The 115,343-nt window shown below is 45.1% G+C and carries 104 protein-coding genes, 1 tRNA gene and 2 pseudogenes (1 of these 107 cut by a window edge); 77 read left to right on the top strand and 30 right to left on the bottom strand.

What is annotated here, in order from left to right; translation table 11 throughout:
• Both QP775_RS21035 and QP775_RS21030 read right to left on the bottom strand, forming a co-directional pair.
• A protein-coding gene (locus tag QP775_RS21035; protein WP_285108833.1) for an alpha/beta fold hydrolase crosses the window boundary here: on the bottom strand, window positions 1–748 show its 5' portion. It extends 116 nt beyond the left edge of the window; 748 of the gene's 864 nt are visible here — the first part of the coding sequence; it begins with the start codon at window positions 746–748; its stop codon lies off the left edge, out of view.
• An 18-nt stretch (window positions 749–766) separates the two neighbouring features.
• Entirely contained in the window at window positions 767–1,684 is a 918-nt protein-coding gene (locus tag QP775_RS21030) for a PadR family transcriptional regulator (protein WP_285108832.1), read from the bottom strand.
• A 307-nt stretch (window positions 1,685–1,991) separates the two neighbouring features.
• On the opposite strand from QP775_RS21030, the gene QP775_RS21025 reads away from it, so the two are divergent.
• Entirely contained in the window at window positions 1,992–2,375 is a 384-nt protein-coding gene (locus QP775_RS21025) for a hypothetical protein (RefSeq protein WP_285108831.1), read from the top strand.
• Window positions 2,376–2,514: 139 nt separating this feature from the next.
• A pseudogene (locus QP775_RS21020) lies at window positions 2,515–2,844 on the top strand (serine hydrolase domain-containing protein); the annotation flags it as partial.
• Window positions 2,845–2,928: 84 nt separating this feature from the next.
• Here the strand turns inward: QP775_RS21020 and QP775_RS21015 are convergent.
• On the bottom strand, window positions 2,929–3,420 hold the full coding sequence (locus QP775_RS21015; protein WP_285108830.1) for a GyrI-like domain-containing protein: 492 nt from the start codon (window positions 3,418–3,420) through the stop codon (window positions 2,929–2,931).
• A 96-nt stretch (window positions 3,421–3,516) separates the two neighbouring features.
• Between QP775_RS21015 and QP775_RS21010 the strand changes: the two genes are divergently transcribed.
• The 4 genes from QP775_RS21010 (at window position 3,517) to QP775_RS20995 (ending at window position 7,478) form a co-directional block, all read left to right on the top strand.
• A complete protein-coding gene (locus QP775_RS21010) occupies window positions 3,517–4,440 on the top strand; it encodes a helix-turn-helix transcriptional regulator (RefSeq protein ID WP_285108829.1) in 924 nt (307 codons plus the stop codon).
• 314 nt (window positions 4,441–4,754) lie between these two features.
• A complete protein-coding gene (locus QP775_RS21005; RefSeq protein WP_285108828.1) occupies window positions 4,755–5,195 on the top strand; it encodes an OsmC family protein in 441 nt (146 codons plus the stop codon).
• A 54-nt stretch (window positions 5,196–5,249) separates the two neighbouring features.
• Window positions 5,250–6,935, top strand: coding sequence for a dihydrolipoyl dehydrogenase (lpdA, locus tag QP775_RS21000; protein ID WP_285108827.1), 1,686 nt, complete (start codon window positions 5,250–5,252; stop codon window positions 6,933–6,935).
• Between the two features lie 201 nt (window positions 6,936–7,136).
• A complete protein-coding gene (locus QP775_RS20995; protein WP_285108826.1) occupies window positions 7,137–7,478 on the top strand; it encodes a MarR family winged helix-turn-helix transcriptional regulator in 342 nt (113 codons plus the stop codon).
• A gap of 254 nt (window positions 7,479–7,732) precedes the next feature.
• On the opposite strand, the gene QP775_RS20990 is transcribed toward QP775_RS20995, so the two are convergent.
• Both QP775_RS20990 and QP775_RS20985 read right to left on the bottom strand, forming a co-directional pair.
• A complete protein-coding gene (locus QP775_RS20990; RefSeq protein ID WP_483312039.1) occupies window positions 7,733–8,380 on the bottom strand; it encodes a formylglycine-generating enzyme family protein in 648 nt (215 codons plus the stop codon).
• A 158-nt stretch (window positions 8,381–8,538) separates the two neighbouring features.
• On the bottom strand, window positions 8,539–9,195 hold the full coding sequence (locus QP775_RS20985; RefSeq protein WP_239331490.1) for a TetR/AcrR family transcriptional regulator: 657 nt from the start codon (window positions 9,193–9,195) through the stop codon (window positions 8,539–8,541).
• Between the two features lie 271 nt (window positions 9,196–9,466).
• On the opposite strand from QP775_RS20985, the gene QP775_RS20980 reads away from it, so the two are divergent.
• Window positions 9,467–10,168 carry a DUF7832 domain-containing protein gene (locus QP775_RS20980; protein ID WP_285108824.1) on the top strand — a complete coding sequence of 234 codons (702 nt, stop codon included), beginning with the start codon at window positions 9,467–9,469 and terminating at the stop codon, window positions 10,166–10,168.
• A 119-nt stretch (window positions 10,169–10,287) separates the two neighbouring features.
• Here the strand turns inward: QP775_RS20980 and QP775_RS20975 are convergent, their stop codons facing one another.
• The 7 genes from QP775_RS20975 to QP775_RS20945 form a co-directional block, all read right to left on the bottom strand.
• The gene (locus QP775_RS20975) at window positions 10,288–11,037 is read right to left on the bottom strand and encodes a GNAT family N-acetyltransferase (protein ID WP_285108823.1); all 750 of its coding nucleotides are present in this window, start codon (window positions 11,035–11,037) and stop codon (window positions 10,288–10,290) included.
• Window positions 11,038–11,348: 311 nt separating this feature from the next.
• Window positions 11,349–12,329 (bottom strand): ABC transporter substrate-binding protein, encoded by a 981-nt coding sequence (locus QP775_RS20970; RefSeq protein WP_285108822.1) that lies wholly within the window; start codon window positions 12,327–12,329, stop codon window positions 11,349–11,351.
• A gap of 322 nt (window positions 12,330–12,651) precedes the next feature.
• Window positions 12,652–13,437: a response regulator transcription factor gene (locus QP775_RS20965; protein WP_285108821.1), complete on the bottom strand. Its 786-nt coding sequence runs from the start codon at window positions 13,435–13,437 to the stop codon at window positions 12,652–12,654.
• On the bottom strand, window positions 13,430–15,130 hold the full coding sequence (locus QP775_RS20960) for a sensor histidine kinase (protein WP_285108888.1): 1,701 nt from the start codon (window positions 15,128–15,130) through the stop codon (window positions 13,430–13,432). Before QP775_RS20960 ends, QP775_RS20965 begins: the two co-directional genes overlap by 8 nt.
• Window positions 15,131–15,282: 152 nt before the next feature.
• Window positions 15,283–16,938, bottom strand: a complete 1,656-nt coding sequence (locus QP775_RS20955) for an ABC transporter permease (protein ID WP_239331502.1) — start codon at window positions 16,936–16,938, stop codon at window positions 15,283–15,285.
• A complete protein-coding gene (locus QP775_RS20950) occupies window positions 16,935–18,041 on the bottom strand; it encodes an ABC transporter ATP-binding protein (protein WP_285108820.1) in 1,107 nt (368 codons plus the stop codon). The genes QP775_RS20955 and QP775_RS20950 overlap by 4 nt, the downstream gene beginning before the upstream one ends.
• 24 nt (window positions 18,042–18,065) lie before the next feature.
• A complete protein-coding gene (locus tag QP775_RS20945; RefSeq protein WP_285108819.1) occupies window positions 18,066–19,088 on the bottom strand; it encodes an ABC transporter substrate-binding protein in 1,023 nt (340 codons plus the stop codon).
• Window positions 19,089–19,346: 258 nt separating this feature from the next.
• Between QP775_RS20945 and QP775_RS20940 the strand changes: the two are divergent.
• The 7 genes and pseudogenes from QP775_RS20940 to QP775_RS20910 all read left to right on the top strand — a co-directional run.
• A pseudogene (locus QP775_RS20940) lies at window positions 19,347–19,502 on the top strand (aminoglycoside 6-adenylyltransferase); the annotation flags it as partial.
• On the top strand, window positions 19,493–20,143 hold the full coding sequence (locus QP775_RS20935; RefSeq protein WP_285108818.1) for a Vat family streptogramin A O-acetyltransferase: 651 nt from the start codon (window positions 19,493–19,495) through the stop codon (window positions 20,141–20,143). The pseudogene QP775_RS20940 and the gene QP775_RS20935, both read left to right, overlap by 10 nt.
• A gap of 34 nt (window positions 20,144–20,177) precedes the next feature.
• Window positions 20,178–20,591 carry an iron chaperone gene (locus tag QP775_RS20930; protein ID WP_285108817.1) on the top strand — a complete coding sequence of 138 codons (414 nt, stop codon included), beginning with the start codon at window positions 20,178–20,180 and terminating at the stop codon, window positions 20,589–20,591.
• A gap of 155 nt (window positions 20,592–20,746) precedes the next feature.
• Window positions 20,747–21,256, top strand: coding sequence for a DUF2165 family protein (locus QP775_RS20925; RefSeq protein ID WP_285108816.1), 510 nt, complete (start codon window positions 20,747–20,749; stop codon window positions 21,254–21,256).
• Window positions 21,257–21,470: 214 nt separating this feature from the next.
• Window positions 21,471–22,874 (top strand): MATE family efflux transporter, encoded by a 1,404-nt coding sequence (locus QP775_RS20920; RefSeq protein ID WP_483312037.1) that lies wholly within the window; start codon window positions 21,471–21,473, stop codon window positions 22,872–22,874.
• Window positions 22,875–23,299: 425 nt separating this feature from the next.
• Entirely contained in the window at window positions 23,300–24,685 is a 1,386-nt protein-coding gene (bcaP, locus tag QP775_RS20915; protein ID WP_285108815.1) for a branched-chain amino acid transporter BcaP, read from the top strand.
• A 194-nt stretch (window positions 24,686–24,879) separates the two neighbouring features.
• Window positions 24,880–25,392: a ferritin gene (locus QP775_RS20910; protein WP_239331518.1), complete on the top strand. Its 513-nt coding sequence runs from the start codon at window positions 24,880–24,882 to the stop codon at window positions 25,390–25,392.
• A gap of 159 nt (window positions 25,393–25,551) precedes the next feature.
• On the opposite strand, the gene QP775_RS20905 is transcribed toward QP775_RS20910, so the two are convergent.
• Both QP775_RS20905 and QP775_RS20900 read right to left on the bottom strand, forming a co-directional pair.
• A complete protein-coding gene (locus QP775_RS20905) occupies window positions 25,552–27,228 on the bottom strand; it encodes an AraC family transcriptional regulator (protein WP_285108814.1) in 1,677 nt (558 codons plus the stop codon).
• Window positions 27,229–27,351: 123 nt separating this feature from the next.
• A complete protein-coding gene (locus QP775_RS20900) occupies window positions 27,352–28,323 on the bottom strand; it encodes an ABC transporter substrate-binding protein (protein ID WP_285108813.1) in 972 nt (323 codons plus the stop codon).
• A gap of 254 nt (window positions 28,324–28,577) precedes the next feature.
• Between QP775_RS20900 and QP775_RS20895 the strand changes: the two genes are divergently transcribed.
• The gene (locus QP775_RS20895) at window positions 28,578–28,883 is read left to right on the top strand and encodes a DUF2087 domain-containing protein (RefSeq protein ID WP_483312036.1); all 306 of its coding nucleotides are present in this window, start codon (window positions 28,578–28,580) and stop codon (window positions 28,881–28,883) included.
• A 113-nt stretch (window positions 28,884–28,996) separates the two neighbouring features.
• Here the strand turns inward: QP775_RS20895 and QP775_RS20890 are convergent, their stop codons facing one another.
• Window positions 28,997–30,934 (bottom strand): S8 family serine peptidase, encoded by a 1,938-nt coding sequence (locus QP775_RS20890; protein ID WP_285108812.1) that lies wholly within the window; start codon window positions 30,932–30,934, stop codon window positions 28,997–28,999.
• Window positions 30,935–31,199: 265 nt separating this feature from the next.
• Here QP775_RS20890 and QP775_RS20885 point away from each other — a divergent pair, with 265 nt between their 5' ends.
• The 17 genes from QP775_RS20885 (at window position 31,200) to QP775_RS20805 (ending at window position 51,345) form a co-directional block, all read left to right on the top strand.
• Window positions 31,200–32,210: a matrixin family metalloprotease gene (locus QP775_RS20885; RefSeq protein WP_285108811.1), complete on the top strand. Its 1,011-nt coding sequence runs from the start codon at window positions 31,200–31,202 to the stop codon at window positions 32,208–32,210.
• Between the two features lie 79 nt (window positions 32,211–32,289).
• Entirely contained in the window at window positions 32,290–32,658 is a 369-nt protein-coding gene (locus QP775_RS20880) for a hypothetical protein (RefSeq protein ID WP_285108810.1), read from the top strand.
• Window positions 32,659–32,769: 111 nt separating this feature from the next.
• Window positions 32,770–33,210 (top strand): OsmC family protein, encoded by a 441-nt coding sequence (locus QP775_RS20875; protein WP_285108809.1) that lies wholly within the window; start codon window positions 32,770–32,772, stop codon window positions 33,208–33,210.
• A gap of 282 nt (window positions 33,211–33,492) precedes the next feature.
• Complete coding sequence (gene desA / locus QP775_RS20870; protein ID WP_285108808.1) at window positions 33,493–34,548, top strand: Delta(5) desaturase DesA; 1,056 nt, start codon at window positions 33,493–33,495, stop codon at window positions 34,546–34,548.
• Between the two features lie 83 nt (window positions 34,549–34,631).
• Window positions 34,632–35,768: a sensor histidine kinase gene (locus tag QP775_RS20865; RefSeq protein ID WP_285108807.1), complete on the top strand. Its 1,137-nt coding sequence runs from the start codon at window positions 34,632–34,634 to the stop codon at window positions 35,766–35,768.
• Window positions 35,765–36,364, top strand: coding sequence for a response regulator transcription factor (locus QP775_RS20860; protein WP_239331536.1), 600 nt, complete (start codon window positions 35,765–35,767; stop codon window positions 36,362–36,364). The genes QP775_RS20865 and QP775_RS20860 overlap by 4 nt, the downstream gene beginning before the upstream one ends.
• Window positions 36,365–36,510: 146 nt before the next feature.
• Window positions 36,511–36,942 (top strand): NUDIX domain-containing protein, encoded by a 432-nt coding sequence (locus tag QP775_RS20855; protein WP_285108806.1) that lies wholly within the window; start codon window positions 36,511–36,513, stop codon window positions 36,940–36,942.
• Window positions 36,943–37,234: 292 nt separating this feature from the next.
• Complete coding sequence (locus QP775_RS20850; RefSeq protein WP_285108805.1) at window positions 37,235–37,990, top strand: class I SAM-dependent methyltransferase; 756 nt, start codon at window positions 37,235–37,237, stop codon at window positions 37,988–37,990.
• A gap of 214 nt (window positions 37,991–38,204) precedes the next feature.
• Window positions 38,205–39,080, top strand: a complete 876-nt coding sequence (locus tag QP775_RS20845) for a radical SAM/SPASM domain-containing protein (protein ID WP_285108804.1) — start codon at window positions 38,205–38,207, stop codon at window positions 39,078–39,080.
• A 323-nt stretch (window positions 39,081–39,403) separates the two neighbouring features.
• Window positions 39,404–40,843 carry an SWIM zinc finger family protein gene (locus tag QP775_RS20840; protein WP_285108803.1) on the top strand — a complete coding sequence of 480 codons (1,440 nt, stop codon included), beginning with the start codon at window positions 39,404–39,406 and terminating at the stop codon, window positions 40,841–40,843.
• 13 nt (window positions 40,844–40,856) lie between these two features.
• Window positions 40,857–42,719 (top strand): HEAT repeat domain-containing protein, encoded by a 1,863-nt coding sequence (locus QP775_RS20835; protein ID WP_285108802.1) that lies wholly within the window; start codon window positions 40,857–40,859, stop codon window positions 42,717–42,719.
• A gap of 46 nt (window positions 42,720–42,765) precedes the next feature.
• Entirely contained in the window at window positions 42,766–43,866 is a 1,101-nt protein-coding gene (locus tag QP775_RS20830) for an AAA family ATPase (protein ID WP_239331548.1), read from the top strand.
• Window positions 43,863–46,319, top strand: coding sequence for a DUF5682 family protein (locus tag QP775_RS20825; protein ID WP_285108801.1), 2,457 nt, complete (start codon window positions 43,863–43,865; stop codon window positions 46,317–46,319). Before QP775_RS20830 ends, QP775_RS20825 begins: the two co-directional genes overlap by 4 nt.
• A 2-nt stretch (window positions 46,320–46,321) precedes the next feature.
• Window positions 46,322–47,536 (top strand): VWA domain-containing protein, encoded by a 1,215-nt coding sequence (locus tag QP775_RS20820; protein ID WP_239331551.1) that lies wholly within the window; start codon window positions 46,322–46,324, stop codon window positions 47,534–47,536.
• 216 nt (window positions 47,537–47,752) lie between these two features.
• Complete coding sequence (gene speD / locus QP775_RS20815; protein WP_239331553.1) at window positions 47,753–48,559, top strand: adenosylmethionine decarboxylase; 807 nt, start codon at window positions 47,753–47,755, stop codon at window positions 48,557–48,559.
• 319 nt (window positions 48,560–48,878) lie between these two features.
• A complete protein-coding gene (locus tag QP775_RS20810) occupies window positions 48,879–50,927 on the top strand; it encodes a peptidoglycan D,D-transpeptidase FtsI family protein (RefSeq protein WP_285108886.1) in 2,049 nt (682 codons plus the stop codon).
• A 235-nt stretch (window positions 50,928–51,162) separates the two neighbouring features.
• The gene (locus QP775_RS20805) at window positions 51,163–51,345 is read left to right on the top strand and encodes a hypothetical protein (protein WP_285108800.1); all 183 of its coding nucleotides are present in this window, start codon (window positions 51,163–51,165) and stop codon (window positions 51,343–51,345) included.
• 176 nt (window positions 51,346–51,521) lie between these two features.
• Here QP775_RS20805 and QP775_RS20800 read toward each other — a convergent pair whose 3' ends face one another.
• On the bottom strand, window positions 51,522–52,187 hold the full coding sequence (locus QP775_RS20800; protein WP_285108799.1) for an MBL fold metallo-hydrolase: 666 nt from the start codon (window positions 52,185–52,187) through the stop codon (window positions 51,522–51,524).
• Between the two features lie 293 nt (window positions 52,188–52,480).
• Between QP775_RS20800 and QP775_RS20795 the strand changes: the two genes are divergently transcribed.
• The 7 genes from QP775_RS20795 (at window position 52,481) to QP775_RS20765 (ending at window position 60,850) form a co-directional block, all read left to right on the top strand.
• On the top strand, window positions 52,481–53,182 hold the full coding sequence (locus QP775_RS20795; RefSeq protein ID WP_285108798.1) for a response regulator transcription factor: 702 nt from the start codon (window positions 52,481–52,483) through the stop codon (window positions 53,180–53,182).
• On the top strand, window positions 53,179–54,162 hold the full coding sequence (locus tag QP775_RS20790; protein ID WP_285108797.1) for a sensor histidine kinase: 984 nt from the start codon (window positions 53,179–53,181) through the stop codon (window positions 54,160–54,162). The genes QP775_RS20795 and QP775_RS20790 overlap by 4 nt, the downstream gene beginning before the upstream one ends.
• A 159-nt stretch (window positions 54,163–54,321) precedes the next feature.
• Window positions 54,322–55,092 (top strand): ABC transporter ATP-binding protein, encoded by a 771-nt coding sequence (locus QP775_RS20785; protein ID WP_285108796.1) that lies wholly within the window; start codon window positions 54,322–54,324, stop codon window positions 55,090–55,092.
• Window positions 55,067–56,992: an FtsX-like permease family protein gene (locus QP775_RS20780; protein ID WP_239331565.1), complete on the top strand. Its 1,926-nt coding sequence runs from the start codon at window positions 55,067–55,069 to the stop codon at window positions 56,990–56,992. The genes QP775_RS20785 and QP775_RS20780 overlap by 26 nt, the downstream gene beginning before the upstream one ends.
• Window positions 56,993–57,404: 412 nt before the next feature.
• Window positions 57,405–57,713 (top strand): hypothetical protein, encoded by a 309-nt coding sequence (locus QP775_RS20775; protein WP_239331567.1) that lies wholly within the window; start codon window positions 57,405–57,407, stop codon window positions 57,711–57,713.
• A 142-nt stretch (window positions 57,714–57,855) separates the two neighbouring features.
• The gene (locus QP775_RS20770) at window positions 57,856–58,572 is read left to right on the top strand and encodes a lysophospholipid acyltransferase family protein (RefSeq protein WP_239331569.1); all 717 of its coding nucleotides are present in this window, start codon (window positions 57,856–57,858) and stop codon (window positions 58,570–58,572) included.
• Window positions 58,573–59,131: 559 nt separating this feature from the next.
• Window positions 59,132–60,850 (top strand): SulP family inorganic anion transporter, encoded by a 1,719-nt coding sequence (locus QP775_RS20765; RefSeq protein ID WP_285108885.1) that lies wholly within the window; start codon window positions 59,132–59,134, stop codon window positions 60,848–60,850.
• A gap of 76 nt (window positions 60,851–60,926) precedes the next feature.
• Here QP775_RS20765 and QP775_RS20760 read toward each other — a convergent pair whose 3' ends face one another.
• A complete protein-coding gene (locus tag QP775_RS20760) occupies window positions 60,927–61,514 on the bottom strand; it encodes a type 1 glutamine amidotransferase family protein (RefSeq protein ID WP_285108884.1) in 588 nt (195 codons plus the stop codon).
• 101 nt (window positions 61,515–61,615) lie between these two features.
• Here QP775_RS20760 and QP775_RS20755 point away from each other — a divergent pair, with 101 nt between their 5' ends.
• From QP775_RS20755 to QP775_RS20730, 6 genes are all read left to right on the top strand, one after another.
• Complete coding sequence (locus QP775_RS20755) at window positions 61,616–61,747, top strand: hypothetical protein (RefSeq protein ID WP_285108795.1); 132 nt, start codon at window positions 61,616–61,618, stop codon at window positions 61,745–61,747.
• Window positions 61,748–61,754: 7 nt separating this feature from the next.
• Window positions 61,755–61,898 (top strand): hypothetical protein, encoded by a 144-nt coding sequence (locus QP775_RS20750; protein ID WP_239331571.1) that lies wholly within the window; start codon window positions 61,755–61,757, stop codon window positions 61,896–61,898.
• Between the two features lie 20 nt (window positions 61,899–61,918).
• Window positions 61,919–62,197 (top strand): GNAT family N-acetyltransferase, encoded by a 279-nt coding sequence (locus QP775_RS20745; RefSeq protein ID WP_285108794.1) that lies wholly within the window; start codon window positions 61,919–61,921, stop codon window positions 62,195–62,197.
• Window positions 62,198–62,435: 238 nt separating this feature from the next.
• Entirely contained in the window at window positions 62,436–63,437 is a 1,002-nt protein-coding gene (locus QP775_RS20740) for a Gfo/Idh/MocA family protein (RefSeq protein WP_239331575.1), read from the top strand.
• Window positions 63,438–63,459: 22 nt separating this feature from the next.
• Window positions 63,460–64,422, top strand: coding sequence for an AraC family transcriptional regulator (locus tag QP775_RS20735; RefSeq protein ID WP_285108793.1), 963 nt, complete (start codon window positions 63,460–63,462; stop codon window positions 64,420–64,422).
• Window positions 64,415–65,503 carry a Gfo/Idh/MocA family protein gene (locus QP775_RS20730; RefSeq protein ID WP_285108792.1) on the top strand — a complete coding sequence of 363 codons (1,089 nt, stop codon included), beginning with the start codon at window positions 64,415–64,417 and terminating at the stop codon, window positions 65,501–65,503. Before QP775_RS20735 ends, QP775_RS20730 begins: the two co-directional genes overlap by 8 nt.
• A 214-nt stretch (window positions 65,504–65,717) precedes the next feature.
• On the opposite strand, the gene QP775_RS20725 is transcribed toward QP775_RS20730, so the two are convergent.
• Complete coding sequence (locus tag QP775_RS20725) at window positions 65,718–67,772, bottom strand: methyl-accepting chemotaxis protein (RefSeq protein WP_239331581.1); 2,055 nt, start codon at window positions 67,770–67,772, stop codon at window positions 65,718–65,720.
• A gap of 298 nt (window positions 67,773–68,070) precedes the next feature.
• Here QP775_RS20725 and QP775_RS20720 point away from each other — a divergent pair, with 298 nt between their 5' ends.
• The 8 genes from QP775_RS20720 (at window position 68,071) to QP775_RS20685 (ending at window position 77,401) form a co-directional block, all read left to right on the top strand.
• Window positions 68,071–68,766, top strand: coding sequence for a Crp/Fnr family transcriptional regulator (locus tag QP775_RS20720; RefSeq protein ID WP_239331583.1), 696 nt, complete (start codon window positions 68,071–68,073; stop codon window positions 68,764–68,766).
• 163 nt (window positions 68,767–68,929) lie between these two features.
• The gene (gene pnuC, locus QP775_RS20715) at window positions 68,930–69,592 is read left to right on the top strand and encodes a nicotinamide riboside transporter PnuC (RefSeq protein ID WP_239331585.1); all 663 of its coding nucleotides are present in this window, start codon (window positions 68,930–68,932) and stop codon (window positions 69,590–69,592) included.
• A gap of 83 nt (window positions 69,593–69,675) precedes the next feature.
• Complete coding sequence (gene deoD / locus QP775_RS20710) at window positions 69,676–70,383, top strand: purine-nucleoside phosphorylase (protein WP_285108791.1); 708 nt, start codon at window positions 69,676–69,678, stop codon at window positions 70,381–70,383.
• 213 nt (window positions 70,384–70,596) lie between these two features.
• Window positions 70,597–72,477, top strand: coding sequence for a stalk domain-containing protein (locus tag QP775_RS20705; protein ID WP_285108790.1), 1,881 nt, complete (start codon window positions 70,597–70,599; stop codon window positions 72,475–72,477).
• A gap of 133 nt (window positions 72,478–72,610) precedes the next feature.
• Window positions 72,611–73,312, top strand: a complete 702-nt coding sequence (locus QP775_RS20700) for a response regulator transcription factor (RefSeq protein WP_285108883.1) — start codon at window positions 72,611–72,613, stop codon at window positions 73,310–73,312.
• A 12-nt stretch (window positions 73,313–73,324) separates the two neighbouring features.
• Complete coding sequence (locus QP775_RS20695) at window positions 73,325–74,575, top strand: sensor histidine kinase (RefSeq protein WP_239331591.1); 1,251 nt, start codon at window positions 73,325–73,327, stop codon at window positions 74,573–74,575.
• 90 nt (window positions 74,576–74,665) lie between these two features.
• Complete coding sequence (locus QP775_RS20690; RefSeq protein ID WP_483312035.1) at window positions 74,666–75,823, top strand: acyltransferase; 1,158 nt, start codon at window positions 74,666–74,668, stop codon at window positions 75,821–75,823.
• Window positions 75,824–76,195: 372 nt separating this feature from the next.
• On the top strand, window positions 76,196–77,401 hold the full coding sequence (locus QP775_RS20685; protein ID WP_285108789.1) for a polysaccharide deacetylase family protein: 1,206 nt from the start codon (window positions 76,196–76,198) through the stop codon (window positions 77,399–77,401).
• 309 nt (window positions 77,402–77,710) lie between these two features.
• Here the strand turns inward: QP775_RS20685 and QP775_RS20680 are convergent, their stop codons facing one another.
• Window positions 77,711–78,601, bottom strand: coding sequence for a DMT family transporter (locus QP775_RS20680; protein WP_285108788.1), 891 nt, complete (start codon window positions 78,599–78,601; stop codon window positions 77,711–77,713).
• Window positions 78,602–78,698: 97 nt separating this feature from the next.
• On the opposite strand from QP775_RS20680, the gene QP775_RS20675 reads away from it, so the two are divergent.
• Window positions 78,699–79,589 carry a LysR family transcriptional regulator gene (locus QP775_RS20675; protein ID WP_285108787.1) on the top strand — a complete coding sequence of 297 codons (891 nt, stop codon included), beginning with the start codon at window positions 78,699–78,701 and terminating at the stop codon, window positions 79,587–79,589.
• A 55-nt stretch (window positions 79,590–79,644) separates the two neighbouring features.
• Here the strand turns inward: QP775_RS20675 and QP775_RS20670 are convergent, their stop codons facing one another.
• From QP775_RS20670 to QP775_RS20660, 3 genes are all read right to left on the bottom strand, one after another.
• Complete coding sequence (locus tag QP775_RS20670; RefSeq protein ID WP_239331599.1) at window positions 79,645–80,067, bottom strand: bactofilin family protein; 423 nt, start codon at window positions 80,065–80,067, stop codon at window positions 79,645–79,647.
• A gap of 14 nt (window positions 80,068–80,081) precedes the next feature.
• On the bottom strand, window positions 80,082–81,149 hold the full coding sequence (locus tag QP775_RS20665) for a M23 family metallopeptidase (RefSeq protein ID WP_285108786.1): 1,068 nt from the start codon (window positions 81,147–81,149) through the stop codon (window positions 80,082–80,084).
• Between the two features lie 321 nt (window positions 81,150–81,470).
• Window positions 81,471–82,175: a hypothetical protein gene (locus QP775_RS20660; protein ID WP_285108785.1), complete on the bottom strand. Its 705-nt coding sequence runs from the start codon at window positions 82,173–82,175 to the stop codon at window positions 81,471–81,473.
• A gap of 391 nt (window positions 82,176–82,566) precedes the next feature.
• On the opposite strand from QP775_RS20660, the gene QP775_RS20655 reads away from it, so the two are divergent.
• The 5 genes from QP775_RS20655 to QP775_RS20635 all read left to right on the top strand — a co-directional run bounded on the left by QP775_RS20655 (window position 82,567) and on the right by QP775_RS20635 (window position 90,359).
• The gene (locus QP775_RS20655; RefSeq protein WP_285108784.1) at window positions 82,567–85,122 is read left to right on the top strand and encodes a TerB N-terminal domain-containing protein; all 2,556 of its coding nucleotides are present in this window, start codon (window positions 82,567–82,569) and stop codon (window positions 85,120–85,122) included.
• A gap of 323 nt (window positions 85,123–85,445) precedes the next feature.
• Window positions 85,446–86,765 (top strand): ATP-binding protein, encoded by a 1,320-nt coding sequence (locus QP775_RS20650; RefSeq protein ID WP_239331607.1) that lies wholly within the window; start codon window positions 85,446–85,448, stop codon window positions 86,763–86,765.
• Window positions 86,762–88,918: a DEAD/DEAH box helicase gene (locus tag QP775_RS20645; RefSeq protein WP_285108783.1), complete on the top strand. Its 2,157-nt coding sequence runs from the start codon at window positions 86,762–86,764 to the stop codon at window positions 88,916–88,918. Before QP775_RS20650 ends, QP775_RS20645 begins: the two co-directional genes overlap by 4 nt.
• A gap of 373 nt (window positions 88,919–89,291) precedes the next feature.
• Window positions 89,292–89,831 (top strand): hypothetical protein, encoded by a 540-nt coding sequence (locus tag QP775_RS20640; protein WP_285108782.1) that lies wholly within the window; start codon window positions 89,292–89,294, stop codon window positions 89,829–89,831.
• Between the two features lie 198 nt (window positions 89,832–90,029).
• Window positions 90,030–90,359, top strand: a complete 330-nt coding sequence (locus QP775_RS20635; protein WP_239331918.1) for a low molecular weight protein tyrosine phosphatase family protein — start codon at window positions 90,030–90,032, stop codon at window positions 90,357–90,359.
• Between the two features lie 148 nt (window positions 90,360–90,507).
• Here QP775_RS20635 and QP775_RS20630 read toward each other — a convergent pair whose 3' ends face one another.
• A complete protein-coding gene (locus tag QP775_RS20630) occupies window positions 90,508–92,301 on the bottom strand; it encodes a helix-turn-helix transcriptional regulator (RefSeq protein ID WP_285108781.1) in 1,794 nt (597 codons plus the stop codon).
• A gap of 294 nt (window positions 92,302–92,595) precedes the next feature.
• On the opposite strand from QP775_RS20630, the gene QP775_RS20625 reads away from it, so the two are divergent.
• The 8 genes from QP775_RS20625 to QP775_RS20590 all read left to right on the top strand — a co-directional run bounded on the left by QP775_RS20625 (window position 92,596) and on the right by QP775_RS20590 (window position 99,805).
• Complete coding sequence (locus tag QP775_RS20625) at window positions 92,596–94,755, top strand: serine hydrolase domain-containing protein (RefSeq protein ID WP_285108780.1); 2,160 nt, start codon at window positions 92,596–92,598, stop codon at window positions 94,753–94,755.
• Window positions 94,756–94,974: 219 nt separating this feature from the next.
• Window positions 94,975–95,601 (top strand): hypothetical protein, encoded by a 627-nt coding sequence (locus QP775_RS20620; protein WP_285108779.1) that lies wholly within the window; start codon window positions 94,975–94,977, stop codon window positions 95,599–95,601.
• 133 nt (window positions 95,602–95,734) lie between these two features.
• Window positions 95,735–96,364, top strand: a complete 630-nt coding sequence (locus QP775_RS20615) for an HAD family hydrolase (protein WP_285108778.1) — start codon at window positions 95,735–95,737, stop codon at window positions 96,362–96,364.
• 36 nt (window positions 96,365–96,400) lie between these two features.
• Window positions 96,401–97,162: a kanamycin nucleotidyltransferase C-terminal domain-containing protein gene (locus QP775_RS20610; protein WP_285108777.1), complete on the top strand. Its 762-nt coding sequence runs from the start codon at window positions 96,401–96,403 to the stop codon at window positions 97,160–97,162.
• Window positions 97,163–97,220: 58 nt separating this feature from the next.
• Window positions 97,221–97,724 carry a hypothetical protein gene (locus QP775_RS20605; RefSeq protein WP_285108776.1) on the top strand — a complete coding sequence of 168 codons (504 nt, stop codon included), beginning with the start codon at window positions 97,221–97,223 and terminating at the stop codon, window positions 97,722–97,724.
• A 629-nt stretch (window positions 97,725–98,353) separates the two neighbouring features.
• A complete protein-coding gene (locus tag QP775_RS20600; RefSeq protein ID WP_285108775.1) occupies window positions 98,354–98,755 on the top strand; it encodes a RidA family protein in 402 nt (133 codons plus the stop codon).
• A 132-nt stretch (window positions 98,756–98,887) separates the two neighbouring features.
• Entirely contained in the window at window positions 98,888–99,376 is a 489-nt protein-coding gene (locus QP775_RS20595; protein ID WP_285108774.1) for a hypothetical protein, read from the top strand.
• Window positions 99,377–99,409: 33 nt separating this feature from the next.
• Window positions 99,410–99,805, top strand: coding sequence for a DUF5071 domain-containing protein (locus QP775_RS20590; protein ID WP_285108773.1), 396 nt, complete (start codon window positions 99,410–99,412; stop codon window positions 99,803–99,805).
• Between the two features lie 525 nt (window positions 99,806–100,330).
• Here QP775_RS20590 and QP775_RS20585 read toward each other — a convergent pair.
• Window positions 100,331–100,705 (bottom strand): helix-turn-helix domain-containing protein, encoded by a 375-nt coding sequence (locus QP775_RS20585; RefSeq protein ID WP_239331629.1) that lies wholly within the window; start codon window positions 100,703–100,705, stop codon window positions 100,331–100,333.
• Window positions 100,706–100,915: 210 nt separating this feature from the next.
• Here QP775_RS20585 and QP775_RS20580 point away from each other — a divergent pair, with 210 nt between their 5' ends.
• The 3 genes from QP775_RS20580 to QP775_RS20570 all read left to right on the top strand — a co-directional run bounded on the left by QP775_RS20580 (window position 100,916) and on the right by QP775_RS20570 (window position 102,050).
• Window positions 100,916–101,158 carry a helix-turn-helix transcriptional regulator gene (locus tag QP775_RS20580; protein WP_051286864.1) on the top strand — a complete coding sequence of 81 codons (243 nt, stop codon included), beginning with the start codon at window positions 100,916–100,918 and terminating at the stop codon, window positions 101,156–101,158.
• Window positions 101,139–101,411, top strand: coding sequence for a hypothetical protein (locus QP775_RS20575; RefSeq protein ID WP_239331631.1), 273 nt, complete (start codon window positions 101,139–101,141; stop codon window positions 101,409–101,411). Before QP775_RS20580 ends, QP775_RS20575 begins: the two co-directional genes overlap by 20 nt.
• A 111-nt stretch (window positions 101,412–101,522) precedes the next feature.
• A complete protein-coding gene (locus QP775_RS20570; RefSeq protein ID WP_239331633.1) occupies window positions 101,523–102,050 on the top strand; it encodes an NAD(P)H-dependent oxidoreductase in 528 nt (175 codons plus the stop codon).
• A gap of 111 nt (window positions 102,051–102,161) precedes the next feature.
• Here QP775_RS20570 and QP775_RS20565 read toward each other — a convergent pair whose 3' ends face one another.
• On the bottom strand, window positions 102,162–103,772 hold the full coding sequence (locus tag QP775_RS20565) for a discoidin domain-containing protein (protein ID WP_285108772.1): 1,611 nt from the start codon (window positions 103,770–103,772) through the stop codon (window positions 102,162–102,164).
• Between the two features lie 571 nt (window positions 103,773–104,343).
• On the opposite strand from QP775_RS20565, the gene QP775_RS20560 reads away from it, so the two are divergent.
• Complete coding sequence (locus QP775_RS20560; RefSeq protein ID WP_239331637.1) at window positions 104,344–105,165, top strand: arylamine N-acetyltransferase family protein; 822 nt, start codon at window positions 104,344–104,346, stop codon at window positions 105,163–105,165.
• Between the two features lie 212 nt (window positions 105,166–105,377).
• On the opposite strand, the gene QP775_RS20555 is transcribed toward QP775_RS20560, so the two are convergent.
• Both QP775_RS20555 and QP775_RS20550 read right to left on the bottom strand, forming a co-directional pair.
• A tRNA-Asp gene (locus QP775_RS20555) sits at window positions 105,378–105,454 on the bottom strand.
• Between the two features lie 95 nt (window positions 105,455–105,549).
• Window positions 105,550–106,836, bottom strand: coding sequence for a glycosyl hydrolase family 18 protein (locus QP775_RS20550; protein ID WP_285108771.1), 1,287 nt, complete (start codon window positions 106,834–106,836; stop codon window positions 105,550–105,552).
• 537 nt (window positions 106,837–107,373) lie between these two features.
• Here QP775_RS20550 and QP775_RS20545 point away from each other — a divergent pair.
• Both QP775_RS20545 and QP775_RS20540 read left to right on the top strand, forming a co-directional pair.
• A complete protein-coding gene (locus tag QP775_RS20545) occupies window positions 107,374–108,261 on the top strand; it encodes an endonuclease/exonuclease/phosphatase family protein (RefSeq protein ID WP_239331641.1) in 888 nt (295 codons plus the stop codon).
• A gap of 120 nt (window positions 108,262–108,381) precedes the next feature.
• Window positions 108,382–109,119: an acyl-[acyl-carrier-protein] thioesterase gene (locus QP775_RS20540; RefSeq protein ID WP_285108770.1), complete on the top strand. Its 738-nt coding sequence runs from the start codon at window positions 108,382–108,384 to the stop codon at window positions 109,117–109,119.
• Window positions 109,120–109,261: 142 nt separating this feature from the next.
• Here QP775_RS20540 and QP775_RS20535 read toward each other — a convergent pair whose 3' ends face one another.
• The 3 genes from QP775_RS20535 to QP775_RS20525 all read right to left on the bottom strand — a co-directional run bounded on the left by QP775_RS20535 (window position 109,262) and on the right by QP775_RS20525 (window position 111,471).
• Window positions 109,262–110,104, bottom strand: a complete 843-nt coding sequence (locus tag QP775_RS20535; protein ID WP_285108769.1) for a 1,4-dihydroxy-6-naphtoate synthase — start codon at window positions 110,102–110,104, stop codon at window positions 109,262–109,264.
• On the bottom strand, window positions 110,104–110,961 hold the full coding sequence (gene mqnB, locus QP775_RS20530) for a futalosine hydrolase (protein ID WP_285108768.1): 858 nt from the start codon (window positions 110,959–110,961) through the stop codon (window positions 110,104–110,106). Before mqnB ends, QP775_RS20535 begins: the two co-directional genes overlap by 1 nt.
• Window positions 110,962–111,273: 312 nt before the next feature.
• Window positions 111,274–111,471: a hypothetical protein gene (locus QP775_RS20525; protein ID WP_285108767.1), complete on the bottom strand. Its 198-nt coding sequence runs from the start codon at window positions 111,469–111,471 to the stop codon at window positions 111,274–111,276.
• A 175-nt stretch (window positions 111,472–111,646) separates the two neighbouring features.
• On the opposite strand from QP775_RS20525, the gene QP775_RS20520 reads away from it, so the two are divergent.
• The 4 genes from QP775_RS20520 to QP775_RS20505 all read left to right on the top strand — a co-directional run bounded on the left by QP775_RS20520 (window position 111,647) and on the right by QP775_RS20505 (window position 115,237).
• Window positions 111,647–112,417: an NUDIX domain-containing protein gene (locus QP775_RS20520; protein ID WP_285108766.1), complete on the top strand. Its 771-nt coding sequence runs from the start codon at window positions 111,647–111,649 to the stop codon at window positions 112,415–112,417.
• 56 nt (window positions 112,418–112,473) lie between these two features.
• On the top strand, window positions 112,474–113,145 hold the full coding sequence (gene pnuC, locus QP775_RS20515; protein WP_285108765.1) for a nicotinamide riboside transporter PnuC: 672 nt from the start codon (window positions 112,474–112,476) through the stop codon (window positions 113,143–113,145).
• Between the two features lie 61 nt (window positions 113,146–113,206).
• A complete protein-coding gene (locus QP775_RS20510) occupies window positions 113,207–114,271 on the top strand; it encodes an AAA family ATPase (RefSeq protein WP_285108764.1) in 1,065 nt (354 codons plus the stop codon).
• A gap of 78 nt (window positions 114,272–114,349) precedes the next feature.
• Window positions 114,350–115,237 carry an ADP-ribosylglycohydrolase family protein gene (locus QP775_RS20505; protein WP_285108763.1) on the top strand — a complete coding sequence of 296 codons (888 nt, stop codon included), beginning with the start codon at window positions 114,350–114,352 and terminating at the stop codon, window positions 115,235–115,237.
• The last annotated feature ends 106 nt before the right edge of the window (window positions 115,238–115,343 follow it).

Here is a 115,343-nt window from a genome sequence, read left to right as displayed (position 1 = left end):
TCATACTCTTGCTAGCCGGTAATAATTGATCAGAATCGCCAAAAAGCATTAAAATCGGCATCGTTAATTGATGAAGGGATTGATCACTAAATAGTGGCATTTTTGCAGTTCGTGGTCTGAAATACTTGAACACAAGTGATGCAAATGGAGGATCTTCTCCCAATCCAGATAACGATGATGAAGAAATATGACCAGCACCCACTAATTTAAGTGTTTGTAGCTGTCCCCATTTGCCAAGAAGTGAGAAAAAGATTGCTTTCCAAAGAAAACTGGCTTTTTCACGTGCAAGCCCTCCGGGACAAAGCAAAACTAAATGATCAACCTTTTCCGGATAAGTGGTAGCGAAGCTCAATGCCATCCAGCTGCCTAATGACATCGCTACAATTGAGCAGGAGCTTAATTTAAGTGCATGTATGGTTTCGTTCAACCATAGAGCATATGCACCACTTTTGTAGCCTGGTCGGCTTGCTGCGGATAATCCGGCTTCTCCAATAATGTCGATAGCGTAAACATGGTGAGTTTTAGAAAGAGAAGCTACATCACCGTACCAAGTGAACGAGTTCGATACGCTTCCATGGAGGAGGATCAGAGGGGGACTGCCCTTTGATCCTGACTCAATGACAAAAGTCGGTCCGAATCTTGTCTCAACTTCGTATTGGTGGTTTTCCACGGGCCAGCTCGCAAGTATTTTTCGGTACTGTTCTAAAACTTCTCGTTTGCCTACTTCTGATTTATATATATTTCCCACCGCATCTCGCCCTTCTTTCTATTTCAGGAGCCATGTTTCAGCTTCTTCTATACTTTCATACAATCTAAAATGATTGCCTTTGTTCGTTTCCATGGCCATTTCTTTAAATCTGCCTTTTTGAATGGTCTCTGGAGGAATAATAACAGCAGCTTTTATACCGTAGTTTATAAATTTTTGAATCATATTACCGGCTACTTTAGTTTTAAGCTTGAAGAAGTCCGCTGATATGGTTGCATAGTGTACCATAAGCGCATTTGCCTCATGTTCCCAGCATATAGCTATTAGATCAAGTGCATCATTCTCTGTACTTAAAGGTTCAGTTGTTGAAATCAGTTCAATATATTTTTTATTCTCTTTTTCTCTAACGTGATACTTCATGTTGTCTTTTTCCTCCATCACTTTATTTTCAAACAACTTCAGACGGGTTTCACGAACCCAATTAAGTTCATTATGATAGGTTGAAATCATGTTCTCTGAAATCATTTCCCATATTAAGTTTTCCCTAGCGCTTCTATTAGGTGAATGAAGAGCACGTCTGTGTTTCTCCTTCTGCATAATCAATTGCAGTTTGATTTCATTTTCGTATGTGGAGAGTGCCTTACTTAATTCTTGATCACTTAACATATCTGACCATGCAAGCTGTACCAAAAATGTTTTTTTTATTTCTGGAGCTTCTGGTGATGAGACAAGCCACTTTTTTAGTTCATTACGTCCTTCTTCTGTTATGGTATATATTTTTTTTGAAGGAGAGTTATCTTGGTGAACCACTTCGTTCGTAACAAAATCATCATTTTCCAGATTCATTAGAGCTTTGTAAATTTGATTATTATTACCGGACCAATGCATGAAGGAGGAATCCTCAAAAATCTTTTTTAGTTCATATCCTGTTGAGGACTTCCAACTCAGTATGCCTAATATTGCTGATTGGATTGACATGAATACACCTCGTTATAAATAACATAGGTTAACAGTAACCTATGTTATTCAGAGTGTCAATTATTAACTTTGATGAACATGGTGGCAGCTGACATGTTCCCTTGAACGTTGGATATCTGCACAGCGTCAGTAGTTCAACTTATTCGATGTGTACACATGGTAAAAAAGTATCCTGCACTCAGTACCCACCAAATGTGGAGTCGGTGACTTTGTTGGTGTGGAAGGGCAATTAAATCGAGGATGTTATACTTAAGGAGGATGGATCTTTTCAAAAATATTTATAGACAAAAGAGGAGGCATCTGAAAATTGAAGTTCTATCGTTATGTGTTAAGTATCCCACCCTTGGATTGGGAATGCTGCTTTCTTAGTATTGAAGAGTATAAGCGGAGTTTTACGAATAAGTATAATCAAAATATAGCGTATTACATGCAAGTTATCGGGGATTGTCAACAGCATCTCGTTGATATCGACAACCTCGCTGCTGTGACTTATAAAGATCTGTGTGCGAGTGTTCATTCTGCTGAGCTGCGCTGTCCAGCCATGATTTTCCCTATACCGAGTGGCGATCAGCGAGGTTCAGCTTTGTATTGTATCATGTATAAGCTTGAAGACGACGGGGATACGTTTATTTACTCGCCTGTTCCACTTGTTCATCTAGAGCAGGATCAAGCAGGTGAAATAGAGCTTTAATTGTGGTCATTAATACTATTTGTTTGATACGTGACACGTCTCAAATAAAGAAGCCTGCCTTTTGGTAGGCTTTTTAAACATGCCCAAGCATCTTTCTGGTAGGAATTAACTAGACAACTGTCGAGGTAACTTAGACAATCCAATTTCGCAATACTTTCCAGACTTCCCGAATGGAGAGTCTATTACAATAAGTCATCTATTAAGTCATAGCTCGGGAATTCCGGATTATCTAAAGCCGAATTTCAAATTTGACTACAGCAAAGAATGGAATCCAAATGATATTATAAAAACCGTTAGCGATTCTGAATTAGAGTTTACCCCAGGTAAAAGCTTTAGCCATAGTAATACTGGTTATGTGATGTTAGGACTTATTGTTGAAAAAGTAAGCGGACAGTCATATATAAAATACATATTGGTACTGAATTTTTACGTCAAGAGAACGTCCTTAAACGGGACGTTCTCTTTTTAACATAGCTGCTTTTCCCGAATCCGCTTGTCAAGATGTTCGGTGTGATTGGTCCTAGGCCTGAAGAATAAGAAAGGAAGCAGCGTCTCAGTGTTTATTTCGTTTCTTTACGGGTATCCAGACTTCGACCTGGGCATCAGACGGCTTTCCATTCAACAGAATTTCTGCGATAGGAGCACCAGTATAGGCCCATTCACAATCATCATTTAATAGATCGTTAAATGCCTGATCCTCCAGCCTGTCGAAGGCTAAACGCGACAATCCGCCGTTACCTGTAAGGACTAGATAATCGCTTTCCGGAAACAGAACCTCTTCGGTTTGATCCAATACAGGCTGCAAGGTTTTGACTCCCGCATAATAGAAGACCTTCCCTTGTTCAACAGCTATCGCGGCATAACCATACGAACTTTCAGCAAGTGGACGAAGGAGTGCCATGTGCCCGTTTTCAAGGGCTTCTCTGAAAAATGTCGTTTTGTGAGTGGTGAACAGTGGAGAATGTACGCTGCTTGACCCCTCTAAAGCTGTTTTATAACCAACCAAACGGAAGCCTTCTTTTCTTTCAAATCTAAAGTTACTCATATTAATTTCCTCCTGCATCCTTTTTTGTGGGTACATAAAAAACATAGCATGCTAAATATGACAACAGTATGGCATACTTAGAGTTGAGGTGACCTTATGAAAATCGATCGTCTGATCGCCATGATCATGATTCTTTTGGAAAACGAGGTTATAAATGCTGGAACACTTGCCAAAAAGCTTGAGGTCAGCAATAGAACCATTTATAGAGATATCGATACCTTATCGATGGCGGGTCTGCCCATTTTCACCACGAAAGGTGCTGCAGGTGGGGTTGGTTTAATGAAATCATATAAAATCGATAAACACCTATTCACGCTTAGGGATGTTCAAACACTGTCAACGAGTCTAGAAAGCTACAAACAGTTATATGATCATAAAGATATCGTTCATGTTCTGGAAAAGCTAAACTGTATAAGACGTGAAGGCGGGCAAGTTGAAAAGGAAAGCAGATACGCTGTCGATTTATCCTTAAATCAAGGGAATCGAGCTTTGCGTCCTCTGTTAAGCCATGTAGAAACCGCCATAAACAAAGAGCAATATATGGCTTTGGATTATATCGATATGGATGGCAATGTTACCTCTAGAAAAATAGAGCCGTATCAAGTCGTTTTAAAAGAAGGCAGTTGGTATCTGCAAGCTTTCTGCACCCTAAAAGAGGATTACCGAATATTTAAATTGGCTCGAATAAGCAAGCTGTGTGTGTTACCAGAAGCGTTTGCGCCCCGCGACTTTTCTCCTCTTGCAATGGACGGATCAGATTGGATGAGCCAAAAATGGGTCCCCGTCACGATCCTAATTTCCTTATCTATAAAGGATAAAGTGATTGAAAGATACGGCGAGGAGAACATTATTAGTGTTGAAGGGAATAGCTGTCTGGCTACATTTCCAATTATCAATGATGAATCTGGTTATGATGTACTTTTGAGGTTTGGAGATAAATGCGAGATTATAGAGCCTTCCGAGATTCGAGAAGCTTTTCAAAACTATGTTCGAAGAATATTGGCGAAATACGAAAAATAGGAAATCAGACTTTTGTGAGAACTTTATAGTAGGGTGATGTAATGGTAAAAAAGTATACTTGTCCTTGATGTGGATACATAACTTGTGCAGTTTGATGAACCGGACTATGAGGCAGGGGCATATAAAAAGCATGATGATAGCAAGTTCAACCCTTCCCTTTATCAGCGCGATCGATAGTTGATTGAGGTTCTTCGTATTGCAAAAGTCTGTCACGTATAGGCATATAGAAGACCTTAATAAAACTTACTTAGCTAACTATTGAAATTCACATCTGACTATGTTACTATATTCACAAACAAGAAGGAGGTTAGTTTATGTTAACTACATTTCAAGCCATGGCAAAAAAATTACCAGGTGGTCTGCAAGTCGAAGCACAATCGAGAGGGTTTAAAATCCTTATGGATGAGCCTGAGGAGTTGGGTGGAACCAATACTGGGATGAATCCGGTAGAGGCAGTGTTGTGTGCGCTTGGAGCATGTCAGTCCATTGTTGTTGCTGCGTTTGCACAAGTACAAAATTTCACATATGAAGAATTTCACGTCGAACTTGAAGGTGACCTCGATCCAGATGGATTTATGGGACTTGCGGATGTAAGACCAGGATTTCAGGAAATTCGTTTCGTGATGCATTTCAAAACGAATGAAAGCCAAGAGAAAACGGAAGCTTTTGTAGAATTTGTTGAGAGAACATGTCCAGTTGGAGATTGTCTTGCCAACGGTGTGAAATTGGTTAAAGCGGGAGTAGTCACACACTAATACATCCACCTAAGACAGACTAGAAGTGTCTTGCGGGTCCTAAGGAGAATAGCTGTGGAAATTAAAATGTCAATCATTCCAGGTGGTAAAACGGGTAGAGCAGGAACGATAGATGTTAAGGTTGGCGATCAGGTAGTTGTAGGAGATGTCTTGATACAGGTTGAAACGGGAAAAGGAAATCGTGAGATTACAGCGACAGCAGACGGATGCATTAAGAGGATTCTGTGTGAAGAAGGCAGCGAAGTTACCTCAGGCCAAGTTTTGTTTGAATTGGAAATAGCCAAAGCAGATTCGGCAGAATTATCAAGACAAGAATCAGCAGCTGTAGAGCAGCAGTCTTATGAGGAAGTAAGTACAGAACTGCTCATTATAGGCGGAGGCCCAGGAGGGTATGTTGCTGCGATATATGCCGCCAAACATGGCATTCAAGTTACATTGATTGAAAAAGAAGAACTGGGTGGCACTTGCCTGAATGTGGGGTGCATTCCGACTAAGGCTTTCGTTAAATCTTCAGAAGTCTGTCATCATGTCAGAGAATCTGCATTATTTGGTATTAACGCAGGTTCTTCCCTGCAAGTTGATATGGCTCAGGTCATTCGACGTAAGAATGAAGTGAAAGATAATTTAATTTCAGGCATATCCTATTTGATGGATAAAAATAATATTAAGGTGATTCGAGGGCAGGCTTCATTTTTATCGTCTACTACAGTACACGTTACCGGTAAACAGAATTATCATATTACTTCTAAAAATATCATTGTTGCAACAGGCTCCAAAATTTCCAAAGTAAATATTCCAGGCATTGACCATTCATTTGTGATGAACAGTACGGATGCGCTTTCATGCGAAGAATTGCCAAAAAGCATCACCATCATAGGTGGCGGCGTGATTGGCATGGAGTTTGCTTTTATTTATCGGAATTTTGGCGTAGAGGTTCATGTTGTAGAATTTATGGATCGTCTTCTGACCATGCTGGATCGTGATATTTCAGATGAAATACGGCTTGCGGCTGAACAGGCTGGAATCCATATTCATACTCGTTCAAAGGTTTCCCAAATTCAATGTGCAAATGAAGGGCAAGCCGTTGTCACCTACGTAGACAGCAGCGGAGAGCATCTTCTTGTTAGCGAAAAGGTGTTGGTCGCCATAGGACGAGAGCCAAATCTTGAGGGGTTGGAGCTTGAGAAGGCCGGCGTGTTGTTGAATGAGCGTGGAAAAGGGATTATGGTGGATAAACAAATGAGAACAAACGTGAACCATATCTTTGCTATTGGGGATGTTACGAATATTATACAGTTGGCTCATGTTGCTTCTCATCAAGGCATTGTTGCTGTGGACGTGATACTTGGGCAACCTGATGAGATGAACTATATAGCTGTTCCAAATGTAATTTTTACATCTCCCGAGATAGCTAGTGTAGGTATGCTTGAAGACGAGTGTAAGGAACAAGGAATGGACTATCAGGTGAGCAAGGTTTCATTTTCGAGCAATGGCAAGGCATTAACGATGAATGAGCCGAATGGCTTTATCAAATTAATCAAGGACGAACAATCTGGGAAAATCGTTGGTGGTGCGATCATTGGGCCTGATGCCTCTTCTCTCATCAGCAGTCTTACCCTTGCAATAGGCAATGAGCTGTCGGAACATCAAATTACACAGACGATCTTTGCCCATCCAACAACGGGTGAAGTACTTCACGAAGCTGCCTTCGGTTTAGGCATTGGAGCGCTGCACCAATAAAGGGCATGTTAAAAAGTACACCAAGCATCCATTATAAAATTTGGTATAATCATGATAAAAGAAGGAAAATACCTAAAGAGAAACTAATTGGATTGGTTGGTGTACCATTTGTTTAATTTAGATGACTGTCTCGCATTTGTCACAAATCGCAGTGCAAAGATATTCGCGGAAACGTTGGAGAAGGAATTTCGACCTTATCATATGACTCGAAGTCAATGGATTGCGATGTATTATATTTATAAAAACGAGTCCATTACCCAGCGGGAGCTAGCCGATAAATTGTCGATAAAGGAGCCCAGCGTGGTTAGAATGCTTCAGAAAATGGAGCTCGAGGGTCATCTGCGCCGCGAGGGAATTCAATCCGATAAACGGATTAAGCAGTTGGAATTAACAGATAAAGGCGTGAAGATATGTCTGAGTTTGATGCCGATCGCTGAAAAGTTTAAAAATGAGACCATAGCAGGTATTTCCGAACAGGACCTGCGGATATTTAAGAATGTACTGAACAAAATGGTTGAGAATGCATCAGCAGAGAAGTCGTAACTTGATTCATCGTTATATCCTATGAGTATATTAGAATCGGCCTAACTTAGTATGCCTGCCCATGCATATTTCTAAGGCCGATTTTTTTATGGAATCGAACAGGGCGATCTAACTGTTTCCGAAATGGACAACGTATGTGCCGAAGCAGTCATTTATCGCTACAATTGCCGATTGTCTAATCTAAAAGAGCTCAAGCAGAAATATTGCTTGAACTCTTTTTATAGTAACTTGCAATCATCATCTTCGAGTCAACGCTATTTGAAAGACCGGGCAAGGCGAAATCCAAGATCATCGATAGCAAATGTCGGGTGACTGCGACGACGACAAGAAGCTCCACAGCCTCGTTCCTCTTCTGCCCAGCTGCCACCTCGGAAAATGCGGTAGGAACCGTATACTTTCTCGTCATATAAATCCCAACACCACTCCCACACATTTCCGATCATGTCGTACAGCCCCCATGCGTTGGGCTGCTTTTGTCCTACTTTATGGATTTGGCCATTTGTATTTTCATTGTACCAAGCGATCTTATCCATTTCTCCGTACCTATATCCTGTAGTTCCTGCCTTACAGGCATACTGCCACTCTGCTTCTGAAGGAAGGCGATAACCGTCTGCATCCCAATTACAGATGATTTCTTCAATGTTATTCCTTATTGAATAACATTCATTTAATCCGGCTTGTTGAGAAAGCAGATTGCAAAAGGAAACCGCTTCATGCCAGGAAATATTCACAACCGGCATCTGATTTGTATCGATAGAAGTGGGGGATATAGTCGTAATCGCATCATACAGGTCGACTGTTACTGGATACTGGGCAAGCAGGAAGGGCTTGAGTTCGGTTTTCCATGTCCTTTTGGTTCGATCGTCTCTTAACTCTATTTCTCCACCTGGAATCTTAACCATTGGATAATGATAATTATTTTTTAATACTGCTGGCACTCGACATGCCCCCTCAACTTCAGGATGAACTAATGCTCAGTTTTTGATTTGCGGTATCAGTATTTCGCTGCGACTTACAACAGCAATTCCTATACTGTTCACTGTTAGCTTGATAATTTTCATCATAATCCTCCAGTTAACCTTTTGACATAGTCCTCACAGATATATCGATTATCTTCACCGTTCATAGGTTGAATATTAGCTACTTTAAAGAAGCTGAGCCCTACCACCATGGCCAGCAGGCCGTAAGCAGCGCTGCCCGAGTCATCCACCTTCATACTCCCCAGCATCTTTCCATAGTCAAAGATTTTCATGATACCTTGCATGTCTTCCTTGTACCCGGCTGCTACAACTTCTTGTAAACGGGGGTCGAGCACGGCTTTAGAAAAGAAATGAAGGAAAAGCTTTGCCTGAACTTCATGGGGGATATGCATCCGTTCAATACCCTCCAGTTCCGAAACGTTGATTGCCATTTGCGCATCCTCACTATAAGGTGGGAGAATGTTCTGCAGTGTAATCTCAATCATGGTCTGTGGAGTCATTGTATGCTGAATTTGAGAATTAATCTTCAAACCATAATAGGCTAAAAACGACCTGAAAGCTTCAATAATCAAGTTGTCTTTATTCTTAAAGTAATAAGTGACAACACCCTTTGAACAATCCGCATACTCAGCCACTTTATCCAACGTCATGCCATCAATCCCATGACTACTAATACACAGTAGTGTGGCGTTAATTAAATCTGCTCGCCGCTTAGGCTCCATCCCTACTTTAGGCATTTTATTACCTCCTGGGGTCATAAATAGGTAACTGAATTATTTTATACTGACCAGATAGAATAAATAAAACATACAATAAATGGAACTGAGTGTCAAGCGATTATTTATCCATTTTCCTGCTGCTTATGTAAGAGGTAGAGCAGTCGCAATCTCAGTGGTTTGTTTTACTAATGCTGCGGTTGTGGTCTATTTTTCTATGAATTCTTTTTTCTAAATAGGCTGTATAATGGAAACTATGTTCTGTTTATGCAGTTATGAGGAGGAAAGAAAAGTGAAGCGAACGAGAATATTGCTTACAAAGCCGAGCAAAAATTATAAAAATTATATCCATCTCATGATTACAGAGACTTCTACAGATCAAGATATTTTAAATATCGTAAAAGGCCGCTTAACATTACGCAAGAAAACCACTAATGCGGTATATAAACAATATCCACCAGAAGAAGCGGTTCAGCAGCTTGAGCAGCTGTCCTTGGAATACCAAGCGAAAGGATACAGCGAAGAGCCAGAATCGATATTGGATGCAATTAAGGTCCCTGAAATTCAAGTATTAGATAAAGCGAAGTGGCATTACGAAGGGGAGTTTCCGCAGGATTTAACAAGAGATGCCGCATATACCGCAACGGGCATGTTTATCACTTGGATCATAAATAACAATTGGTTTACAGAGGATATCGAGCAGGAATTCCATGCTGAGATTGAGCAAGTCAAGAAGCGGCAGCTTATGGGTGCTGAATTTTATCGAAAATGTCTGGATGGCGTGTTCTCAACGCAAGAACTTTCGGATGAGATTATACCATTCGTGAATGAATATTTGGATATTCAAAACGACATATATACAGCTGAGGATTATGTCCAAACCTTGCAAGGAGATAAGCTTACCTTTTATCATGTCGCAAATACGTGGGAAAATTATGACTTAATTGAACCTGTAATTGAACAACGTTTTCAACAATTCATGGCTAGAATCTAAAGATGTAGGGCAATGAATATAAGGAAGCCGTTAGGACAAAACCTGATAGATTAGAGATGAAAGGGTAGAAATAGCAAAGAGGGGACGTCCCCTCTTTTTGTTGGATATACGGCGCTGGCCTAGCAGGATACAGCGTTTTTAACCCTATACCAATACTTATAAACTTCTGAGTATCCGAGCTTTGAATAAAGTCGAAGCGCAGGTTCATTGTGGGCTACAACCGCTAAATAGCTGTGTGTGGCGCCATTTTCGCGTCCCCATTTGAGCAGATTTAATATCATTTGTTCACCAAATCCTCGATTTCTAAAATGAGCATCCGTCACGATATCATATAATCCTATATACTCTCGCTCTATGACCCCAAGGCCGCAAGCAATAACCTGGTCTTCGAAATAAAGGGATACAAATCCTTTTTTAGTCTTAATATTGGACAGCATACGTTCCATAATGTCTTTGTGTTTATCTATAACACGATTTAGTCTACAGTAGTTCTCTATCCATTCAGTGCTCATCTGATCTTCTATGATAACGGAATTTAATAGGGGTTCAATAATGTGGTGTAAATTTAGGGTTTGTACACTTGTCAAATCAACTAAGGAATAGCCTTTCTGCTCTAACACGTGATCCAAATCTAGGGGCTGAACAAAGGGAGTAATTTTAAATGTTGGCTGCAACTGATGGACGGAATAGAGGCTCTCACAATGTTCAATTTTAGTATTCAAATCACAGGTGGAATAATGCAGGGGATTTATCGAATTGGCACGTTTGGTATAGCCATCGGCAAATCGTAATATCCATCCATCATAAAGCAGCGTGGATAGCGAGGGCCAGTTGTTCAAGGATAACTCTTCAATCCATTTGATATCCATAATTAGTGATGATCCTCCTATTCATAATTGTATAATTATACTTTTATATTAATTAATATTCAATGTGAATGCAATGACAAGTAGGTATACAAGATTGATGGTGAAAATGGTGGGAATGTTCCTCTTTTAGCAGATGCCTTGCTGAACGAAGCTGTTGTTAGGTTTGCAAAGTAGGTCTGCTAGGGGATAAGGGGATACGGAGGTAGAGTTGAGATAGGATTGAGGCATGTAGACCTAAAGATTCTAGGAAGAAATAAAGCCGCTTGCGCGGTGGACGCAAACAGCTTTAGTATGGCTAACCAAACATGTTGTTATTTCTTACCGGCTCCAGACATGACCTGAACGATCTCATCCAACAGCAGATCTAGTGTAATCGGATCGTCATAGTTAAACTTGCTGTCTAAGGTATACACATGTCCCTGCTTAACAGCGGGAATCGTCTTCCACATGGAGCTATCCATTAGGTTGTTCTGAGCGGCCATTGTTTCGGTACCGGAGTCGTTTAGGATAAAAATATCAGAGCCCATATAGTCCGGCAGTACTTCGCTGGAAATGTCCACAAAGCGCCCATTCTTATCGACAAGCTGCTGTGTTCCAGCCGAAGGCTTGAATCCAAGCTGTCCATACAGCGTCGTGTTTAACCCTTGGTTGCCCATGATAAACATATTCTTACCCATAAGCAGCAAGGACACAGCAGTTTCATTCCCTTTAAGCTGCAGCTTGTTCCTAGTGGCGTCTGCTTTTTCTTCATATGTTTTGAACCATGTTTCGGCTGCTTCAGTACGTCCAAGTACGTCTGCTGTGAGCATGACACGATCCTTGGTAGGCGTAGCGTCATCCAGTCCGGTCACGATGGTAGGTGCAATCTTCTCCAGTGATGCAAGTCCCTTCACATCCCAGTCATCAAAAATGATAAGGTCAGGCTCTAAGGCCAGTACCTTCTCTTGTGAGTAAGGATAACCAACATCCGTAATCCCTTTAATCATTTCGGGATAGGCAATCTGGCTGGCGATGACGCTAAGGGTCGCTCCAATTGGCTTGACGCCAATGGCCAGCAGGTCACCCGGGTTGCTGCCGACATATACGACTTTCTGCGGTACAACTGGAATTTCAACTTCGCGGCCTTGAATGTCTTTGAACATTCGAGTTGCTGCTTTATCGGTATCCGTATTATTTGCTGGCTGGTTCGATGCTGATGTCTGGGCAGGAGGTGCTGCTGCGCCACAGGCGGACAACATCGCTATTATAAACATCATACAAAGAAATACAAGTGTGCGTTTGTTTCTAAACATATGAAAATAGGGCCCCTTTCAAAGATAAAACAAATTTTCAAGATAATGATAATCATTATCAATTAAATTATCATTTAAGAAGTATACACCATGCCCTCTGTCAGGTAAATAGAAATATCGTGTTTTTAATGTAGGGCCTATTAGAAGAAAGTGATAATGATATGTGGAAGGGGATACTAATATGGGAAAAGTCTTATCATCAGCTCACCAGCGCACACTGCTTGAATTAGCGGTACGCGCTGGATGCTAAAGTTTCATACTATATTTATTTAGTAGAAGGGGGAGTAAAGTAACTGGCTGCATTAGGTTATGTTTCAAATCATCATTCTTGCTTTCGAAATATTTCTTGATACTGGCTCGGCGTACTATGGGCATACTTTTTGAAAATGCTAATAAAGTACTTGTAGTCACTAAAGCCGATATCCTGCGCGATTGTATATACTTTGCTATCTCCTGCCTTTAATAAATCGATCGCGATTTGGATGCGATAGCGGTTAACAAACTCATTAAATGTATAACTCGTTTCTGCCTTAAATTTTTGATTTAAATAATAGGCGCTTAAGTCGAGCTGCTCCACGAGATCATGAATGCTGATCTTCTTGGCGTAGTGCTCTTGTACATAGGCGATCATTTTGGCTACATATTTTGATGTTTTGGTTTCTTTTTCTAAAAAACGGCTGTTTATAATCTCTTCTCTTTCTTGCTTGAAGCTGGAGATGACTTCATATTTACGGATTAAATCTACTTTTGCTTTGGCAGATTCCAGTGCTCGAATCAGTTGGTCATCCTCTAATGGCTTTACGAGAAACTCGGTTACACCTAACTGGATAGCTTGCTTGGCAAGATGAAATTCATTATAGCCCGAGATGATGATACTGCTAAACGTGTGCTGCAGCAGCCCTTCTCTAATCATCGAGATGCCATCCTTGATCGGCATGTTGATATCCGAAATGACGATATCAGGCCGAAGTTCGCAGATCTTCTCATAGCCCTCTTGTCCGTTCAGGGCTTCTTCAATGACGATACAATCGTATTTCAGCCAATCTATACTAAATCTTATTCCTCTGCGAATCATATCTTCATCTTCTACCAGCAGAACCTTAAACATCATTTTCACCCCATTCGTAAGGAATCGTAAGTGTCACACAGGTGCCTTTTCCTTGCGTACTGTCTATGTGAATACCAGATTGCTCACCATATAACAGCACTAAACGGCGATGAACGTTGTATAGCCCAATATGCTTTGTCGTATTGCTCTGACTCTGTAAGATTTGATTTACTTGCTGCAACGTCTCTTCGTTCATCCCATGGCCATTGTCATGCACTTCCAGTATTAGCTTACCTGCAGATGTATAAATCCGTATTTCAATAAGCACCTTGCTTTGGTGTTGATAACCATACTTGATAGCGTTTTCAATGATGGGTTGCAATAGCAGCTTAGGGACGTATACCTCCTGGGTTTCCTCCGCTACGGATATCTGATACTCCAGACGTTCATTAAAACGAATATGCTGTAGTTTAAGGTAGTCTTGCACATAATTCATATCATCCTGCAGTTGGACACTGCGATCATGTCCGATGCTGTACCTGAGCAGTCGGGATAAAATCATTACGATGTCTTGTGCTTGATTGGCGTCTATTTTAATGGCATAACGCAGGGTTTCCAGCACATTAAACATAAAATGCGGATGGAATTGCGATTGCAGCTGTTTTACCTCAATAATGGTGCTGAGCTCTGACAATTCTTTGTTTTTCTCCATCAGATCCTTTAATCGATCCAGCATCACGTTGTATTCATCCCCAAGAATCTCAAATTCATCATTGGTCTGAATGTCGACGTACCCGTTAAAATTCCCCTCGCGCAGCTGCGCTAACGCATGAATTAACTTGTCGATAGATTCAGAATTGCGGGTAGACATTTTATGAGACATGATCTGAATCATGATCCATAACAATACGCTCGCAGCAAGGACAAACACAGACACCGTATAGTAGGTGTATTGCTCGGACTTGTAAGAGTTAAGCGTGACGACTTGAATCGGCGTATCAGGTATCCGTTTGGTATACATATAATACTTGCCATTATTTAATAATACATGCCCCTGGTTATCGAACGTAGGGCTGAATTTATTCAGAACCCCTTTGGTTGCATTGCTTGTAGTGGCAATAATCGTATTATGTTGGTCGGTGATCATCGCAATTTCGTTATTTTGCTCGAAAATAATTTTCTGAATGTCCGATTCGTACAGTTGATAAATGATATATCCAAGCGTTTGCCCGTTCTTAATGATCGCTTTGCCAAACGTATAGCTCGTATCGCGATCATGGGAGTAACGGAAGCTGTTCATTTCGCTCAGCGTATCTTGTGGCCGTTGATGAATCCGGTTAATCAGATTGCTGAAAGCAAAGTTGGACGACAGCACTTCCGGCGGAGCAGAGCTAGCCAGAAAGATGCCTCCCGTACTGACAATATGGAAAATACTCTTCACCTTCTGATGGTTATTAAAATCATAAAATTCAGAGTACACCTTATCACTGCCCAAGTGTGAGTTTACGTAGTTTGTCACAGCAGGTGAGGCAGCCATCCTATTAATCTCGTTGTAGTATTGCTGATACACTTCTGCCATGGACTGACTAATGGATTGGGCAGCCTCGGTTGTCTTTTGAGTCAAATTCATTCTGCCATTAATGATAGTAAACACCAGAAACAATATCATTAACACGGCAAACGGGATAATTGTATATATTCGAAATAAGTGACGGGTTGATTCTTTGAAGTTGCGATACTTTTTATGTTCCATTGTGCCCCCCATCCATACCAAGACCTTTGTTTTATTATACCTTACTGCTGGACAAGGCTGAATATAATCACTTCATCCGAAGGTCATCCAAATACAACCAAGTCGGTCCCTTGATGCAGGTACCGACTTGGAAGTGGTTGAAGCTTATCTGATTAAAGTGAAACTTCTTTTTGCCCGGACAGCTTAAGGAAGGTCAGCAGCGACACGACTGTAATAATGGTAAGGATCGTGGACAGTGCTGCAGCAACCCCGTAGTTCCCGCGAATAACCTCGGTATAAATGGCAACCGTTACGGTCTTTGTCTTGCCCGTATATAGGATGATCGAGGTGCTTAATTCGGTAATGATTGTAATCCAGCTTAAGATAGCACCAGAGACGACACCGGCAAGCATCATCGGCAGTGTAATCTTAAAGAAGGTTCTCATCTGGGAAGCACCCAGGCTGATTGCTGCTTCTTCAATTCCATCATTGATCTGGTGCAAGATGGCGGCACTTGATCGAATCGTATAAGGCAGCCGCCGAATAACAAACGAGATAATCATAATTAACGCGGTTCCGCTTAATGCAAGCGGTTTGTCGTTGAACGTAATCAATAACGCTATCCCTAAAATGGAACCCGGAACGATGTAAGGGAACATTGTGAAAATATCAAGCGTATTGGTTAAGGCGTTCTTTCTGCGAACGGTTACATAAGCGATTAGTATTGCTAACAGAATAATAACGACAAGGGATACGATAGCTAACACAAACGTGTTCGTAATGACGCTCCCGATATTGTTAAATGCATCGCGATAGCTTTGAAGCGAGAAGCCTTCTACAAAGATACGGCCGTTTGATTTCAAGAAAGAAGTATAGATGACGTACAATTGCGGTAACAGTGCAATCAAAGTATACAGATAGATGACGACATGTGCTGCAATATTGCCAATTCCTTTTTTCTTCTTGGATTCAATCGGATTTAGTGCACTCATCGTAAACGATTTACGATTGGAAATGAATTTTTGCATCAGGAAGATCGCTGTTGCAAAGAGAACAACGATGACACTGATTGCAGCTGCAAAGCCATCATCGCCGCCGACTTCACTGATAAATTCATTAAAAATCAGTACAGGGACGGTCTTAAATCCTTCACCAATAAGCATCGGTGTACCGAAATCAGCGAGTGCACGCATGAATACGAGCAGTCCGCCTGCGAGCAGCGTTGGTGTAATGAGTGGAAGCAGCACTCTGCGCATTTTGTTGAAGCCTTTGTAACCCATGCTTTCGGCAGCTTCCATTAACGATTGGTCCACATTTTTTAGTGCTCCGGATACGTACATAAAGATAAGAGGCACCATCTGTAAAGTTAAGACCACTAGTATACCTGTAAAGCCATATATATCAGGCATCGTAATTCCAAACGTGTTACTAATGAATCTGGTAATGACGCCGTTTCTACCTAACAGCAGGATCCAAGAGTAAGCTCCAATGAATGGGGCTGACATCGATGAGATCAGAATTAATACTCGAATAGTAGCATTACCTTTAATCTTAACCGTTGCCATAATATAGGCTAGCGGTGTTGCAATGAGTGCAGCAAGGAATGTCACACTGACGGTTACTTTAATACTGTTAAATAGTGCATTTAAATAATAAGGCTTGCTGAAAAATTTCGTAAAATAGGCGAAGGAAAAGTCACCCGTCGTGCCGTTGTATACACTTTTGATCAACATCGTAAACAAAGGTAATGCAAGAAAGAGAACATAGAAGATAAAGATCAGGAATGAAATGTTGGTCCAGACATCAAATCGTTTGCGTGTCCCCTTCATAGCTGACCGCTCCTTGTATAATTCAATTCACCTGTTGTGTCATACACATTAATTTTATCCTTTTTCACTTTTAGGAAAATAATCTGACCAGGCTCTAATATGTGTGTGGATTTTGATTCCTGCGTAATTTCAATCCGCTGACCGGATTCCAAGTCCACAAAGTAATGAGTGTTCTGGCCTAAAAATACGCTGTGTACAATGGTTGCTTTGATGCCTGTGTTATCCTCAGTGATGATAAACTCTTCAGGACGAACCGAGATTTTGACGTCAAGAGTGGCTTGCTTATCTGATCCCGTTAGCTTAATGTTCGTGAGTTCTTCGACGTATTCTACACCGAAATGTAAGTTATAGTGATTGTCTTCTTTTGTAAGACACCCATTGATAATATTGGTCCGGCCGATAAAAGTAGCAACAAACACATTTGCAGGACGCTGATAAATTTCTTGCGGTGTGCCCAAATGCTGAATGATTCCGGATTTCATAACGGCAATCCGATCGGATACCGCCATAGCTTCTTCCTGATCATGCGTTACATATACCGTTGTAATGCCAACTTCTCTTTGAATATCTTTAATGGCATTCCGCATGTCGACCCGAAGCTTGGCGTCCAGATTCGATAGAGGCTCATCCATTAGTAGGACGTCTGGTCGGATGACGATCGCTCTTGCTAGTGCAACACGCTGCTGCTGACCGCCTGACAGATTTTTTGGCATCCGATCTTTATATTGTTCGATTTGAACAACTTTCAAAATCTCATCTACTTTGGAGGCAATTTCAGCTTTGGATAACTTTCGATTCTCAAGGCCGAAAGCGATATTACCTTTGACCGTTAAATGAGGGAAAATCGCATAGCTCTGAAATACCATCCCGATATTTCGTTTTCCCGGTTCCACCTGATTAATAACTCGTTCGTTAAAATTAATTGTTCCGCCTTCAATGCTGTTAAAGCCAGCGAGCATACGCAGCAGAGTTGTCTTTCCACATCCCGAAGGACCAAGGAGGGTGAAAAACTCACCCTTCTTAATCTCCAGGGACAACTCAGGAATGACGGTAGTATCTCCATACTTTTTTACTAAGTCTTTAATGGATATATTCACGCTCATAGTTGTCACCTAATTCTCTATAATTTATTTGATGCTTGTGAACATTTCGATGTAATGCTCTACAATTTTGGATTTATTAGCACTTACATAGTCTGTGTCTTCTTTAATCATGTTGATGTCGGCATATGGCTTCATATGGTCGCCAAGCTTCGTATCTTGACGGAGCGGACGGTTTGTCAATTGCGTACCAAACGCATCCTGAGCATCTTTAGAAAGAATGAAGTCGATAAATTTCTTGGCATTATCCATGTGTGGAGCACCTTTTGTAATCGCGGATGCTGCATCCAGGAATACGGCGCCTTCTTTTGGATACACCACTTCTACCGGAGCACCGTTTTTCACATATGTGCTAGAAGGGTCTTCATAAGTTAAACCAACCACATACTCACCATCAGCTACACTTTTGTGAACCGCTCCGGAACCGCTTGCAATTTTACCATCAAGGTTCTGGATCAACTTGCTGACATAGTCCCAACCTTTATCATTCTCATAATCGCCGCCCATCGCTTTGAGCATATTGGTCAGCTGTGCGAATGCGGAGCTTGAACTCGCTGGGTCAGCAGATGCAATTTTACCTTTAAGCTTTGGATTAAGCAGATCTTCATAACCTTCAATTTTGATGTCGCCAACGAGGTTTTTGTTTACGAGCAGCACGCTTCCATCTGAGATGTAAGGAGTTGCAAATCCTGACGTATTACGATGTCCCTCGATTAAGTTTTTGTCTTCTGGTGATACGTAAGGCTCGTACAAGTCGGCATGTTCACGATAGCCTGCCATAGAACCACCGAACATTACGTCAGCATAAGGATTTTGTTTTTCTGATTGTAAACGCTTTATAATTTCGCCAGTCCCAGCCGTTACAAGCTCAACCGTAATTCCTGTTTGTTTTTCAAACATTGGGATGATCGTCTTAATAATTTCTTCACTGTTCGGACTGTAGATGACGAGTTTATTGGATGCCGCTTGCTCGGACTCGTTATTTCCACATCCACTTAGTGCTCCCATAAACAACATACAAGCCATCACTAATATAGAAAGCCTTTTCATTTTTATTCCCCCTGAACTAAGATCGTTTAGTTGCATGTTCATTGTAGCAAGGATGTTACCGGTTACATAATCCCATAATCCGCAAACATCGTCTAAAATTCGCAACCTATTTTTAATTTGAAGTATCGCTATCGAAGCGTATTCTTGTTATTATTTCCTATAAATAGGTCATTGGATGGGCTGTGAAGGATAGGAATAGTTATGTAAGGGAAAACACGCGAAGTGAACATGTATTGAAGGAATCTTCTTCGTACAGAACAAGCGATCATGGACTTGGTATTAGAAGCTGCCAATCAAGATGAGCGTATTCGTGCATTAGCTCTATATGGTTCACGCACGAGCCCGAACGCACTCAAGGATGTACTCAGGACTTTGATGTTATGTATTAGAGAGGAAGTGAATGCATGTCGCTAGCTCCAGATAAAACGAAGCTGTATCCTAATGACAAGATTAAAACCATTTGTTATATCAAAAATTTGCCAGGTAGACCAAACGTTGAGATTGGTGACTATACCTATTACAGCGATAATACCAGCTCTCCAGAGCGTTTCTATGATCACATCCAGCACCATTATGATTTTTTAGGTGATAAGCTGATTATCGGCAAGTTCTGCGCCTTGGCTGAAGGAGTTACTTTTATTATGAATGGTGCGAATCATCGGATGGATGGATTCACTACATATCCCTTCAATATTTTCGCTGGAGGTTGGGAAAAGGTTACTCCAACGATTGAACAGCTGCCTTTCAAGGGTGATACTCTAATAGGTAATGATGTTTGGCTGGGTCAGCATGTCACGATTATGCCAGGCATAACAATTGGTGACGGGGCAATAGTTGCTTCTAATTCAACTGTAGTCAAAAACGTTGAACCGTATACGATTGTTGGCGGCAACCCTGCAAAAATGATTAAGAAGCGGTTCAACGATGAGGTGATTCAGTTATTGTTGGAGCTTCAATGGTGGAACTGGGATGAGAAGAAGATATTTGATCATCTTGAGGAATTGGTTTCGATGAATGATATTGACACACTAAAGCAGCTGCTTAGTGAGGAGTAACTGAATTTATTAAAGGTGAGGAGAGGGGAGAGCAATGGACGGAAACAAAACAATATATGAAACTATCGATGCGTATATTTCACAATTTTCTCCTGAGGTTCAGGTTATTCTTGAAGCGGTAAGAAAAGTAATTCGAGATTCAGCACCCGGTGCAAGCGAAAAGATCAGTTATCAAATGCCTACGTTTGTCCTGCATGGCAATTTGGTGCATTTTGCAGCCTATAAGCATCATATTGGCTTTTATCCGACTCCAAGCGGAATCAGCGCATTTGAACAGGAACTATCAGCATTCAAAGGGGCTAAAGGCTCCGTGCAATTTCCGCTTGATCAGCCGATGCCTTATGAATTAATAAGCAAAATTGTACAGTACAGAGTTGCTGAGAATCTAGAGAAAGCAGAAGCTAAGTTAAAAAAGAAGCAGGACGGTGGCGGTAAAACAACAGCATAAGCAGAACAAGGGACATGCCTCATGCGTGTCCTTTTTTATTCAGATAATAATCATTTTATGTGGTAAAATTTAGGTATAACTTCTGAGGAGGGAAATCGTGTAAGCATTATCGAACTGTCGTTCTGTCTACAAAACATGAGAGGATGAGATGTGTCTTGAGCAATTTGACCTTACGGTATTTAAAAGTATTGATCGTTTTCTTTACGGCACTTTTTGGAACGGCAATTTTTGCAGGCAATCTTATGGATTATTATTCCAACTATATGTTTGTACAGCATGTGCTGTCGATGGATACTACCTTTGACGGGAATGCGCTTATGTGGCGCTCCATAACGAGTCCGATCCTGCACACGGTGGCCTACGTTGGCATTATTGCTGCGGAAGGCTTGTTCTCTTTGTTCGCCTGGATTGCAGCAGTGAGGATGCTTCGAAACGTAAAGCAAGAAGCAAAGTTGTTTAATAATGCAAAGACTTGCGCATATATCGCCTACATGCTGGCGTTCAGTATTTGGTTTTTTGGCTTTGCCATTGTAGGTTCAGAATGGTTTGCGATGTGGCAATCCGATACGTGGAATGGCAAACAAACCGCGATGGACATTACGGAGGTCATGATCGGTTTTGTCATCTTGGTATCGCTGCGTGATAAGGAACTGATAGAGGCCTGATCAGAACATCACTAGATAAACATATCCAGCATACGCCACATTTCCACCTCTCCTGCGATCTGGAGCGGCGACTGCCCATATGTCGCTCAAAAGGTCGCTTTTACGCCCTGTTAAGGTAACAGTCATCACTTTTATATCCTTGGGATAGTGGTATAATAATGCAGCAACTAGCGCTGTCAATGGATTCCATGGCAGAATAATACCAAAAAAAGAGATGATTACACTGAGTACAATAGATCCCAGTATAAAGAGAAGGACTACGTTCCTGCTGAACAAATATTTCACAGGTGACACGCTTGATTATAAACAAATTATCGCGATAATTATCCCGATATTTGTGGATCAAGCTTTTATTATTTTGATGAGCTTGTTAAATACGGCGATGATCAGCTCATCAGGTGTTGCAGCCGTTAGTGCAGTGAGTATGGTTGATTCGCTGAATATCTTTTTAATTAACGTTTTTGTTGCTGTGGCAACGGGCGGAACCGTTATCGTAGCGCAGTATAAGGGCAGCGGCAATAAGGAGATGGTTGCCAAGTCAGCCGCGCAGGCCATATCTGCCGTGGCCATCTTATCGATCCTGATTAGCGCGCTGGTCATTATTTTTCATAATCCAACGTTAGATTTATTGTTTGGACAGGCTGAAGCGGAAGTGTTCGACAATGCGAAATTGTTTCTCATTGGTAGCTGTATCTCTTACCCCTTTATTGCGATTTTCCAAGCTATAACGGGAGCGCTGAGAGGGATTGCCGAGACCAAAGCATGCTTGGGTTTGTCGCTTATTATGAACCTTACCTACTTGGGCTTAAATATTTTGTTTATTACGTTTCTGGATATGGGGGTCGTCGGGTTAATTATTTCGATGATCACAGCAAGAGTATTAGGCATGGTTATTGCGTTAATCTATTTAGTTAAATACAATCAGACGCTGCGGTTCCGTATCCAAAATGCACTTAAGCTTAATTTCTCTATTCTTAAAAAAATTATGATTATTGGCGTTCCATTCGCGGCGGAGCAGATGTTTTTTAATGGTGGAAAGCTATTAACGCAGACGTTTATCGTTCAACTTGGAACGATGGCCATTACAGTGAACGCGATTGGCGGCTCCATCTCATTGGTATTTCAGATCGGGGCAAATGCGTTGAGCATCTCCATAGTAACGGTGGTCGGCCAATGTATCGGGCGACGGAACACTCAAGATGCGAGGAAGTTTATTAAGTCGTTTATATGGCTGTCCTCGATATTTTTTGTTGTGATGGCGGCGATTCTTTTACCTTTATACCCGTTCATCGTGAGCTTATTCTCTCCGCCAGCCGAGATTGTGCCGGATATCTTTCAACTTCTGGTGCTGATTGCAGTCACACAGCCATTTTTATGGTCAATTAGCTTTATTTTGCCTTCCGCCTTACGAGCAGCCGGTGACTCGAATTTTACATCGATTACGTCGCTGCTTACGATGTGGGTACTCCGTGTAATTTTGGGCTATGTGTTAGGGATAACACTCGGCATGGGAATCATGGGTGTTTGGATTGCGATGGTCATCGAATGGGGCGTTCGTGGCTCGATCTTTGTCTGGCGCTTTAGAGGCGAGAAATGGTATAGCCGTAAATTGATATGATGAGTCGGGCAACGATGGAAGAAGTAACTAGCCACAAATTGTATAAATAGAAAGCTATGAAGAAAGCATGCTGCTGCGATGTATACACATCGACACGAGCGTGCTTTTTCTTTGCAATTGGACATATGAAACGGATCACGCCTAAAGAATTATTGAGTATGACTATACAACCAAAGAATCTATGCTAGGTTTTTCGCTTCTCGCCTATTTTAATATACAAAAATTTATAAAAATAGAATTTATTCTAAATTGATGCTTTAAACAGAAAAATGATAGTATAACTGAAAATTTAGCAAAATCTATTTCTCCTATGCTGCATGCATACGATGAACGTCGACGCGGAGATGGTTTGCAAAATTAATAAATTTTGCATATGTCGGCATACTAAAAATGTTTTTTGTGCCCATTGCATAGGAGGAATTGTTGTGAATCAGCTGTTTCGAAAAAAGTCACTGAGTCTTATGCTTGCTCAAAGTGAGAAAAAAGAACTGGCTCGGGCTATGTCCTTAATGGATTTAATTTTTCTTGGCGTAGGCTGTGTGATCGGTACCGGTATTTTTGTGGTTACTGGTGTGGTAGCGGCAGAAGCTTCTGGACCTGCAATCATGCTATCATTTGCAATCGCAGGCATAGTCTGCGCACTCGCCGCATTTTGTTACGCTGAGTTTTCATCAGCTGTACCTGTTTCGGGAAGCGTGTACACATACACATATGCAACGTTGGGCGAATTGTGTGCTTTCCTGATCGGATGGGATCTTATGCTTGAGTATGTACTGGCAATCTCTGCTGTAGCAACGGGCTGGTCAGCTTATTTTCAATCCTTGCTTAAGGGCTTTCAAATACATGTCCCCGCCATTGTGTCCTCTGCTCCTGGTGTAGGAAAAGGAGGAATTATCGATTTACCCGCCGTTCTCATCATATTGGCCATCACTGCACTTGTTAGTAAAGGGGTAAAGGAAAGTATTAAATTTAACAACATCATGGTATTTGTCAAATTAGCAGTTATCTTGTTATTTATCGTTGTGGGAATTTGGTATGTTAAACCTGACAACTGGGTGCCATTTGTTCCGTTTGGATTTAACGGGATTATTACAGGCGCAGCTACTGTGTTCTTTGCTTACATCGGGTTTGATGTTATCGCATCAGCATCAGAAGAAGTAAAAAATCCTAAAAAAACGATGCCTATTGGCATAATCGCGTCCTTATTTATTTGTACCCTTGTCTATATGGTCGTATCGGGTGTATTAACAGGGATGATTTCGTATACCGAGTTAAATGTGGGTGCCCCTGTTGCACTAGCACTACAATCAGTTGGACAAAATTCAGTAGCGGGTATCATTTCAGTCGGAGCTGTATTTGGGATTACAACTGTTATTCTGGCTTTAATTTATGCGCAAGTTCGCCTAGCCTACGCCATGAGCCGTGATGGATTACTACCGAAGAAGTTCTCGCAAGTCAATGCCAAGACTCAAACTCCATTCGCTAACACATGGATAACCGGGTTTGTAGCTGCAGGAATTGCAGGCTTTATTGATTTAACCACCCTTGCTCATTTAGTCAATATGGGTACGTTGGCTGCATTTACGTTAATATCCATCGCCATTATCGTTTTACGCAAGAAATTCCCGGATTTAAAAGCTTCTTTCCGGGTTCCGTTTGTGCCGGTACTGCCCATTCTTAGTGCATTATTCTGCTTATATTTGGCGGTCAGTTTGCCTTTAATCACTTGGATTTCCTTTGTGATATGGATTGGCGTAGGGACGGTCGTATACTTTGTATATTCACGTAAGCATAGCCATTTGAATCAATAAGAGCTTGTACTGTAGGCAAGTTTTCATTTACATCTCCGCTTATTTCTAACATACTGAGAATAGAAGGAAGCATGCTTGTACAGGATAAGGAATGATGCCGGACGGAGACGTTTCCGTCAGGCTGTGTCATTTTATGTGCACAAGCTGTAAAAGCTTACCTTTCATCAAGACAAGCCATTAGGGAGAGTGATCCGATGTTAAGTGAGAAGCTGCTCGACAAGTTAAACGATCAAATGAATTATGAATTTTATTCCTCGCAGGTATATCTGGCCATGGCGGCCTACTGTTCGTCGGAGAGCTTTGATGGGTTTGCTAACTTTTTCATCGTGCAGGCGGAAGAAGAGAAATTCCATGGAATGAAAATATTCCACTTTATTAATACATTGGGCAAGCGTGCGGTGATCAGCGGGATGGAGAACCCTCAGAATGAGTACAGCTCCTTGCTTGACGCTTTTGAACATTCCTATGCGCATGAGCAGTCTGTAACAAAGCGTATCTATGAATTATCCGACATTGCGTGGAATGAACGCGAACATGCGACAATCAACTTCCTCAAGTGGTTTATCGATGAGCAAGTGGAGGAAGAGTCAACCTTCGACAGCATCATTCAAAAGCTTCGTCGTATTGACAATGACAGCAACGCTTTCTATATGCTTGATTCCGAGCTTGCGAAGCGTACGTTCACGCCACCGGCGGGCGAAGCTTAAGCTTATAGTCAGTCTAGAGAATAAAGAAGCTGCTTTCCCTAAGTGTAACAAGAGGGGAGCAGCTTCTTTTTTATCAATATACGCAGCGAATAATTGATCGACCTGCAGGTGGCACGGACAATGAGTGATCCCAACGGAATCACAGCGGGCCCCCCTAAGTCATGGCGTCCAGAGATGTGGAAAGTGCTTCAGCAGCAAATTGCTTGTCAAGCCATCATCACTATTCCAGACACAGTCGAGAAAGTGCACTTTGTTGGCTTGAACAGCGGGTAGTTCGTTCCAGCCTGAAAGTTGACGAAGTGCCGCTTGGGCAGCACTTATATTTCTAGCTGGTCTAACAAGGACGAATAAGCGATCACCCATGACATAATCCTTTAACTGTTCCGGTGGAATACAAAAGTACCTGCCCATGTTAGGCCGCACCATTTGCAGGCGCGGATCCATACGGAAGCCAAGTGGATGGTAAACCAGCTTGGCCAATCCCCACATCCGATTCAGCAGATACAACCTTTGATTATGATCATAAAATAGTACGACTGCCGTCTCCGTATCAGTCTGTTGGGAGTGAAGTTCTCTTAGTACTCTCCACATTTGCTCGATCTGCTGCTCATATTCATCGAGCCAGGCATGAGCCTCCTGTTTGATGCCCAAAATATGAGCTAGCTTGTGCAAACGCTGAGAGAGTGGAGCGTACTCATTAAAGGTAAACGTTGGCGCAATCGAAGCAATCTGTTCGTACTGCTCACTCCCATAACGGCTTAGTAGTACAAGGTCAGGCTGCAGTGCACGGATCTTATCTGGAATAGCGGGAAAACCGATTTCCTGTGTATCTTTCAGCCTTGCACGAAACCAGTCCACATGGTGTTGGCGCAAATCTGCTCCTACAAGAGGAACATGAAGTGCAAGCAGATCGCCAAGTGTGCTGGCGTCGTCATAAACGATACGCTGCGGACGAGTTGGAATGAGAATCTGCCTTCCCCGCCAATCTTTAATGCATTGCTCCGTGCTGTGCAGTTGTGAATACTGGCTTGGTGTCAGGCCTGTAATGCGTCGAAAGCGACGGCTAAAGTACTGTTCGTCCATGTAGCCAACTTGGTGTGCCACTTCCCATACACGCTTTGTTGATACGGTCAGCAGTTCTTTCGCTTGTTCGATTCGGAGCGCGGTCATATAATCAATTGGTGTCTGGCCCGTTAAGCGCTTGAACATACGACAGAACTGCCAGCGAGGGAGCTCAGACATAGCAGCTAGTTGTTGTACGGTTATATCTTTATGGAAGTTTGCTTGTAAAAAGGAAATGGTATCTATTATGGCTGCTTTAGGATCGACGGCCGGGACTGGCTGAGCAGTTAGCTGTTCCAATAATTCACTAAGCAAGGCAAGGAACTGCTGTTGATATTTGAGCCAGGTTAGATCGTCATGTACAGTCGAATATTGAAGCAAGGTTTCTATTATCTCTAATATTTTTGAGACGGAACATTCTCCGTAGTTGAGCTCCATTCCCCATACTTTAGCTAAATGAAAAGGCTCTCCTCTACGGTGTTCCACTTCAAAGGCTAGTTCATAGAGCAGGCCATCTTCACTTACGCGTTCTAGTTCGGCAGTTTGGGTAGGGGCAAGAAGGAAATAGGATTGATGTCCCGCTAAATAATGCTGACGATTCACGCTCAGCTCGACATGTCCTTTTATGATCAGCAGCAAACGGTATTCGGCTGGTCGTGAGACTGTATTATTAATGAGAGCCGGCGTGTCCGACGTTATTTGGCGTATGCTGTTTAAGAAGTAAGAAAGGGAACGCAGCTCGGAGTTCTTTTTCTCTGTTTTGTTCAAAGCCATGGCAGTACCTCCAGCTCAGCTTTAATTGAGAATTATTATCGCTACTATATATCGGAAGTGTATAATATCAAAAAGCCATTTTCAAGGTAAGTCGAAAATGGCTTCGTTCTATAGTGAAATTTGTTATTTAATCAGCATATTTGGGAGTTCATCCAGCAGCAGGTTGGCCGTTGTTGCATCGTCATAATTCCACTTGTAATCCACTTTGACCATCTTTCCATTTTTGACGGCAGGGATACTGGTCCAGATCGGACTTTTCATAAAGGTTTCTAGTTCTGCTTGTCCGTTTTTGTCCACATTCGTGAGTACAAATAAGCGATCCCCAACATATTCATGCAGCAACTCAGCGGACACTTCAGGATAGGCTTGCCCGGCATCGATAATCTCCTGTACTTTGGGAGCAGGTTTAAAACCAAGCGGATGATATAAAGTACTCGTTATGCCAGCACTTCCCATGACGTACCACTTCTTATTGCCGAAGAAGACCAGGGCGGTTGCTGTTTCACTTTTACCGATTACTCCGTCCTGTCGCAGCTTGTTCCAACTATTTTTTGCTTTTTGCTCATAGCTCGTAATCCAACTTTCCGCTATTTGTTCTTTTCCGAGTAATTTCCCGAAGTTTCGTACCGTATCTGCTATCGATAATGTGTAATCGTAGGTGATGGTAGGGGCTATTTTAGAAAGATTGTCGTATTCTTTATCATTCATCACATCACCTAGCATAATGAGATCTGGGGTCAGTGACAGTGTCTTTTCCAAATTAATGGGGAAGCCGATATCCTCTAGCTGTTCCACTTCCGGAAATATCGTTTTGTCATAGTAACGTTTATCCAGTCCTACAATGGGTACGTCAAATATTTTCAAGTCACCATAACGATTGCTATTGAGGACAATCCGTTGAGGGTTGACTGGCACTTGAACTTGGTTTCCCTCCGAATCGGTGAACTCTCGCGTAGAGGGAGAGGGGGACGTCGTTTTTGTTTTAGATTCTGAAGCAGTCGTCGGTGAACCTACCTTCTCATTTGAATGATCGGATGCTCCGATATTATTGCAAGCAGCCAGCAGCAGGGCAAGCAGCAGAAATGCAGTTGTCAAGGTATTGAATTTTTTTCTGGAGTATCGTTTCATGAATTGTCTAATCCCCTTATCATAAACATAATTGACACAATTATTGATAATCTTTATCAGTTAGTCTATCTTAGAACAATTATGCTCCTGCACTCAATGGACAAAAAATATGACTTTTGTGCAGACTTTGCTGATAGCAGTCACTCTACGGTTGATTTAGTGCATTGGCAACAGAGGCATTGATTTATCGTCATATACATTCGAAGGAGAGGATGGATGTCATGGAGAATCAATCTTCACGTGTACAGGATACCGTTATTAGAAATTTCTTCACGACTGAAGGCAGATTAAAGAGCTTACCCGCTCAACTTAAGAAGAAGTTGATTATATTGGATCATATGGCAGCGCAGCTGGAAAAGGGAAGAAAGTACAAAGAAAAGGAGTTAAACGAGTTTATTAAACTATATCATGATGATTTTGCTACGATTCGCCGGGAGTTTATTATGCATCAATTCATGTATAGGGACAATGATGTATACGAGTTAAATCCAAGGGAGATGTGGGCGCGATGGAAAGCACTGTCGTGAGGATCGTCTTTATAGTTATAGATTAAAGCTGCGATGCGTCATTTCAAAAGAAGACAGACCGTAAACACCTGTGCGAATGACAGGCATTTACGGTCTGTTCTGAAATAAGGCGTCTAGTTCACTGCAGAACAGGACTGGACGACGCTCCACACCGCATATGGGCCGCTGTTCTGATCTGGCCGTTGATTTTGAGACCACCACTTGGCCTGATAAAGGACACCATTATAAGATGCCTGATGCCCATTCAAGTAGGCGGTGGAAGCATTCCATTCGTTATTCGAGCAAATGCTGCTCTTGACGGTAGTTACGCTGAGCGGAGCGCTTGCCTCGGACAAGTTGTTGCTTCCGTCTCTTGCTTTGACAGTAATCGTGTAGGTTGTGCCTGGGTTAAGAGAATAAAGGGTTGCGGAAGTACTGGATGTCCATGCGCTTGGAAGCAGGTTCCCATTCACAAATATATCATAGCCAACTAAAGTCACATCATCCGTGGTTGCATTCCATGTGAGGGTTACATTGTCCTGTGCGGTAGCTGCTGCCACTAATCCTGTTGGTGCGAGCGGAGCAACGATATCATGCGGCACGCTGCCGGGTGCTTTTAGATTCTTAATCATTTCCCTGAGATTAGGCATGAATCCGATCTTGTCGCGAGCCGGGTCAGCTGTCGGTGTATTGTACGCAGCACTCTTTATCAGTCTGCGCAGCTCAGCCGGTGAGTATGGGGTGCCAAATGTTGCCTTGGCGATCCCTTGCATGGAGATGGCCGATGCTGTCACGATCGGAGACGCTGCCGATGTGCCGGCAAAGTCCTTCATGTAACCTGTGGTAGAGTTCGCGTCAACGGCATCGAGTGTGTGCACATCCCATGATCCCCATGCATACGCATCGATACGATTGCCGTGCGTACTGAAGCCCATGCGTTTATGGGGCAGACTGGCGCTGGCTGCTCCAACGATTATCGCACCTGAATCGCGGAAGTCCGGGTGATTCGGATTCAGGATGTACTTACCATCGACCGTTTGGAACCGATCCAAGTCTACGTTGCCGTTACCGGCTGCTTCAACAACGGTGATACCGCGATTGACCGCATATTGAATGGCGTCGAATTCCGCAGGATATACTTCGATCGGGATATACCCTGAGGCAGTAGGATAACTAGTCTGTGCCTCAAGCAAGATGACATCGCCTGCTGATAACGTATTGGCTGCAACGATGATTGCTTCCGCGGTATTGTATGTATAATTTGTGCGGTGCTGGGAAGAGGCAAATGGCTGCGCTTTACTTGCCAGGCCAATATTGCCGATCGTATTATCTACCGCAGACACTTGTCCGAGTACGGCTGTACCGTGTCCGAAGTACAAGGCATTTAAGCTGCCAGGCAGCAAGGGAATGGCGTGATTGACCAGGTCCTCATGGTTAAACGCCCAGCCTTGTTCAACATCAACCCACTTGATACCTTTGCCATCGCCCCCCTCGAACTGCCATGCATAAGGCGCATGAATACCTGATGGAGCGGGAGAGGCATAACCTTGAAGCGGATAGTTAGGATCATCGTCAGGTTGTACGGGTGTAGAGTTAGGTGTGAGTGGGATAGATGGGGCCATTACTGGCTGCGGCTTGATGTAAGCTTCCTCGACAAGCGGCGAATCCTTGAACTGCTTTAGAAGAATGTCCATGTTAGCACCGTCTGGAATAGACACGGTATAGTATTGTTCGAAAACGGATAGATTTCCTGGTGCTGAAAAGAGGGACTGTGAGCTGTTATCTAGTATGGAAAATAAACGGCTGAAGTTTAATTGTGGGACTTGTGTAAGCGCGGCATGAAGTGAAGGATCTTGAAGTGCCTTAACTTCGGCATCAATTTGATCTTGATACGGTATATCGACATGCGGCTTAAACTTGACGACAATCTCTTCGGGATACTTGAATGTAGGAGACAAGGGAGCCGACGGAGGATCTGCTTCTACTGCGTTAGCAAGGCCGCCATGGAACGATGATAGGGACATAAATAATACGGTGGCCATAATGAGGGGGATGATACGATTACGTTTCATATATTCTCTCCTCTTTCGTATAGTAGCTGTCGAAAGCTACTATATATGGACGTGCGCTTCTGGTCAAGCCCTATGTATTCGTATACAAAGGGCTCAGCGGATGATAGCTAGCGTTTTCACCTTGGGGAAAAAAGCACGCAAAGCATCCTCAAGATAGCACAATGCTTCTAAATTATTTATTATAGTAAAATAATGGTATTTTATATATGATAGAGAAGGCAAGATCAATACGATTTTGTCTATCATATTATTTAGGAGGGTTTCGATGAAGTCAAAAAAGTCTTTACTTAGTGTATTGGCGTTAGGGGCTTTTGCTATCATGATCTGCACTGCTCCTGTATATGCGACAGTTACTTCTTTCGCGAAATGGCCAAGCAGAATCCATACGATGAACGTCTCGTTGAGTTCAAAAGATGCTGCTGCCTGGAACGAAGGGGCTGCCAAATGGAGAAATGCTTCACATTTTAGCCTGACAACGGTTGTAGGTGCAGCGACAAAATATTATGCCTACGATGTTAACGACTCCAGAGTAGATTGGGACGGTATTGCCGATTATACGGTCACGAATGGAATGATCTCGAATGCGCAACTAAGAATGAATACGTATTACACCTCTACTGCCAAATACACATCAGCTATTAAAGCAGCTGTCACGGGTCATGAGATTGGCCACTCCCTCGGTTTGAATCATACTTCTATTGTAGAAACCAGCTCCATCATGCATCCCTATACGTTTAACAGTGACGGTACAAGAGCACGTGCGCTGTCTCCTTCTGCTTCTGATCTTGCGGTTGTTAACAACTTGTATCCATTAATGAACGGGGTAATACAAGAGGGCACAAGCTCAAACCAAAAGGCGAGCGGTGTATATCTGCATCCGTCTTGGGCTGTTCACTATAAAAACGAGCAGCAGTTAGCCAAGGCGGCTGATCTAGTCGTCCAAGGTAGAGTGGTTGCCGAGGCGGGCAGCAAGTATGAAGAAGGGGAGTATCATACTTATGTTACGCAAGCTAAAGTTAAAGTTAAGCAAGTGATGAAGGGAGACCGGTCTCAAGCGGGTACACAGATCCGGATTGCCCAGATGGGTGGAAGCGATGGCAGGTTGAATGTATATGCTGAGCATACAACTTATTTACAAGCCAATCAGGAAGTGGTTTTGTTCCTGCGCAAATCAGATCATGGTACGTATAAGCCTCTTAATGAAGACGATGGTGTGTTTATTCTCAAAAATGGTCAGTTTAACAATATATCTAGTCAAAATCAGCTTCACTTTTAAACGTGTATTTGTAAAATTATAGCGGCGCAGCTGAAACAATTGGATACCAAGGAGCGTTAAGATACTGAGGTGATGTATCGTGAGGAAATTAGTTATGATCCTAGCCATTCTCCTTCTCAGTGCCTGTATGAATAACGAGACAGCAAAGAAGGCGGATCCTGCAACACTAGAGCCACGTTTGCAATCCGCTGCTTCCTTTCCTTACCCCTCGGTGAGATGGAATCATCAAACGTACCGAATAACCGACGTCACCTTATCGGAAGTAGACGAAGAACTAGGAGAAATTGCAGGTTACTCTCTGGATGAGACCGAGACGTTGACCGAACCTTATTCCAACTACTATCGAGAAGGTACCAAGCTTTATGCAATCAAAGGAGAGTCCAGCAGTAAGGCGATTGCGATTAAGGCATGGGAAGGGGTATACATTCAAGCGGTTGCTGCACCTTAGTATTATCAGTGCGGTATTTGTCGTTAACGTTTATGTGAATTTACAAATATGACTATTTTTATTGTTGAAGCGTGGTATAATTGCAGGAAATAGATGGGAGTGAGGTGCGATATGCCCGTTCAAACATTTAGAGCAACTGCAAGTCTGCAGGAAGGCATGGTCGTGAAGGCGCAATCCAGAAATTTCGAAATTACGTTAGACGAGCCTAAATACTTAGGCGGTACAGATACAGCTATGAATCCGGTAGAGTTACTATTATGTGCGCTGGGAGCCTGTCAGTCCATTGTTGCCCGCGTATATGCCCCTAAGTTCAACATTGAACTGGAGGAATTCCGAGTAGAAGTGGAAGGGGACCTGGATACGGACGGTTTTATGAACAAATCAGACGTTCGGCGAGGGTACTCGGATATCAGGTACAATATTCACGTGAAGTCAAATGCTGCGCTGGAGCAGGTAGAGGAATTCGTTCAGTTTATTGAGCGAACTTGTCCGGTAGGAGATTCCATCAGCAATCCAGTTAATCTGGTGCTGAATCGAATTGTATTAGAATAACGGCATGTGTCCGCATGAGACTGTTCGCATTTATAAATAATAAGCAAGCCCCCTAATGGGGGCTTTTCCTATTTAGTGGGCTATTATGAGATACGAATCAGCTTATGTTGTGCCATTATCCGGTTTGTATGAAATTTTCCTATATGACATTTGTCATGTCTCGTACTTGACGTTTATGACTACTACAAACCAGATGAATTTCCTATACTGAAAATAGGAATCTACAGCCGTGCGAACGGCGGAGACGTTCTATGCGCCCTATAGTAGGAGGAAAAAGATAAAATGAATCAATCCAAGCTGGCTAACTTAAAGAAAAATGTCGCACCCTACGAGCAAATCGATACGAAGTCGAGTATTAAGCAGATCATAAACACTTTAGTACCTCTGGTTCTGCTTTGGTACGCTGCATATTTAAGTCTTTCCGTATCTTATTGGCTCACAGTTCCAATTGCAGTGCTTGCTTCTGGATTTGTCATACGTACATTTATCATATTCCATGACTGTTGTCACCAGTCTTTCTTCAAGAGCCGTATGGCTAACGATATATTAGGCACGATTACAGGCGTATTGACGCTTGTGCCTTATCAGCAATGGAAAAATAGCCACTCGATCCATCATGCGACGAGCAGTAATCTGGACAAACGGGGTACCGGAGATATGTGGGTGCTGACCATTGATGAATATAAGGCAGCGCCTTTATTTACGCGTATCGCTTACCGTATCTATCGGAATCCGGTTGTCATGCTGGGTTTGGGCCCGATCTTTATCTTTTTGATCTCTTATCGCTTTAATCACAAAGGAGCAAGAAGAAAAGAACGGATCAATACTTATGTAACGAATGTATCTATTGTGGCTTTATATACGATTTTGGTTTGGGCAATCGGTTGGCAGGCATTTGTGCTTGTACAGGGCCCGATCTTTTTCTTGTCGGGTGTACTTGGTATTTGGCTGTTCTACGTGCAGCATCAGTTTGAGGATTCCTACTTTGAGCATGAAGAAGAATGGAGTTACGTACAGGCGGCTGTAGAAGGCAGTTCTTATTACAAACTGCCAAAGCTGCTGCAATGGATAACTGGCAATATCGGGTTTCACCATGTTCACCATTTAAGTCCGAAGGTGCCTAACTATAATCTGGAGAAGGCGCATAATGCGACACCGCCCCTTCAGAAAGCGACAACGATCACGCTGCGCACCAGCTTGAAGTCTTTGCGCTTCCGGTTGTGGGATGAGGAGAACAAGACGTTTGTCAGCTTTAAGGATTTAAAACAGCTCCAACACAGGCTTGGTCGCTTATCGGATAAAGTGAGCAATCGCAGACCGAAGGTGCAGGGTGAATAACGAATGATCAGAAGATAGCCGTTTTGTGCTACTATACAATTAAATACGTATTCAGCTTAGAGTAAGGAAGGAGGAAGACGAGCATGCAGAAATGGTATCAAATATTTCACCGTAATACGGGACTTAGTCCGTACGTATGGGTCGTCTTTTACATCCTTCCTTTTTATTTTATATTTCGGGCTTCTTCCACCTATGAGGTCGTTATCGGGATTGTGATGATTGTTGCTTTTTTTATCTGCTACATGCTTTCTTTTGTTTCAAAAGGTTGGCTTGTTTACTTTTGGACCTCCTTACAGATCATCATCTCCGTTACGATGACGATGCAGTTCGGATACGTTTATTTCTCCCTGTTTTTGGCGTTTTTTATTGGCAACATTCAGCATTGGATCGGATTTGTAACGCTATATTCTATCCATTTAGTTACGACGGTTGTGACCATTAATGTTGGATTTGTAACCAAGAACTCGCTGCTCATTACGCAATTGCCTTTTGTCCTCGTCAGTCTGATTGGAGTCATTCTACTTCCTGTGACAACTTATAACCGTAACAAGCGGGACAAACTTCAAGGTCAACTGGAGGATGCAAATAAGCGGATCTCTGAGCTCGTCAAGCTGGAAGAACGTCAACGAATTGCCCGTGATCTGCATGATACTCTGGGTCAGAAGCTTTCTTTGATCGGCTTAAAGAGCGATTTGGCTGGGAAATTAATAAGCAAGAATCCAGCTCAGGCCCAAGTGGAAATTAACGATGTCCGTCAAACAGCCAGAAGCGCCCTTAAAGAAGTGCGGGAGATGGTGACTCAGATGCGGGGCACACGGCTAGAAGATGAGATGTTCCGCATCAAGCAAATCTTAAAGGCGGCAGAGATTGAGTTTACGATGGAGGGCGACGAGAAGCTAAGCAATACCTCTTTGTTAAATGAGAATGTACTCAGTATGTGTCTCAAGGAGGCTGTAACCAATATCGTGAAGCATAGTAGCGCTTCGACATGCTCGATTATGATCCAGCCGTCAAGGACTGAGCTGTGCGTCAAGGTGCAGGATAATGGCATCGGCATTGCAAGCGAGTCTCCTTATACGAGAGGGAACGGGCTGCGGGGCATGAAGGAGCGGCTTGAGTTTGTAAATGGATGTATGGAAATCCATTCAGATAGAGGTACAACGGTTATCATTAAAGTACCAAACGTATTTAAGCAGCCAGAAGAGGAGGGAAGCTCATGATCCGAATCGTAATTGCGGAGGACCAGAGGATGCTGCTTGGAGCGCTCGCTTCCTTGCTTGATCTGGAGGACGATATGAGTGTTGTCGGCAGGGCAAGCAACGGTGAGGAAGCTGTAAAGCTTGTGCATCTCCACAAGCCCGACATCTGTGTCATGGATATTGAGATGCCTGGAAAGAGCGGGCTTGATGCAGCCGAGGAATTAAAAGGATTTGGCTGCAAGGTGATGATATTAACAACTTTTGCACGGCCTGGTTATTTTGAACGGGCACTCAAAGCGGGAGCCAATGGTTATTTGTTAAAAGACAGCCCAAGTGAGGAACTGGCGGATTCCATCAGAAGCATTATGGCAGGTAGACGTATTTATGCTTCAGAACTGGTAGACGAGGCTTATGGAGAAGAGAATCCATTAACCGAGCGCGAGAAGGAAGTACTGAGTCTGATTGCCGATGGGAAGAACACCAAACAAATTGCGGATCAATTGTATCTTACGACAGGAACCGTGCGGAATTATATCTCAGTTATTCTCGACAAGCTTAATGTAGGAAATCGAATTGAAGCCATTACCCGTTTTAAAGAGAAGGGCTGGTTCAAGTAAATAGAGATCAGAAGAAGATGTGGCTTATATATGGTAATATGATCTTGATAAGTAATAACGGGGAGCTGACGCTCCTCTTTTTGTTATACAACGAGGCTTATTTTATTACTGATGAGCGAATTGGTGAAAGGAATAAGGAGAACAGGATGACATCTACTATACATATACCTCGATTAGGGGTAGGTGCGGTTATTCAAAATGAGAACAACGAAATTTTGCTCGTGCTGCGAAACCGGAGTCCCGAGAAAGGAACATGGAGTATCCCTGGGGGGAAGGTGGATCTGTATGAGTATTTGGAGAGCTGTGTTATACGAGAGGTGAAAGAGGAGGTAAACCTGGATATCGAAGTGAAGGGCCTATTAACTACAGCGGAAACGATACGAGCCGAGGATGGGGAACATTGGGTATCCGTTATTTATGATACCATTGTTCGAAGCGGTGAGGCTTGTAATATGGAAAAAGACGGAGCGATCGGCGCAGTCCGTTGGTTTCCGATTGATCAGCTTCCTGACAATTTGGCATGTTTCACCGTACCTGCAATAGAAAAGCTGCGGGAGCGAGCCGGCCTCGAAAAGTAAGGAATCAATCAGCTACAGGAAGAATACCTATGCTCTAAAACGAACGAGCATCGCTGTCGCTAACTTGAATGTTCGAATTCGAGCGGTTTATAATAAACGTAATCTTTCCATTTGGGGTGAAGCGGATGTCTTACCGTATCGTTCGAGGTAGCTAGTTTTCGGGCTGGAAAAACACGCGTGCCAGCCATCAAGGGGGGAGTCTGCCCTTTTGATCTTACGAACTATGCTGATGAACGACAGGTTGGGCGGTTTCGCGATTATCACGTTTTAATTATGGAAAGGGTGTTTATAGATGAAAGCTTTTGATTCTGTTGCTTATTACGATAAAGTAGGCCGCATAAATGGATGGGACTTCTCTCAGATGAAGTTAACCTCGGAAGGTATTGGATGGGATTTCTATCAGGAAGTTGTTCGTGCATGCATACCATCAGACTTCTTGCTTGATATTGGAACGGGCGGCGGAGAAGCTGTATTGGCTATAGCCGGCTCCGCTCAACTGATCGTTGGGATTGATCATTCATCAGGCATGATCAAGACAGCGGTTCAAAACTTAAACCGAGCGGGTATCCCAAATGTACGTTTTATGCAGATGGATGCAGAAAAATTGCTGTTTCCAAACGAATTCTATAACGTAGTGTCCTGCCGTCATTCGGGATTTTATGCAGAAGAAGTAGCCCGAGTATTAGCACCGGATGGCCTATTTATGACGCAACAAGTAGGGGAGCGGGACAAGATCAATCTCAAAGCGGCGTTTGGCAGAGGACAAGCGTATGAGTCTATGCCAGAAACTTTAATGAGGGGGTATATCGCCGAATTAAGTGCTGCTGGTTTCCGGGATATTCAATTTGATCAATATTATGCAACGGAATATTATGAGACTCCGGAGGATCTCTTATTTCTGTTAACGCATACACCAATCATTCCTAACTTCGGTGAAGTGAAGGGTGATATGGAGGTGTTTGAACAATTTGTAGCGGATCATATGACGGCCCAAGGGATTATAACCAATGCTGAGCGTTTCATGATTGCTGCGAAGCGAAGAGGCTAACGTTGGTGTACTGAATAGCATTAAGGAAAGGGTGCTTGCGATGCAGGCACCTCTTTTAATGTGGTTTATGCTTGTATGAAGGCTATTATTTTCATGTAGCGTATTCCCAACAAAACTGCTAAGTTAATTAAAGGCCATAAGGCTGACGACCAACTTTATTGTAAAATATAAATATATAGAACATACATGATCAACATGGAATGGGGAACAGGTATTGAAGACGTTTAAAAAAGTATACATCGAGATTACAAGCGTATGTAACCTGGCCTGCACTTTCTGTCCGCCAACGGAAAGGAAGGCTAATTTTATTAAGCTGGATACTTTTAATCACATATTGGATCAAATAAAGCCACATACAGACTATATCTATTTGCATGTCAAGGGTGAGCCTTTGCTTCATCCCAAAATGGATGAACTGCTGGATGCGAGCCATGAAAAGGGCTTTAAAGTTAACATTACAACCAACGGTACTTTGATCCGGAAAAATAGACAAAAGCTGCTGGGCAAGCCTGCCCTGCGGCAGATGAATTTCTCGCTTCACAGCTTTGATGGGCATATTGGTTCAGAGGATCGCGACGGGTATTTGAAGGAAATCCTTTCATTTGTACGGGAAGCAAAGCAGTATAACGTTATCTTTTCGTTTAGACTTTGGAATCTAGATCAAGATAACGTGACCAATCAAGTGAAGAATCGCAATCGCGAGACGCTGGAAATTCTGGAGCAAGAGTTTAACCTTGATTATAAAATAGAGGAAAAAGTGATACGCGGCAGCGGCTTGAAGATTGCTGACAACGTCTATTTGAATCAGGACCATGAGTTTGAATGGCCTAGCCTGAGTGCCCCTGAGGATGATGGCAAAGGTTTCTGTCATGCGCTTCGCAGTCAGGCGGCGATTCTCGTGGACGGAACCGTTGTGCCGTGTTGTCTGGATGGAGAAGGTGTTATTAATTTAGGCAACGTTCACAATGATCCATTCTCCGAGATCGTAGAGAGCGAGCGGGCGAACAATTTGTTTTATGGTTTCTCGCGGCGTGAGGCTGTCGAGGAATTATGCCGAAAGTGCGGTTATAGAAAGAGATTTGGAACATAAGCTGCGGTTTGCTGCCTAACATTGTCTACAATTTACAGTTATTAACCAATCATGGATGGTACCATGCCAATGATTTAACTATTAAAAACAGCTCAAATCGAATGATGATGGGGCTGTTTTTTGTTATGTCCTGCGGGTTTCCTCTATGTTGAGAGCTCGGCGATGCGGGATAGATAGCAAATGGAATATGAACATATCATGTCAGGTGTATATCGATAACTGTTAAATAGGACTTTAGTTGGTATGTTGTGGATAGTCGTTTAGGTATCATTTTAATAGTGCAGGACACTTATACGGGGAATGACAGATAGGAGCGATAAATGTTGATCGAGATTACAGAATCCTATATTGATTCGTTGGCACCCAACAGCTCTGCCATCAAGAATGCGCAGGGACTCGTGAAGAAACGCAGCTTCGTGAGATTTAATCGCTCGCAGGACGCGACTTTGCTGTTTGGTGAATGTTCAGGTAGCGGTAAATCCAATTATCAGTGCTCGGCAGATTTTATTCATCCAGAGAAGCCAGTGCTGCGCTGCTCCTGTCCGAGCAGACAGCTGCCTTGCAAACATGCCCTTGGGCTGTTATACGCCTATGCTGGGGGAGCGGAATTCTTGGAAGCCGAAGTTCCAGAAGACATCCTTTCGAAGCGGGAGAAGGCGGAGAAACGTGAAGAGCAGAAGACAAAGCAAGCGGCTGAAGGCATTGAGACGAAGCCCAAGAAAGTAAATAAATCAGCATTAAAGAAGAAGATCCAAGCGCAATTGGATGGACTGGAACTGTTGGAGAAGCTCGCGCTTTCGCTCATACGTGGAGGATTGGCGACTATAGACAAGAAAGTGCTCAAGACGATCGATGAGCATGTCAAGCAAATGGGCAATTATTATTTGACTGGTGCTCAGATTGAGCTGCGTCAATTATCTTTACTGCTCAAGCAAGCAAGTGAACAAGATGAGCTTTACACGTACGCGATGGAACAGTTGACACTAATCCATGCGCTTGTGAGGAAAGGTCGAGCACACTTAACGGCCAAGCTTGCTGATCCTGATCTCGCGCTGGATCACGAGTCGACAATCGAGGAGTGGCTTGGCCATGCGTGGCAGTTGGACCAACTGAAAGCGTGTGGGCTGATGAGGGAACAGGTTGAACTCGTACAGCTTGCATATTTCAGTTATGATGATCAGGCAAGACAGGAGCTTGTGGATTTGGGTTATTGGCTGGAACTATCAAGTGGAGACATTCATAGAACAATCCAATACCGCCCTTATAAGGCGTTAAAGCATATGAAGGAAGAAGACAGCTACTTTGATGCTGTACAGGTATCCGCTCTATATACATATCCCGGTGAAATGAACCGCCGCGTTCGTTGGGAGGACATGATTCCGCGACGTATGGAGCTGCAAGAGATAGAGTCGCTATCGAAGCTTGGGCAGCGATCTTTTGCGGAAGCAATTAAGTTGGTGAAGAACCAACTTAAAAATCCGTTAAGTGACCGGAATCCGGTGATGCTTCTGCATGTGTCGGAGGTTCTTCAGAATGAGCAAGGCCACTATGCCATTGTCGATCAGGCAGGGCATCATCTGGCGCTGGAGGATATCACTCCGACAAATCAAGGATCAGTAGAGCTGCTACCTTATATTCCAGCTGAACAATTGTCGGATGCAACGATGCTGGTTGTGTTCGAGTATCATATGGGTTCAGGTAGACTCGTTGCACAACCGTTAACCATTATCAAAGGCGCGGATATGATCCGACTATTATATTAGGAGGCTGAAGAACATGAGCACAGCGCTGTTGCAAGAGCTTCATCAAGAATTACGTCGGCTGTATATTGCAGGCAGTGATCTAGCGGCAGGGGACTTCCGCTTGAAACGCATGCTGCCCCAATTTCAACAGCTTGGAGAGCGTGCGCCTGTCTTCAAGCGCCTTGCCGAAGGCATCACAGCTCTTGTGGAGCCTACGGATTCACTCCAGCATAGTCCTGCTGAATGCTTGCAGGACGTAACGCTGTTACTGGAGTCCGTGCTTCGTACGCAGGGCTCCACAGCGGTGAGTGGGGAGCTTGGCCAACTGCACAGTCGCCCGACGAGCTTAACGACCTTTTTGCCTTACCGCAAGCTGGCTGATGTGGAGCGGGCGTTAACGACGACGGGAAGTGGACGACATGAGATTATTGTACATGCATTTGAAGAGGGCATGTTTCAGGACTTGCGATTGATGAGATTAGCGATCAACGCGTTACAAGATCCTTATACGGACATTGTAGACTATACGATGAAGCATGTGCTGCCAGGTTATGGCGAGCAGATTGTACCGCATTTAGTAGAGAGTTTCGATGCCATGGGCGGTAAGTTGGAAGCGAGAAAGCTGAAAGTTATTGGTCAGGTCGGTGGCGAGGATGTGCTTGATCTTATCTATCAAGCGGCCGAGTCGGGGTCAGACGATGTTCGCATAGCGGGGATCGGAGCATTAGCTAAGCATCAGCGTTATGAGTCGTCTTTGCTGGAGTGGTCCAAAGACAAAAAGAAGTCGATCCGCGAAGCAGCTTACTTTGCTTTGGCTGAGATGGGAACGGACACGGCGGCAGCGCGTCTGCATGAGGCTTTTTCCGGCAAGGACATTGAGCTGGCTGCTGAAGCATCCGCCAAGTGTGCTTCAAGTCAGCTGATAGTGAAGCTGGTCAACGATCTTGGTGTGGAGCTACATAGAGCAGTGGAACTTAAGGATGACAAAAAGAAGATTGAGGTATTGTGGGCGAGAATTCAGCATTATCTCACAGGACTGGACGAAAAGCGCAGCGAGGAATTGTATGCACGCTATAAATATACAGTAGAACAATATGCTTTCTTTATTTCATTAGGATGGATGGAGCTTATTGATTATGCGGCGAGCTACCTGAGTCAAGAAAACACAGAGGAAGCGCTGCAGCTGCTGCAACAATTGGAGCAGAACAATGCACGTTATGTACCACATGCGTTCCGCGCTGCATTCCAGCAGTTGTCTCCTGCTGAATTGTTTGATCAATACGTTGAATCGATGCGTAATAAATGGAAGATTGCTACTAATAAAGAAACCAACAAAAGAAAGCAGCAGTTGTTCAGTGTTGTAGAAGGACTGGTTATCGAGCGAGGATATAAACATTGCCCTACGTTGTGGGGGGCACAGCATGAGCAATCAACGCTGTTTGCGGCTGAGTTAATACCTTTGGAGCAGATGGCAGCGCAATGGGATAACCGGTGGCTTGAGTGGCTTATGGAACAAGGAGCAACCGAGTTGGTATGTGCGTTTGCGTCCCCTGGACACAAGGCTTGTCAGCAATTTATGCTGCAGCAGTTAACGGAGCACGCAGGTTTCAGTACTTCCACTGCAGGACTGTTACTGGCTGGGCTCGAGCGTGCTGAGGTTGATGAGCATGTTCGTCATGAAGCGTTAATGACCCTTTTGGAGCATAAGAGGAATAAAATGGGTTACGTATTTGAATGGAACGTATGGGAGCAGCTGTGTCAGCTTCCAGCAACGTATCAAGAGCGGTTAGCTGCTGTTGCGCCTAACTACCGGTATACAGCAGGCAGCCAGCTGGAGTATGTACTGCGAATGATGCAGGCGGACGGCACAGGGGTTAATGCAGGCAAGCCCGTATAGTGTTTGCGGGCGATAGCGAATTGAGAACGTAAAGGGAGATGAGCAAATGGCTGCACGACAAGAGAATCAGGAAATGATGCGACTGCCTGCGGAACTATTGTATAAGGAAGAGCTTGAGGCGCTGCGCAAAGCAGATAAAGGCAAGGTGCCAGCGGGTTGGCAGATGTCGCCGCAGTCCGTGCTTACGTTTATTGTCGGTGGTAAGGCGGGGAAAACCGTTATTACGCCCAAATATATGGGAAACAAACGTTTGGTTGAGATGGCTATCGCGACACTGGTGACGGATCGTGCATTGCTGCTGATTGGCGAGCCGGGCACAGCCAAATCGTGGCTGTCTGAGAACTTGTCTGCTGCCATCTACGGCAATTCTGGACTTGTTGTGCAGGGGACGGCTGGCACGAGCGAGGAACACGTACGTTATTCGTGGAATTATGCCATGCTGTTGGCTAACGGACCTACTCCTGAAGCGCTTGTGCAAAGTCCGATCATGCGGGCCATGGAGGCCGGCGGTATCGCGCGGTTTGAGGAAATTTCCCGCTGCGCATCGGAAGTTCAGGACGCCCTGATTTCTATATTATCCGAAAAGACAGTCTCGGTGCCTGAGCTAAGCCGTGAAGTAAGTGCACGCAAAGGCTTCTCGATAATTGCAACAGCTAATACGAGGGACCGCGGCGTTAATGAAATGTCAGCGGCTTTAAAGCGCCGATTTAATATTATTGTGCTGCCTACACCTTCGGATATGGACACTGAGGTTGAGATTGTTAAGAAGCGTGTTCGTGAAATTGCTGCTTCTTATGATCTTCAAGCTGCTGTGCCGGCGGACGAGGCGCTTATCAAGGTAGTGACCATTTTCCGTGAGCTGCGCAGCGGTATGACGATCGATAAGAAGGAGAAAGTGAAGACGCCTGCAGGGGTCATCTCAACAGCGGAAGCTATTTCGCTACTGACAAACAGTATGGCGCTTGCTGCCAGCTTTGGCAGTGGAGAGTTGACGGATGAGGATTTGGCTGCTGGTCTTCAAGGTGCAATCGTTAAGGATGACGTAAAAGACAAATTGGTGTGGAAGGAATATCTCGATAACGTGATGAAGAAGCGCGGCGCAGAATGGCGCGGCTTGTATACGGCGTGCAAGGAGATGAACGAGTGAGCGTGACTGCGGAAGGAGCTGTACATATATTTGGTGTACGGCATCTGTCGCCTGGCGGAGCCAAGCACCTGCTCGATTACTTGCAAGAGGTTAAGCCTACGGCTGTTCTGATCGAAGGCCCTGCTGATGCGACAGCAGAGATGCGGCATCTCACTCATGCTGCGACTCAGCCTCCTGTGGCGATACTGGCCTTTACAGATGATCTGCCAGTTCGGACGGTATTGTGGCCGTTCGCCGCTTACTCGCCTGAATATCAAGCGATGAAGTGGGCGCAGGAACACGACGCTTTGGCTGCTTTTATTGATTTGCCTGCTGATGTTACGCTTGGCTTGCAGGAGCTTCGGCTGCAGCAGGAAGTCAAAGAGCAGGTCGACGAGCAAGAGGGAGCACAAAGGGCAGGAGAACAAGATAAGCCACAAGAGCAAGTACAAGGGTCAGAACAACAAGATAAGCCGGAAGATCAAGAGCCACAACTAGCCAAGAAACGTTCCTTGACGGAAGACGCCGTCGCAAAGACGGAGGCAGATAAATCCGGAGAGCACTCTATCTATAGCCGAATCGCTGAATTGGCTGGAGAGCACGACTACGACATGTATTGGGAACGGAATTACGAGCACAACCTGAACGCCGGGGCTTATCAAGAAGCGATACTAGCTTTTTCCGCTCAGATGAGGGAGCTGTCAGAAGCGAGCGAGCGGCGTTATGAGCGAAGAGAATATGCTTATAATGCTGTGCGGGAAGCTTATATGAGAAGACAGATAAACGCCACCATCGCGGCAGGTCACGCCCCTCACAAGATCGTAGTGGTATGCGGGGCCTACCATGCATCAGCACTAGTTGATCTGACGGATGCGATGACGGATACAGAGCTTAAAGCCTTGCCTCGGCGCAGCGCCAAGCTTACGCTGATGCCATATTCTTACTATAAGCTGTCATCTATGTCTGGTTATGGAGCGGGAAACAATGCGCCCAACTATTACGAAATGATGTGGCATCGGATGAGTACGGATACGCTGGACGAACTGTCAGAGTATTATTTATCAATGGTCGCAAGAGGGATGCGGGACACTGGAACGCATCGCTCTACCGCTGAGGTTATAGAAGCGGTACGTCTTGCAGAGGCGTTAGCGGCGCTGCATGGAGGCAGTGCGCCGACGTTGCGCGATCTGCGGGATGCGGCGCAGACGCTGCTGGGCAGAGGCGAATTATCCGTCGTGGCAGATACGCTGGCGCGGGTAGATGTAGGTACGTCTATTGGCTCATTGGCGGATGGCGTGAGTCAGACACCGATTCAGGATGATCTGAACCGGCTGCTCAAGCGCTTGAAGCTTGATAAATATAAGACGGCAGTAGCAACGGATGTAGCTCTTGATCTGCGTGAAAACCGCCGTGTGTCTACAGAGGAAGCGGCGTTTTTGGACTTAAACCGATCGTTCCTGCTCCATCGGTTGAATTTGATTGGAATTACGCTTGCAAAGCTGCAGCCAAGCGGACAGGATCGAGCCACTTGGGCAGAGCATTGGATAATGCAGTGGTCGCCAGAAGTAGAGATTCAAGTCGTCGAATCAACATTGCTTGGCGAGACGGTGGAGGTTGCTGCTGCTCATGTACTGCAGCAGAAGTTAGATGGCTGCGGTACGATTGCTGAAGCCTCAGATCTGATTCGAACAGCATGTGAATGCGGCATGTTGGCACAGATGGAAGCAGCACGCCAAACTTTGCAGCAGCTTGCCGCTGATAGCCGGGATGTGGTGCAGATTGCTGCTGCGGCACGAGATCTGTCTACCATCATCAGCTATGGTGACATTCGCAGAGTAGACACGTCACCGCTAATCCCGCTGCTTGAACAATTATTTACACGAGCATGTCTGTTCCTGCTGGACTGCAGCGGCTGTAACGACGAAGCTGCTAATGCGATGTGCACAGCAATGAATGAGATGAACAGTGTAGCCTTGGATCACCATGAGCATGTGGACGATCCCTTATGGCTGCGGGAACTGCAGCATCTGGCAGAGCGGGATGACAGGAATCCGAGGCTATCTGGATTCGCCTGTGCCATATTGATGGAGCGCAATGCAATCACCGTCGAGCAATGCTCCACTGAAGTAGCACGACGCTTGTCGCCGGGTGTGCCTGCAGACTTGGGAGCAGGCTGGTTCGAAGGATTGTCACAGCGTAACCGATATGCGCTTCTGTCACGGATGAGCTTATGGGAGCAGTTAAGCAGCTATATTCAATCGCTTGATGACAACGAGTTTGTCCGTGCGCTTGTCTTCCTGCGCAGAGCATTTAGTACATTTTCACCTCGCGAGAAGACGATGATAGCAGAACTGCTAGGCGAGTTATGGGGTGTGCACGCAGAAGCAGCAGCAGAAGTGCTGACAGGTGAGCTGAAGGAGGACGAAGTTAAAATGATAGATGAGCTGAACGATTTTGACTTTGAGGACTTTTAACGATGAGTACAACAGTGGATTCTCGGGTGGTATCCCGTTGGCGGCTTATTCTGGGACAGGCCGTAGAGCAGCAATTAGCTGGATTTAGTGCGGACAGAGTAGTGGGTTTAACTGAGGAAGAAATAATTATGGATCAAGCACTGGCGGCGATCTATGACGAGACAGGCGAAGGAACGAACGGCAATAGCGCATCAGCATCAGGCGGCAGAGGTGCAGGATCGGGTAATTCAGCACCTCGGCTTTCAAAGTGGCTTGGCGATGTGCGTACCTTTTTCCCAGAGGATGTCGTCTCCATCATTCAGCATGATGCAATGGAGCGCAAAGGCTGGAAGCAGCTCCTGTTCGAACCCGAGGTGTTGGCGAAAGTAAAGCCAGATATTCAGCTTGTCGGCACGTTGTTATCGCTTAAAGGAAAAATACCGGAGAAGACCAAGGATACAGCACGTTCGCTTGTCCAAGCGCTCGTAGATGATCTTGTGAAGCTGCTGGAAAATGATATCCGCAGAGCTGTGACCGGAGCTCTTAATCGTAGGCAGCATACACCACTGCCCTCAGTTAGCGGCATCGATTGGAAGCGAACGATCCAGCGGAACCTAAAGCATTACAATGCGGAACGTCGTCAGATCATTCCGGAGAAGTTCTACTTTTTCGATCGGGCACGGCGGAGCAACGAGTGGACGGTAATTGTTGATATCGATCAGAGCGGATCGATGGCGGAATCGGTCATCTGGGCTTCTGTCATCGGTTCCATTTTCGCAAGTATTCCTGCTCTGAACACACGAGTTGTCGTATTTGACACCGAAGTGGTTGATTTGACCGAACAATGCGCTAATGACCCTGTTGATATGTTGTTTGGCGTACAGCTTGGCGGGGGAACTGACATCAATAAGTCAGTTGCTTATTGTGAGCAATTTATCGAGGAGCCAAAGAAGACGCTCTTTATTATCGTCTCGGATCTATATGAGGGCGGGAATCAGTCTGCGTTGATCCGGCGGATGCGCGAACTGCGTGAAGCAGGGGTGAGGACGATGTGCCTGCTTGCTTTATCTGATCGGGGACAACCTTTTTACGATGAACGTCTTGCCAAGCTTCTGTCGCGTGACGGAACGCCTTGCTTTGCATGTACACCATCCTTGCTGCCTGAACTGGTAGAGGGAGCACTGAAAGGGCTGGATTTGTTTGAGTTAGCGAAGCGAGTTGGAACCAAACCTGAGTAAGCAGATGTTAATATATCCACTTGTGGAGGAACGCAATCATATATAGGCTTAAAAAAGGGGAGCAGCCTGCTCTCCTTTTTTGTTGTGATGCCGGAGTATACGAGGGGATAAGTAAATCTGCATGGAATGAGTAGAATTAGGTTCAGTACGATTTCATGTTTTTTATTCCCTCCGATGGGTAAACCTATAGTGACATTTGCTTTGAGGAGGACCAGCATGAAATTAACAAGGGACCAGCGCATCCAACTGCACGAATTTAACAACTTAACGAAGTCGTTAAGCTTTAATATGTACGACATCTGCTACACGAAGACTAAGGAAGAGCGAGAGGCTTACATCGAGTATATCGATGAGCAGTACAATGCGGATCGACTAACCAGCATCTTAAACACAGTGTCCGATATTATAGGGGCACACGTTCTAAATACGGCCAAGCAGGATTATGTGCCACAGGGTGCAAGTGTTACGTTACTGGTATCAGAGGGGCCTGTTGTAGAAGTGCCAACCGAATCGTTTGAAGAATCACCTGGACCGCTTCCCAGCAATGTAGTGTTACAGTTGGACAAAAGTCATATTACGGTGCATACCTATCCAGAGTATCATCCGGACGAGGGCATTAGTACATTCCGTGCAGATATTGATGTGTCCACATGTGGGGAAATCTCGCCTTTAAAAGCGTTGAACTATTTGATTCATTCTTTTGATACGGATATTATGACGATCGACTATCGCGTTCGTGGATTTACGCGTGATATTAATGGGCACAAGCTGTTTATCGATCACGAGATTAATTCTATTCAGAATTATATTCCGGAAGAGATCAAAGACATGTTTGACATGATTGATGTGAATGTCTATCAGGAAAATATTTTTCATACAAAGTGTAAGCTGAAGGCATTTGACCTGAACAATTACTTGTTTGGTTATACAAAGGACACGATAAGCACGGAGGAACAGCAGGAGATTACAGATGGACTAAAGCTGGAGATGGATGAGATCTTCTATGGGAAAAATATTTATTAACCGGCGCTGCATGAATGATGAGTTATCGATGTATCGTTTCTATGAATAGTTATACGTAATCAGCAGAAAAGCTTCAGGCATTGGCCTGGAGCTTTTTGCATGTGATGACGATGGAAAAGCATGATTAAATTCCAATGGAATGATATACCATTTTGTGTAATTTTGATATAATCATCGTAATGGTTATATATCATCATGTATCGGCATAGTTCTGTCCTATAACCTGAAATTACAGGAGGATGTGAACGTATTGAAGCTCGTACAAGAAGACGATCCTAAGAAGAATGGAGTTCTCAGACAGCGCCAGTTATCGATTCGGATGAATGCGTTTTTCTTTGTTACCTTTATGTTGTTTACCGTATTAATTGTACGGCTGGCTATATTGCAGTTCGTTGAAGGCCCGAGCATGAAAGCACAGGAAGCTCAGCTTGGATACCGCGAAGTCCCCATACCTCCGCTGCGAGGCACAATTTGGGATGCGTCCAACACAAGACTTGCGTATTCGACCTCAACTCAATCTCTCTATTTTAATGTAGAGAAAAATTATGGCGATCCGAAAAAAGCGAAGCTGACAGAGTTGCAGGCAGCTAACCGCAAGGAAGCTCATGCTTTGGCACTGCAGTTGGCTAATGTATTTGCCAAGTTAGGGGATCGCTCGAACGAGAAGCTAACAGCGAAACTTATTGTTAGTAAAATGGATTTGGAAGGAGCTTTGAACTTTGTCTATGTGCCAAGGCTTATTAAGACAGGATTAAATCAAAAAGAGATCGCTTATATGATGGAGCATCGTCCAGAGTTTAAGGGGATAGAGGTCGTTGAAGACAGTGTTCGCAATTATGACAACGACACGGTTGCTGTACAAACCATTGGTTACTTAAAGAAATTTAAAGGAGTGCGCGAGAGCTCCGCTCATTATAAGAAAATTTTTCAGCAGCGCAAGGACATGCCTACGGAAAAACGTTATTTGGATTATGAAGATGTTGGTTTTGATGGCATAGAGTTAATGTATCAGGATGTGCTCCGCGGTCTCAATGGCGTCAAGACCTTCCCTGTTAATGTAGCGGGACGAATTATTGGAGCGATGGAACTAAACAAGCCAGAACGAGGCAGTGATTTATATTTGACCATACATAAGAGTATTCAGCTTCGTGCGGAGCAGTCGATCATGGAGCACCTAACAAGGTTGCGTACTTCTTCGAATAAGTTCGAACACGCAGCTCATGCGAGAACGGGGTATGCGGTGGCAATGGAGGTTGATACAGGTAATGTGGTCGCGATTGCGAGCATGCCTGACTACGATCCGAAAGTATGGAAAAATGGACAAATCAGCATTAAAAACTACGAATTAACGAGGTTTTCTACAGGGAATGGGGCCATACGTGAAGTGCAGCCGCCTTATGCAGATGACAAGGAACGGATGAGAAGGGCGAACTCGCTAGTATATTTAGGATCTACCATGAAGCCGTTAACGATGCTTATTGGGATGCAGGAAGGTCTGTTCGACCCAGATGATACATACCCAGATCAAGGTTATGCCCAATTTGGGCGCAGCGGGTATGAGAAAAACGTGTGGAATGCCAGCAATCGTGCTTGGGGAAGAATCAGTCCTGCGCAGGCTCTAGAGCGATCTTCAAATGCCTTTATGGTAGATATGGTAGGCAAACGTCTCTATCGAATGAAGGAGCGAGATGGTAAGAATGGCTTGCAAATTTGGGATTCCTACATGGATGCCTTTGGCCTAGGGGTACAGACAGGAAGCGGGCTGCCGCTAGAGTCGGGAGGCATGAAGGATTATATGGTTGAAGCGGAGCGTAATAATGCTCAATCTGCGTTAGTATATGCTTCATTTGGTCAGCAGGGGAAATATACGGCTTTGCAGCTTGCACAGTATACGGCTACGCTGGCTAATCGCGGCAAGCGGATTAAGCCGCAGTTCGTCAGCAAGATTGTCGATGGCAATGGCCGAGTTGTGAAGACATTTGGTCGGGAAGTGCTGAACGAGACGCACTTTGATGAGAGGTACTGGCGAGTAATCGAGGGTGCGATGCTTAAGGTTGGCACTCAGGGGTTCGACGGCTTTCCGTATAAGTACTATCGCAAGACTGGGACATCGGAGCAGGACGTGGGTGGAAGACGACTTGAGAATGCGGTGTTTATCGCCTATGCGCCGGCAGAGAAGCCCAAGCTGGCAGTTGCGGTGGTAGTGCCAGAAGGCGGCTATGGCTCGTATGGAGCAGCGCCGATTGCACGGCAAATATTTGATGCTTACGACGAGGTATATGGTCTGAATGGCATCCCGAAGCTCAAAAAGATGCAGGAGAAAGCAAAAGGTAATGAGCAGTCATCAACGACTTCATCTACGCGTTAAGTGAGCTACGTATCCTGAAGCAATACGAAAAATCGCGTAAGTTCTATCATGAACAACTGGAAATGGAATGTAATGAGGAGTAAGACCCGAGTGAAGACATCGGAGCATCCTTTTAAATGAACTTATGGGCAGGAATACTTAGTAGCGGGTAGTCTTCATAAAAATGAAAGATGAAACGTATACATGCTGCTTAACGCTCTTGCTAAAGATAAGATATAAACAGGGGGGCTTATCAATGCTCTATATAATGATTTATGTAACGCCAATTGTTGCCGTTATATTTTTTATTAATGGTGTTGCGCTTGCCAAGAAAATAAAAAATGGAGATGAAAACACAGCTAGTCATACAGGCTGGGGTGCTGCAATGCTTGGTTTTATTATTTATATGTTGATTTGGAGTAACTTTTTAACTCAATAATAAGAACAGTCATCTGCGTTCCTAGCTGAACTCAAGGGAACACAATAGAGCAATACAATCGAATAACCCCTCCCATAAAAACTAGAATTAATAGATTTCATGAGAGGGGTTATTATGTATTTTCGAGAGTTAGGGCTACTTTACGAAGCAGTACATAAATCCAGGGTGTAATCCATTTATAATGCCTGATTAAGCCCTAATATCTGATCATTAACATTTACATTACTTAATCCCCCGTGATAACAAACCACAGATGCAATGTCGAGATCTAAATACTTTTTTAATGAGAGACAAGCTGCATTCATATCTAGTGTGGTCGGGACATGAATTCCCCCAAGAATCCCGTCTACACTGTACATCGAATCTCCAGCAATGAGAGTCTTACTTTGTTTTAAATAAAGACTGATATGACCAGGGGTATGCCCCGGAGTATGGATGATACGAATCGTGCCGCAAACCGGCAGTTCCTGACCATCTATTAAGATATCGTCCACTTTGCCCTTCGGGGGGGTTACAAGGTGACCATCTTTTAGCAGGGGCAACTCCCCTTGAATATATGGCTTATCCAGTTCGTGTGCATATACTCTAATATTATTTCCACATTCTCGCAGAATCTCAGGGAGACTTCCTATATGATCCACATCCTGATGCGTCAAAATCACAGCTTTTAGTTTGTCCAACGACACGCCTACGTTTTCCAATGCCACACGTAAATCCTCAAATTGTCCCGGGAATCCTGTGTCTATCAAAATAGCCATTTCTCGATCCCATACAAGAACAGGGTGAACAATATTTCCATGAAAATCTAGAGAAAGCATCTCAACTCCCTTTGAAATTTCCATAATAGCAGACCTCCTTGAAAAATGTAATTTATACATACAATAAAATTAAAGTTCTCACGTTTAATCTCTTTTTTATCCGCTGCTTTCCTGTATGAATTGCTTTCACTTTGTAAACGAACATAGGCCCTAAAAAGATATGGGGCTTCAAGCAGGTGGCAGAGAATGTGGAGCATGCTCGACGAAGTTAATAAAATTTCCCCTTCATTGTCTCTCCATTCTTAATTATGTTAAAGTGTTCAGGTAAAGGATTGTCATATGATGTAACATCAGGCGTACAAGGAGTGTAAAACGGAATGAACCATATCTTAATTGTAGAGGACGATCCCAAAATTGCCGAATTGCTGCAATCTCATATTATGAAGTATGGAGACGAAGGGATTATAATTAAGGATTTTCAGCGGGTGCTGCACACCTTCGAAGAGGTGCAGCCGCAGCTTGTGCTATTGGATGTGAATCTTCCCAGTTATGACGGATACTATTGGTGCCGCCAGATTCGCTCGGTTTCCACCTGTCCGATTATTTTTATTTCGGCGCGCAGCGGGGAGATGGATCAGGTGCTCGCGTTAGAAAGCGGCGCAGATGATTATATAACGAAGCCTTTTCACTATGAGATCGTGATGGCCAAGATTCGAAGCCAGATTCGGCGTGTATATGGCGATTATGCCACGAAGGAAAGAGTGATCGAGCATTCTGGGATGACATTGTACCCGGAGCGAATGGAACTTCGTCTGAAGGACAAAAATGCCGTATTAACACGCAAGGAGACGCTGCTCATGGAGACGCTGTTGAAGCAGTGCCCACGCGTAGTAAGTCGAGAGGCTATTTTGGATAAGTTATGGGACGACTATAATTATGTCGATGATAATACGTTAAGTGTGAATATTACCCGTCTTCGGAAGAAGCTGCTGGAGCTTGGGATTGAGGATAGTTTGGAGACGGTAAGAGGTTACGGCTATCGACTAAATGTGACATGGCAGGATGAGGTAGAAGGATGAGGCTGTTTATTAAAGATCATATTCCACTTATCTGTTTCTCAATCATTCAATCTTTTATAATGCTGCTTGTTTATTGGTTTGACGGCTATGACCGGCTCCCGACGGCGTTTTATGCCATATTTTTAGGGCTTTGCTTGCTCCTTGTCTATTTAGTTTATCGATATGTCAGCCATCGTGATATGTACCAGCGGCTATCCCACCCCCAAGAAGTCGTGTCCAATATTGATAATGTCAGCACGGCTCCGTTTCCAAAGGCATTTAATGAAGTGCTGACAACGCAATATCGGTATCACCATCAGCAGTTGAAGTCATGGGAACGCAAGCAGCAGGATCACCTCACATTTATGAATCAATGGGTGCATCAGATGAAAACTCCATTGTCTGTCATCGAATTAATAACACAGGACGCAGATGATACCCGATTCGAGAGCATCGGGGAAGAGACAGATCGTCTGAGGCAAGGGCTTGAAATGGTGTTGTACATGGCTAGATTAGAGACATTTGCACAAGATTTTCACGTGGATAAGGTTGAACTGCGTGAACTTGTCAATGAGGTCATACAAGACAACAAACGGTCGTTTATTCGCAGTTACGTGTACCCTGAGATTATGGTGGATGTCGGGTTTGTTGTGGAGACGGATGCGAAGTGGCTGCGCTTTATTTTGCAGCAGGTGCTGTCGAATGCGATTAAGTATTCCGCAGGGAGCCGCGAGAAAGTGACCGTGTCAGCCTTCACAGAGGAACGAGCTGTTATTCTTGAGATCAAGGATCATGGCATCGGCATTCCGAAGTCAGATTTGTCACGTGTGTTTAGGCCCTTCTTCACAGGTGAGAATGGCAGGGCTTATAAAGAGTCGACGGGGATGGGACTTTACCTTGTCCAGGAAGTGATTGATCGGCTTAATCATGAGATCAGACTGGCGTCAGAGGCTGGCGTTGGGACGACTGTGCAGATTGTATTTCCGTATGCTTTGAATTAGGACGATGAGCGATGAAGGCTTATCGTCTTTTTTATTTCAGGGGCGAATCAGCTATCTTACAAAGATGTAAGATGCACGAAAGGCAGCCATATATGAAGCAGGAAACAGTTGGATTACAATGGGGTACATAAGCTGAAACAAGGAAAGGAGAATAAAGACATGGAGATATTAAAGGTCCGTGAGTTAAGTAAAATTTATAATGAGAAAATTCCATATACGGCACTGTCCAACATTGACTTGTCCATAAACAAGGGAGAATTTGTAGGTATCATGGGTCCATCCGGCAGTGGCAAGACCACCTTGCTAAATCTGGTATCCACGATTGATTACCCAACATCAGGAGAGGTGATTCTAGAAGGGCAGAATCCGCATCAGCTGCAGCCCGACCAACTCGCCTTATTTCGTCGGCGTGAGCTTGGGTTCGTGTTTCAGTCCTTTAATCTGCTCAGCACATTGACCGTAAAGGAGAACATTTTGCTGCCGTTAACACTTGATGGCACCTCGATTGCGGAGATGCATACCCGGGTAGAACAGGTAGCTGGAAAATTAGGAATCTGTGATATTCTTGGCAAGCGTACATTTGAAATATCGGGGGGACAAGCCCAACGAACAGCGATTGCCCGCGCTCTTATCCATAGGCCTAAGCTGGTGCTGGCGGATGAGCCAACGGGGAATCTGGACTCCAAATCGGCAAGAGATGTGATGGAACTGCTGACTGTGCTGAACAAAGAAGAGCAGGCAACGATGATGCTTGTGACGCATGATGCAATGGCTGCGAGTTATTGCGATCGTGTCGTGTTTATAAAGGACGGACAGTTCCACAACGAGATCACATGTGGTGACAATCGTGAGGTGTTCTATCAGAAGATCATTAATGTGTTATCGCTGCTGGGGGGTTATCGCCATGACTTTTCGACAGTTCGCGTTTAATAACGTCATACGTAACAAACGGATATATCTCGCTCATTTTTTAAGCAGCTCATTTTCGGTCATGGTATTTTTTGTGTATGCATTGTTGCTGTTCCATCCGAACCTGCAAGGCGAGCTCGCTTCGACAAGCGATACAATGAGTCATCTGGCGACGATGGGGATGAATATATCACAGTACTTGATCTTTATCTTCTCGTTTTTCTTCTGTTTATATTCGGTTAGTGCGTTCTTGAAGACCCGCAAACGGGAATTCGGCATTCTGATGGTTCATGGGCTGTCGCATAAGCAGCTGCACCGTCTTGTATTTACGGAAAATATGATCATCGGCGGTGCGGCAGTGACTGCGGGAATATTGACCGGGTTAATCTTTGCGAAGCTTGTGTTATTGATGAGCGCTAAAGTGCTGTACATCGATAAAGGATTACCCTTTTATTTCCCAGTGCAGGCGATATGGATTACAATTGCAGCCTTTGCAGTGTTGTTCCTGGTTGTCTCCTTCTTTACCTCACGGTTAGTAAAAGTAGGACATTTGGTAGAGTTATTAAAATCAGAAGAGAAACCAAAACCAGAACCAAAAGCTTCCGTTTGGTTGTCTTTGCTTGCAGTTGTCTTAATTCTGGCTGGGTACAGTGCTGTGTTTTATTTTGTAATTGAGCGTGTTTATTCCTTGCTGCTCTTGGCATCAGGTGTCGTGCTTGTTGTAGCAGGGACGTATTTCTTATTTACACAGCTAAGCGTATATGTGATTCATTCCTTACGTAAAAAGGAACCGGTATTTCTCAGTAAGACGAATATGGTGACGATCTCGGAGCTAGCTTATCGTATGAAAGACAACGCAACCATGTTTTTTATGATTTCGATTATATCCGCTGTAGCATTTACGGGCATCGGAACCTGTATTGCCATTGCTGATCCGGGATTAGAAGAAATGGAAAACCCTTATGCGTTCACTTATGTATCAAATCTTCCTAATAAACTGGAAAAAGAACATGTCGAGTTGATTAAACGAGAGCTTACAGCTTCTGGTTTCAGTTATAAGTTAGGTACAGCAGTTCCCTTATTTACGGATAGTGGGGTGAGCGTGATTAATTTGAGCGATTATAACAGCTTGGCAGTGGCGTTAGGGCATCCCACGGAATCGTTATCGAACGATAATGAGGCTATACTGCTACCTTCAATTGTCTCAGAGAAGACCAGTTATGAACGGGGAGAATACCCGGATGAAGTGATGATCATGCAGCATAATGTAGAGAAAGCGATAAAGATTCAGAAAGCAGTCCCTTATCTTGTACTTCCCTATTATGGAGAAACGATCGTGATCACAGATGCAAAGTATAAGACCTTAATGGATGAAGCAGCCACCAAGAAGGTAGAGCAGAGCAAGCGTTATCTGTTTGCAGTTCCGGGCTGGCAGAAATCGAAAGAGCTCTCCAATCAACTGGCACAAACAATCGGTAATGATTATGATAACGGCAACTATTATTTTTCTGCATTAGTATTGAATTGGATCTCCTCCAAGCAGGAAAACGGCATCCTATTTATCGTCAGTACCTTGGTGGGTGTTGTATTCTTTACATTTGCCGCTAGCTTCTTGTACTTTAGACTATATACGGATCTGGAGCGTGATCGTCAGCAGTATCAGATGATTGGCAAGCTAGGTTTGACAAGAAAAGAACTGCATCAAATCGTAAGCCGTCAGTTAGTGTTGATGTTCTTTTTGCCTATCGTGATGGCATTAATTCATAGCGGCGTAGCTTTTATTGCACTCCAGCAGTTGGTCGATTATTCTGTATTAAAAGGGTCCATTATGATTTTTGTGTCTTTTGTATCGATTCAAATCGTGTACTTTATGGTTATCCGCTGGCGTTATTTGCAGCATTTGCGACAGAAAGCCGTATAGAAAGTATAATGTGTCCGCACAGGTGCATGTGGTGCTCGGAGTTATAAATAGCATTATAAACAGGATAAAAGGCCTAAAAAAAGCCAATACTGGAGCTATCAGCTTATATACATAAGGTGGCAGCTCTTCTTTTTTTTCAGGGTAAAAACCGGGTGTTATCCGGAGTATTCACATGTGGTTATAAGTACCTTCAGTTACTTTTCGCACAGTGGCGCGGTTTATGGTATGATATAGAGAGTTCAACTCCTTTCATTACTAATACAAAGTCATATCTACAGGACGCTGCTTTGGATTAAGCAACCGTTAGGAGTCCTTGCTGATGAGTAACCTTTTCTTTGTAAAGAACCAGGAGATCAACTAGATCATTCTTCGAGTACAAAATATGGTTTATCAGAAAAGGAGACATGTAAACGTGCAAATTAATTTAATCTTTACCAATAAAGGCAAAGTGGCGATTGAGAATTTCAACAATGAAGAATTGATTGAAATATTTACACGGTACAGCAATACGCTCACCAAAAAGTATGATATCGAAATTATCGTTCCGGCCGAGGCTAACTCGAACATTACTGAAGAGGGCGTATTAACAGTAGTGGCACAGCAAGTGAATTGTGATGTGGAGACTTTCTTTAAAGAGCTGGGAAGAGATATTAAGGTACCTCTTAAGAAACGACTTGGCACAAAGCTCGACACCGTATTCAAAATTAAGATCGTGGAATAGAACCACATCTGAATTGGCAGGCAACCTCCCTTGGTGGAGGTTATTTTTTTGTCTGCAATTGGCTCTTGGACAGTTATGTCTGGATAACCGATTTTCATGCTATACTGAGCTTAACTTTATCCTATGTGAAAGGATTCGCATCATGAAATTCATAAGAACGCTGATTTGGTTTATTTATTTTTGGTTGTACTTGTTATTTTTGATTCCCAGTATGCTAAAAGCTAATTCGCTATATCGAAAGGGACGTTTTGACGAGCTTGATGCCTATACAGCCAAGCAGGTAGGACGATGGGCACGATCTCTGCTGCGCGTTGCAGGGGCTAAAGTGGAGGTTCAGGGCCTTGAACATATGCCGAAGGACGGCGCAGTGTTCATCGCTAATCATCAGGGTAACTTTGACGTGCCGATTATGCTGGGTCATATTGGAGCGCCTAAGGCGTTGATGGCGAAGGTGGAGCTGACAAAGCTGCCATTTATCCGGGTATGGATGAAGTATTTACGATGTATTTTTGTGGACCGGAAAAATGTGCGTCAGGCGATGAACAGCTTAAATGAAGCTGCTGAATTGGTGAAGAACGGCCATTCTATCGTAATATTCCCCGAGGGGACACGCAGCAAAGGAGACCATATCGGCGATTTCAAAAATGGAGGTTTTCGCGTAGCAACGAAGACAGGGGCCCTGATCGTGCCGATACGAATTAACGGCTCCTATAAATTAATGGAGGCGAACGGGAACTGGATTCGTCCGGCTACCGTCAAGGTCACGATCTTGCCACCTGTACCGACTGCAGGTCTTACCAAAGAAGAAACCGCAGCATTGCCAGAGCAGATTAAAGAGTTAATTGTGAACGCATCCTAGATGGTTGGTATTCGGTGTCATTCGGGATAAATGCGGTGATGTTTGGATGCCTGTAAATAAACTGATGAAGCGACTCCCGTACACATATCTTGTTGATAAGATAGGTGACGGGAGTTTTTGCTGATGATAAAGTGCGGGCTAGGTGAGTATTACGTACAATATTTTAGTATACGATTGCTTATCCGGATTGGTAAAAATAGTTTTTTCATTCAACTTGTCATGCCTTATAATGAAGGCGTTTGAAAGGGGGCGGGCGTCTTGGTGTATAACAGGTAGTTCCGTAAACAGAGGTGGCTATCGTTATGGCAATCAAGCGTACGATGAATTTACACGAGTTGAAGGTGAACCTATCTTCATGTCAGGTACATCGAATGATGGAATAGCTTCTGTAAGTAAGAGTAGTGTATTGATTTTGGGATGCCACATTCCTCACTGTAAGGTTTAAGTCAGGGGCGTATACTGTTAAAGGTTTTGTTGTAGAAAAGTTTTAAAATACATCAACGAAAGAAGAAGGGTGCATGTGAGAAGTAAACAGGCTGGTCGGTTTGCATCATACTCGATGCAGGCATTTCGCAAGGATATGCTTGCAGGGGTAGTTGTCGGGGTGATCGCTATTCCACTAGGAATGGGGTTCGCCATTGCGTCGGGGGTAAAGCCGGAGTATGGGATTTATACAACCATTATTGCAGGGATCTTAATATCACTGCTTGGAGGTTCCAGATTCCAGATCGGAGGTCCGACAGGTGCATTTATTCCTATCCTGTTAGGTATCGTTATGACCTATGGATACGACAATCTGTTGATAGCGGGTATTTTAGCAGGGATTATGCTCTATCTTATGGGGCTATTCAAGTTAGGATCGCTTATCCAATACATTCCACACTCCGTGACGATTGGCTTCACGGCTGGAATTGCCGTTCAAATATTTACTGGACAGCTCGGCAATCTATTCGGGCTGACGGGACTTGTGAAACACGAAGATTTCTTATCCAATATGAAAGAGCTGGTCATCCACGCAGGTACTTGGAACGGGTACAGCGTGCTTACGGCAATCATTTGCTTCTGTGTAATCTTATTGGTTCAGCGGTTCATGCCCAAGATCCCCGGCGCGCTTGTCGGCTTGATCGGTTCAAGCATCGCTGCAGCGCTGTTATTTCCGGGCCAGGTGGCAACGATTGGCTCCACGTTCGGTGAGATTCCGAGCACGCTGCCCAGTTTTCGTCTGCCAGACTTGTCATGGAAGACTTGGGTGCATATGCTGCAGCCAGCACTTGTGATTGCGATGCTTGGGGGCATAGAGTCGTTGTTGTCGGCTGTTGTAGCTGATGGTATGACAGCGGATCGCCACGACAGCAACAAGGAACTGCGCGCGCAAGGGATTGCCAACATCATTACGCCGTTATTTGGCGGCATTCCCGCCACCGGAGCGATCGCCCGCACGGCGACAAACATTAAAAATGGCGCAGTATCACCTATCTCAGGGATTATCCATGGCATCGTTGTCCTGCTGGTATTATTGTTGTGCGCCCCTTATGCTTCGGCTATTCCATTGGCCGCAATGGCGCCTGTGCTTATGCTGGTCGCCTGGAATATGAGTGAACGAAAGGCGTTTGCCCATTTGTTGGCTACGCGTACGGGTGATTCGCTTGTGTTGGCGATCACTTTTCTGCTGACCGTCCTTGCAGATCTCACCATTGCCGTAGAGGTTGGCTTGTTAATGGCTATCATTCTGTTCGTGAAGCGTGCAGGGGATACTTTCCAGGTAGCGCAGGTGCTGCCGGACCCTGAAGATGAGCAGCATAAGCTGGGGCCACACATGGTAGATAAAGACCATGACTGTCCGCAGATTATGATCTATAAGGTCAACGGACCGTTGTTTTTCGGGGTGGCTCGTATGTTTACCACAGGACTTGACGAAGCGATTGAACGCAAGCCAAGGGTCGTTATTATTAGAATGGCCTCAGCTCCCTATATGGATATGACAGGAGCAAAGATGCTAAAGGAAGGGCTGCGCATGCTGCAAAAGCAGGGCACAAAGGTGCTTATCTCGGGAATACAGCCGCAGCCTCTAGCAATATTAAAGCGTTCCGGGCTGTACACCATCATTGGGGCGGGTGCTTTCTTTGATCAGACCAATAAAGCAATTGAGGAGGCAGCGCTGCTGGTTGACGAGCAGACATGTACTGCTTGCAGTCATCATGCCTTTCATGAGTGTGAGAGCTTAAGCTTGGGCTTATCCGTGGGGGTACCCTCCAAACAAGCTTCATCTGGATCCTAAATGATAAGCCAACATCCGCGACGTAGTGACAAGCGACGTGGGTGTTGGCTTATTATCATTTCTTGAATATTTTTATTTAAACAGTACCTTGATACAACCCGTGTTTAAAGAAGTTGTACCACTCCTCTAGCGACTCTCCTTGATACACTTCCAACAGATCTAAAATATGCTTGGTAAATTCGACTGCAGCTGTGCCATTGGCTGTTATTAACTCTCGATCACGGACAGATTGAGCCTCTAAGTAAAGCTGCTCGCCCTTATAATCCGGAGCTGCTTCTTGAAGAGAGACCAGCGAGTTGCTTGTATGCTTGTGCTGGTCCAGATAGCCATATCGACCTAAGAAGGTGGTCGCGTCACAGATAGCAGCTACTGGAATAGCTTGGCTGAAGCAGAAGTCCACGAGTACACATGCTTGCTGGTTATGCTTCTCACGCCAGCCTGTGCCGCCTGGGATAATCAGCATCGCTGTATCTTCGTTAGGCACGTATGTTGGCAGACTGTAATCTGGCAGCACCCTAAGTCCGCCCATAGACGTTTTAGGTTCTGCATCTACCGCAATCGTCTTAACACAATAGCCAGTAGAGGGCTTGTTTATTTCGGCTGTAGCGTAGCTAGCCTCCCAATCGGAGAAGCCATCCGTAATAAAAAGCAGCACTTCGCGAATATTCGTCCCCATTTGTGTACCTCCCTGATATAAGAACCTGATAGAACCTAATAAACTATGTCTAGTATAAGCTACCTTTGCTGACAGCTATAGTCAGTCAAATGACGACCGTCATTATTTTTATTGTAAACAACATGAATGGAATGAAAGATTTCATCGAAACGGACGGAGTACAACTGCTGATGATCCGGTTATTACGGATGCTCTACATTATTTGCGCAGCTAACTCCTGAGAAGCATATGCCGGAAGGATGTACGATTCGTCAGGTCGTTTCGCCAACCGATGTGATTCAATTTGGTGAAGTACTGTCGGCACTCTTTGGTGATACGCAGGAAGCAGAACAGTTACGTGCATACTATGGGAAAGCTGCTGCGCGTCATTAGAGTACTGCTCAGAATTTAAAATGTACGTAGGCGAGTACAACGGCGAGGCTGTCTCCATTGGTTCGCTTCTATCGACAGAAAATAGCGTGTGTATATACGATATTGCTACCAGACAGGAATACAGGGGCAAAGGATTAGGATCTGCCATGTTTCACTATCTCCTGGAGGAGGCCAAGCGAATGAGTGATGGAATTTGCGTGCTTCAAGCTTCACCGGAGGGGCTTGGCATTTACAAACGAGCAGGTTGTAAAGAGGTATCCGAAGTCATTGTCTATGGAAATAGGCATCTGATTAATTAACAGTTATACTTTCGAGACCGATCCTTTTGGACCCCACCTTGAGCGATCCTGAACAGTTAGCGAGTCAAGGCATTTGGATATCAGGGAGAACGTTCCGTGATAAGAAAAATATAGAAGAATAATATTTGATGTCGTAATTTTATAGATAATATGTCGCCATTTTGAACTATTATCGCACAGTTAATATGATATATTGTAGGCAAGTGTCATTATTCTATAGTAATAAGGAGAGATTGATATGTCACTTCGTATCGGAAAAATTAGTTATTGGCATGTACATGCCTGGGATTATACAAAACAATCGGAGGCACATCCCGATACCCTAATAACAGCAGTGTGGGATGAGGATCAAGAACGTGGGCGCAAGGCGGCAGAACAGCTTGGCGTTCCATTCTATGATTCGTTAGCAGACTTGCTAGCAAGTGATATCGATGCTGTTATCGTTGATGCGCCAACTAGAATGCATCGTGATGTGATCATTCAAGCAGCCAGAGCAGGCAAGCACATTTTTACTGAGAAGGTGTTAGCGCCTACATTACAAGAAGCGTTGGAGATCGTGAAGGCGGTGGAGGAGAATGGCGTGAAGCTGACAGTATCCTTGCCGCGTCTCAACGATGGTTATACGCTGACGATTCAGCGCGTCTTGAATCAAGGGCTGCTCGGCAAGGTAACACAAGTTCGTGTGCGATTATCTCATAATGGGGCGCTTGCAGGTTGGTTGCCGGAGCATTTTTACAGCTTGGAGGATTGCTTCGGCGGCGCGCTGATCGACCTCGGCTGCCATCCGATGTACCTTACACGTCTGTTTCTCGGAGAGGAACCTACAGACGTAACAGCGCAATACGGCTACGTGACCGGTAAAGCCGTGGAGGACAACGCCGTATCCGTACTGTCTACTTGGTCTGGTGCAGTCGGTATCGTCGAAGCTGGGTTCGTAAATGCGTTTTCCCCGTTTACGATTGAAGTTCATGGAACAGAAGGATCTTTATTGTACGGCACCCCAGAAGAAAAGCTGCTGCTCCGCACGACTCAGCATGGTGATGGTCAAGCTTGGGAGGAACTTCCGCTGCTGCCGAACCGTGAGAGTGCGTTTGAGCAATGGGTAAGCCATATTCAACATAATACAACGGCTGATGAAAATATAGGAATCGCTCTCGAACTGACCAAGCTGATGGAAGCTTCCAATCGTTCCACCACAGAACGTCGTTTGATTCGATTAGATGAACTTGCACGTGAGTAGAGGATGAAAGGAGGCTAACCGCTTGCATCCATTTCCATTTGATGTCATGCGTGAACGGAGAGAGGCGCTGGAACGGCTTGACCTGCACATTCGTTGGGGACATTACGAGATAAGAGTACTGCGTTTTCATTTGACGACATTTGGTCCAGGCAAGACGGTTGGCTTCCATCAGCATTCAGAGTTTGAATTTCATTTTATCCCGCGTGGACGGGGCAAGGTCGCGATGGGCGGACGGGAGTTCGATTTGAGTGCAGGGATGTTCTACCTGACGGGGCCTGGTGTCATGCACTATCAGGAGGCGCATCTTGAAGAAGCGATGGATGAGCTGTGTCTGCACATCGATATTGTGGACAGGACAACAGGAATGAAGCCCGAAGATAGTCTAGCTGTTGATCGCTGGGAAGCTGCGGACTCCAGATTATGTATGGAGAGGCTGCACAAGCTGCCGCTTGTGCCAACTATGGACACTTACGGAGCGATGTCATGCTTCCTGGAGGCGTATCAAGCTTGCATCGCCAACACAGTCGGCTCCTATACGACGATCAAGCAGAGCGTCCTGCAAATTGTGCTGCGAGCCGTCCGCGCTTATGAGATGGGGGACGAACCGGTATCGCTGCCCTCGCGTGACTTGCAAGCCATTCGTTATCGGTTGGCACTGCAGTATATTCGCGCCAATTATGCGGGTGTTGTAACGTTGGAAGACTTGGCAGACAAGCTAAACATTAGTTCACGTCAGCTTCAGCGTATTCTGAAAACTTATCATGGCAATGGTTCATTTTCGAGCATTGTGGAGGATGTTCGGTTGGAAGCTGTGTGCCGACAGCTCAAGGACACAGCGCATTCAGTCGAGAAGATCGCTGTCAGCGAAGGATTTTCGAATGGGAATTACTTACATGCGGTATTCCGCAAACGCTTTGGCATGACACCTTCTGAATACCGCAAGCGGGAGCGGCTGCATAATGGGGAGGACACAACACATGAGTAAAACGTTACGGATCGGTATTATCGGAAGTGGTGGTATAGCAGGCGCTCATGCACGCAGCTACCAATCACTTGAGGGCGTCGAGATTGTGGCGGTTGCAGATATAGCTCCAGGACGGGCACAGCAGTTTATCCAACAATGGGGGCTAGAGCAAGCTCAAGCCTATGACGACCACCGTCAATTGCTGGAGCTGGATCTGGATGGCGTAAGCATCTGCACGCCTAATGCTTCACATTATGCGACGACAATAGACAGCTTGCAAGCGGGGGCACACGTCATGCTGGAAAAGCCAATGTCCGTGACGCTGGATGAAGCCGCAGAGATGGTGCAGACTGCCAAGCAGACGGGACGAATGCTGAACATAGGATTTCAGCCACGGTATGATCCGAACATGGCTACGATCCGTCAGTTGGTTCAGTCCTGCCAGCTTGGTAAAGTATATTACGTTGAGACTGGCGGCGGCCGCCGCAGAGGCATGCCGGGCGGCACATTTGTAAGAAAGTCGCTTGCTGGAGCGGGGGCAATTGCGGATATTGGCTGCTATTCGCTTGATATGGCGTTGAGCGCGCTCGGCAATCCGAAGCCGATCACCGTGTCGGCATACTCGTCTAATCACTTTGGTACAAATCCGAAGTATCATCCGCAGGCAGATGCATTTGAAGTAGAAGACTTCGGCTCGGCACTAATTCGATTCGAGAACGATCTGACTTTACACTTTAAAATATCGTGGGCGATGCATATGGATTCACTGGGAGCCACGATGTTTCTTGGCACGGATGCGGGACTAAAGGTGACGCCAGCAGGTACGGGACCATGGGGCGGCGTATTTGACGGGAGCGTAGGCTCGATCACGATGTATCATGACATTCAAGGTCACCATACGGAAAGTCCGATTCCGATTATTACGCACAATAAGGACTTGTTCCTGGAGAAGGTACGCGATTTCGTTGAGGCGGTGCGTGAAGGCAGGCAAGCGCCAATTCCGGGACAGGAAATCTTGTACAATCAAGCGATTATTGATGGTTTCCTCCGTTCAGCTGCATTAAAGCGGGAAGTTGAAATTACAGTGCCCGCCATATTGTGATCGATATCTCCAAAGAGTGAAAGGGCAGTTATCGTTGCAATCAATCTTAACGGGGCAACCAATCTTAACAGGGACGGCTCAATCATATCGAAAATGAAGGAATGCAGAAGGACATGGAGATTTCTTCTTTGGGTCTAGAACAGCTTAAATAAAAGAAGGTGGAGCGCCTAATATGACAGCTCCACCTTCTTTAGCTATAACACAAATAGTCTGATTATACTTTGTATCTTTCAATTAATTGGCTCAGCTCTTGCGACATCTGATGGAGCTCTTCGGCCGCTTCAGTTAACGAGCCCATGCCAGTTTTCTGCTCGCGTGCTGCGGCAGCAATCTGTTTTGCATGTCCAGTCGATAATTTCGCAATTTTAGCGATATCCTCAACTGAAGCAGCCACTTCCTCTGAACCGGCAGACATCTCTTCCGAGACAGCGGAAGCTTCTTGAATCTCATTGGTAATGCTGCCGATCTGGCGCAGGATCTGCACAAATGCTTCACCAGATTCCTTCACCTTGTCGGCTCCTGAATGCACGTTGTAGCTAACAGCAGCCATCGCTTCGATCGCCTGTTCAGTCTCCATGCGCACATGCTCAATGACACGTGCTATTTCGTTGGCTGAATCAGCAGACTGCTCCGCCAGCTTGCGCACTTCGCCTGCCACAACAGCAAAGCCTTTGCCATGTTCGCCTGCTCTTGCTGCTTCAATGCTTGCATTCAACGCTAGCAAATTAGTTTGCGCGGCAATATTTTTAATAATTACAGCAAATTGTTGAACTTCCTGTGAGCGCTCACCCAATTGATTCACGATGGAAGCGGACTGGTGCACAGAGCTTTCAATGTCTGTCATCTGTGTTACCGCCTGCTGGACGAGCTGGTTGCCCTGCTCTGCTTGCGATGTGGTATCAATGGATGATTCCGCGATCATCGAAGTTGTCTCGGCAATCCGTTGGATACCAATCGCCATTTCTTCCATTGCTCGTGAGCTTTCTTCTGTAGCACGAAGCTGGTTCTCAGCTCCTGTTGAAGCATCTTCTGAGCGAGAAGAGATGGAATTAACCGTCTTAGACGTGTCGTCGACATGGGCATTTAATTGCTCGGACGAAGCGCTTAACTTCGTTGCTGCACTCTTAATTTCTAAAATGACGGTATGAATGGAAGATTGCATCATATGCAGAGAACGACCCAACACACCGATTTCATCTTTCTGTTTTAACAATCGTTCCGACACTTCCTCTGTAAAGTCGCCTTCGCTAATACGTTTTAAGCTGCTGACAACGACGTTAAGCGGCTTCGTAATCCGAAGCGACAGCATAACACTAACTGCTACCGCTAACACAGCGAATATGGTACTAGTTAGGAAAATGATAAAGCCGATCTTGTCAGCACCTTCATCCAGTTCCTCCTGCTCTACAACGGCGATATATTTCCAGCCTGTTGTCTTGGAAGTGAACAGATTGGCAACATATTCGGTCTTATCCAACTGCACGTTAAACTTCCCGGCATCCATATTTTTGACGTCTGCAAACTCCTTGGCCTCCAGGTCTGCGACATTTTTGGAGATGTTGCCTTTATGTTTAGGGTCCGCTAGAATGGTACCGTCTTTAAATAAAAGCATGACGTAACCTGTCGTTCCGATCTTAATATCGCTTAATTCATTAGTTAATTCTTCAAGGCTGGTGTCAACACCGGCCACTCCAAGCGGGGCTCCTTGTTTATCCTTCACGACAGCCACTGTGCTGATTGCAAAAGTATCGGTTCCCGACAACACGTAAGGATCAGTCGTCAGGACCTCTTTAGGATGCTCAAGTGCTTGTTTGTACCATGGACGAAGACGCGGGTCATAATTAGCCACCATTTCCTTGTCCGGTAAAACTACGAAACCGCCATCCTGTGTACCCAAAAAGGCGGAAGAGGTCTTCGGATGTGCTTGTATGTATCGTTGGAAGTCTGTTGCGATAGCGGCTTCTATATGGCCAGCCGTTAACGAATGGCTTTTGGTTTTGTTTGCATTGTTAACGTAAGAGGTAACGCTGCCCTTGGCTTGGCTCATGACGGGATCATTAGCCAAAAGAAGTACATTTTCTTTTAGGGTTTTAAAATAAAGGGCGATGCGGCTATCAACCTGATTTAGCTCGCGATTCGTCGATTCGACAAAGTTGTCCGACAGTTGGGATTGCGTCGTGACATACACGATAGTGCCGATCGTAGAGATGGGGATCAAAATGGTAAGAAGAAAAGCTGCGATTAATTTGGTTCTTATGCTGTGCAGCATGGTGTATTCCCCCTGACGAATGGTAAAATATCATCAATATATGATGAAATATAATTCATCATACGACATTATTTGTTTTATTTCGACACATTTTTTATAAACCTTAATCATATTGATGTTGACGATAATAAAGGGATAGGCGGTTACCAGTCCAGGACTACAGCTGTCCGGGTCCAAAGGACAATTGTCCCGAATAAAGACCGAAATCTCAATAATTCATTCTTACTTTTAGATGTGCAGCGGACGAGGGTCCTGTACGGCTATGATGCCAGAACTATATACTTGAGGTGAGTCCAAAATGGGGATGCAGCAAATGATTAAATACATGGAGCAAAGCGACCATATTTATGCGATGTTGAAGCAGTGCCCTTATGAAATATTGCGAGAATGGAAGCTTACTACGCATGCCGCGGGCACTGTATTATTTTCACAGGGGGACGTACAGGACAGCTTCTATATCCTTGTAGATGGGATAGCTGATATCAGCGTGGTTGGGGAAAATGGCAAGAAATACGTTCAATCTACTTATACTGCCGGAAATATGCTTGGGGAATTAGAAATTGTTGATCGGCTTCCTTTTATCAGTAATGTGGAAGCGGTTACTGATGTTGCATTGATGGGACTGAAGCGAGATCATTTTCTGAAGTGGCTGCAGTTGGACCGTAATTTTAATGAGTACTTTATTCGCAGCATCTTAAAACTGCAATATGACATTTTAAAGAAGGAGGGAGACAATAATCTGTATCCGCTGCATCAACGGGTGTGCAGTTATCTGCTCAGCTGCGTTCCGCAAGGTCAGAAGAACACGGACGGGACGATCATCATTCAGATCGATAAGCAGCAGCTTAGCAGACAGTTTGCGGTGACTCCTCGAAGTATCAACCGTATTTTATCGAAATTAAAGGAACATCATATCATTAACTTACACAAGCATGAGATCATCATTCGAAATATGGATCAATTGCGGTTAGAGGAACAGATCAGCCGATCTTAAATCAAACGAAGAAATGATGATTTCCATACACGCTAGTAGTTCATAGTGAGATAGTTAAAATCGTTTGGCGTAATATGAAAGCCTTGTCATTTAATAGTAAGCGTGTCAAGGGCAAGGAATTGTAAGCAGGCAGCAGGTTAAACTCATGGAGGAGGTAAAGCACATGGTAAAACATCCTTTGTTCGTAATAATTGCATGCGCTATCAGTATTGGGGCGGGCATCTATTTAAATTCCTCGTATATCGAGATTTTTGCTTCTGTGGTAGGCGTGGTGAATGTATGGTTACTGGCAAGACAAAAAGTTATTAATTTCCTGTTTGGTGCCATTGCGGTCGTAAGCTTTATGTACATTTACTTTGACAATGGCTTATATGCGATGGTTATTCTGGCGGCCTTGCAGCTTATCTTTAACCTATACGGTTGGTATTATTGGGTAAAGAACAAAGGTGAAGAAGACGTTGCACCAACAATTCGTTTGTCTGCACAAGGTTATGTCATTTGGACAACCATTATCTTGCTCTCATGGGGACTCTGGTCGTACATTCAAGTGAAATTTACGGATGCAAGTAATCCGTATCTGGATGCATTAATCGCTGTTATTGGTCTTGTTGCACAGTACTTGCTTAGTAAGAAGATTCTGGAAAACTGGCACTTGTGGATTCTGATGAATGCCATTTCTATTGTGGTGTATTTCTCAACTGGTCTGTACGTCATGATTCTACTTGCTGTTATTAATCTGTTCTTGTGCATCGATGGGCTGCTGGAATGGAGACAAAATTACGAAGTCAATCGTAACCGCAAAGGGGCAACGGGAACCGGTTTTTAAGGTCGATCAGCGACTCGCTGCTCTATGAGGGATGAGGCATCAGCTCAGAGTGACAGAATGGGGTTAATGAGGAGGAATATAGGATGAGCTTTCATATTGAAGCAAGCATTGGCGATATTGCCGAGACGATATTATTGCCAGGGGACCCGATGCGTGCGAAGTATATTGTTGAGAACTATTTGGAGGATGCGGTATGCTACAATCGTATTCGTGGCATTCTAGGGTATACAGGTACGTATAAAGGCAAGCGTATATCGGTTCAGGGTACAGGGATGGGCATGCCGTCGATGTCCATTTACGCGACAGAATTGGCACATGACTACGGTGTCCGCAACCTGATTCGTATCGGATCAAGCGGATCTTATCATCCGGATATCAAGCATATGGATCTGGTGCTGGGCACAGGGGCATGCACTAGCTCTGCGATGTTTAAGCATGAGTTTGAGAATTTTAACTATGCGCCTACAGCACATTTTGACTTGTTAAGAGCGGCATATGACACCGGAAGTAAGATGAGCCTGCCGGTACGAGCTGGGCTTGTCATGACGGAGGATCATTTCTATGACGGCAATGCACATATGTATGAGAAACTGGCGGCCTATCAGGTGCTGGCAAGCGATAACGAGACGGCTGCGCTGTATATGGTTGCTGCCAAGTATAATGCTCGTGCGTTGTCGATTCTGACGGTGACTGATCACATGCTGACCAATCAGACCGTCACGTCTCAAGAACGTGAGACCGCGCTTCATGATATGATTCGTCTTGGTTTGGAGACCGCTTTTACGTTATAACTGCAAGCGTTCATCAATAAATAAAGCCATGATTCTAGGCAATTCTTTCGTCGGCGGACGGAAGAATTGCTTTTCTTTGTTCATAAATCTTACTAATTTCTTAACATCTTATCATTCTCTTAAGTCCAGAAACCTTTTCCATTAAGAGACGTCATATCCTATATTCACCGTCCATAGTAATGGACTTAGACGAGAAGGAGTGGACGTAATCATATGAATAATTATGTGTCTAATGGATTCAAAGGGGTATTGGCCTGCTCATTGGTTGCACTGCAGCTGGCGACTTTCGGTACTGCGGCGTACGCGGAAGAAGGAGATGCTGCAAGTATACCTTCTATATCAAGCGTAAACGGTGATCCAAGCCTCTCAACAGCCAGGGAGGATCAGCTCGTGAAGAGCAGCCAGAGTGTTAATGATAGCAGCGCGGTGAAGAGAGAGGGCAGCCATCATGTACTTACGATGACTGACAAAAGCAGTCAAATGGTACATAATGGAGAGAAGGTACAGGCTGCACAAGTCATCACAATTCGCAATGGAGTCGCTTATGCCCCGTTGAAGAGCTTGGCAACCCGCTATGAGTATACTGTTACTTATGACGCGGCAACTAAACAATCGGCTGCAAGCAGCGGCAGCCAGAACATTCGATTCAAGCCGGACTCCAAAAGCATAGTTGTAAACGGGAAACCTGTTACGGCTGCAGGGACCATCTATACCTACAAGGGCAGCATGATGGTTCCGCTGAAGAGCTGGGCCCAATTGACTAACAGCTCGCTTAAGGTATCAGGCAAAAGTTATACTCTTGAATGGGCCAAGAGTGAAGTGGTCAAGTTTAAGGAGCCTGTAGCGGAATTCCAAACGGACAAGGAAGAGTATCGCATGGGGGAGCATATTCGATACGAGGATACAAGCTACGATGAAGAGAGTAAGATTGTGAAGCGAACGTGGAAAGGGAAGCAGCCCGCTTATTTTGAACCAGGCATACATGAAATTACACTGGAAGTACAGAATCAGCATGGGCTGAAGCATACTGTAACCAAGTCGGTACGCATTACTGATAACCAACTGTATACACAGGCCGATTACGCGATGCTCTATTCTCCGCAAGGCGGTAAAATTTCCGTCGCCGGCGGTGATGTGTTGAACTATACGCCAGTTCCTTATCATGTTGTGACCAGTCCCATGACATTTGTTCGCAGCAATAGTCCAGAGCACCTGTTGGGGGATGAGGGTATTGCATATCGAGATGTCCTGTCAGGGAAGTTCCGGATTAATATCCATAACCAGAATCGTTCACAGCAGGACTTAACGGTGTATTTGTTGGCGACAAACCGTAATCAGACAGATGCCAACTTGACTTTGGACGCCTTTGGCATGGGTGGTCCAACACAGTATGTCTCGACTAGCGGCAAGGTAGCGGTATCTCGTTACTTAGGGTCTCACGCGAAAGGCGAGCAGGTTAACGCGATGAAGGTACCCGCAGGAAAAACGGTTGTGGTCCTGCCGGACATCAGCAAGGCACCAATTAAGCCCGGCCTGACGATGACCTCCTATTCGGAAATTAGCACCGATGCCGAGCTGGAATTCTCGGTTGTCATTTTAGACCCTGCCAAGGAGCCTATAAAAGCGTTGCCGCAGCTAAGCTTGATGGACCGTGACGGCAAGCACGTCCGCGGGACATTCAGTGAAGGGAACCGCACGCTTGAAGTTCAAGGACTGCACGGCGAGAAGGCGGAACGGCTGGTGATCGGTGATAACGCCAGCGATATTTTTGTAGATGGCGTGGATCGTGTTACAGGGCTGGATGAGATTAATATTGGCAACACAGGCGTGCTGTATAACATGGAGGTGGAGGTGGCCCCTCGTACTGTCGTAGCGTTAAATGCCCGTGGCGGCCACTATGCAGGAGCATTCCTTGTGAATGGGCAGGTCGTTAACATGACCGATGACAGCATTCTGCTGAATCCTGACGAGGCTGGTGTACTATACCGTACTGGCAACCAGTCAGAGAAGGTGAAGTTTAGTTTTGTGCTAGCTTCCGGCAGCAACCTGCCACTTCACATGCTGTTCCTGCCTATGCCGGAAATGAAGGAGTAACCTGAAGAACAGTCGAATAGAGATGTGATCAAGACGCTTCTTTCCAAGGGGCGTCTTGATGGTGTGTTAGCAGCATCTGAATGGACTGATTAGTTTAAAAATGAATGAACATGCCGAAAAAGGGGATAAACAGATGGCTAGGGAAACCATTTTATTGGTCGATGATGAAAAAGAGATTATAGAGCTGATTCAAATCTATTTGAAAAATGAGGGTTATAACTTGCTGCAAGCATCTAACGGGGAAGAGGCGCTGGCCCTGCTGCAAAACAACCGTGTTGACTTGATTATATTGGATGTCATGATGCCTAAAATGGACGGTATTCAAGCCTGTATGAAGATTAGGGAGGAGAACAATACCCCGATTATTATGCTGTCAGCAAAGAGTCAGGATATTGACAAGATTACGGGGTTAAGCATCGGGGCGGATGATTATGTAACTAAACCGTTTAATCCACTCGTCTTGGTCGCGAGAGTGAAGTCTCATTTGCGCAGATACAAGCAGTTTAATCAGGCAGCGCGGAATCGAGACGATAACGAAATTCAGATTGATGATCTGATCATTAACGTAGCTACTCACTCCGTTACCGTGGATGACGTGCCTGTGAAGTTGACGCCGCGTGAATTCGCTATTTTGAAGATGCTGGCCATGAATCGTGGGATCGTGTTGAGTATGGAGAAGATCTATCAGGAAGTATGGAACGAGCCCTTTATGGAGTCGAAAAATACGGTGATGGTTCATATTCGCAAAATTCGTGAGAAAATCGAAAAGGACAGTCAAAATCCACAGTACATTAAGACCGTATGGGGAATTGGCTATAAAATGGAATCATCGTAGGAGGGCGAGAGCATGTCAACTAACAAGCTGCTGCATACAGTACGTTGGAGGTTCCTATTAGTCTTGATCGCGAGTGCTGCTGTTACTGGATTGTTTATCCTGCTCGGTAATTTGCTCGCCACTTACTTACTACCGATCAAACCTTATAATATCCCGTTAATTTTAACGATTAACAACATTGGCTCGAAGCCTACGGCAATTGTGTTGGGGATCATCATTTTTATTTTCAGTTATTATCAGTTCAGCCGCAGTGTAATTGGCTACTTGGAGGAGATCCGCACGGCGGCGCAACATATTGCCAAGGGACAATATGATACGACTTTGCCGATCAAGGGTTCAGACGAGCTGGGTGGAATTGCATTTGAGATCAATCAGGTAGCGTCTGAGTTAAATTCTTATTTGCAAGAGATTACATATGGGTTAGGGGAAATTGCAAAGGGCCAGTTCCAGCATACGATCCCGGTAAAGCCGGAGCATGAATTGGGGCGGGTTGCGGAGAGCATCAACGAGATGAGCGCGCAATTGAGTCAGTCCATTCAAGAGGAGCGAAATGCTGAAAAGACAAAGAATGACCTGATTACAGGGGTATCACATGACCTCCGTACACCGCTTACATCCATTCTCGGATTCTTGGAGTTGATCGATAAAGATCGTTATCAAGATGAGATAGAGCTGCGTTATTACGTGAACATAGCCTATGAGAAGGCAAACAGCCTTAAGAAGCTTATCGATGACCTGTTTGAATATACGAGGATCAATAACGGCTTGCCGCTTGAACTGAAGGAGCTGCACATCGTCAGTTTCATCCGTCAGTTGGCAGAAGAATTTGTACCGAGCTTAGAGAATGCGGGGATGACCTGTCGTATCCATACGGAGCATGAGACACTTAAAGTGTTGGCCGATGGTGATCGGCTTGTTCGTGCGTATGAGAATCTGGTGTCTAACGCGATACAATACGGCCGCAAAGGCCAGTATGTGGATATCGAGATTGGTGTCTCGCGGGAGGGAGCTGTTGTAAGCATAACGAATTATGGCGATCCGATCTCGGAACGGGATCTGCCGTTCATATTCGACAGGTTCTATCGTGTCGAGCAGTCCCGTTCTAAGGCCACTGGCGGCACGGGGCTTGGACTTGCAATCACGAAGAGCATCATTGAAGTGCATGGTGGACGCATTTCGGTAATGAGCGACCGCCGCCAAACTACATTTGAGACCAGACTGCCGCTTGTATCCGAAAGTTCTAAACCTTTATTAATAAATTGATAAGTAATCGATAAGATCTGCGACACGAAATCATTAAGAACCCTCCTTTATACTCCGTTCTAGGAGATTTAATTAAGGAGGGTAACGATTATGTCATCTAGAGAGAAGCTGCCCGAAGTGCAGCTCGTCAGGGCAATGGCGATTATCGGAGTGCTGTCCGTACACTCTACTTCTTTTGCCACGCTTGCCATGAAAGATTCAAGCTTTTATTTGCTGTATAACTTTTTTAATGTGTTTATGAAAATAGGTACACCTACGTTTCTCTTCCTCAGCAGTTTTGTGCTGTTCTATAGCTACAGTCAGCGTACGTTGGACAAGGAACTGATCAAGAGCTTTTATGCACGACGATTAAAATATATTATTGTGCCGTATGCATTATTTTCCGTGTTTTACTTTGTGCTGGTGCACTTTCTTCATTACCGTGACCGCTCATTGGAAGAGACATTGGGCAAGTTTATCGTCAGTCTTGCAACTGGCAAAGCTTATACGCATCTTTACTTTATCTTTATAAGCATCCAGTTCTATGTGCTTTTTCCGATTTTTTTAGGTCTGTTTAAGCGTAAACCGGTTGTGGCGAAATGGGCTGTACCTATCGGTCTTGCTTTGCAATGGGGCTTTATCCTCTTGAATAAGTACGCCCTTCAAGTGCCGAATAAAGGGAGCTGGTCCTTATCGTACATGTCATACTTTATGTTGGGCGCGTGTCTCGGCATCTACTATCCGAAGTTAAAGGCATGGATCGTTATAAGCCGGGAACATGCGACTGCCACGAAGATAGCGGTATGGGGCATGCTGTGGCTTACCGGTATCGGGGCAGGGGCATGTCATATGCTGATGTGGTACAATACTCGACTCTATGGTGCCGCATATAATACATTAGCGTATGAACTGGCATGGAACGTACATACCTATGCGGCTGCATTAATGGCATTCCAACTGGCGCATCTGCTGTGCAGGCATGCCAAGCCGTGGCTGGTTCAATCCATGCATCGCTTAGGTGAACTTTCTTTTGGGATTTACTTGATCCATCCTTTCTTTCTGCTGCTTTATCGCTCGTTCCCTCCAGAGCATGCTTCCAGCAGATTGCTTCATTTCTGGTACGCAGGCGGATTCCTGTTTGCGTTAATCTGTTCATGGGCAACGGTCTCGCTTGTGGTCCGCGTGCTGCCGCATGCTTGGGTGGTGTTCGGACAGGTACCTGCCGTACCAAGGAGCCGACGAGCGGTACGTGTCGCAAGCAGCAGTTAGGCTGTGGTGAGCAGTATCGACGGCAATAGATGCAAATGGTACGTAAGATGAGTTAAGCATTATGATACTGATAGATGGACACAAACATAATAAATCAGGTTGTAGGTAAAAGCTCGCAGCAATGCGGGCTTTATTTATTGGGCGGTATGTTCTCTGTGGTTATTAACGATTTCTTAAGAGGCGTGCGGCAGATTAGGAAAATGATAAGGATTCGTTAAGGATTGGCGTACGCATTCATTAAGTTCTTCCTTCTAGACTTGGTATATACAGAAAGCAGGGGAGGAAGCCTCAATGAAAACAAACAACTTTATACACATAAATAGTAGGACTAATTGTCCCAAAAGGAATCGTATTCACCTTCGAACAAAGATCTTGTTAACTGGTATGCTTGTCCTATCTTTGTTTACAGGGTGCGCATCAAGTACGGAGGCGAAGTCGATAACAGCAACCTTAAACGGACAGAATGTGCAGGTGGAGTCTGGAATTAAGCTAATCGACGGACAACTTATGGTGTCGCCGGCATTTATTAAGTCGGTGTTTGGGATGCAGGTAGACGTGAGCAAGCAGCCCGTTGGAGCTGCAACTGCCGCTGCTGCACCAGCTTCCAAAGTCTATTACTCGAACCAAGTTGCGGTGCTGATGTATCACGATCTCGCAGACAAACCGGAAGTGTCTCACATATTGCCGGTATCACAATTCGAGCGCCACATGAAGCTGCTGGAGACACATGGTTTCAAGGTCATCAGTATGGATGAATATTTAGACTTTATGATTTTAGGCAAAAAGGTGCCAAACAATGCGGTGCTGCTTACTTTTGATGATGGATATGAAAGCTTCTACACAAAGGCGTATCCAATCTTGCGAAAATACAACTACACGGCCACTAACTTTGTCATCGTATCTGCTATTGATAATCAAACAGGCCGTAAGAAGCTGACATGGGATCAGATGCGTGAGATGAAGCAAGCAGGGATGAGCTTCTACAGCCATACATATGATTCTCATAAGTATGGGGCAATTAATGCCGCGGGTAAAGAGAAGCCGATGCTGACACGCCACTTGTATTTAAAGGATAAGAAGCGGATAGAAAGTGATCAGGAGTATATCGCCCGAATAACTGCGGATCTGTCCACAGCGGAGCAGCGATTGAAGCAAGAGCTCGGCAATAAACGCAGCGTAATTGCCTTTCCTTATGGTGCCTATAATAATGACGTGATAAAGGTGCTGCACAAGCTGGGTACTCAGCTTTCTTTTACGGTAAAGAAAGGAATGACAACAAAGGACGACAAAAATGCCTTTCGTTTTGACGCGGGGAACAGCAAGCAGACTCCAGAGGCATTGATCAACCTGATAGGTGGAACAACTCTTGTCAAAAACGTAGGGCTTCCGATTACGGTTACGATTGATGGCAGGGCCATTTCGTTCAGCAAGAAGCTTTATCAACGGGAGGGAAGCGATGTGATGCTGCCTCTGCGTGAATTTTGCGCCATTCATGACATTAAAGTGGAGTGGGATCATAAACAGAAGCGGGTGCATCTGAAGGCGGAGACCTTGCCTCAACATAAGGAACGGGCTTAATGCAGGGGAATGGGGCAGGGAAGCGGACGCAAGCCGTTATCGTGTTATTAGCTGTGAATCCCCATGAGGAGGAGCACACATAAGATGAAAAACCCTCCGTAAAGGCGGGTTTTTCCACATTTGGTGATGCTCTAAGGTAGATAATCCGCCTTACACCGTGCCGGGTCATGGGTGCAGGTGGAGAGGTGAGTGTACATATCACATTCAACATGACGATTCCATGGAAAATAAGAATAAGGATATTTATTCGCAGCCGCCAATACCAGTTCAAGTAATGAATTGAACTAAACTGTTCAATTCTCCAACCGACTAAGCTTGTAATCGGTAACGCTTCGGTTTTACGTTTACAAACAGAATGCTGAACGCAATCAGCACAAGCCCCGTCAGCAAGCTAGCGGTAACCTTTTCATGGAAGAACATGACGCTAATCAAAATAGACACGACGGGTATAAGGAACGTAAAGGAACCTACTTTACTGGCTTCACCTGTACCAATCAGGGTAAAGTAGACGAGCCAGCCGAGCGCGATGACAAACACCGATATAAATAGTGTAACTCCGATAAAAGAACTACTCCATACAATATCAGTCCAGCTTTCCATGAAGGAACCTGATGCGAGCATGACGATGCCGCCAATCAACATCTGCATCGTCGTCATCCAGACGGAATCCACCTGTGCGGCCTGTTTTTTCATATACAGGGAGCCCATGGCCCATGAAAGCGCACTGGCAATTGCCAGTATAATGCCCCAACCTGATATATTTCCGGAGAATCCCCCGATACTCATGACAGACACACCGGCAAATCCGAGCAGCAAGCCAACCATTTTGAGCCCGTACATCATTTCACCAAACCATAACCAAGAGAATATGCCTAGCAGGACGGGCTGAAAAAAGACGATTGCAGAGAACAGACCAGCAGGCATGTACTGCAGGCCAACGGTTTGAAAGCCATAATACAGCACGATGTTTAATACAGAAGCCAACACGTATATGGGCCACGTTTCCTTGAAACGGAGCTGTTTGTACCTGGTTAGCGCAAAGGCAAGCAGGATGATGCCTGCAACAAAGGTTCGCAAACCTGCAAATAAAATAGGGGGAGCATAAGCCAGTGCAAATTTGGACAGCGGCCAGTTAATGCCCCAGATCAAAATTAAAAATGTGAGGTAACCGGCTACCTTCACACGTGAGAGTTGAGGCATGTGGGATCACTCCTTGTTTGTTGTCTGTTCTCATGATACAATGCATCCTGGCATTAATAAAATGAATGTTTATCATGGGAGGCATAACGATTCTGTTATGACAAATCAACAACTGCAGCTATTCGTTAAAATAGCGGATACAGGGAGCTTTACGAAGGCGGGACAGGAACTTAACCTGACTCAGCCAGCTGTAAGCCGCGCCATGTCAAGCCTGGAGACCGAAATGGGCGTTAAATTGCTCATTCGAGATCGGCGGAACGGCATCCTGTTAACGGATGTGGGGAAGCGAATATTAGTTTTGTTTCGAGATATATTACAGTCGTTTGAAAAAGTAGATCAAGAAATTGCACGGGAAAAAGGTTTGGATGTAGGGACAGTACGGGTGGGGGCTTTTCCCGTCGCATCCTCTTATTTCCTGCCGAAGATCATGAGTGTAATTACGGAAAAATACCCGCAGCTGGAATTTGAGCTTCATGAAGGCACGATAGACGAAATAAAAGACTGGTTGGACAAACGAGTAGTGGATGTAGGGCTTATCATTCCGCCGGACGGTGATCTGGATACGATTCCGTTGTTTAGGGAGAAGATGTATGCCGTAATAAGAGAGGGTCACCCCTTGCAAGATTGTTCTGTTATTGCAGTAAAGGATTTGAGCCACGACTCCATGATTATGTGCCGGTCCGGTTACGAGTCCCCGATCGTCGATTTATATCGCAGAGCAGATACGAAGCTTCAGGCGAGGTTCGTCGTTCGAAACGTGAATACAGCATTAAACATGGTTCAGGAAGGTCTGGGCACCGCTATACTGTCACAGTTGTCATTATGGGCGCTGCCGCCTAATGTACTTGTCCGCGAATTAGAACCGGAGGCGTTCAGGGACATTCGATTGGCAGTTCCTTCGCGTTCAGATACTTCTATCGCTGTTAATCTGTTTATCGAGACGGCGCTTAAGTTGTTCGGAGGTGATCAGGGTGGCGGCAATATATAAGTCAACTAACTGACGCTAGGAGGAGCAGCAGCCAGCCCGACCACGCTGTGCAAGATTAGTCCTGTTGTTCGGCTGCAGCGGCTGCTTGGCGCTTGGTGTTGTCCACTTGCAGTGAGATGACAGGACTGTCCTCGTTCTTGGACATAATACTTGCGCCCACAAATGTTGCTCCTTCATGAATAATAAGGTTGCCGCTCGTAATATTACCATACAGTCGGCCAGTTGGCGTAATCGTCAGCTTGCCGCTAACCCGCATGTCGCCGTGTACTTGACCGGCGATTACAATGTCTGCTGCTTGGATGGAAGAATGGGCGACTCCGCTCTCGCCAATGACGACATCGCGGGAGCATTCGATCTCTCCCCGAAAGTTGCCCTCAATGCGCAGGCTTGTCTCGCATATAAGCTTGCCTTCTGCCTGAGTGCCATAACCGATCAGCGTGTCGGTTGGCTGCACAGAGGCTTTATTGCTCTTAAACATCCTCGAACTCCCCTTTATTCATGATTATTTTGAAGCGAAGTAGGTATCGTTACTTCGGCAAATTGCTGCAAGTATGGCAGTGGATCAACAGGACTATCATTTTCGACTACTTCAAAATGCAGATGTGTTCCCGTACTGCGGCCGGTGCTTCCCATCCCGCCAATCGGATCTCCCTTGGCTACTTTGGCACCGCTTTCCACTTTCACGCTGGAGAGATGATAGTATCGGGTAGTTAGACCAGATTCAGGGTGTCTAATAATAATATAATTGCCCCGAGATTCGCTTAGTCCTGTATCTGCTACTCTGCCTTCTGCAGCGGCATAGACTGTGTCTCCATGACTGCCGCCAATATCAAGCCCCGAATGAAGTGCTGCTTTGGAATTAAATGGATCTTCCCGATACCCGAACAAGGATGTAATACGAGTTGATTCGGTCGGCCAGAGGGTTGGTGTTCCATGTAAAATATGCTCCGTCTCTTTTACTTCCTGCAGTGTTCCATTTACGTTGGACAGCAGAGAAGTAAAGGTGTTTGGCATCTTTCTCAGCTTATCTCCCGTTGATTTGGCCAGCGCGATCATTTCCTCGCTCGACGCTTCACGATACTCGCCGCCCATCGGATTAATGGCATTAAGGGAGCGAGCTGATAATGAGACAGGTTGAATGAGAGCAGCTGTCTTTTTGCTGGATGACTTCGTCTTTGTCAGTTCCTTCGGGTTGCTGTACGTGCTTACGAACTGCTGAAGCTGAGTCTCCATCTTTGTGATCTGCTGCATACGCCCTTCAACATCGCTAGCAAGAGCTGTAAGCTGCAGTACCTGATCTTTTAACTGATCGATCTCTTTCTCTTTTTTCTGCATATGGTTCGTATATTGTGATGATTCAGCCGTCAGTGAAGTGACGGTGAAGGATTGGTAATAGAGATAAGCGGCCATGCCCAGCAGCAGCGCTGAGAGGGCGATAGGCAGGACAGCAAGCATCAGCTTGGGCAGTTGGATCTGCTTCACGGATTGATGCGCGTCGCGCATGATGACGATGGTGAGCTTGGAAGAAATCCATTCTTTCTTCATTATTTGTTTCTTCATGAAGGGTCAACCTTTCATTAAACATGTCGTTATATGACGAAATGTATACAAAATTAGGGATCGTTGTCGTAAAAGCACACTGCTATTAACATATCACGAACATTATGTTTTTTCTATTAAAAATGTCGGTATGTTCATATGATTGATTCCAAGGGCCTACTTATTCGGTAATCGTCAACAAGGAGAGGGACTTCACTCCTCTTTATGCAGCATAATTTAGACCTAGAAGAAGCAGAACAGTTCTATCCAATCAGCAGAAAGAAAAGACGACTGATATGAACAGTCGCCTTAATTTATAACTATTTAGCTGAGTTCTTTCTGTTATTGTTCAAGTGCTGCGCGCAGGACGAGCTGCCTTAGTTCTTCATAGTCGGATTGGTTAGCAGCAAGCCACTCCATCGAAAATGTTGAGTGGTCAGTTTCCAGCCTGTTTGAGGATATCAGCTGTTGGATCGCAGATAAGACTTCAGTATGACCTAGCTCCAGTTGATCGAGTATAAATGGAATGGCAGGTAAGCCTAACTGAATGAGCTGTACTGCTTTTTTCTCTTTATTTGCTTTCGAGTTTACTATAACAGCGACACGCTGCGGGATATGTTGCAGATGCTGCCGCCATTCAGTCAGAAATTCTTTTCCAGTGTCCCAGGAGGCTGATGATGTTGACTTTAATTTAACCTGAGCGATATCCTCGATCGCAATAGCAATAATGTACTGCTTCAGTCCGTTTTCTTTGTTGGCAGACAATTTGTCTTGCAAAATAGGAAGCGCTGCATGGCCGAGTTTAAGTATATGTGAAAAGGGTACGCTGTTTCGAGTGTAGTCATATGGGTTGGAATGTAAGGTAGTAGGGAGTGCAGAAGCGCTCCCGTTGTTGTCATGGCCTATGGCCATGATCTGGTCTAATTTTTGGTCTATAATCTGTTCTATTGAGGCATCTACTTGCCGCACAAGTAAAAAAAAGGCCGTTAATATTAGACTAACTGAACAAACAACAATAATTGTAATTAATCGATAGCGCTTCTTCACTAATGAGACTCCTCCTCATATCGAGCCTTTACAAATCATAACTCAACGATAAATCCCTACAGGCTCGCTTTATACTGCTGTTACGGCGGTAGGACAGCACAGCGGCTGTTGCCTAACTTTCAAAAAATTCCATCTCTAATCTTAGACGATAGTGGGAGACAATTGTTGTGCGTAAGTCGAGTCGGAAGACAGCTTTTATTTTGACGGGTTCTTCATAGTAAGCTGGGAGCCGTGTAATTATAAGCGTTGGACGGGGATTGGTACTTCACTTTCCTTTGCGAAAAGAATGACAGCATCTTACAAGCTGTGCGTAAAATGTTATAATATACGTACAAGTGTTTGGACGAGAATAACGAACTGATTACATATAGATGGGGAGGTCAGACTATCGATGAGACAGCGGCATGAACCGATCCGTTTTGCTGAAATGGAAATTCAAGGTGAAGAGCAGAACATGTTGATTCCGAATAAGCGTGAGCAGATGTCCAAGGATCACGCTTTGTCTGATTCAGTCCCTGTGGAAGATCTGGAACGGGAACAAGATCAGACTGCCGCAGATCCTTTTGGAGCGGATGACTGGTATGAGGATTTGGAGCAGGAGGATTGGAACGCGGCGGCATGGCGAGAGGAGGCCGTTGACTGGCAGATGGGGCTTGAGGAAGCAGATATGTGTGTAGCTGCAGATGTGGATATGTGCTTATCGCAAAGTGGGCCGTATTCGACAAGCCGTACGGGGCAGGTAAATGAACGTGGGGAATTTACGAAGCATGAGCTTGAGTTTGCTCCATTTGATATAGAGCTTGAGGAGACGGATATATGGGGATGGGCCCGCAGGCGGCTGGATGCTTCGCTGCATCACGAGCAGGTAAGTGTTGAGGAGCCACTAGCAGGTGGATGTGAGGAGATGGACTCGGGACCGGTGGATGCAGAAGCGGATCGTTATGTACAAGCATTTGACGAGACGGCTGATTATTTAACCCAACTAGCGTTGGCAGGGGAGAATATAAGATCTAAAGTGCTGGTCTTTGAACGGGTGATGGCTGGGGCTAATAGCAGCAAGAAGGAAGAAAATGACTCGCTGCCACCTGTACAGCGGGAGGTTGGTAATGTACGTAACCCTGACCAGTCAGAGCACGGAAGGAACTCGATAGAAGAATCATTTATCCATTTTGATAGTGCTGTAGATAATGTCGATGCTCGTCCACTTGAGGACAATTACTCTGTGGAGGTAGAAGGGTCTCAGCTGATGCGCAGCAGAGAGCGGCAATTTGCTGACCGCGCACGTGAAATGGAGCCATTTATTGGGCCGGAAGCACGTTATGTGCCCTTTGCTGCTTACTGGCCTGCGTACAGCAATATGAATGCCGCACAGACCAAATGGTATTTCTATTGGCGTGCTGAGGTACGTCAAGGACGGTATCTGGATACAGATTTATCCTATCTCTTTATTTATATGTATGAATTGATTAATGGAGTGGGATGGGAAGAGCCAAACCAGGGGTGCAGCATGTTGTTGCAAGTATGGGACGCATACCGAACGTCTTTTCCGCGTCTGGACTTTTACCTGCCGGATTGGATCGCGGACTTTGTGCTCGTCCATCGACTTGATGTTCCGCTGCAGGTGCTAATTGAACGACTGCCGCATGGCTTGTCGGGTGAACTAATGGAGTTGGAACTGCTCGAGTGTTTATCGGCCAAGCCATTGCATGTAGGGCTGAAAGCTGTTGGCAAGTTGTCTGACTATAACGTCGCGAAAAGCAAGTTCTATGCAAATGGAGGACAGGCACTGCTGGAGACGTATGTACCTAAGGTGCTGGCTCTTGTGGATGCTTATTTGGAACGTACCGAGGGATTGCGTCTTATTGAACGCTATCACCCTGGTTCCAGCGGTACAGTACGACATGAGCGTCACTTGTTCCGCAGCGCGGTATACGATACGACGTTATATGGGCGTACCGTGACGATTGGATTGGTGCGGCTAAGCACCCATGTACCGCTGCGGGGTATGATCACGCAGCTCGTACGGGTGACAGAGAATACGCTCCGCAGATTGGTTGGCTTTCGCGGCAAGCTGCGCGGTATTAAGGAGGCCGCAGAGGTGGAGGCGCTCGTTACACGTTATCTCGAGCGGGAGTACGCACGGGCTAATGCGCCAGCGCGAAAGATGCCGCCAGTTAGCATTGATACGGATAAGCTTGCCCAGCTTCAGACGGATTCGGACATCGTCCGCGAGCGGTTAACGATTGATACAGAGACTGAGGCCGAGGAATTAGACTTGCTGAAAAATGTAGGCACAGTTAAGGTCTCGCCACAGATTGAAAATCAGCACTCAGAAGTGGAGAAGGTGGCTCACCAACATCATTCGGCGAGCGGGATGATGAAGGTTTGGAACAAGCTGTCTTCGGATCATCGGATGCTGCTGGATTATCTTGTGCGCAGTGACGCCTCGATGGAGATCCATGAGCTAGCTGTTCTAATGCCAGGTATGATGCTTGAACTGGCGATAGATGATATGAATGAATTAGCACTAGAGGAACTGGGCGATCTGCTTCTCATCTATGAGAATGGCGAAGTTGTGATCGATGATGAATATATAGCTGAGTTGATACGTCTAAATAATGCATCCAACAACAAGGGGAATGGTGAGGCTTTAGAGGTGGACGAGCAAGTTGGTCTGGAATGGGAGAGCTTGTTGAAGTCGCTGAAATCTGTAGAATTAGAGGCTTTAATGATTCTTTTTCGAGGGGAAGGGGAGCAGGGGTTATTCGCTATTTCGCAGCAATACGGCACGATGCCTGCATTACTGATCGATGACCTCAATGAGAAAGCGATGGAGATGATCGGCGATTTGCTCGTAGAAAATAACGTGATTATTGAAGAGCACCTTTCCAAAGTCGGGGCATGGCTGAGGAGCGAACACTTGTCTAAAGAAATGAATAGGTGTTGACGTGCGAACGTAACCACTACGACCTGAATGAGTCTTATCTTATTTTAGTTAGAAAATAAAAAGTTGACGTTAGACAAGAGCAAGATCATGAAGTGGAACGAGCAATCATCTATTGGCGACGAGAAACGAGAAATAGCAACGGCATTTGGCCTTAAAAGGAAGATCCGCAATTCTAGGGTAAGCCATGGGACGCACGGTTATCCAAAGATTGAACTTTTTAGATGATATTTAGGCTGTGGTGTCGAGTACCTTTTTGGGCAGCGTATTTGCAGCTGTAATGATGAGGATCGATCTAGGCTCAGACATAGTTGGGGTGATAGGTAATGAATGAAATTAAAATTCCAAAACGCATAACTACTGCATTAATCAATTCGTTGACGGCAGGCGTGGTGCCGCGAATCGGGTTGGAGCATATTGCGGTTGGACGCAAGCCCGAGATTGAAGCGATATTGGGAGACTTGGACAACATTGCAGAAGGCGGTGCGGCATTTAAGCTGATTACGGGGCGTTATGGCAGCGGGAAGAGCTTCCTGCTGCAAACGATTCGTAATTACGCGATGGATCGCGGCTTTGTGGTAGCAGATGGCGATTTGTCGCCCGAGCGCCGGCTTGTAGGAACCAAAGGGCAGGGACTCGCGACCTACCGTGAGCTGATGATGAACTTGTCAACGCGAACAAGACCGGATGGGGGCGCATTGGAGACCATTTTACAGAAATGGATTGCAGTGCTGCAGCAGAGTGTGATGACGGAGCTTGGCTTGAGTCCGAATGACGCTGCACTGACCGTGGAAGTGGAACAACGAATCGTTGCTGTGACCAACGAAATGCAAAATATGGTGCATGGCTTTGACTTCGCAAAGGTGCTGGCTGCTTATTGGTCTGGATATAAGCAAATGAATGACGAGCTTAAACAGGCGGCCTTACGCTGGCTGCGCGGCGAATATCCGACAAAGACGGATGCGCGCAAAGAGCTTGGCGTCGGTGTTATTATCGACGATGATAATTGGTACGATTATATGAAGCTGTGGGCCGAATTTGTCGCAAGGATCGGGTATAAAGGATTGCTGCTGTTTATAGACGAAGGGGTTAATTTATATAAAATAACGAACAGTATTTCCCGCAACAGCAACTATGAGAAGCTGCTGACGATGTTTAACGACACGATGCAGGGCAAGGCGGAGCATCTTGGCATTTTCATGGGCGGCACCCCGCAGTTCGTTGAGGACGAGCGGCGCGGGTTGTTCAGTTATGAGGCGCTGCGTTCAAGGCTGGTGGCTGGGCGTTATGCGGGGGCGGGTTTACGGAATTATACAGGGCCTATTATTAAGCTGGACATGCTGTCTTATGAAGAAATATTGATTCTTCTGCGAAGATTACGGCATGTGCATGGGCTGCACTTTGGCTATGAAGTGTCCTTGACGGATAGTCAATTGATCCTGTTTATGGAGCAAGCAGTCGGGATGTTGGGCGCGGATGAGCTTTTGACGACAAGGGAAATTATCCGTGATTTTGTGGATATGATGCATACGCTGCATCAGCATCCAGATATATCGTTCGAGTCGTTGCTAGGGGAACGCCTGGTGAAACCTGCGGTATCTGATCCGGATGAGGCCAATGATTTCTTGGCGGAGTTTGAGTTATGAGTGGACATCCCTTCTATCGGTTGGCGCCCTTTGTTCAGGAGTTTATTTATAAACGTCGTTGGGATACGCTGCGTGAGGCCCAAGTGGAGGCATGCCGTGTGTTGTTTGATACGTCCAATCACTTGTTGATTGCGTCGGGTACCGCTTCTGGAAAGACGGAAGCGGCGTTTTTTCCAGCGCTGACGGAACTACACGAACGGCCGTCGAAGTCAGTTGGCATTTTGTATATTGGACCACTGAAAGCATTGATCAACGACCAATTTGAAAGGCTAAACGATTTGATGCGTGAAGGGCATATCCCAGTGTGGCATTGGCATGGAGACGTGGCGCAGGCGGAGAAGACCAAGCTGATGAACAATCCGGCTGGGGTGCTTCAAATTACGCCAGAGTCGTTGGAAGGGCTGTTGATGAACAATCCCAATGCAATCCCTGCTCTGTTCCATGACCTGCGCTATATCGTGATTGATGAGGTGCATGCTTTTATGGGGGCGGATCGAGGGATTCAAGTGTTAAGCCAATTAACGCGGATCGAGCGGATGGCGAACTGTAGTCCACGTCGAGTAGGACTATCGGCAACGCTGGGCGATTACGAGACGGCGAGCGGATGGCTCGGAGCCGGAACGCCGCATTCAGTCGAGATCGTGGCGCCACAAGGAGGGCGGAAACTGCGATTGAGCGTGGATCATTTCTCGTTCCCCGATGCGCGTGATGAGGAACAGGCGGAGCACTTGGCAAATGCGCGTAAGGCTTATTACGATTATATTTACGATCACACGCGCTTGAAGAAGGCTCTCGTCTTCACCAACAGCCGCTCGGATGCGGAATTGACGACGCTGGAGCTGCGGCGGGTGGCTGCTCGGCGGCAGGAGCGCGACGTGTTCCATGTGCACCATGGCAGCATCTCGGCGATGCTGCGCGAGGAGACGGAAGCGACGCTGCGAACAGGGGCGGGCCCCGCGGTTGCGGCAGCAACGGTGACGCTGGAGCTCGGCATCGATCTTGGCGAGCTGGAGCGGGTCGTGCAGTTGGGCGCGCCGTATAGCTGCTCCAGCTTCGTGCAGCGGCTTGGCCGATCGGGGCGGCGCGGCGATGCGGCGTCAGAAATGCTCTTTGTTGTCCCCGAAGAGGAGGACGAGGAAGCGCCGCTGCCAGCTAGGATGCCGTGGACGCTGCTGCGAGCGATCGCGGTGATTGAACTGTATGTGCGCGATAAATGGGTGGAGCCCATCTCATTGCGGCAGAAGCCGATCGGGGTGCTGTATCATCAGACGATGAGTGTGCTTAAGGGAATGGGCGAGGCTTCGCCTATTGAGCTGGCGCGCGCCGTGCTAACGCTGCCACCCTTTCAGCATATTGAGCCTGAGGAGTACAAAGCGTTCCTGCATTATTTGCTGCAGACTGATCATTTACAGCGGACCGAAGAGGGCGGGATTATGATCGGCCTGACCGGGGAGAAAATCGTTAACAACTTCCGATTTTTGGCGGTATTTAAGGACGATGAGGAACATTCTGTGTATAACGGAACGGAGGAGATCGGCTCGATTACGACCGTGCCGCCTCCGGGGTACTGCTTCTCACTGGCAGGCAAGCTGTGGAAGGTCGTTGAAGTGGATACAAAGCATAAGGCGGTGTATGTGAAGGCCGCTGAAGGCAAGGTGGACACGCTTTGGCTGGGTGCCGGCGGAGACGTGCACACGACTGTCATGCGGAGGATGCGCGAGGTGCTGGCGGACAGCAATATATATCCATATCTGGCGCCGCGTGCCGTCAACCGTTTGGAACGTGCTCGACGACTCGCTCGTGAAAGCGGTCTGCTGAAGCAGACCGTCGTCCCTGCGGGAGGCGACTCCTGCTTTATTCTGCCGTGGACCGGCACTAAATCATTCCGTACATTAGAGCGTGTACTGAAGCTCCGTCTCGCCGACCGCCTTGGCTTGCGCTCTATCGTGCCGATGGAGCCGTATTACATGACTGTCTCTGGCCATGCGGACGCGGCCACGCTGTCGGACCAGATCCAATGGGAGCTCCAACATATAGATGATCCAGTATCGCTGCTAGGCCCGGAGGAGGCGCCGTACTTAGGAAAGTACGACGAGTTCGTGAAGCCGGAGCTGGTGAGAAAGGCGTTTGCGGTGGACGGGTTGGAGTGGTGAGTATGGTTTAGGCATGGGCTGTTAATAGAAATACTGCTTGTTTCAGTAGTTTTTATATTCACCGATCAATTAGCATAAACTTTATAATCGTGAATTGGCGCGAACCTCTATCGGAGGTAATTTCATGGGGAGGTTCGTGTTGGTTACTTGGCGGGCTAAATGAAAACTACGTTTTTGTATGAATGAACCATTGTGTGATGCTGTCTTTCAAGAATACTACAACGAGAACCATACAAGTAAATAAAGATGTAGGCTGACTTCATTACATACAAGCAAGGTACTTTCTAAGGTGGTGGTTATATTGATAAAACCATATACAAAACCAGTAATAAAGTAACCTTATTTTGTTATTCCCTCTTGGCTGGACGAAAATGTGCCATATAAGGATTACGTCATTTTAACTGCTGAGAGCAGTAGGGAAGATGTTGAATTATTTTTAATACATTTATTTGGATATAATCAAATAGACGTTACGCAATCTTTAGAAGCTTCTTGTCATGACTTGTTTAAGGAAGATGGAGTAGTCATACAAGGAGGAGTAGCTTTTTTTAATAATGAGAGTCAATTTATATTGCCTAGCTGTTGCTGTGGATTGGAAGACTGGTATGAGGTCCTCGATGCAGTAAAGAATAGAACAAGCAGTTGGCTAGGGCACGATCCAAGTCCTGAAATTACCTATCATGATAATCTCGTTCGAGTGTGGTCGGATAATCCTGAATTATTGAGTAATTCAGATGAGGCGAGTCTTTATTACATAGAGTTTGAATATGAGGAATTGCTAGATTGCTTAGAATTGACAAGGTCTGATTTAGAAAAGTTTATAAAAGGGCCGTTGTATTACTGGATGAATAGCAAAAATGGAGATATTGCTGATACGATGAAGGTAAAAATGGAGCAATGGTTCCTAAAATGATAGGGGGTAACTCCAAGAAACATTAAATAGACTAGCCAGTTCTCGGATCAGTGTATAAAGAATCAAACGGATATCACCTAATACATACTTTGTAATGAATATAAGAAGACTATTAGATCAGCTGACAAAAATAATTATATGTTCACGAGTGGATTACAATTGAAATCGCTGTCAAAACATGAGAGAAGGTGAAATTCGATTAAAATACTATTTATTTGTAGCCGCAATAAGTGGCGCAGTCTAACAGCAGAGAAGATTTTTCATGGCTATAATGGTTACGATGTTAAATCAGCTGGAACAGAGGAAAATGCAAGAATCAAGGTCACTCAGGGACATATTGGTTGGTCGGATCTGATATTTGTGATGGAGAAAAAACATAGTAGCAGACTACGAGATAAGTTTGCAAATAAACTGACCAATAAACAATTAATCTGTCTTGATATACCGGATGATTATAAATTCATGGATGAAGAATTAATAGAAATTTTGAAATCGAGAGTATCTGAATATATAGAGGTGCCGGATTAAAATGTGACTGGAGATTTGAAATTATGTTAATTTAACTAACGGAAAACAATAGCATAACAAAAAACAGCGGCAGTCTAAGACCTTATTTTCCAAGTCCTAGAGCGCCGCTATTTCATGTTAGAGCAGACTAGTATATCATGAGTGCCATCTACACGATATTCTCCGTTCGCGCCATTTCTATCGCTTCTTCGCGATTGCTGACGCCGAGCTTCGAGTAGAGAATGGAGCAGTAATTGCGGATCGTTCCCTCTGATAAAAATAACTTGGCGGCGATCGATTTGTAGCGCAGCCCGCCCGACAGATGCTCCAGAATCTCCACTTCGCGTTTCGTCAGCCCGTACGGGTAGTTTTCCCGAGTTGAGCCTATCTTTTCCAACTGCTCGCGTTGACGCTTCATCTCTTCGAATACTTGCGTCGCAACCGATTGGTCGATCCATGTTCCACCGTTATAAATGAGCTTCAAGGCCTCTTTCATTTCCCGCGGATGAATCGACTTCAGCATGTATCCTTCCGCCCCTTGCTCTAGTGCGGTTGCTGCCTGTAAGGAATCCTCGAACGTTGTCATGAACACAACCTTTATATCAGGCCAGCGTTGTTTCATCTCAAGTAAAGTTTCAAGTCCGCCCATGCCCTGCATACGAATTTCCATGAGCACGATATCCGGTTGGGACCGCTCACAATGCTCCAATGCTTCGCGTCCGCTCCCCGCCGTACCAACGACAGTAAAATCAGTATGCTGGGCCAGAATTTGCTTCAAACTGTCAGTAATGATCACCTGATCATCAACGATCAGTAGGCGGATCGCTTCATGTACTGGTTCTGTCTGTGACGGAATATTACATATGACAAAAGTCCCTTCACCTGATCCAGTATGAATGGATAGTGTGCCGTTAAATTGCTCAAGCCGTTCTTTGATTCCGTCGAGCCCAGATCCGAATTGGATTTCTTCCGTCCTGATACCGTTATCTTCGATCTGTAGTCGGAGCTGATGACTATCGAAATACAGCTGAACGGAAATCACGCTTGCCCGGCCGTGCCGAACCGCGTTGGTTAGAGACTCTTGAAGGCATCGATATAGACAAAAGCTTATTTTTTGCATTACGAGGGTCTCATTGCCGATCACACGGAATTTGACCGTTACACAAGTTGATTTCATAAACTCTTCGATTAATTCCCGCAGTAATTCACTTAATGAATGGCTGAGCGGAGTATGGGAGAGCTGGTGCAGATGCTTTCGGATATCAACCAGACTGTGTTGGGCGATACCGACAATCGAATCGATCTTATCGATCTGCGAATTCGGAACGGCTGATCGCAGCGATTCGATACCGACGATTAGTGAGGTAAGCGTATGGCCAATCGTGTCATGCAGCTCATGTGATAATCGGCTGCGTTCCTCCATCAGCGTAAGCTCCTCAATCCTCTTAATATGCTGTTCCAGTAGCAGCTTCTGCTCTTGAATAATGAAGGCTTGCTTATGGGACTGAATTAATACATTAAACGCGAAGCCAATGGCAAAACCAAGGCTGCAGCTAACGATAAACTCAAACGGGAGACGATCAGCGATCCAACCGTTTAAAACCGGGAATATGATGCCGCAGAGGATACCTGTCCATACATAGGTTCTTCGACTGCTTGCCAAGCCGATAGTCACTACGAGTAAAACAAAAGACCAAAGTAATCCTGGGGCTGCGTAGGCCAAATAAAGATAAAAAAAGCCCGTAGCCGTCACTTCAACTGCAAGATGCCAGTCTTCTTTCCTATAGCGGACGATTAGTGGTATGAGGTAGACGGCGAAAGCACAAGAAAGTACAATCCAAAGCGACCCAGCGATCAAGGACGGATCGACAAAACAAGCGCTTGCGATAATGACCAGCCAAATTGTTCGGATAGCTACAAGTATCCAATCATACCAGAACCATTTTTTCATGATAGAGAACACGAATTATGCACACCTGCTTATATGTTTTTTGATAATTAATTTCCGATTGATTCAGACCCTATCATGCAACATTACATCTTGACTCGTCAAGCGAAAGAGGGGGAGGGTTGGGGATTTGGCTGTAGCGAGGACGTCACATGCGTCATGACAATTTGTCATACCGGTGATGTGACAAGCCGAAGGGCGATGTCATCTAAAGTTTGGCGGTTTCATCAATAGTTGATTTAACAATTTCGGGGGTAAGGTGAAGGAGTTGAGCAACACAACATACCAAAAGTATAGGAGCGATACGTTATGAAATTATTCACCACCCACAAAGGAGTTACACTTACGCTAACCGCGATATTGGCAGCTGCAACGGTATTCCCTGCTTATGGAACGCTGCACGCAGCGGGCCACACGGCAACCTATCAAGCAATCGACAAAGCTGCCAACAGCACCAATATTCCAGGTGTTATCGTTACTGTGAAGAATGGAGATGCGAGCTGGTCCTATGCGTCCGGTGAAGGGAATATCGAAAGAAACCATAAAGTGGACGCCGACTCCGCATTCCGAATCGGAAGTACAACGAAGACGTTTGTCGCTGCGGTTGTCTTGCAGCTAGCTGCTGAGAAGAAGCTGTCCCTTGATGACACGGTGGAAAAATGGCTGCCGGGGCTCGTACAGGGCAATGGGCACAACGGCAATAAGATTAAGATTCGTCAATTGTTGAATCAAACAAGTGGACTTCCAGACTATTTGACACCAGAGCTTAGAACGAAATTACTCACGAATCCAGACGAAAATTATACACCTGAACAGGTAATCGCCATCGGCTTGGAGCAGAAGCCGGTAACGGGCTGGGCATACTCCAATACAAATTATGCGATTATGGGTCTCATTATCCAGAAAGCTACCGGGGAAACCTATGCAGAGCAGATTAAGAAACGAATTATTGAACCGCTACAATTAAAAGAAACGTTCCTCCCAGGCAGCTCGGTGGATATTCCGAAAAAAAATGCCCGCGGATATTTGGACACGGGAAATAAATTGGTAGATATTACGCTGCTTAACCCATCGTTTGCTAATGCCGGTGGGGATATGATTTCGACAGGGGAAGACCTGACGACGTTTTTCCGTGCTTTACTTGGCGACAAGCTGTTGACACCGGAGATGAAGAAGGAGATGCTGACCAGCACATCCGAATCCCCATTTGGACAGTATGGACTTGGCATCCATCAAACCAAGCTGCCTGACGGCAATGTCGTATGGGGACATGGCGGCGGTATTCCCGGATTTACCAACTTTGCGGGCGGAACGGAAGACGGTCAGCATGTCATCTCGATCAATATTAATGTACTGGGAGATGCGCCTAATCATATTAACCAAATTATAGCAGCGGAGTTCGCAAAAGAATCCAAAAAGGAACTCACGGAAAAAGAAAAGAAAATTAAGCATAGGGAAGATGTCAAACGCGTCATGGATGAAGTGGTAACAAACAAACGTGTCCCAAGTGTCGTGGCTGGCGGGCTGCAGGATGGGGGACGCTGGTCCTACGCAACAGGTACAGCCAGTTATGAAGTACCAAGCCAGGTAGAATCGGATTTCTCTTTCCGTATTGGAAGCATTACGAAGACGTTCACTGCTTCCGTTATACTGCAACTGGCTGAAGAGAAACAATTGAGTCTGGATGATTCGGTCGAAAAATGGCTGCCAGGGGTCATAAAGGGAAACGGGTATGACGGCAACAACATTAAGATTCGTCAGTTATTAAACCATACAAGCGGGCTTGCTAGCTATACGGATGAGAATATGCGGGATATTACCTTGCCTCAAAACCCTTTCCGTTACTATTCCGTTGACGATCTTGTTGGCTTGGCACTTGCAAAACCGCCTGTTTATGCACCAGGGACGGGCTGGAATTATTCCAACGTCAATACGATACTTGCCGGCAAAATTATTCAGAAGGTAACCGGGGATACGTATGCGGAACAGATCAGGAAACGGTTCATCGAACCGCTCGGGCTGACGGAGACATTCGTCATGGAGAATAGTTCTCATATTCCGGGGAAGCATGCCACAGGATATAACATGGACCGATCAGGCCATTTGTATGATTTGACTGAAATGAATCAATCCTGGGCAAATGCAGCCGGAGATATGGTGTCCAACGTCAAAGATTTGACCACCTTCTTCAGTGCGCTGTTAGGTGGAAAGCTGCTGAATCAAGAGATGATGGACCAGATGCTCACAACAGTAGATTCACCATTGGGTAAAGTCGGACTAGGGATTTTTGAAGGGAAAACGCCAGACGGGCAATCCTATTGGGGGCATGCTGGGGGTACGTTCGGATTTGAGACGAGAGCCTTCGGACCTTTGGGTGGTAAGCATATTTTGGTAACGGCTATCAACTCGGTAGGACCGGACGCCACTGCGGCACACATTAAATTACTCAACAAGGAGTTTAGCCGTTAAGTTTAAAGCCGACATCGCTCTCTTTACTTGAGAGAGATGTCGTTTTTTTGTAAAGAAGTTTAATGAACAGTCAGACGTCATTGCTGCCAAGTATGTAAAACAGAGGGACACCAAAAAGGAGCTTGCGATGCAGCAGCTCCTTTTTTCTATTGAAGTAACGGGCAGGTTAGTGGAGTATGTAGATGCTTTGTTGTAAAATATTTCAATAGGAGGTGTGTTGTGCGATTAATAGTGTGCGTGTTGATATTAGTGCTATCTTTAACAGGATGCGCAGTAGAATCAGGCAAGCCCGTCCCTGAAAGCAAGAAAGAACCTAGCAAAATAACACTGACTCCTGTTGACCTGTTTGAAGGTGACCATGCAAAGTTCCGACCTTTTCTAGGCGTCCTGTCCGGAGCATTTAAATTACGCTATGAAGGAAATAAACCAAATGCGAATCTGGATATTGATATATGGAAAAATGGAAAAAAAGTAGCTTCATCCGGCTCCATCGGCGATTTGTTCTTCAGTTGGGACGATCAGGCAAGTCCTGAGGTTGAAATCATGATTTCAATAGATACCGTTTCCTTTTTTGAGGGTCAGGACGATATTATCAAGATCAAAGTCAACACTATGCGCGATTCTGAACATAGTCTTGTTACCTTTGCCACGGCATGGGATAAAGGATTGACCGCACAAGGATTGATTGAGCACAATAAAGCGCGTACCTTTTTCGCAAAAGAACCTGTTTATTTATGGGGGATGCATGCAACGAGCACCAATGAAATTCGTACGGCGGACTTCACTCCGGAATCTTTAAGCAGACTTGAACAGGCGATCATTTTCACGCTGCGTTTTGAAGATTAAGCTCTGAGAATCAGAGGGAAAGCAGACTGCGTAGAAGGCACGTTGAAAGATCTCGTTAGAATTAAATTTTTGATAGAGTAGCATATATTTCATTACTTGCAGGGTATAGGTGTATAAATAAGGAGCGATATTCATGTACGATACGATTATTTATGATGTAGATGGAACCTTGATTGATACGGAGCAGGCAGTACTTGGCTCTCTGCAGAAGATGCTGCTGACGGATTATAGTCAATCGTATGAGCGAGAAGATCTTGTATTTGTACTGGGTATTCCAGGGGCTTCCGCTTTACCGCAACTGGGAATTAAGGATATCGATAAGGCAAACGAGCGATGGAATGAATATATGAAGGATTTTTATGCTTCAATTAAAGTATTCGATGGCATGTTGGATGTAATTACAAAGCTGCACAATCGACGTGTCCCCCAAGGGATCGTTACTTCTAAGACAAAGCAGGAACTGCAGGATGATTTTGTACCGTTTGGTCTGATGGATTATTTGTCCTACGCCGTGTGCGCGGATGATACGAGTAAGCATAAGCCTTATCCAGAACCGCTGTTAAAGTTCATTCAAGTATCTGGGACTGACCCGAAACGTGCCATTTATATTGGGGATACGATTTATGATTATGAATGCGCACGTGACGCGGGCATCGATTTTGGGCTTGCTTTATGGGGATGCAAAAATCAGGTGGGCATTGACGCAGCTTATAGATTAGAGCAACCTCAAGATATTTTGAATCTGCTGAATAAGACCCGCTAGATATGAGTTAATAGAGATATAAGGGGGGATTTTACTATGGTTGTATACCCTGTTTGTACGACAAGGGAAGAAAAGTTAGCGATGATAGAGGTATTAAAAAATCGGTTGCTTGCCAAGCACAAGCACGCGATTATGGCCATCGGTGTGTACGGCTCAATTGGGCAAGGAACAGATGGGCGTTATTCGGATATTGAAATGCATGTGATCACCCAGAACTCCATTCGTCTTGATAGCTATGAGTTCATATATGATAAATTCAAGATCGAAATCAGTACAGCAACCTTGGATGAGGCTTATATCAAAGCCAAGCAGGTTGATGACATGTGGCCTATTAAAGCGGGAGTATTTATCCACGTATTATCTCTATACGATCCTCATCACATCTTTGAAAAACTTAAGCTTCTTCCTCTGCAAGTGCCAGAAGTCGAATTACGAGAGGTCATGAAGCAATTTATGATATGGGAATCGTATGAAACGATGGGGAAGATCAGAAACAACTGGGAGAATGGGAACGTTGGGTATTTGGCTATTGGCGCAAAGGATTTAAGTTGGCAGACGGCCAAGTTAATTGGACTGGCGAACAAGCAATATTTTCGTACTAGAGCAAAGACTTTTCAGGATTCATTAGCTATGAAGGACAAGCCAGCAGGATATGAAGAATTAGTTATGTGTGTTCTGGAGGGAAATGAAGCGGATAAGGAACAGGTATATGTATTGTGCGAACGATTATGGAGTGGCTTAAATGAGTGGTTCGAACGGCTGGGAATCAAATACAAATCAGATGAGCTGCCTTTTTAGGAATTGGACCAATGAAGGACTGAACCCGACTGGACTCAAATAGGAGGGCAAATGAAACATGGATAATCAAGTGAACTTTGGATGGTGGGATTTAATAAAGATGATATCCAAAGAATTAGACATCAATGATATAAGCTACAGTTATGATGCATCCACTTCACTATTCGTGCATGGGATGGAGATTGATATGGACGATTTAGATATCATGGTGCAGTGGGATTGCTTTACTAAATCCTATGATCTGTTCCAGAAGTATCAACCATCAGAGATTTCATATCATAGCTTTGTGCATTACCATTTTTATATAAACGGATTAAAGGTACACATATTAGGTTCCGAGCAAATTGACAACTTAGCAGAGGATCTAGAGCGGGTAAGATTGATCACTACACAAGATGATGTGGTATGGTCTAAATCGCTCTTTTTTTATCGGCGCCATCTAGCAACGGGCCATTCAATGATACAGGAGATTGATGCTTGGATAGAAGACAATAAGGCTTGCGTCGAAGTGCTTTATGGCAATAAACTTGATCATTTATATGCATATCGTGGAGGGGAGTAGCAGTGCAGGACAATCTTATTCAGAACAATAACTGATTTATATCGGCAGAAGAAATGATACAGAAAGCAGGTAAACTATGAAACGTGTGAATGTTGTATACGCATTAATAACGGATGAATCGAAGACGAAGATAGATCATTGGCGGTGTTGAAACGGTCGTTAGACCAGAGGAAATTGTCGAGATACAATGGGTGGCGATTCAAGAAGCAGATAAGCTGCTTCCATATTATAAAGAAGGACTATACGGGTTGATTAGTCAGAAGAGAGATCACGTACTCTGATCAAGGAGTAGTCTAGAGGCATCGATTCTCATCATCGATCAAACTCAACATGACACAGATAACGGAAACCCATTTCGTATATTACTAAATACATATTTTTGATGTTATAATAGTCATGTTCTACTGTAAAGCCATCTTACTTTTAAATATGAAGGAGGGAATACCTAATGAAAAAGCGGTCGATTCAATATTTATCCTTTGGTATTGGGTATTCTACTGCTGTTTTTTTCTAGAATTGATATGGACGGGATAGGTCTGTCCAAATCCAGAGAAAATAAAAAACAGTACAGATATATAACCATCTATAGATGATATATTTGTCCTATTTAAAAGGAGACATTACGAATCATGAACTTAACTAATCATGTAATTCAAAGATCTAATCCAGAACAGATAGCACAACCTGTTGGAAACTATAGTCATGTAACCAAAATAAGTAGAAATGCTGATATATATGTATTTTCTGGTCAAATCGGCATCGATCCAAACAATCATATTCCTACAGACTTTAATCAACAAGTAACCAACACCATGAGCAATATTGTTGAGGTACTTGCTTCTCAGCATCTTACTCCTGATCATGTAACTAAAATCAATATCTGGGCCACAGAAGAAATAGATTGGAATCATTTCGATGAGATTTGGAATCATGTATTCGGGAATACTCCTCCTTCAATGACGATAGCCTATGTTAAAGGACTGGGTCTTCCAGAGTTGAAAATAGAATTAGATGTTTGGGCTGCTGGATGATGGTAAGCTCAAAAGTGACGACTTGATATGAACATATCCCCTCTTGTTATACGGAAAAAAAGCTCATGATCTAATGAGTGTAATGACTGTTTAACGGAGGGGATTATTTATGTACAAAAAGGATGGATTTCATTGGTACAATCAATACGTGATGGGAATGAATCTATGGGTGCCCGTATGGTTAAGTGTAATAGCATCGGCGTGTATGAGCATGCATTAACAAGAGGGAACTCATACGAAGTAGTCGATGAAGACGCAGAGAAATATAGGATCGTTGGGGATCAGGGGAGAAGAGTATGGATTCCTGCTTCCTATTTTTCAAGAGAAGATGAGATGATATTAATGATGGAAGAATGGCAATTTGACGACGATACGGATACAGAATATTTTATAGAAGTAACGATAATGTTTAAAGATGGATCTAAACGTTGGTGTCTCCTAACAACCTCGGAAAAACTTATCGAGTATTTTAACAATGAAATAATTGATCCTCCAGGGATAAATATTAAGCATTTAGTTATTATGAAGTCTATGGAAAAGGAAGCCGTGGAAAAGACCTTGAGACATTTGGACAATCAGGGTGAATTGCAAGAGGTAACTATATTTTTAAGTAAAAGTTAGCGTATGACTTAAATCATCAACAAAGAGGTCTTTATGGAGCATAAACCCAAATATTTGCCAAGAGATAAGCACGACTTTGAGCGCGTAAATGAATTATTTCAGCTGGATCCGCCTATAATCGTACCGCTAATTCCCCGACTAGTAGAGTGGCTGCAAGATATCAATTGGCCTATAGCTTCGGATGTAGCCAAGCTGCTGCTTAAATACCCCGAAGAAACAATACCTCACATCAAAGCAGTTCTAAACTCAAAGGATGATATTTGGAAAAACGGGTGCTTGCTCTACTTTGTTCAAAAGCTCCCGGAACTCTATATAGTCCAATTTAAGAATGAAGTTACAAGGATAGCTACAGACCCCACTCAAGGAGAGTTACTCGAAGAAGTAAACGAGACTGCAAAGAGGGTATTAGTCTTTTTTGATAAAAGATAGTATGTAAGCGCAATAAACATTTATTAATAAGAGAAAGAGAAAGCGAGGTTAACCCGTGAGCTTTTCATTTGAACTAATCATAATCCAATGTCTGTGGCTGGCCGTAATTGGAATATCCTTATATGTATTGATATTGCTCATTAAACTTGCCCGAAGAGGGATTAAGGCGCTAGATATTTACATTCAAAGGAATCAATAAATGATCAATATAGGCTGATTCCATCTCTATAGTTCTACGTAACTTGACTAGGAAACAGGTGAGCCGAAATGAAACTTAAAATACTCATATTAGTCGAACCTTCATTATTTCTATCCTCATAATTCTAATTGGGTAGGCTGGAGTGTAATCCAAGCCTATGATGCTACTAATAATTACGTTCCTCAAATCGTTCTTAGTTATACTACAGTAGAGTATGTTGACTTCAATGTTGATGTTGGTACATAAAAAGACCCACAGCTTGTCCAGATACGCGATGATTCCAGCGCTATCTAATATGGACAATTATGCTGTGGGTTTATTTCGTATTATGAAGCTGGTGTTGTGCTGCTCTTGTCGCCATGCTTCAACTTCACCTCGCGATATACCTTTAAGGTTCCTTTCAGCAGATCGGCTTCATCGTCCGATAGCTCCTCCTTATGGATGCCGAAGAAAGCGGAGTTGCGCAGCCTTGGATCAAGCTGAATGTAAGTTCCAGGCGAGGGCGGGAACTTGCGGCCCAACATATCGTCCACACTCACTTCGAAGAAATCGGCAAATAAGACCAGAGTTGCAAAGTCGGGTTCGCGCGAGCCCTGCTCGTAATTCGAGACTTGGGCACGGGATAGGTGGAGCCGATCGGCTAATTCCTGTTGGGTGATGCCTTTCATACCTCTTAATTCCGCAAGCCGTCGTCCAAACAAAGGAATCACCTCTACTAGGATTCTAATGTCGTTCCAGTAACAGTTACGTAACCGGAGAGATGACTTCATTATAGGAAACTAAGAGTTTCCTTACCAATTATTTTGACTAAAAGTTTCACATTTAATTGACTGACACACAATGTGTCTAATATAGTAGGAGAAGGAGAGTTACAAAGACTTGCTACTGCTTCCATATATGAGGTGACAGGTATGAGAAGGATAAGGCTGATCCAGCTTAGAGGGAAACAGACTTTGGACCAAGTCGCAACTCAGATTGGAATTACGCGGCAGATGCTGGGAGCGATCGAGCGAGGAACCCGTACACCATCACTCGCTGTGGCAAAACGGATTGCTAATCATTACGGCATGTCTGTTGATGCATTGTTCTATGAGGATGAGAATAGGGACAATTCGGAGCAAAGGGGCTGCAAGAATGACGGATTGGATGGGTAAGGTCTGGACAGAACGTATGAGTCAATTGATGGACCAAGCAGAGCAGCTAAGTGATATCCAACGTATGAAGGTACAGTCTGAGCAGTGGGAGCGTCGCTTAATGGCGGCACTTGAATCGGAACATGAGCAGTTGATGAAGGACTTTATACAATTACAGCTCCTTATGTCACAGATTCAGAAAGAGTGGCTGTATGCACGCGGTCTGCAGGATGGCGCAAAGATGCTGGCCTTTGCCATGAAGTCGGAGATGTAATCGGCGATGCGTGTACAGGATAGAGCTATTTATTAATCTTACATACTATTAATTTGTGCTATACTATAAAATAAATAGGAAGTTAAAAAACTTATATGGAGGACATCACTGATGAAAGTATTAGTCATAGTTGCTCATCCTGATCTGGAGAGCTCCGTTATGAACCGAGCTTGGATCGAAGAACTGCGCACGCATGCCAATGTAACGGTACATGATCTCTATACAAGTTATCCCAATGAGCTAATTGACGTCGAGCGTGAACAACGTCTATGTGAGCAGCATGATCGTATCGTCATGCAATTCCCATTCTATTGGTACAGCTCGCCGCCCCTATTGAAGAAGTGGCAGGACCAAGTGCTGACATACGGTTGGGCATATGGCTCAGGAGGGGACAAGCTGCATAATAAGGAGCTTATGCTGGCGGTATCGGCTGGAAGTGTAGAGGAGAAATACCGCGCAGGCGGCGCAAATCATTTCACGATGAGTGAATTGTTAAGACCCTTCCAAGCAACAAGCAATCTGATTGGAACGACTTATTTACCGGCATATGTGTTTTATGGGACACACGAGGCGTCTGCGCAGGATGTACGGCTCAGCGCAGAACAATATGCGAAGCATATTTTGGCTCCGGTGATATAAATCCAAGGGTATGCTCGCAGGGGGATACAAGCAGGCAGGCCGGCTGAAACCGACCTGCTACTGCTATTAAATGCCTGAATAGTAATTACGAACAAGAGAAAATACTTCAAGTTAATATACGTTAAATGCCCACAAAGAATAACCCCAAATGCTCGCTCGTTCGATTCCTTGCATCCGAATATACCGACCTTGTATGTTTAATCCGTCAACAATTTCAATACCGCCGAGACTGGATGATGTCTCATAAATATCTGTCCAGTGCGTTGCATTATCCGATATTTGCAGCTTGTAGGCTTTGGCATGAGCGGACTCCCAGTGGAGACGGACTCTTGAGATGAGCGTCTGTTCTTCTAGATCTATGCAGATCCACTCCTGATCCGTTCGCTCGCTACTCCAGCGAGTATAAGGATTTCCGTCCACCACATTTTGCCGCACATTTTCATGCGTTTCTTCGGAGGAGGCGGAGACGGTCTTGTACAATGCTTTGTCAATCAATAAGGCTTTGGTTTCCTGCAGCGTGATAGGGTGATAAGTATCCTTTACTGGGCGGCCAAAAGCATCAACAACCTTTAAAGTGATGCCATACGGCGAACGGGAATCGTAGTTGGACAATTGAATCTGCGGTGATGTTGTCTTTCCCAAAAATTTCGTGTGCTGATAGCAGTGATAGGAGGCGGCCCACAGGTTCTGCTGCGGTTCATCCCAAGATAGATTCAGCTTGTTGTCTGTCGGACTGTACTCGACTTGGGGAATACTTGTCGGTATGATGAACTCGTCGTATACGTGTTCCGCAGCACCGTTGATTATAATCTCCTTTGTCACAGCGAGTACATGTTGTTCAATAGTTTGGAGTTTCTCAATTTCTAAAGCTAGCTGCGGATTAATCTGCCGAGACATGATGGACGCCAAAATCATATATTTACACAGTTCGATCCGATCAGACACATACGAATATGCCTCAGCCAGCGGTTCAGGGTAATTCATAATTTTAATGTATTTGGAAAATAGAATTCTGGACCCAGAAAGAATGGATAACGCTTCAACTACATGGGTACAGGCCTCTTGCATGTCGGCAAAATGCATCAAATTCCCCTGCAACAGCTGTTGAATAGCCGGGTAGAGTGGAAAGCTGCAATCAATCTGTGCCATATGCTGCTTCATCGCTTCATGGAACAGCTTGATACACGAGTCATCAAATACGATCTGTTCCAGATCCAGATATGCAATGCTACGAATCTGAGGCAGTGCTCCTTCGTAGGCTGTCGCAATAATAGCGCGCTTGTAATCGGCTTCATATTCTTCATCATGGATGTGAAACGTATCCTCCTGTTCATTGTAGGAGGTTATAGTGAAGGAATGGCTCCCTTCAGGTGGGATAGTTGTACGTTCAACATGGGGCAAATACTTGCCTTTAGTCCACACAAATACATCTTTCTGTTCAGACAATAAGCGGCGAACATGGTCGAAGGCCTCGTCAAAAGTATCGAAGGCATCGTACACGTACACCTTGCCAAAATGTTCCGTCTCGCTCATCAGCAAGCTGGGATACTGAGGTCGCGTTGTTTTGTTAAGTACAGCTTCTTCATACACTGCCGCACTATCCTCGTAGACGTTATAGAACATATAATCAACTTGAATCCCTTTTTGAAGCATGGAGTATAAGAGCTGGAGCTTCCTGCAATTTAAGTAGTGCCGATTAAAATAATTGTCAAATCGATACATGTGTCATACCCCCTTTTTGTTAGTGGAGACATAAACTCAAGGTGTGCCTAGTCGTTTTCTAGTGCGTTGGCTTTTTCGATCATGGGCGATAGGATGTTCAATTTGATCGTTTGAAGTTCTCAGGTGAGAGGCGAAGATAAGATCAATGCCTAGTGGGGTAAGACTCTTAAAGTTAAATAGTATGCATACGATAAAAACTCTAATTGTGCAATGAGTAAATATCTTTAAGTTAAGCGCTTTAAAAATTGAAGGTGATGGAGCTCTATAACGTTAAATTTATAGTACAAAGTAAATCATTGATCAGATGTAAGAAAAATATGCAAGCGTATACATATGTAGAAAGTATAGTAGGTTAAGTATGTGCTGTTTATAGTTATATCGTTTATATCATTTGTTGAAGTTAAATGTCAACTATTGTAAAAATATAAGGTAGTTAGGGGCTGAATGCTTCCAGTCTGATGCTTGACTCCTCTGCTTCATTCTAGCTTGTTGGTAGATGTTAGAACTGTTATGATGATGGTGAAATTGCGGACTATCTATAGGAGTTGAGCAAGAGTAAAGGGGGATCGGTATGGAAATTCAGAGCCATAGGCTGCAGGCAGATGCGCTAGCTTATTTAAGTCGCATTGGCTATGACGGAGAGCTGCGTCCAAGTGTGGAGACATTAGCCAGATTACAGGAGTGTCATCTCCATACTGTACCTTTTGAGAACCTGGATATTATCGAGCGTATCCCGCTATCGTTAGAAGTCCCCGATCTTATTGATAAGGTTGTGCACAGGCGCAGGGGCGGTTATTGCTTTGAATTAAATGCGTTATTTGGATGGTTGCTGCGGGAGCTTGGTTTCTCTGTAACGGATTTAATAGCCCGTTTTTGGCGGGGGGATTCTTATCCACCCCCTATGCGTAGCCATCATGTGCTGCAGGTTACAATTGGAACTGTACAATACTTGTGTGATGTTGGAGGCGGGGGAGGCACACCATGCAGGCCGATCTTGCTGCAAGAAGGGCTGGTGCAAGCGCAGGGTAAGGAGTGCTATCGTGTGCTAATCGACCCCCAGTTTGGTTGGGTATTGTGTGGGCGGAAGCAGGACGAGTGGAACTGGCTATATTCATTTACGAAAGAACCGCAGTTGCCCAGCGATTATGCAATGGCTACATATTGGTGTGAACATGCGCCAGAATCGAAATTTACCCAGAACTTAATACTGGCGATACGGACTCGAGAAGGACGTCATACTGTATCTGGAGATGAATTCCGCATTTACATAGGGGATGAGGTAACTAGTTTTGTCCCGCAGACACAGAAGGCATATGATGAGGCGCTGCTTACCTATTTCGGAATCGAGCAGGCACAGAACCGGATGATTCCCTTAAATGCGCAGCGTCGATAGCGGAGTAGGTTGCGTTTATTGCAAATTCCGAGAATAAATATGCAGGAGCTGCAAAGCGAGCGGTCATATGCAGGCCACTATGTCCAGCATGCAGGCCGTGAGTTTGAATACTATATTCCGATCCATCTGCCTGAGCATACCAAAAAGCAGAGGATTAGCTCCTCTGCTTGTATTTGCAGCTTATAGAATGATGTTACGATGATCAGGTAAAATGGCGGAGCTGACGGGATTCGAACCCGCGGTCTCCTGCGTGACAGGCAGGCATGTTAGGCCTCTACACCACAGCTCCACAACAATTTAACGACATTTAATATATTATCATATAGAGTGTTTGTGTGACAAGCCTCTTTTTAGCCGATCAGGATATAGCTGTGTCTTGATCCTTTATCGCTTCACTACCTCGAAATTTTCGTCGATCAGCAGCCAATTCTGTGGGAAATCAAGCCCAAGCTTCCAGTAGCTGATGCCTCGTATACCTAGTTCTTTTAACAGATCAAATTTGGCCTGAATTGAGCGGGCATCTTCGAACCATACGATATGTTCCTTCCGGTTGTCATCCCAGTAGCGGAAATAGGGTGCTTGTGCCTCCGTATCATATTGGATGGCAGCGCGGCGTCGTCTGGCCAAGTCAGTAGCGGCTACCGGACTTAAAGCACGTGCATAAGGGCCGCCCTGCACAAACGGAAGTGTCCAATCGTAGCCGTACAGGTTCTGTCCCATCATAATTTTGGAGGCTGGTATTTCGGTCTTCGCGTATTCCAGTACGTTCCGTACGGGACCAATCGGCGAGACAGGCATCGGCGGTCCGCCGCTGTAGCCCCATTCGTAGGTCATAATCACGACAAAGTCGGCTACTTCGCCATGTACTTTGTAATCATGAGCCGTATACCATTCGCCAGTCTGGGAAGCACTTGTTTTTGGTGCGAGTGCTGTAGACATGAGAAAGCCCTCGTCGTGAACTCGTTTGGACGCCTTGCGCAAAAAGCGATTATAGGATTCTCGGTCCTCTGGACGCAAATGCTCAATATCAAAATGAATATCGTTAAAGTGTAATTCCTTTGCCGTCCGGATAATGTTGTCGAGCAGCTTATTCTGCAACTGGTCGCTGTTCAGGATTAGTTCACCGAGTTCAGCGCTGAACTGATCCTTCTCCAGATTGGTTACAACCATCATAAGTGTGACTTTGCTGCGCTCGGCAATGGCGGGCAATTGATCAAGCGGCGGAGCTTGCAAAGTGGCATCCCGCTGGATTCGAAAGCTGAACGGGGCAAGATAAGTTAGGTGCGGAGCTGCTTCCCTCGCTGCATCTGTTAGATTTTTCGAGACGACGCGGCCTCGTGGTTCGATGTAGGCGTTAACCTCAGCCCGTGAGCGCTTGGCAGGAGGGATGTAGAGGCGTTGGCCTACGGTAAGCGGTTTATTGATCTTAATGTTGTTGATGAACGCCAGTTCTTGTGCCGTAGTGTTATATTTCTGCGCTATATCGTTTAAAGTATCTCCCTGCTGAACCCAGTAGTATTGACCGACAATAGGGATCAATAGAGCTTGACCGATGATGAGCGATTGATTTACTGTCATGCCATTGGCATCAGTGATGTCATCTACCGGAATACTATAAGTTTGGGACAAGTTATAAAGCGATTGACCTTGCTGTACAACATGAATTTGCATGATCGGTCTCCTTTTCTCTTTTGAAGAAATTGACGGATTCGTATAGCAATGCAGCACCTAATTTTAATTAGGCTATGCACCCAGTAGTTGATAGGTGAATGTCTGTAATGTCTGTAGAAGACAAAGTTAAAACAGGTGTTGGACTAAAGCAGAGCTTTTGCACCTTATTGGTTATATCAGAGATGCGGTAAAAAGAGTGTGTTATAGATGGCTAAATAAGCAAAAAGTACACCCCCATGAGTTTGAACTTAAGGAGTATGTTGTTAACAAGGAGTAAAATTTTGTTGACGGCAAGGATTAAGCTCCATAGCAAAGCGTATGTGTAATGCTCACGACCATGAGCATATATTTCGGCTTGATTTGAAGCAGAAACTGTTCTAATGTTGCCTTAGATAATTAAATTGAGAGACTCATAGAGTGGATAGCAAGCTGCTGCTTGAGCCTCTTTTGCAGCATGAACATTCCCGGTGTCAGCTCTTCTAGAGCACGGTAAGAGTAGATATCGGAATACAACCTGACCGGAATGGAGTGAGCTTCATGAAGCAGCACGAAACCATGTATGAGATGGATCATGAGATGAGAGTGATGTCATTTAATATCCGTAATGGACAATCGGAGGACTACCATGTGAATGGTTGGGGATCACGGGCAAAGATGGTTGCAGGACTGATTCGATTTCATCGTCCAGATATTGCGGGTTTGCAGGAAGTGCTAGTTAATCAAGTGGAGGATCTACAGGAATTACTGCCAGAGTATGCATTTGTGGGGGTTGGCAGGGAAGATGGAGTGAGACAAGGGGAATTTGTTAGCATCCTGTATCTTAAGCAGCGCTTTGACGCACTGGTGAGCGGCTCGTTTTGGTTATCAGAACAGCCAGACCAAGCCGGCTCGATGGGATGGGATGCAGCCTGTACGCGGGTGACAACCTGGGTGAAACTGCGAGATCGTCGAACAGATACGGAATTTGTCCATTTAAATACCCATTTCGATCATGTGGGGACATTGGCGGTGGAACAGAGCGCTTATCTGCTGCGTGAACGTGCAGCGCATTTGGCTGGTGCGTACCCTGTTATCGTCACTGGAGATTTTAATTTTACGTCTAACTCGACAGCCTATCCTATTTTATGCGGCAAAACAGGCGAGGACGACTTGCATTTGAAAGATGCAGCGGAAGCAGCTTACTACAAGCATTTTGGCCCGTCCTTTACGTTTCACGGGTTCGATACAGACGAGGTGGCAATGCAGTTATTTCCTGAACATCGCAAGGACGAACAATCGCAAGGTCTAGAGTTTGACTCGCCAATTGACTTTATATTTGTCGATGAGCAGGTAAATGTCCGGTGCTATGGCATCATTGGGGATCATCATGCAGGTCAGTTTCCTTCTGATCACTTTCCAATTGTAGCGGATATAATATGGAGGTAAGTGCGTTAACGTTCGGATTGTGCGCTTTGCTCTGAGATGCATTATGATAAGTAATGTATAGGACTTGCCTTCAGCTTAAATGATCAGGCAATTAACGACTCGGAGGAGAACGAAGAGCTTATGACACAATGTTGGAGCGAGAAGCATTATATACACTCGGATAATAGTGATTACAAGAAAGATTGCAAATTGTCGACCTTATTGGAATGGATGCAGCGTGCAGGCGATGCCGATATTGCGCAATCTGGTATTATATTGGAAGAACTGATGCAGCAAGGGATGGCATGGATGCTCACAACCGTGGATCTGGAAATACATCGCATGCCGCGGTACGGGGAAACCATTCAGTTGGATACCTGGCACAAAGGCTCAAAAGGTGTGCAGTGGCTGCGGGATTTTCGCATCTATGGTCCAGATCAAGAGCAGATTGCACAAGCGAGAACGGTATGGGTATTAGTCGATTTGAACAAGCGCCGTATATTGCGTGCTTCAGCACTGCCTTATGAGGTACAGCCACATACGTCCGACTCCGTTGGAGAAGTACCGGAACGAGTTGAGATTCCTTCGAATATTTTGCTGGATCATGCTTATGATCTTAAGGTCCGCCAGAGCAGTATTGATATGAATGGTCATATGAACAATACGAAGTTTGCGGACGTTTGTTTGGATGCACTCACAGTAAAGCGGTTGGATGCTGGCATTACTCGCTTTCGCATCACGTATCATCAGGAGGCGAGGCTGGATGAAGAGATCACTGTGTTTCGCTCATGCGGCGTAGACAGCGGCAGCTGCTTTGTTAGTGGCAGATCTGGCGAGGGGAAAAAATATTTTGATGCCGAGGTATCGCTAAAGTGTTAGCGATAAATTAGGATTTGCTCACAACAAGCAAAAGGACCTTCATTCCTCTTCTTAACAAGAGGGTGAAGGTCTTTCTATGTTCAGTACTATTAAAGCTACTTCCCAAGCTCTTTTGAAAGGAATCAGCTTGGGTGCATATTGCTTATGCCCGCAGCTTGGCTAAGTCGAAGGTGGGCACAAGTCCTTCTTCCGCAGCTCGTCCTAGCAGTGAAGTGATGGCACCATAGCCTTCCTCCCCAAGGTTAGCGGTGAAGTTATTAACATAAAGCTGGATGTGCTGCTTCGCAACATCAGCGTTCATCTCTTGGGCATGCTGCAAAATATAATGCTGAGATGCCTCAGGATTGGCCCAAGCGTAATCCACGGATGCACGCGTCCATTGGGTCAGTGCCTCCAGATCCAGAGAACGGCGGGCAATTATGGCGCCGAGTGGGATAGGCAGCCCCGTATCTTCCTCCCACCAATTGCCCATATCGGCCAACAATGTCAGGCCATAAGAAGGGTAAGTGAAGCGGGCTTCGTGGATAACCAGCCCTGCATCAATCAAGCCGTCGCGTACGGCAGGCATAATCTCGTGAAAAGGCATGACCACGATCTCGCCAACACCGCCTGAAACGTTCTGGGCGGCCCATAGCCGAAACAGCATGTAAGCTGTCGAGCGTTCGCTTGGCACTGCGATACGGCGTCCAGTGAGCACGCCTGGATCGCTAGTATCCGTCAAGCTGCTGCGCGTGAGCACAAGCGGCCCGCACCCTCTGCCAAGCGCGCCGCCGCAAGGCAGCAGAGCATAATCTGACAGTACCCATGGCAGGGCAGCGTATGAGATCTTCAGTACTTCAGGTCCTTGACCGCTAGCAGCCAAACTATTGGTAATGTCGATATCTGCATATTGCACGTCCAGCTTAGGGGCACCTGAAATGAGCCCGTGTACCCAAGCGTGAAAGACAAATGTATCATTTGGGCAGGGAGAAAAAGCAATCTTCATCATAACACCTCCGATAATACGGTACTTGCGGCTTCGAGTGCTTGCAATGCTTGCGGGATTCGCCATGCAGAGCGATCGCGCGGGCCGACCGCGTTAGAGATCGAGCGCAGCTCCAGGCACGGGATGCCGCGCTGTTGAGCCGCTATGGCTACGCCATAGCCCTCCATCGCTTCGGCAGCAGCGCCCGGCACACGTTTGGCGAGAACGGCAGCGGATCTTGCCGTGCCTGTTACTGTGGATAGTGTAAGCACGGGGCCGCTGCTTACAGCCAAACGTGCCGCCTCCAATGCTGCTGCGAGCCGTGCGGCAGTCTGGGCATCCACTGCAGCTCTTGCCGACCCGAAGCCCAGTTCATCCAAGCTGATGAAGTCGACGTCTGCAAGCCCTGCGTTGTGTGGATTTGCATACGCGCTGCCGCGCTCTGACTTCCTCATATCCGCAGCTAGGACCGTATCCACATCACGGCCCGCATGTTTGCTGACGTCTTCATTGCCGACGTTCCCTTCGTCCTCTTGGGCATGTCCATTATCGCCGCTTTCGGCTCCCAAGTCGGCGGCAACGATTTCACTGGCTACAACCAGTGAGCCGACTTCGGCAACACCTACGAATCCGCCTGCAATTCCGGCGCAAATCACGAGGTCGTACTTGGCAGCAGCCAGTACGGCTGCGGTACTGGCTGCTGCCGCTGCTGAACCAACGCCGCCTATGACGACGTTGAATCTATCGCAGCCTTTTAACCCACGGAGTACGGCGTCACGCTCTGCCGCGACCGAGGTAACAACAAGTACCCGTTGCAATTCTTTGTGTTCTTGTATAGGGCTCCCATCAGTAGGGGATACAGAAGCTGTTATGTTCATATCTATAGTACTCCTTCAAATGTACTTAAGTTAATAAAGCCACTTCTCCAAGCTTATCTTGCCTGATGAAAGAATCCGAATGAGGTCTCCATCGAAACGGATTAGCATTTCCGATTGGCATAACGTCTTAGCGGTGACCAGGTCAGCAGTTCTTGGTTTATCTTATTCCAACTTATCGCTAATGGGGGCATATGTAAAGATAGGGATAATAATTTATATGTAAAAATATTTATATGAATAGCAGCGTGGATGGTGAATGAGCGTTTAAGGAGAATTGCTGCTAGACGTGTCGACTCGCTTGGCTAATGGGTTTCAAACTGTCTGTCCAAATATAACAACAGCGCCATCGTCATGCCATTTGCTTCGGCACATCGATCGGCGCTGTTCGACTTTCTTATTTGGTACAACTTGGGTCATCGGTTTGCGCTGCCATGCTTGTCTAGACAACTCAGGGTTCAACTTGTTCTCTCGCTCCAGCTTCTGGCGGCTGCGCTTGGTCTTGCTGCTCATAAAATACACCTCCAATAGAATTGATCTTATCATATGCGATGATAGCGCTGAGTTCAAGTGGATAGACTACCCTGCAACTTCGATTTGCGCATTAGGTCTGAAAAAGAAGTTGACAATTCTTTTTGATAGTGTCATATTGATATTATCAAAAAGATACTAAAAAGGAGCGGCACAGATGGAACTAGAAAATGAGCACAATTACAATCCATGCAAATTTCGCACCCCAGATGGTGCGCCAGCCGATATTGTCATATTTACGATTACGTCGGAATCACAGCGTCGTGGCACCAAATCACTGCCGAAGCGAGAGCTGAAGGTGCTGCTCATTCAACGCAAAGTATGGCCTTATGAGGGGATGTGGGCGTTCCCTGGCGGCTTCTCACGCGATACGGAATCAATGGCAGAGACTGCAAGACGCGAACTGCTTGAGGAGACGGGTGTCGAAGGGCTCCATATGGAGTACTTAAACGTATACAGTTCGCCTGGTCGTGATCCTCGTGGCTGGATTATTTCCCACGCTTATGTGGCGCTTGTGCATGAAGACTATTTGAGCAAGCGGCAGGCAGCGGACGACGCCGCAAATGTGGGCCTGTTTACAGTGGAGGAAGCTCTTCATTCCATGCAGTTGGCATTTGATCATCAGCAGATAATGTCAGAGGCATTAGACCGCGTGAGAGAGCAGATTTTGCGAACTGATATTGCAAAAGAGTTCCTGCCAGAATCATTTACGCTTGCAGAACTGTACCAAGTGATTAAGACGGTGGAGCCTGCGTTTGAGGAATCGAATTTCATCCGTAAAATGAAATCAACGCAAAGCCGCAGCGGCGTGCTGGAGGAAGTGCGTGATTCGCAAGGCGAGCTGCTAAAATCAAATCAATATTCCCAACGGGCAGCGCAGCTGTACCGATTCACAGGTGAGACACCAAAGTTATCTCTGTACGGGTAAATTTTTTTTATGAACTGATATTGTCACTTTGAAAGTATTGAAAAGAGGGGTTAAGGATGAATCGAGGAATCACTTTAGCGGGGTTAATGATGGGGATGCTGCTGGTCGCATATTGGACGTCTTCTTCTACTTTAGAAATAGTGGCTACTACTACAGGGCTGTTAAGCGTCTGGCTTACGGCGCGCGAGAATATTTGGTGCTGGCCGATAGGCCTGGTGAACGTAGCATGCTTCTTCGTGATGTTTTATGATGCGAAGCTGTACGCGGATATGACGCTGCAAATTTTTTTCTTTGCTTTCAGCGTTCAGGGCTGGATTGTATGGCTGACGCGTAGAGGAGCAGATAAGGTTCGTCCGACTGTTCGCATGTCGTCCACATGGAGGATTTGGCTGGCTGCTGCCATTGTCGGTATTACAGTTGCAGGGGGCTATTTACTTGCGGCTTACACAGATGCATCAATTCCTTATCTGGATGCGCTTGTCGCGACGTTAAGCCTTGCTGCTCAATATTTGCTGTCACAGAAAATATGGGAAAGCTGGTACTTCTGGATCACTGTTGATGTGTTATCGATTGGGATGTACATGTACAAGGGATTGTTTACGGTTGGCTGCCTGTATGTAGTGTTCTTGGCGATTGCGATTGCGGGGCTGCTTCAATGGCAGCGTGGTATGGAGAAGCGCCAGAGTGGATTGGCAACTGGCTTGAAGCAGACAGTCATTTCTCCATAAACAAGCTTGTTAAGGTTTAGCATCATGATTGTCTGATTACTACAACGAGAGGAAATTTTATATGAATAATGGAACTGGCACTGGCTGCAATCAGCGTGTAATTACATCGGTAGGCTTGACCCTTGGCAAATTTGCACCCCTTCATAAAGGCCATCAATTTATGATTGAGACTGCCTTGCGTGAGATGGAGCACGTGATTGTAGTTATCTACGATTGTCCGGATACAATTGATGTTCCTTTGCCCGTCCGGGCAGGCTGGATTCGTAAACTGTATCCCAGCATCGAAGTGATTGAGGCTTGGGACGGCCCTCAGCAAATGGGGGACACCCCCGAAATTAAGCGGCTGCAGGAACAATATATACTTGGTTTATTGGCAGGCCGCACCGTGACACATTTCTATTCAAGCGAGTTCTATGGGGAGCATATGAGCACTGCGCTTGGCGCTGTAGATCGAAGAGTAGACGAAGAACGGACGATGTATCCCATCTCGGGTACTGCTGTGAGGCAAGCGCCCTATGCATGCAAAGCCTATCTTGATCCTTGCGTGTACCGTGATCTGGTGACGAAGATCGTCTTCCTGGGTGCGCCGTCGACAGGCAAGACAACAATAAGCGCTCATATGGCAAAAGAGTACGGAAGCATCTGGATGCCTGAATACGGTCGAGAATATTGGGAGAATAATCAGATCGAGCGCAGATTGACCCTGGAGCAGTTGGTGGAGATCGCCGAGGGCCATCTGGAGCGTGAAGAAGCGCTGGTGCAAGAGGCGCGTGACTTCCTATGGGTGGATACCAATGCTATTACCACGTATATGTTCTCGCGCTATTATCACGGCAAGGCTCTGCCTAGACTGGAGGAGCTGGCACGTCAGGCCGCGGCCAGATACGATCTCGTATTTGTGTGTGAGGATGATATTCCCTACGACGATACGTGGGATCGTTCAGGCGACGTTCAGCGTCACGTTTTTCAGAAGCAAATAAAGACCGATCTTATTCTACGCAATATTTCTTATATTCCGCTTAAAGGGACGTTAGAGCAGCGAGTCAGCACAGTAAAAAAGACGCTGGCTGCATATAGACGTTATGCGAATCTGGCTGAATGGATAGGAAATGGATGCGGAGTCTGATACAGCCGTGATCAGGAATAGTGATGAGATAGTCATGCGAGGTTTGCCTATTTTTTAGAGCAGGAAGGAGAGAGAAGCATGCTCATAAACCGTATAAAAGGCGGCTTGTTTGGAGTTGCTGTTGGGGATGCGTTAGGCGGGACGACTGAGTTTATGACAGCATCTTCCATCAGTCAGACATACGGAGTATTAACAGAAATTATAGGGGGAGGCGTCTGGGGCCTGGAGCCAGGGGAGGTGACAGACGATACGATGATGACGATCGCTGTGGCGGAAGGAATTCTGAAGCGGCCTGATGATCCCATGAAAGCAATAGGGGAACAATTTATCGCCTGGTATGAGACAAAACCTAAAGATGTTGGCAACATTATTAGGCATGTGTTGGAGCAGGTGGAGAATAATTGGTTCGAGGCAGCTTTCCTGGCGGACCAGGATCTGGGACGAAGCGGGGGGAATGGCTCGCTGATGAGATGCCTTCCAGTTGCGCTTGCTTATGATGACCCAGTAGTGGTTAGCCGGATTACCCGTATGCAGTCGCGTATGACTCACTACGATGAACGCTGCGACGCAGCTTGCGTTATTTACAATCGAATTGCATATCGTCTTATCCATAATGAATCGTTGCATGAGGCAATTGCTTGTGAGATAGCAGGCACCGAGTATGAGCGGGATCAGGATGGTTTATTGAAGCCTCCTTTATGCGAACCGACAGGATATGTAGTGGACACGATGCATTGGGTCATCTTCCTGCTGTTATCCTCGTCATCATTTGAAGAGGTGGTGCAGGGTGCTGCCAATCGAGGGGGAGATGCAGACACAATTGGTGCGATTGCGGGTGGATTAGCAGGCATCTATTATGGGTACGATGCGATCCCAGAGCGTTATCGGAAAGCCATTATGTTGAAGCAGCAATTGCACAAGCTGGCAGAACAATTAATGATGCTGAGGTTGATTGGCTGCAAATAAAAAGATGGATTTATGCATTTAACAATATTATCCTATTCATAAAGGAACTTAGGAAGGATGATACGGTGTCCACTTTAATTGGAGTCGTTGGCCCTTCCTTTTCTAC

This window comes from Paenibacillus sp. UMB4589-SE434 (assembly GCF_030226685.1).
GTDB lineage: Bacteria > Bacillota > Bacilli > Paenibacillales > Paenibacillaceae > Paenibacillus_B.
This window is presented reverse-complemented; position numbering and strand designations above follow the sequence as displayed.

Bases quoted from the DNA above. Each gene is read 5' to 3' on its own strand.
- QP775_RS20740 (WP_239331575.1), top strand. From the start codon at position 62,436: ATGTCACTTCGTATCGGAAAAATTAGTTATTGGCATGTACATGCCTGG.
- QP775_RS20930 (WP_285108817.1), top strand. From the start codon at position 20,178: ATGGACGGAAACAAAACAATATATGAAACTATCGATGCGTATATTTCA.
- QP775_RS20520 (WP_285108766.1), top strand. From the start codon at position 111,647: ATGGAACTAGAAAATGAGCACAATTACAATCCATGCAAATTTCGCACC.
- QP775_RS20885 (WP_285108811.1), top strand. From the start codon at position 31,200: ATGAAGTCAAAAAAGTCTTTACTTAGTGTATTGGCGTTAGGGGCTTTT.
- deoD (WP_285108791.1), top strand. From the start codon at position 69,676: ATGAGCTTTCATATTGAAGCAAGCATTGGCGATATTGCCGAGACGATA.
- QP775_RS20970 (WP_285108822.1), bottom strand. From the start codon at position 12,329: ATGTTTAGAAACAAACGCACACTTGTATTTCTTTGTATGATGTTTATA.
- QP775_RS20820 (WP_239331551.1), top strand. From the start codon at position 46,322: ATGAGTACAACAGTGGATTCTCGGGTGGTATCCCGTTGGCGGCTTATT.
- QP775_RS21010 (WP_285108829.1), top strand. From the start codon at position 3,517: ATGAAAATCGATCGTCTGATCGCCATGATCATGATTCTTTTGGAAAAC.
- QP775_RS20905 (WP_285108814.1), bottom strand. From the start codon at position 27,228: ATGGCTTTGAACAAAACAGAGAAAAAGAACTCCGAGCTGCGTTCCCTT.
- QP775_RS20990 (WP_483312039.1), bottom strand. From the start codon at position 8,380: ATGGTTAAGATTCCAGGTGGAGAAATAGAGTTAAGAGACGATCGAACC.
- QP775_RS20750 (WP_239331571.1), top strand. From the start codon at position 61,755: ATGCCGGAAGGATGTACGATTCGTCAGGTCGTTTCGCCAACCGATGTG.
- pnuC (WP_285108765.1), top strand. From the start codon at position 112,474: ATGAATCGAGGAATCACTTTAGCGGGGTTAATGATGGGGATGCTGCTG.
- speD (WP_239331553.1), top strand. From the start codon at position 47,753: ATGAAATTAACAAGGGACCAGCGCATCCAACTGCACGAATTTAACAAC.
- QP775_RS20785 (WP_285108796.1), top strand. From the start codon at position 54,322: ATGGAGATATTAAAGGTCCGTGAGTTAAGTAAAATTTATAATGAGAAA.
- QP775_RS20705 (WP_285108790.1), top strand. From the start codon at position 70,597: ATGAATAATTATGTGTCTAATGGATTCAAAGGGGTATTGGCCTGCTCA.
- QP775_RS21015 (WP_285108830.1), bottom strand. From the start codon at position 3,420: ATGAGTAACTTTAGATTTGAAAGAAAAGAAGGCTTCCGTTTGGTTGGT.
- QP775_RS20835 (WP_285108802.1), top strand. From the start codon at position 40,857: ATGAGCACAGCGCTGTTGCAAGAGCTTCATCAAGAATTACGTCGGCTG.
- QP775_RS20745 (WP_285108794.1), top strand. From the start codon at position 61,919: ATGTACGTAGGCGAGTACAACGGCGAGGCTGTCTCCATTGGTTCGCTT.
- QP775_RS20700 (WP_285108883.1), top strand. From the start codon at position 72,611: ATGGCTAGGGAAACCATTTTATTGGTCGATGATGAAAAAGAGATTATA.
- QP775_RS20610 (WP_285108777.1), top strand. From the start codon at position 96,401: ATGGTTGTATACCCTGTTTGTACGACAAGGGAAGAAAAGTTAGCGATG.
- QP775_RS20950 (WP_285108820.1), bottom strand. From the start codon at position 18,041: ATGAGCGTGAATATATCCATTAAAGACTTAGTAAAAAAGTATGGAGAT.
- QP775_RS20590 (WP_285108773.1), top strand. From the start codon at position 99,410: ATGGAGCATAAACCCAAATATTTGCCAAGAGATAAGCACGACTTTGAG.
- QP775_RS20975 (WP_285108823.1), bottom strand. From the start codon at position 11,037: ATGGATATCAAATGGATTGAAGAGTTATCCTTGAACAACTGGCCCTCG.
- QP775_RS20875 (WP_285108809.1), top strand. From the start codon at position 32,770: ATGCCCGTTCAAACATTTAGAGCAACTGCAAGTCTGCAGGAAGGCATG.
- QP775_RS20860 (WP_239331536.1), top strand. From the start codon at position 35,765: ATGATCCGAATCGTAATTGCGGAGGACCAGAGGATGCTGCTTGGAGCG.
- QP775_RS20665 (WP_285108786.1), bottom strand. From the start codon at position 81,149: ATGAAGAAACAAATAATGAAGAAAGAATGGATTTCTTCCAAGCTCACC.
- QP775_RS20510 (WP_285108764.1), top strand. From the start codon at position 113,207: ATGAATAATGGAACTGGCACTGGCTGCAATCAGCGTGTAATTACATCG.
- QP775_RS20795 (WP_285108798.1), top strand. From the start codon at position 52,481: ATGAACCATATCTTAATTGTAGAGGACGATCCCAAAATTGCCGAATTG.
- QP775_RS20780 (WP_239331565.1), top strand. From the start codon at position 55,067: ATGACTTTTCGACAGTTCGCGTTTAATAACGTCATACGTAACAAACGG.
- QP775_RS20670 (WP_239331599.1), bottom strand. From the start codon at position 80,067: ATGTTTAAGAGCAATAAAGCCTCTGTGCAGCCAACCGACACGCTGATC.
- QP775_RS20995 (WP_285108826.1), top strand. From the start codon at position 7,137: ATGACTCGAAGTCAATGGATTGCGATGTATTATATTTATAAAAACGAG.
- QP775_RS20540 (WP_285108770.1), top strand. From the start codon at position 108,382: ATGACACAATGTTGGAGCGAGAAGCATTATATACACTCGGATAATAGT.
- QP775_RS20505 (WP_285108763.1), top strand. From the start codon at position 114,350: ATGCTCATAAACCGTATAAAAGGCGGCTTGTTTGGAGTTGCTGTTGGG.
- QP775_RS20945 (WP_285108819.1), bottom strand. From the start codon at position 19,088: ATGAAAAGGCTTTCTATATTAGTGATGGCTTGTATGTTGTTTATGGGA.
- QP775_RS20770 (WP_239331569.1), top strand. From the start codon at position 57,856: ATGAAATTCATAAGAACGCTGATTTGGTTTATTTATTTTTGGTTGTAC.
- QP775_RS20985 (WP_239331490.1), bottom strand. From the start codon at position 9,195: ATGCCTAAAGTAGGGATGGAGCCTAAGCGGCGAGCAGATTTAATTAAC.
- QP775_RS20920 (WP_483312037.1), top strand. From the start codon at position 21,471: ATGATTACACTGAGTACAATAGATCCCAGTATAAAGAGAAGGACTACG.
- QP775_RS20695 (WP_239331591.1), top strand. From the start codon at position 73,325: ATGTCAACTAACAAGCTGCTGCATACAGTACGTTGGAGGTTCCTATTA.
- QP775_RS20810 (WP_285108886.1), top strand. From the start codon at position 48,879: ATGAATGCGTTTTTCTTTGTTACCTTTATGTTGTTTACCGTATTAATT.
- QP775_RS20805 (WP_285108800.1), top strand. From the start codon at position 51,163: ATGCTCTATATAATGATTTATGTAACGCCAATTGTTGCCGTTATATTT.
- QP775_RS20800 (WP_285108799.1), bottom strand. From the start codon at position 52,187: ATGGAAATTTCAAAGGGAGTTGAGATGCTTTCTCTAGATTTTCATGGA.
- QP775_RS20725 (WP_239331581.1), bottom strand. From the start codon at position 67,772: ATGCTGCACAGCATAAGAACCAAATTAATCGCAGCTTTTCTTCTTACC.
- QP775_RS20910 (WP_239331518.1), top strand. From the start codon at position 24,880: ATGTTAAGTGAGAAGCTGCTCGACAAGTTAAACGATCAAATGAATTAT.
- QP775_RS20680 (WP_285108788.1), bottom strand. From the start codon at position 78,601: ATGCCTCAACTCTCACGTGTGAAGGTAGCCGGTTACCTCACATTTTTA.
- QP775_RS21005 (WP_285108828.1), top strand. From the start codon at position 4,755: ATGTTAACTACATTTCAAGCCATGGCAAAAAAATTACCAGGTGGTCTG.
- QP775_RS20580 (WP_051286864.1), top strand. From the start codon at position 100,916: ATGAGAAGGATAAGGCTGATCCAGCTTAGAGGGAAACAGACTTTGGAC.
- QP775_RS20650 (WP_239331607.1), top strand. From the start codon at position 85,446: ATGAATGAAATTAAAATTCCAAAACGCATAACTACTGCATTAATCAAT.
- desA (WP_285108808.1), top strand. From the start codon at position 33,493: ATGAATCAATCCAAGCTGGCTAACTTAAAGAAAAATGTCGCACCCTAC.
- pnuC (WP_239331585.1), top strand. From the start codon at position 68,930: ATGGTAAAACATCCTTTGTTCGTAATAATTGCATGCGCTATCAGTATT.
- QP775_RS21030 (WP_285108832.1), bottom strand. From the start codon at position 1,684: ATGTCAATCCAATCAGCAATATTAGGCATACTGAGTTGGAAGTCCTCA.
- QP775_RS20755 (WP_285108795.1), top strand. From the start codon at position 61,616: ATGACGACCGTCATTATTTTTATTGTAAACAACATGAATGGAATGAAA.
- QP775_RS20625 (WP_285108780.1), top strand. From the start codon at position 92,596: ATGAAATTATTCACCACCCACAAAGGAGTTACACTTACGCTAACCGCG.
- QP775_RS20865 (WP_285108807.1), top strand. From the start codon at position 34,632: ATGCAGAAATGGTATCAAATATTTCACCGTAATACGGGACTTAGTCCG.
- QP775_RS20895 (WP_483312036.1), top strand. From the start codon at position 28,578: ATGGAGAATCAATCTTCACGTGTACAGGATACCGTTATTAGAAATTTC.
- QP775_RS20720 (WP_239331583.1), top strand. From the start codon at position 68,071: ATGGGGATGCAGCAAATGATTAAATACATGGAGCAAAGCGACCATATT.
- QP775_RS20965 (WP_285108821.1), bottom strand. From the start codon at position 13,437: ATGTTTAAGGTTCTGCTGGTAGAAGATGAAGATATGATTCGCAGAGGA.
- QP775_RS20830 (WP_239331548.1), top strand. From the start codon at position 42,766: ATGGCTGCACGACAAGAGAATCAGGAAATGATGCGACTGCCTGCGGAA.
- QP775_RS20690 (WP_483312035.1), top strand. From the start codon at position 74,666: ATGTCATCTAGAGAGAAGCTGCCCGAAGTGCAGCTCGTCAGGGCAATG.
- QP775_RS20960 (WP_285108888.1), bottom strand. From the start codon at position 15,130: ATGGAACATAAAAAGTATCGCAACTTCAAAGAATCAACCCGTCACTTA.
- mqnB (WP_285108768.1), bottom strand. From the start codon at position 110,961: ATGAACATAACAGCTTCTGTATCCCCTACTGATGGGAGCCCTATACAA.
- QP775_RS20570 (WP_239331633.1), top strand. From the start codon at position 101,523: ATGAAAGTATTAGTCATAGTTGCTCATCCTGATCTGGAGAGCTCCGTT.
- QP775_RS20565 (WP_285108772.1), bottom strand. From the start codon at position 103,772: ATGTATCGATTTGACAATTATTTTAATCGGCACTACTTAAATTGCAGG.
- QP775_RS20560 (WP_239331637.1), top strand. From the start codon at position 104,344: ATGGAAATTCAGAGCCATAGGCTGCAGGCAGATGCGCTAGCTTATTTA.
- QP775_RS20645 (WP_285108783.1), top strand. From the start codon at position 86,762: ATGAGTGGACATCCCTTCTATCGGTTGGCGCCCTTTGTTCAGGAGTTT.
- QP775_RS20850 (WP_285108805.1), top strand. From the start codon at position 37,235: ATGAAAGCTTTTGATTCTGTTGCTTATTACGATAAAGTAGGCCGCATA.
- QP775_RS20730 (WP_285108792.1), top strand. From the start codon at position 64,415: ATGAGTAAAACGTTACGGATCGGTATTATCGGAAGTGGTGGTATAGCA.
- QP775_RS20655 (WP_285108784.1), top strand. From the start codon at position 82,567: ATGAGACAGCGGCATGAACCGATCCGTTTTGCTGAAATGGAAATTCAA.
- QP775_RS20675 (WP_285108787.1), top strand. From the start codon at position 78,699: ATGACAAATCAACAACTGCAGCTATTCGTTAAAATAGCGGATACAGGG.
- QP775_RS20855 (WP_285108806.1), top strand. From the start codon at position 36,511: ATGACATCTACTATACATATACCTCGATTAGGGGTAGGTGCGGTTATT.
- QP775_RS20790 (WP_285108797.1), top strand. From the start codon at position 53,179: ATGAGGCTGTTTATTAAAGATCATATTCCACTTATCTGTTTCTCAATC.
- QP775_RS20890 (WP_285108812.1), bottom strand. From the start codon at position 30,934: ATGAAACGTAATCGTATCATCCCCCTCATTATGGCCACCGTATTATTT.
- QP775_RS20550 (WP_285108771.1), bottom strand. From the start codon at position 106,836: ATGCAAATTCATGTTGTACAGCAAGGTCAATCGCTTTATAACTTGTCC.
- QP775_RS20935 (WP_285108818.1), top strand. From the start codon at position 19,493: ATGTCGCTAGCTCCAGATAAAACGAAGCTGTATCCTAATGACAAGATT.
- QP775_RS20765 (WP_285108885.1), top strand. From the start codon at position 59,132: ATGCAGGCATTTCGCAAGGATATGCTTGCAGGGGTAGTTGTCGGGGTG.
- QP775_RS20525 (WP_285108767.1), bottom strand. From the start codon at position 111,471: ATGAGCAGCAAGACCAAGCGCAGCCGCCAGAAGCTGGAGCGAGAGAAC.
- QP775_RS20575 (WP_239331631.1), top strand. From the start codon at position 101,139: ATGACGGATTGGATGGGTAAGGTCTGGACAGAACGTATGAGTCAATTG.
- QP775_RS20605 (WP_285108776.1), top strand. From the start codon at position 97,221: ATGGATAATCAAGTGAACTTTGGATGGTGGGATTTAATAAAGATGATA.
- QP775_RS20615 (WP_285108778.1), top strand. From the start codon at position 95,735: ATGTACGATACGATTATTTATGATGTAGATGGAACCTTGATTGATACG.
- QP775_RS20535 (WP_285108769.1), bottom strand. From the start codon at position 110,104: ATGAAGATTGCTTTTTCTCCCTGCCCAAATGATACATTTGTCTTTCAC.
- QP775_RS20600 (WP_285108775.1), top strand. From the start codon at position 98,354: ATGAACTTAACTAATCATGTAATTCAAAGATCTAATCCAGAACAGATA.
- QP775_RS20955 (WP_239331502.1), bottom strand. From the start codon at position 16,938: ATGAAGGGGACACGCAAACGATTTGATGTCTGGACCAACATTTCATTC.
- QP775_RS20545 (WP_239331641.1), top strand. From the start codon at position 107,374: ATGAAGCAGCACGAAACCATGTATGAGATGGATCATGAGATGAGAGTG.